Annotated in this window: 93 protein-coding genes, 3 tRNA genes and 2 pseudogenes (2 of these 98 only partly in view); 61 read left to right on the top strand and 37 right to left on the bottom strand. The window is 66.1% G+C overall.

Annotated features, from left to right (window positions below):
* From tadA to ACSQ3D_RS07170, 3 genes are all read right to left on the bottom strand, one after another.
* Positions 1-532, bottom strand: partial view of a tRNA adenosine(34) deaminase TadA gene (tadA, locus tag ACSQ3D_RS07180; RefSeq protein WP_436126394.1) — the start only. 893 nt of this gene lie to the left of the window's left edge; 532 of the gene's 1,425 nt are visible here — the first part of the coding sequence; the start codon lies at positions 530-532; the stop codon falls past the left edge of the window.
* Between the two features lie 7 nt (positions 533-539).
* The gene (locus ACSQ3D_RS07175) at positions 540-803 is read right to left on the bottom strand and encodes a hypothetical protein (protein ID WP_436126393.1); all 264 of its coding nucleotides are present in this window, start codon (positions 801-803) and stop codon (positions 540-542) included.
* Positions 804-908: 105 nt separating this feature from the next.
* On the bottom strand, positions 909-1,550 hold the full coding sequence (locus tag ACSQ3D_RS07170; RefSeq protein WP_396505564.1) for a LysE family translocator: 642 nt from the start codon (positions 1,548-1,550) through the stop codon (positions 909-911).
* Between the two features lie 105 nt (positions 1,551-1,655).
* Between ACSQ3D_RS07170 and ACSQ3D_RS07165 the strand changes: the two genes are divergently transcribed.
* On the top strand, positions 1,656-2,705 hold the full coding sequence (locus ACSQ3D_RS07165; RefSeq protein ID WP_436126392.1) for a GlxA family transcriptional regulator: 1,050 nt from the start codon (positions 1,656-1,658) through the stop codon (positions 2,703-2,705).
* On the opposite strand, the gene ACSQ3D_RS07160 is transcribed toward ACSQ3D_RS07165, so the two are convergent.
* Positions 2,672-3,820, bottom strand: a complete 1,149-nt coding sequence (locus tag ACSQ3D_RS07160; protein WP_436126391.1) for a branched-chain amino acid ABC transporter substrate-binding protein — start codon at positions 3,818-3,820, stop codon at positions 2,672-2,674. The two genes, ACSQ3D_RS07165 and ACSQ3D_RS07160, sit on opposite strands and share 34 nt — an antisense overlap.
* A gap of 234 nt (positions 3,821-4,054) precedes the next feature.
* Between ACSQ3D_RS07160 and ACSQ3D_RS07155 the strand changes: the two genes are divergently transcribed.
* The 3 genes from ACSQ3D_RS07155 (at position 4,055) to ACSQ3D_RS07145 (ending at position 8,201) form a co-directional block, all read left to right on the top strand.
* Positions 4,055-6,088 (top strand): peptidase U32 family protein, encoded by a 2,034-nt coding sequence (locus ACSQ3D_RS07155; protein ID WP_436126390.1) that lies wholly within the window; start codon positions 4,055-4,057, stop codon positions 6,086-6,088.
* A gap of 280 nt (positions 6,089-6,368) precedes the next feature.
* Positions 6,369-7,652, top strand: coding sequence for an O-acetylhomoserine aminocarboxypropyltransferase/cysteine synthase family protein (locus ACSQ3D_RS07150; RefSeq protein ID WP_056421236.1), 1,284 nt, complete (start codon positions 6,369-6,371; stop codon positions 7,650-7,652).
* Positions 7,653-7,751: 99 nt separating this feature from the next.
* The gene (locus ACSQ3D_RS07145; RefSeq protein WP_436126389.1) at positions 7,752-8,201 is read left to right on the top strand and encodes an energy transducer TonB; all 450 of its coding nucleotides are present in this window, start codon (positions 7,752-7,754) and stop codon (positions 8,199-8,201) included.
* A gap of 27 nt (positions 8,202-8,228) precedes the next feature.
* Here ACSQ3D_RS07145 and egtB read toward each other — a convergent pair whose 3' ends face one another.
* Together egtB and egtD are read right to left on the bottom strand one after the other, a co-directional pair.
* Positions 8,229-9,503, bottom strand: a complete 1,275-nt coding sequence (gene egtB, locus ACSQ3D_RS07140) for an ergothioneine biosynthesis protein EgtB (RefSeq protein ID WP_436126388.1) — start codon at positions 9,501-9,503, stop codon at positions 8,229-8,231.
* A gap of 13 nt (positions 9,504-9,516) precedes the next feature.
* Complete coding sequence (gene egtD, locus ACSQ3D_RS07135; protein ID WP_056421233.1) at positions 9,517-10,437, bottom strand: L-histidine N(alpha)-methyltransferase; 921 nt, start codon at positions 10,435-10,437, stop codon at positions 9,517-9,519.
* A gap of 326 nt (positions 10,438-10,763) precedes the next feature.
* Here egtD and ACSQ3D_RS07130 point away from each other — a divergent pair, with 326 nt between their 5' ends.
* From ACSQ3D_RS07130 to ACSQ3D_RS07120, 3 genes are all read left to right on the top strand, one after another.
* The gene (locus ACSQ3D_RS07130) at positions 10,764-11,432 is read left to right on the top strand and encodes an intradiol ring-cleavage dioxygenase (protein ID WP_436126387.1); all 669 of its coding nucleotides are present in this window, start codon (positions 10,764-10,766) and stop codon (positions 11,430-11,432) included.
* Positions 11,433-11,506: 74 nt separating this feature from the next.
* Entirely contained in the window at positions 11,507-12,544 is a 1,038-nt protein-coding gene (locus ACSQ3D_RS07125) for a metal-dependent hydrolase (RefSeq protein WP_436126386.1), read from the top strand.
* Positions 12,545-12,732: 188 nt separating this feature from the next.
* Positions 12,733-12,981 carry a DUF1272 domain-containing protein gene (locus ACSQ3D_RS07120; RefSeq protein WP_436126385.1) on the top strand — a complete coding sequence of 83 codons (249 nt, stop codon included), beginning with the start codon at positions 12,733-12,735 and terminating at the stop codon, positions 12,979-12,981.
* A 197-nt stretch (positions 12,982-13,178) separates the two neighbouring features.
* On the opposite strand, the gene ACSQ3D_RS07115 is transcribed toward ACSQ3D_RS07120, so the two are convergent.
* Together ACSQ3D_RS07115 and ACSQ3D_RS07110 are read right to left on the bottom strand one after the other, a co-directional pair.
* Entirely contained in the window at positions 13,179-13,769 is a 591-nt protein-coding gene (locus ACSQ3D_RS07115) for an OmpW/AlkL family protein (RefSeq protein ID WP_436126384.1), read from the bottom strand.
* A gap of 179 nt (positions 13,770-13,948) precedes the next feature.
* Positions 13,949-14,938, bottom strand: coding sequence for a DUF808 domain-containing protein (locus tag ACSQ3D_RS07110; RefSeq protein ID WP_436126383.1), 990 nt, complete (start codon positions 14,936-14,938; stop codon positions 13,949-13,951).
* Positions 14,939-15,256: 318 nt separating this feature from the next.
* Between ACSQ3D_RS07110 and ACSQ3D_RS07105 the strand changes: the two genes are divergently transcribed.
* Entirely contained in the window at positions 15,257-15,943 is a 687-nt protein-coding gene (locus tag ACSQ3D_RS07105; RefSeq protein ID WP_436126382.1) for a class I SAM-dependent methyltransferase, read from the top strand.
* 174 nt (positions 15,944-16,117) lie between these two features.
* Here the strand turns inward: ACSQ3D_RS07105 and purL are convergent, their stop codons facing one another.
* Positions 16,118-20,125: a phosphoribosylformylglycinamidine synthase gene (gene purL / locus ACSQ3D_RS07100; protein WP_436126381.1), complete on the bottom strand. Its 4,008-nt coding sequence runs from the start codon at positions 20,123-20,125 to the stop codon at positions 16,118-16,120.
* Between the two features lie 147 nt (positions 20,126-20,272).
* On the opposite strand from purL, the gene map reads away from it, so the two are divergent.
* Together map and ACSQ3D_RS07090 are read left to right on the top strand one after the other, a co-directional pair.
* A complete protein-coding gene (map, locus tag ACSQ3D_RS07095; RefSeq protein WP_056168032.1) occupies positions 20,273-21,088 on the top strand; it encodes a type I methionyl aminopeptidase in 816 nt (271 codons plus the stop codon).
* A gap of 85 nt (positions 21,089-21,173) precedes the next feature.
* A complete protein-coding gene (locus ACSQ3D_RS07090) occupies positions 21,174-23,810 on the top strand; it encodes a [protein-PII] uridylyltransferase (protein ID WP_056421226.1) in 2,637 nt (878 codons plus the stop codon).
* A gap of 40 nt (positions 23,811-23,850) precedes the next feature.
* On the opposite strand, the gene def is transcribed toward ACSQ3D_RS07090, so the two are convergent.
* The gene (def, locus tag ACSQ3D_RS07085) at positions 23,851-24,390 is read right to left on the bottom strand and encodes a peptide deformylase (RefSeq protein WP_056421319.1); all 540 of its coding nucleotides are present in this window, start codon (positions 24,388-24,390) and stop codon (positions 23,851-23,853) included.
* Between the two features lie 147 nt (positions 24,391-24,537).
* On the opposite strand from def, the gene ACSQ3D_RS07080 reads away from it, so the two are divergent.
* From ACSQ3D_RS07080 to ACSQ3D_RS07055, 6 genes are all read left to right on the top strand, one after another.
* Positions 24,538-24,972, top strand: coding sequence for a YbaN family protein (locus ACSQ3D_RS07080; RefSeq protein WP_082486089.1), 435 nt, complete (start codon positions 24,538-24,540; stop codon positions 24,970-24,972).
* A gap of 123 nt (positions 24,973-25,095) precedes the next feature.
* Positions 25,096-25,171, top strand: a tRNA-Asn gene (locus ACSQ3D_RS07075).
* Between the two features lie 68 nt (positions 25,172-25,239).
* Positions 25,240-25,315: transfer RNA gene (locus ACSQ3D_RS07070), tRNA-Asn, on the top strand.
* Positions 25,316-25,449: 134 nt separating this feature from the next.
* The gene (gene aat / locus ACSQ3D_RS07065) at positions 25,450-26,205 is read left to right on the top strand and encodes a leucyl/phenylalanyl-tRNA--protein transferase (protein WP_056421225.1); all 756 of its coding nucleotides are present in this window, start codon (positions 25,450-25,452) and stop codon (positions 26,203-26,205) included.
* Entirely contained in the window at positions 26,202-26,960 is a 759-nt protein-coding gene (locus ACSQ3D_RS07060; RefSeq protein ID WP_436126380.1) for an arginyltransferase, read from the top strand. Before aat ends, ACSQ3D_RS07060 begins: the two co-directional genes overlap by 4 nt.
* Positions 26,961-27,015: 55 nt before the next feature.
* Positions 27,016-27,840, top strand: a complete 825-nt coding sequence (locus ACSQ3D_RS07055) for an IclR family transcriptional regulator (protein WP_056421223.1) — start codon at positions 27,016-27,018, stop codon at positions 27,838-27,840.
* Positions 27,841-28,100: 260 nt separating this feature from the next.
* Here the strand turns inward: ACSQ3D_RS07055 and pbpG are convergent, their stop codons facing one another.
* The 6 genes from pbpG to ACSQ3D_RS07025 form a co-directional block, all read right to left on the bottom strand.
* Positions 28,101-29,192: a D-alanyl-D-alanine endopeptidase gene (gene pbpG, locus ACSQ3D_RS07050; RefSeq protein WP_396505578.1), complete on the bottom strand. Its 1,092-nt coding sequence runs from the start codon at positions 29,190-29,192 to the stop codon at positions 28,101-28,103.
* Between the two features lie 116 nt (positions 29,193-29,308).
* Entirely contained in the window at positions 29,309-30,847 is a 1,539-nt protein-coding gene (locus tag ACSQ3D_RS07045) for a 2-isopropylmalate synthase (RefSeq protein ID WP_056169201.1), read from the bottom strand.
* 211 nt (positions 30,848-31,058) lie between these two features.
* Complete coding sequence (gene pssA / locus ACSQ3D_RS07040) at positions 31,059-31,892, bottom strand: CDP-diacylglycerol--serine O-phosphatidyltransferase (protein WP_056421221.1); 834 nt, start codon at positions 31,890-31,892, stop codon at positions 31,059-31,061.
* Between the two features lie 279 nt (positions 31,893-32,171).
* Positions 32,172-33,188, bottom strand: coding sequence for a ketol-acid reductoisomerase (ilvC, locus tag ACSQ3D_RS07035; protein WP_056168011.1), 1,017 nt, complete (start codon positions 33,186-33,188; stop codon positions 32,172-32,174).
* Positions 33,189-33,343: 155 nt separating this feature from the next.
* Entirely contained in the window at positions 33,344-33,835 is a 492-nt protein-coding gene (gene ilvN / locus ACSQ3D_RS07030; RefSeq protein WP_015013659.1) for an acetolactate synthase small subunit, read from the bottom strand.
* A 166-nt stretch (positions 33,836-34,001) separates the two neighbouring features.
* Positions 34,002-35,813, bottom strand: coding sequence for an acetolactate synthase 3 catalytic subunit (locus ACSQ3D_RS07025; protein ID WP_436126379.1), 1,812 nt, complete (start codon positions 35,811-35,813; stop codon positions 34,002-34,004).
* Between the two features lie 294 nt (positions 35,814-36,107).
* Between ACSQ3D_RS07025 and ACSQ3D_RS07020 the strand changes: the two genes are divergently transcribed.
* The 6 genes from ACSQ3D_RS07020 to ACSQ3D_RS06995 are packed head-to-tail and all read left to right on the top strand — an operon-like array spanning position 36,108 to position 39,725.
* Positions 36,108-36,677 (top strand): RNA polymerase sigma factor, encoded by a 570-nt coding sequence (locus tag ACSQ3D_RS07020; RefSeq protein WP_056421219.1) that lies wholly within the window; start codon positions 36,108-36,110, stop codon positions 36,675-36,677.
* A complete protein-coding gene (locus ACSQ3D_RS07015) occupies positions 36,674-37,129 on the top strand; it encodes a DUF3619 family protein (RefSeq protein WP_436126378.1) in 456 nt (151 codons plus the stop codon). Before ACSQ3D_RS07020 ends, ACSQ3D_RS07015 begins: the two co-directional genes overlap by 4 nt.
* Before the next feature lie 34 nt (positions 37,130-37,163).
* Positions 37,164-38,060 (top strand): DUF3106 domain-containing protein, encoded by an 897-nt coding sequence (locus tag ACSQ3D_RS07010; protein ID WP_436126377.1) that lies wholly within the window; start codon positions 37,164-37,166, stop codon positions 38,058-38,060.
* A gap of 38 nt (positions 38,061-38,098) precedes the next feature.
* The gene (locus tag ACSQ3D_RS07005; RefSeq protein ID WP_056421216.1) at positions 38,099-38,671 is read left to right on the top strand and encodes an RDD family protein; all 573 of its coding nucleotides are present in this window, start codon (positions 38,099-38,101) and stop codon (positions 38,669-38,671) included.
* A 57-nt stretch (positions 38,672-38,728) separates the two neighbouring features.
* A complete protein-coding gene (locus ACSQ3D_RS07000; protein WP_436126376.1) occupies positions 38,729-39,139 on the top strand; it encodes a diacylglycerol kinase in 411 nt (136 codons plus the stop codon).
* Positions 39,132-39,725 carry a TIGR00730 family Rossman fold protein gene (locus tag ACSQ3D_RS06995; protein ID WP_436126375.1) on the top strand — a complete coding sequence of 198 codons (594 nt, stop codon included), beginning with the start codon at positions 39,132-39,134 and terminating at the stop codon, positions 39,723-39,725. The genes ACSQ3D_RS07000 and ACSQ3D_RS06995 overlap by 8 nt, the downstream gene beginning before the upstream one ends.
* Positions 39,726-39,892: 167 nt before the next feature.
* On the opposite strand, the gene ACSQ3D_RS06990 is transcribed toward ACSQ3D_RS06995, so the two are convergent.
* Together ACSQ3D_RS06990 and ACSQ3D_RS06985 are read right to left on the bottom strand one after the other, a co-directional pair.
* On the bottom strand, positions 39,893-40,231 hold the full coding sequence (locus ACSQ3D_RS06990; RefSeq protein ID WP_056167991.1) for a P-II family nitrogen regulator: 339 nt from the start codon (positions 40,229-40,231) through the stop codon (positions 39,893-39,895).
* A gap of 63 nt (positions 40,232-40,294) precedes the next feature.
* On the bottom strand, positions 40,295-41,953 hold the full coding sequence (locus ACSQ3D_RS06985; protein ID WP_436126374.1) for an NAD+ synthase: 1,659 nt from the start codon (positions 41,951-41,953) through the stop codon (positions 40,295-40,297).
* Between the two features lie 80 nt (positions 41,954-42,033).
* Here ACSQ3D_RS06985 and ACSQ3D_RS06980 point away from each other — a divergent pair, with 80 nt between their 5' ends.
* Positions 42,034-43,386: a GNAT family N-acetyltransferase gene (locus tag ACSQ3D_RS06980; protein WP_436126373.1), complete on the top strand. Its 1,353-nt coding sequence runs from the start codon at positions 42,034-42,036 to the stop codon at positions 43,384-43,386.
* Between the two features lie 46 nt (positions 43,387-43,432).
* Here the strand turns inward: ACSQ3D_RS06980 and ACSQ3D_RS06975 are convergent, their stop codons facing one another.
* Positions 43,433-43,804: a hypothetical protein gene (locus ACSQ3D_RS06975; protein ID WP_436126372.1), complete on the bottom strand. Its 372-nt coding sequence runs from the start codon at positions 43,802-43,804 to the stop codon at positions 43,433-43,435.
* A gap of 390 nt (positions 43,805-44,194) precedes the next feature.
* On the opposite strand from ACSQ3D_RS06975, the gene ACSQ3D_RS06970 reads away from it, so the two are divergent.
* Together ACSQ3D_RS06970 and ACSQ3D_RS06965 are read left to right on the top strand one after the other, a co-directional pair.
* Positions 44,195-44,377, top strand: a complete 183-nt coding sequence (locus ACSQ3D_RS06970) for a hypothetical protein (protein WP_056421212.1) — start codon at positions 44,195-44,197, stop codon at positions 44,375-44,377.
* 157 nt (positions 44,378-44,534) lie between these two features.
* Complete coding sequence (locus ACSQ3D_RS06965) at positions 44,535-44,915, top strand: hypothetical protein (RefSeq protein ID WP_436126371.1); 381 nt, start codon at positions 44,535-44,537, stop codon at positions 44,913-44,915.
* Positions 44,916-45,029: 114 nt separating this feature from the next.
* Here the strand turns inward: ACSQ3D_RS06965 and ACSQ3D_RS06960 are convergent, their stop codons facing one another.
* The 4 genes from ACSQ3D_RS06960 to ACSQ3D_RS06945 form a co-directional block, all read right to left on the bottom strand.
* Positions 45,030-45,605 (bottom strand): hypothetical protein, encoded by a 576-nt coding sequence (locus tag ACSQ3D_RS06960; RefSeq protein WP_436126370.1) that lies wholly within the window; start codon positions 45,603-45,605, stop codon positions 45,030-45,032.
* A 143-nt stretch (positions 45,606-45,748) separates the two neighbouring features.
* Entirely contained in the window at positions 45,749-46,771 is a 1,023-nt protein-coding gene (locus tag ACSQ3D_RS06955; RefSeq protein ID WP_056421211.1) for an MlaD family protein, read from the bottom strand.
* 66 nt (positions 46,772-46,837) lie between these two features.
* A complete protein-coding gene (locus ACSQ3D_RS06950; protein WP_056421210.1) occupies positions 46,838-47,638 on the bottom strand; it encodes an MlaE family ABC transporter permease in 801 nt (266 codons plus the stop codon).
* A 201-nt stretch (positions 47,639-47,839) separates the two neighbouring features.
* Positions 47,840-48,310, bottom strand: coding sequence for a Cd(II)/Pb(II)-responsive transcriptional regulator (locus tag ACSQ3D_RS06945; protein WP_396505588.1), 471 nt, complete (start codon positions 48,308-48,310; stop codon positions 47,840-47,842).
* Positions 48,311-48,394: 84 nt separating this feature from the next.
* On the opposite strand from ACSQ3D_RS06945, the gene ACSQ3D_RS06940 reads away from it, so the two are divergent.
* The 3 genes and pseudogenes from ACSQ3D_RS06940 to ACSQ3D_RS06930 all read left to right on the top strand — a co-directional run.
* Entirely contained in the window at positions 48,395-49,051 is a 657-nt protein-coding gene (locus ACSQ3D_RS06940) for a cation transporter (RefSeq protein WP_056421207.1), read from the top strand.
* A complete protein-coding gene (locus ACSQ3D_RS06935; protein WP_436126369.1) occupies positions 49,052-49,675 on the top strand; it encodes a DUF3703 domain-containing protein in 624 nt (207 codons plus the stop codon).
* Positions 49,676-49,687: 12 nt separating this feature from the next.
* Positions 49,688-49,918, top strand: a pseudogene (locus ACSQ3D_RS06930) (DUF3703 domain-containing protein); the annotation flags it as partial.
* A gap of 31 nt (positions 49,919-49,949) precedes the next feature.
* On the opposite strand, the gene ACSQ3D_RS06925 reads toward ACSQ3D_RS06930, so the two are convergent.
* Entirely contained in the window at positions 49,950-50,405 is a 456-nt protein-coding gene (locus ACSQ3D_RS06925) for a response regulator (protein WP_436126724.1), read from the bottom strand.
* A 131-nt stretch (positions 50,406-50,536) separates the two neighbouring features.
* Here ACSQ3D_RS06925 and ACSQ3D_RS06920 point away from each other — a divergent pair, with 131 nt between their 5' ends.
* On the top strand, positions 50,537-50,827 hold the full coding sequence (locus ACSQ3D_RS06920; RefSeq protein WP_056421203.1) for a hypothetical protein: 291 nt from the start codon (positions 50,537-50,539) through the stop codon (positions 50,825-50,827).
* 68 nt (positions 50,828-50,895) lie between these two features.
* Here the strand turns inward: ACSQ3D_RS06920 and ACSQ3D_RS06915 are convergent, their stop codons facing one another.
* Genes ACSQ3D_RS06915 through ACSQ3D_RS06900 form a run of 4 tightly spaced genes read right to left on the bottom strand, consistent with a single transcriptional unit; the run spans position 50,896 to position 55,613 of the window.
* Complete coding sequence (locus tag ACSQ3D_RS06915; RefSeq protein ID WP_436126368.1) at positions 50,896-51,507, bottom strand: DUF2894 domain-containing protein; 612 nt, start codon at positions 51,505-51,507, stop codon at positions 50,896-50,898.
* Positions 51,500-52,168, bottom strand: coding sequence for an OmpA family protein (locus ACSQ3D_RS06910; protein ID WP_436126367.1), 669 nt, complete (start codon positions 52,166-52,168; stop codon positions 51,500-51,502). The genes ACSQ3D_RS06915 and ACSQ3D_RS06910 overlap by 8 nt, the downstream gene beginning before the upstream one ends.
* Complete coding sequence (locus ACSQ3D_RS06905) at positions 52,165-54,831, bottom strand: DUF802 domain-containing protein (protein ID WP_436126366.1); 2,667 nt, start codon at positions 54,829-54,831, stop codon at positions 52,165-52,167. Before ACSQ3D_RS06905 ends, ACSQ3D_RS06910 begins: the two co-directional genes overlap by 4 nt.
* Positions 54,832-54,842: 11 nt before the next feature.
* Positions 54,843-55,613: a DUF3348 family protein gene (locus tag ACSQ3D_RS06900; RefSeq protein WP_436126365.1), complete on the bottom strand. Its 771-nt coding sequence runs from the start codon at positions 55,611-55,613 to the stop codon at positions 54,843-54,845.
* Between the two features lie 279 nt (positions 55,614-55,892).
* On the opposite strand from ACSQ3D_RS06900, the gene ACSQ3D_RS06895 reads away from it, so the two are divergent.
* Positions 55,893-56,552 carry a YitT family protein gene (locus ACSQ3D_RS06895; RefSeq protein WP_436126364.1) on the top strand — a complete coding sequence of 220 codons (660 nt, stop codon included), beginning with the start codon at positions 55,893-55,895 and terminating at the stop codon, positions 56,550-56,552.
* Here the strand turns inward: ACSQ3D_RS06895 and ACSQ3D_RS06890 are convergent.
* A complete protein-coding gene (locus ACSQ3D_RS06890; RefSeq protein ID WP_436126363.1) occupies positions 56,537-60,082 on the bottom strand; it encodes an EAL domain-containing protein in 3,546 nt (1,181 codons plus the stop codon). The genes ACSQ3D_RS06895 and ACSQ3D_RS06890 overlap by 16 nt on opposite strands.
* 307 nt (positions 60,083-60,389) lie before the next feature.
* Between ACSQ3D_RS06890 and ACSQ3D_RS06885 the strand changes: the two genes are divergently transcribed.
* The 8 genes and pseudogenes from ACSQ3D_RS06885 (at position 60,390) to ACSQ3D_RS06850 (ending at position 67,091) form a co-directional block, all read left to right on the top strand.
* Complete coding sequence (locus tag ACSQ3D_RS06885; RefSeq protein ID WP_436126362.1) at positions 60,390-60,917, top strand: hypothetical protein; 528 nt, start codon at positions 60,390-60,392, stop codon at positions 60,915-60,917.
* 328 nt (positions 60,918-61,245) lie between these two features.
* Positions 61,246-61,578, top strand: coding sequence for a hypothetical protein (locus ACSQ3D_RS06880; protein WP_436126361.1), 333 nt, complete (start codon positions 61,246-61,248; stop codon positions 61,576-61,578).
* Positions 61,575-63,062 carry a TolC family protein gene (locus tag ACSQ3D_RS06875; protein ID WP_436126360.1) on the top strand — a complete coding sequence of 496 codons (1,488 nt, stop codon included), beginning with the start codon at positions 61,575-61,577 and terminating at the stop codon, positions 63,060-63,062. The genes ACSQ3D_RS06880 and ACSQ3D_RS06875 overlap by 4 nt, the downstream gene beginning before the upstream one ends.
* Before the next feature lie 2 nt (positions 63,063-63,064).
* Positions 63,065-64,447 carry a multicopper oxidase family protein gene (locus tag ACSQ3D_RS06870; protein ID WP_436126359.1) on the top strand — a complete coding sequence of 461 codons (1,383 nt, stop codon included), beginning with the start codon at positions 63,065-63,067 and terminating at the stop codon, positions 64,445-64,447.
* Between the two features lie 18 nt (positions 64,448-64,465).
* Positions 64,466-64,948: pseudogene (locus ACSQ3D_RS06865) on the top strand (cupredoxin domain-containing protein); the annotation flags it as partial.
* A gap of 173 nt (positions 64,949-65,121) precedes the next feature.
* Positions 65,122-65,616 carry a DUF411 domain-containing protein gene (locus ACSQ3D_RS06860; RefSeq protein ID WP_436126358.1) on the top strand — a complete coding sequence of 165 codons (495 nt, stop codon included), beginning with the start codon at positions 65,122-65,124 and terminating at the stop codon, positions 65,614-65,616.
* Positions 65,613-66,017 (top strand): copper-binding protein, encoded by a 405-nt coding sequence (locus ACSQ3D_RS06855; protein ID WP_436126357.1) that lies wholly within the window; start codon positions 65,613-65,615, stop codon positions 66,015-66,017. The genes ACSQ3D_RS06860 and ACSQ3D_RS06855 overlap by 4 nt, the downstream gene beginning before the upstream one ends.
* A 66-nt stretch (positions 66,018-66,083) precedes the next feature.
* Positions 66,084-67,091, top strand: coding sequence for a P1 family peptidase (locus ACSQ3D_RS06850; protein ID WP_056421185.1), 1,008 nt, complete (start codon positions 66,084-66,086; stop codon positions 67,089-67,091).
* 149 nt (positions 67,092-67,240) lie between these two features.
* Here the strand turns inward: ACSQ3D_RS06850 and ACSQ3D_RS06845 are convergent, their stop codons facing one another.
* The 4 genes from ACSQ3D_RS06845 to ACSQ3D_RS06830 form a co-directional block, all read right to left on the bottom strand.
* Positions 67,241-68,431 (bottom strand): PepSY-associated TM helix domain-containing protein, encoded by a 1,191-nt coding sequence (locus ACSQ3D_RS06845; RefSeq protein WP_436126356.1) that lies wholly within the window; start codon positions 68,429-68,431, stop codon positions 67,241-67,243.
* 194 nt (positions 68,432-68,625) lie between these two features.
* Complete coding sequence (locus ACSQ3D_RS06840) at positions 68,626-71,013, bottom strand: TonB-dependent siderophore receptor (RefSeq protein ID WP_436126355.1); 2,388 nt, start codon at positions 71,011-71,013, stop codon at positions 68,626-68,628.
* Between the two features lie 356 nt (positions 71,014-71,369).
* Entirely contained in the window at positions 71,370-72,413 is a 1,044-nt protein-coding gene (locus ACSQ3D_RS06835; RefSeq protein WP_436126354.1) for a FecR domain-containing protein, read from the bottom strand.
* Positions 72,410-72,919: a sigma-70 family RNA polymerase sigma factor gene (locus ACSQ3D_RS06830; protein ID WP_436126353.1), complete on the bottom strand. Its 510-nt coding sequence runs from the start codon at positions 72,917-72,919 to the stop codon at positions 72,410-72,412. The genes ACSQ3D_RS06835 and ACSQ3D_RS06830 overlap by 4 nt, the downstream gene beginning before the upstream one ends.
* Positions 72,920-73,282: 363 nt before the next feature.
* Between ACSQ3D_RS06830 and ACSQ3D_RS06825 the strand changes: the two genes are divergently transcribed.
* The 8 genes from ACSQ3D_RS06825 (at position 73,283) to ACSQ3D_RS06790 (ending at position 82,317) form a co-directional block, all read left to right on the top strand.
* Positions 73,283-73,852, top strand: coding sequence for a Csu type fimbrial protein (locus ACSQ3D_RS06825; RefSeq protein ID WP_436126352.1), 570 nt, complete (start codon positions 73,283-73,285; stop codon positions 73,850-73,852).
* A gap of 103 nt (positions 73,853-73,955) precedes the next feature.
* Positions 73,956-74,555, top strand: coding sequence for a Csu type fimbrial protein (locus ACSQ3D_RS06820; RefSeq protein ID WP_436126351.1), 600 nt, complete (start codon positions 73,956-73,958; stop codon positions 74,553-74,555).
* Entirely contained in the window at positions 74,549-75,376 is an 828-nt protein-coding gene (locus ACSQ3D_RS06815) for a fimbrial biogenesis chaperone (RefSeq protein WP_436126350.1), read from the top strand. The genes ACSQ3D_RS06820 and ACSQ3D_RS06815 overlap by 7 nt, the downstream gene beginning before the upstream one ends.
* Positions 75,348-77,840 carry a fimbria/pilus outer membrane usher protein gene (locus ACSQ3D_RS06810; protein ID WP_436126349.1) on the top strand — a complete coding sequence of 831 codons (2,493 nt, stop codon included), beginning with the start codon at positions 75,348-75,350 and terminating at the stop codon, positions 77,838-77,840. The genes ACSQ3D_RS06815 and ACSQ3D_RS06810 overlap by 29 nt, the downstream gene beginning before the upstream one ends.
* On the top strand, positions 77,837-78,940 hold the full coding sequence (locus ACSQ3D_RS06805; protein ID WP_436126348.1) for a Csu type fimbrial protein: 1,104 nt from the start codon (positions 77,837-77,839) through the stop codon (positions 78,938-78,940). The genes ACSQ3D_RS06810 and ACSQ3D_RS06805 overlap by 4 nt, the downstream gene beginning before the upstream one ends.
* 146 nt (positions 78,941-79,086) lie before the next feature.
* The gene (locus tag ACSQ3D_RS06800; protein ID WP_436126347.1) at positions 79,087-79,884 is read left to right on the top strand and encodes a lectin; all 798 of its coding nucleotides are present in this window, start codon (positions 79,087-79,089) and stop codon (positions 79,882-79,884) included.
* A 36-nt stretch (positions 79,885-79,920) separates the two neighbouring features.
* Positions 79,921-80,487: an EF-hand domain-containing protein gene (locus tag ACSQ3D_RS06795; RefSeq protein WP_436126346.1), complete on the top strand. Its 567-nt coding sequence runs from the start codon at positions 79,921-79,923 to the stop codon at positions 80,485-80,487.
* A 363-nt stretch (positions 80,488-80,850) separates the two neighbouring features.
* On the top strand, positions 80,851-82,317 hold the full coding sequence (locus ACSQ3D_RS06790; protein ID WP_436126345.1) for a TAXI family TRAP transporter solute-binding subunit: 1,467 nt from the start codon (positions 80,851-80,853) through the stop codon (positions 82,315-82,317).
* 78 nt (positions 82,318-82,395) lie between these two features.
* Here ACSQ3D_RS06790 and ACSQ3D_RS06785 read toward each other — a convergent pair whose 3' ends face one another.
* Entirely contained in the window at positions 82,396-84,993 is a 2,598-nt protein-coding gene (locus ACSQ3D_RS06785; RefSeq protein ID WP_436126344.1) for a DUF1631 family protein, read from the bottom strand.
* A gap of 89 nt (positions 84,994-85,082) precedes the next feature.
* Complete coding sequence (gene ettA, locus ACSQ3D_RS06780; RefSeq protein ID WP_056421172.1) at positions 85,083-86,744, bottom strand: energy-dependent translational throttle protein EttA; 1,662 nt, start codon at positions 86,742-86,744, stop codon at positions 85,083-85,085.
* 320 nt (positions 86,745-87,064) lie between these two features.
* Here ettA and ACSQ3D_RS06775 point away from each other — a divergent pair, with 320 nt between their 5' ends.
* The 4 genes from ACSQ3D_RS06775 to ACSQ3D_RS06760 all read left to right on the top strand — a co-directional run bounded on the left by ACSQ3D_RS06775 (position 87,065) and on the right by ACSQ3D_RS06760 (position 92,752).
* The gene (locus ACSQ3D_RS06775) at positions 87,065-88,885 is read left to right on the top strand and encodes a DEAD/DEAH box helicase (protein ID WP_436126343.1); all 1,821 of its coding nucleotides are present in this window, start codon (positions 87,065-87,067) and stop codon (positions 88,883-88,885) included.
* The gene (locus ACSQ3D_RS06770) at positions 88,803-89,498 is read left to right on the top strand and encodes a nucleoside-diphosphate sugar epimerase (protein ID WP_436126342.1); all 696 of its coding nucleotides are present in this window, start codon (positions 88,803-88,805) and stop codon (positions 89,496-89,498) included. The genes ACSQ3D_RS06775 and ACSQ3D_RS06770 overlap by 83 nt, the downstream gene beginning before the upstream one ends.
* Positions 89,499-89,554: 56 nt before the next feature.
* Positions 89,555-90,736: an endonuclease/exonuclease/phosphatase family protein gene (locus ACSQ3D_RS06765; RefSeq protein WP_436126341.1), complete on the top strand. Its 1,182-nt coding sequence runs from the start codon at positions 89,555-89,557 to the stop codon at positions 90,734-90,736.
* 129 nt (positions 90,737-90,865) lie between these two features.
* Positions 90,866-92,752 carry a M14 family zinc carboxypeptidase gene (locus tag ACSQ3D_RS06760; protein WP_436126340.1) on the top strand — a complete coding sequence of 629 codons (1,887 nt, stop codon included), beginning with the start codon at positions 90,866-90,868 and terminating at the stop codon, positions 92,750-92,752.
* A gap of 284 nt (positions 92,753-93,036) precedes the next feature.
* On the opposite strand, the gene ybaL is transcribed toward ACSQ3D_RS06760, so the two are convergent.
* Positions 93,037-94,779, bottom strand: a complete 1,743-nt coding sequence (ybaL, locus tag ACSQ3D_RS06755; protein ID WP_436126339.1) for a YbaL family putative K(+) efflux transporter — start codon at positions 94,777-94,779, stop codon at positions 93,037-93,039.
* 233 nt (positions 94,780-95,012) lie between these two features.
* Between ybaL and ACSQ3D_RS06750 the strand changes: the two genes are divergently transcribed.
* From ACSQ3D_RS06750 to drmC, 11 genes are all read left to right on the top strand, one after another.
* Positions 95,013-95,089: transfer RNA gene (locus ACSQ3D_RS06750), tRNA-Arg, on the top strand.
* A 752-nt stretch (positions 95,090-95,841) separates the two neighbouring features.
* Positions 95,842-96,072 carry a helix-turn-helix domain-containing protein gene (locus tag ACSQ3D_RS06745; RefSeq protein ID WP_436126338.1) on the top strand — a complete coding sequence of 77 codons (231 nt, stop codon included), beginning with the start codon at positions 95,842-95,844 and terminating at the stop codon, positions 96,070-96,072.
* A gap of 26 nt (positions 96,073-96,098) precedes the next feature.
* On the top strand, positions 96,099-97,139 hold the full coding sequence (locus ACSQ3D_RS06740; RefSeq protein WP_436126337.1) for a DNA cytosine methyltransferase: 1,041 nt from the start codon (positions 96,099-96,101) through the stop codon (positions 97,137-97,139).
* A 24-nt stretch (positions 97,140-97,163) separates the two neighbouring features.
* Positions 97,164-97,622 carry a very short patch repair endonuclease gene (locus ACSQ3D_RS06735; RefSeq protein WP_436126336.1) on the top strand — a complete coding sequence of 153 codons (459 nt, stop codon included), beginning with the start codon at positions 97,164-97,166 and terminating at the stop codon, positions 97,620-97,622.
* Between the two features lie 20 nt (positions 97,623-97,642).
* On the top strand, positions 97,643-100,783 hold the full coding sequence (drmD, locus tag ACSQ3D_RS06730) for a DISARM system SNF2-like helicase DrmD (protein WP_436126335.1): 3,141 nt from the start codon (positions 97,643-97,645) through the stop codon (positions 100,781-100,783).
* Positions 100,780-105,012 (top strand): Eco57I restriction-modification methylase domain-containing protein, encoded by a 4,233-nt coding sequence (locus ACSQ3D_RS06725; RefSeq protein ID WP_436126334.1) that lies wholly within the window; start codon positions 100,780-100,782, stop codon positions 105,010-105,012. The genes drmD and ACSQ3D_RS06725 overlap by 4 nt, the downstream gene beginning before the upstream one ends.
* On the top strand, positions 104,942-106,498 hold the full coding sequence (locus ACSQ3D_RS06720) for an ATP-binding protein (protein ID WP_436126333.1): 1,557 nt from the start codon (positions 104,942-104,944) through the stop codon (positions 106,496-106,498). The genes ACSQ3D_RS06725 and ACSQ3D_RS06720 overlap by 71 nt, the downstream gene beginning before the upstream one ends.
* A gap of 2 nt (positions 106,499-106,500) precedes the next feature.
* The gene (locus ACSQ3D_RS06715) at positions 106,501-107,454 is read left to right on the top strand and encodes an O-methyltransferase (RefSeq protein ID WP_436126332.1); all 954 of its coding nucleotides are present in this window, start codon (positions 106,501-106,503) and stop codon (positions 107,452-107,454) included.
* 23 nt (positions 107,455-107,477) lie between these two features.
* Positions 107,478-111,446: a DISARM system helicase DrmA gene (gene drmA, locus ACSQ3D_RS06710; RefSeq protein WP_436126331.1), complete on the top strand. Its 3,969-nt coding sequence runs from the start codon at positions 107,478-107,480 to the stop codon at positions 111,444-111,446.
* Positions 111,447-111,448: 2 nt separating this feature from the next.
* The gene (gene drmB / locus ACSQ3D_RS06705; protein WP_436126330.1) at positions 111,449-113,308 is read left to right on the top strand and encodes a DrmB family protein; all 1,860 of its coding nucleotides are present in this window, start codon (positions 111,449-111,451) and stop codon (positions 113,306-113,308) included.
* A 1-nt stretch (position 113,309) separates the two neighbouring features.
* Positions 113,310-114,071, top strand: coding sequence for a DISARM system phospholipase D-like protein DrmC (gene drmC / locus ACSQ3D_RS06700; RefSeq protein ID WP_436126329.1), 762 nt, complete (start codon positions 113,310-113,312; stop codon positions 114,069-114,071).
* A gap of 114 nt (positions 114,072-114,185) precedes the next feature.
* Here the strand turns inward: drmC and ACSQ3D_RS06695 are convergent, their stop codons facing one another.
* Positions 114,186-114,941, bottom strand: the 3' portion of a protein-coding gene (locus ACSQ3D_RS06695) for a MobA/MobL family protein (RefSeq protein ID WP_436126328.1). Its footprint extends 234 nt past the window's final position; 756 of the gene's 990 nt are visible here — the last part of the coding sequence; the start codon falls outside the window, past its right edge — the gene reads right to left on this strand; the stop codon is at positions 114,186-114,188.

Here is a 114,941-nt window from a genome sequence, read left to right as displayed (position 1 = left end):
CGGCATCGGGCGTGCGCAGCGCATCGTCGCGCAAAGGGTGGCGGGCCCGTGCATCGGCGCGCTGCTGGTTGCGCCGGGCGCCGAAGAAGCCGGTGAGCAGCGCGCTGCATTCGGCCGCCAACACCCCGCCGTGCACGCCGGTCTGGTGGTTGATGGCGGTGTGCGCAAACAGGTCCAGCACCGAGCCTGCCGCGCCGGTGCGGGGCTCGGTGGCGCCGTACACCACGCGCGCCAGGCGCGCATGCAGCATGGCACCGCTGCACATGGCGCAGGGCTCCAGCGTGACGTACAGCGTGCAGCCGTCGAGCCGGTAGTTGCCCAGGCGCTGCGCCGCAGCGCGCAGCGCCACGATCTCGGCGTGGGCCGTGGGGTCGTGGGACTGCACGGGGGCATTGCGGCCGGTGGCGATCACCTGGCCGTCCTTGACGACCACGGCGCCCACGGGCACCTCGCCCGCGGCCACAGCGGCCCGCGCCTCGGCCAGCGCCAGGCGCATGCCGTCTTCGTCGCTCGACACCACTGCCGCTGTCATGTCCGCATCACTTGTCGGCTTCAGGGAGGCTCTGGGCGCGCTGCTTCATGATGTCGTCGAGCTGCTGCTGGACTTGCTGCTGCACCTGCTGGCTTTGCTCGCGCACATTGCCCGTGGGGTTGATCACGGGCACCGATGCGCCCACGCCCGGGGCAGGCGCCTGCTGAACCGCCGCCGCTGGCGCGCGCGTGGCCGACAGCTGCTTCTTGGCCACGATGCCGACGATGGCCAGCACCACGACCAGCCCCACCAAACCGAACAATCCCCGCATGCCTGTGCTCCCTGTGCTGTGCAGGACTGCACTGTAAACCGGGACGGCCCGCTCCTTGCGCGCAGTGCGTGCGCCTGTGGGCCTCTCGGTACGTTTCAGCGCATGTCAGTGTGTCAGGGGCAGCGCCGCGCCCATCAGCCCGAAGAGCCCGCCGCAGGCACGGTTGAACTTTTTGCCGGTGCGCTGCAGCCAGGGGCGGATGCGGTGCGCGAGGCTCGCCAGGCCGAATTCGACCAGGCACTCGACCACCGCGAAGGTGCCCGCCATCACCACGAACTGCAGCCACAGGTCGCGCCCTGGCGCTATGAACTGCGGCAAGAAGGCGCCGTAGAACAGCAGCACCTTGGGGTTGGAAATGGCGGCCAGCAGGCCCTGGCGCCACAGCCTGGCGCCGGTGGCAGAGCGGGTGCCCGCGGCCGGGTCCATGGCCTCCGCCGCGGGCAGGACCTCCTGCAGTTGCATCGCCGGTGCCCGCCACAGCTGGATGCCCAGCCACACCAGGTAGGCACCACCCACCCACTTCATCGCCGTGAGCGCGTGGGCCGACGACTGCAGCAGCGCGCCGATGCCCAGCATGGACAGCCCGATCAGGCCCACAAACCCCACCGCCCCACCCGCGATGGTCCACAGCGTGCGCACGCGCCCGTGCAGCGCGCCATGGGCCAGCACCAGCAGGCTGTTGGGCCCCGGGGTCAACGACAGCCCGACGACCGCCAACAGGTAGACGAGCCAGATCTTCAAGTCCATCGCCGCACCATTCCATTCCTCTGAAACATGTGCGCAGTCTAGGTGGCGGTGGCCCGCTGCGGCGAATCCAATCTGGCTATTATCAATACTCAACTGGACACCACCATGCTGCCCGCCGACGCCAGCCCCCTCCCCCGCCCCGACGTGCGCCTGTTGCTGATGCCGCTGCCCGACTTCGCGCTGCTGCCCTTCGGCGCGTTTCTGGACAAGCTGCGCTTTTCGGCCGACGACGAGGACCGCAGCCGCCAGCGCTATTGCGCCTGGACGCTGATGGGCATCGACGGCGCGCCCGTGGTGTCCAGCAGCGGTGTGCAGGTGTCGGTGGACACCGCGGCCGACGCGGTGGACCTGGCGGCCTACGACTACCTGGTGGTGTTTGGCAGCCGCACGGTCCAAGCGTCGCTCGCGCATGTGCACACCCATGGGGCGGTGCTGCGCCGGGCCGCCGCGCGGGGCGTGCCGCTCGTGGCCATCGACAACGCCAGCTTTCTGCTGGCCGGGGCAGGTTTGCTCACAGGCCGCCGGGTGGCGCTGCACTGGCGCCATGTGGCCGAGTTTCGCCATGCCTTTCCGCGCATCGCGGTGGCCAGCGAGCAGATCTATTTCTTTGACCGCGACCGCATCACCTGTGCGGGCGGCACGGCGGCCATCGACATGGCGGTGGAACTGCTGTCACGCCACTGCGGCCGGGAGCGCGCCTTCAAGGGGCTGGCCGACATGCTGGTGGACGGGCCCCGCCACCAGGGGCATGCTTTGCAATCGATGGAAGGCGGCGGGCCGGACCTGGGCCGCCACGTGGCGCGCGCGGTGGCGCTGATGCGCAGCTCCCTGGCCGACGGCCTGACCGTGGCCGGGATCGCCGAGCGCATCGGCATCGGCCGCCGGCAGCTGGACCGGCTGTTCACGGAGCGTTTCGGCCACAGCGCGCACGACCACTGGACCACGATGCGCATGGAGCACGCCCACTGGCGCGTGACCCATTCGCACCACAGCCTCTCGGCCATCGCCGACGAGGTGGGTTTGGGCAACGCCAGCAGCCTGGCGCGCCTGTTCCGCCGCCACTACGGCACCAGCCCCGGCGCAGTGCGCGCTGGAGCGGGCAGGAAACTGATGCCGAAGGATCAGTTCAGCGCTACGCGGTTGCCGTCCTTGTAGGTGTACAGCGTCACGGCAGGCGTGGTCAGCTCGCCCTTGGCGGTGAAAGCGATGTTGGCGGTCACGCCCTTGTACTCGGTCTTGCCGATGAAGGGGATGTACACCTTGGGGTCCACCGAGTTGGCGCGCTTCATCGCGTCGGCCAGCACCATGGCGGCGTCGTAGGCGTAGGGGCTGTAGATCTGGAACTGGCCGGGGAACTTGGCGTCGTAGCGCTTCTTCCAGTCGGCGCCGCCCTGCATCTTGTCGACGGACGCTCCGCCCGTGGCGCAGGTCACGTTCTTGAGCGCTGGGCTCTTGCCCGACAGCTCGGGCAGCTTTTCGGTGCACAGCGCGTCGCCGCCGAAGAACTTGACCTGCCCCAAGCCCAGTTGCTCCATCTGGCGCAACATGGGGCCGGCCTGCGCATCCAGGCCGCCGTAGAAGATCGCGTCGGGCTTCTTGTTCTTGATGGAGGTGAGGATGGCCATGAAGTCGGTGGACTTGTCGTTGGTGAACTCCTCGCCCACTACCTTCAGGCCCTTTTGCAGCGCCGTGGCCTTGAACACCGAGGCCACGCCCTGGCCGTACGCGGTGCGGTCGTCGATGATGGCCACGCTCTTGAGCTTCAAGTGGTCGGCCGAGAAGATCGCCAGCGCTGCGCCCAGCGCGTTGTCGTTGGCGATCAGGCGGTAGGTGGTCTTGTAGCCGGGCTTGGTCAGGTCCGGGTTGGTGGCGGCCGCCGTGATGTGCGGCACGCCGCACTTGTCGTAGATGGCGGCTGCAGGGATGGAGGTGCCCGACTGCAGGTGGCCCACCACGCCCGCCACCTTCTGGTCGCACAGCTTTTGCGCCACGGCGGTGGCCTGGCGCGGGTCGCCCGCGTCGTCTTCGGCCGCCAGCTCGAACTTGATCTTCTTGCCGCCGATGACCAGGTTCTGCGCGTTCAGGTCGTCGATGGCCAGGCGCACGCCGTTTTCGGTGTCCTTGCCGATGTGGGCGATGCCGCCCGACACGGGGCCTGCGTGGGCGATCTTGACGGCCTGGACGTCCTGGGCAAAAGCCGCCTGGGCAGCGGCAGCGCAGACTGCGGCGATGGTCAGTGGCACGAAGGGGCGGGAAGCACGGCGAAACACGTTGGAAGTCTCCGGAAATAAATCAATGGCAAAGGGTCTGGCCCAACGCCATGCACCACCTTGGGGCACAGCGCGGCCCCGCATCCTAGCCACACGAGCCCCTGTTGACGCGTAAATGCTATGTAAACATAGCAACTTGGCGGGTCATTAAGCTGGCTAATAGTGGCAACGCCGCACTCGGACCTGCGCATCCGGATGCCCCACACCGCTGCATGGCTGGGATAATCACGCCCCATGTCCCTCCTGCCCCACCAGCTTGAACTGCTCTCGCCCGCGCGAGACGCCGACATCGGCATCGAAGCCGTCAACCACGGCGCCGACGCCGTCTACATCGGCGGCCCCGCCTTCGGCGCACGCGCCGGCGCGGGCAACGACATCCGGGACATCGAGCGCCTGGTCCAGCACGCGCACCGGTTCAACAGCCGCATCTTCATCACCCTGAACACCATCCTGCGCGACGACGAACTCGAAGCCGCGCGCCGCATGGCCTGGCAGGTGTACGAGGCCGGCGCCGATGCGCTCATCATCCAGGACATGGCCCTGCTGGCGATGGACGACATGCCGCCCATACAGCTGCACGCCAGCACCCAGACGGACATCCGCACGCCCGAGAAGGCGCGCTTTCTGCAGGACGCGGGCCTGTCGCAGATCGTGCTGGCGCGCGAGCTCACGGTGCAGCAGATCGCCGCAGTGCACAAGGCGCTGGGGCCGGTGGATGCGCCGGGGCGCGCCAACATCGAGTTCTTCATCCACGGCGCGCTCTGCGTGGCCTACAGCGGCCAGTGCAACATCAGCCATGCGCAGACCGGCCGCAGCGCCAACCGGGGCGACTGCAGCCAGGCCTGCCGCCTGCCCTACCAGGTGACCGACGCGCAGGGCCGCTTCATCGCGCACGACAAGCACGTGCTCTCCATGAAGGACAACAACCAGAGCGACAACCTGCGCGCGCTCATCGACGCCGGGGTGCGCAGCTTCAAGATCGAAGGACGCTACAAGGACATGGGCTACGTGAAGAACATCACCGCCCACTACCGCACGCTGATCGACGAGATCCTGCAAGAGCGCGAGAGTGCCGGCCGGCCGCTGTCGCGCTCTTCCAGCGGCGCCACCACCTTCACCTTCACGCCCGACCCGCTGCAGAACTTCAACCGCGAGTTCACCGACTACTTCGTGACCGGCCGCAAGGAAGACATCGGCGCATTCGACACCCCCAAGAACCCGGGCCAGGCCATCGGCTGGGTGACCAAGGTGGGGCCGGACTTCGTCGAGCTGGAGGTGAGCGACCCCGCCACCGTGCTGCACAACGGCGATGGCCTGTGCTACTACGACCTGCACAAGGAGCTGGTGGGCATGGCCATCAACGTGGCCGAGCCCGTGTCCGCGCGCAGCGTGGGCCAGTGGCGGGTGTACCCCAAGGACCCCATGGACGGCTTCAAGGATCTGCGCAAGGGCACCGAAGTCAACCGCAACCGCGACATGGACTGGGTGCGCACGCTGGAGAAAAAGTCCAGCGACCGCCGCATCGGCCTGTGGGCGCACCTGAGCGAAACGCCGGCCGGCTTCAGCCTGATGCTGACCGACGAAGACGGCAACGTGGGCTGTGCCGACGTAGAGCAGCCCCACCAGAGCGCCACCGACGCCGCCAAGGCCGAAGCCAGCCTGCGCGAGCAACTGGGCCGCTTCGGCGCCACCATCTTCGCGGTGCACGACATCGCGCTGCAGCTGTCCGAGCCCTGGTTCGTGCCCGCCTCCGTGCTCAACGCGCTGCGCCGCGATGCGCTGGCCGACCTGGAAGACTGCCGCGCGCGCAACTTTGCGCGCCTGCAGCGCGCTGTGCCGGTCGATCCACCCGTGCCCTACCCCGAAGACACGCTCTCGTTCCTGGGCAACGTGTTCAACCAGAAGGCGCACGACTTTTACGTGCGCCACGGCGTGAAGGTGATCGATGCGGCCTACGAGGCGCACGAGGAGGAAGGCGAAGTCAGCCTGATGATCACCAAGCACTGCGTGCGCTTTTCGATGAGCCTGTGCCCCAAGCAGGCCAAGGGCGTGACGGGCGTGCAGGGCACCATCAAGGCCGAGCCGCTGATGCTGATCAACGGCAAGGAAAAACTCACCCTGCGCTTTGACTGCAAGCCGTGCGAGATGCACGTGGTGGGCAAGATGAAGAAGTCGGTACTCAACCAGCACGCCAAGGAGACCGAGGCGCTGGCGGTGCCGTTGCAGTTCTACCGCGCGCGGCCCACAGGCAATTCGCTATCAAAATAGTAGCTGCTGGCGCTTTTCCATCAAGCGGTGAAGGCACTTTTCATTCAATAGTCGCAGGCCGTAACGCGCCTGCGGTCAGCCTGTGTTCAGCCTGCATCGGCCCCGCATCGAGCCTGAATGCAGCTTGAATACAGCCTGCGCCGAGCGCATAAGCTCATAGCCAACGATTCGACCCATGCGCACCGCCCCGGTGCAAGAATGGCCGCTGCCGCCCGCGCGCACCCCTGCCGCAGGCGCCCGTGTCAGCGTTTTCATTCCATCCAAAGGGAGACCCCTCCGCATGAAGATCGAAACCCTTGCCGTCCACGCAGGCTACTCGCCCGACCCCACCACCAAGGCCGTGGCCGTGCCCATCTACCAGACGGTGGCCTACGCCTTCGACAGCGCGCAGCACGGCGCGGACCTGTTCGATCTGAAGGTGCCGGGCAACATCTACACCCGCATCATGAACCCGACGACCGACGTGCTGGAAAAGCGCGTCGCGGCGCTCGAAGGCGGCATCGCGGCGCTGGCCGTGGCCTCGGGCATGGCGGCCATCACCTACGCGATCCAGACCATTGCCGAGGCGGGCGACAACATCGTGTCGGCCAGCACGCTCTACGGCGGCACCTACAACCTGTTTGCGCACACGCTGCCCCAGCAGGGCATCACCACGCGCTTTGCCGACCCGCGCGACCCGGCCAGCTTCGCGCAGCACATCGACGCACGCACCAAGGCGATCTTCATCGAGTCCATCGGCAACCCGCTGGGCAACGTGACCGACATCCGCGCGCTGGCCGATGTGGCCCATGCGCACGGCATTCCGCTGATCGTGGACAACACGGTGCCCAGCCCCTACCTGCTGCGCCCCATCGAGCACGGCGCCGACATCGTGGTGCACTCGCTCACCAAATACCTGGGCGGCCATGGCAACAGCGTGGGCGGCGCCATCGTGGACAGCGGCAAGTTCCCATGGGCCGAACACAAGGCCCGCTTTCCGCGCCTGAACGAGCCCGACGTGAGCTACCACGGCGTGGTCTACACCGAAGCCCTGGGCCCCGCCGCCTTCATCGGCCGCGCGCGCGTGGTGCCGCTGCGCAATACCGGCGCGGCGCTGGCACCGCTCAATGCCTTCTTGATCCTGCAAGGCATCGAGACCCTGGCCCTGCGCATGGACCGCATCTGCGACAACACGCTGGCGCTGGCGAAGTACCTGCAAAGCCACCCCAAGGTGGAATGGGTGCGCTACGCCGGCCTGCCGGACCACCCGGACCACGCGCTGGTGCAACGGCAGTCGGGCGGCAAGGCGTCCGGCATCCTGAGCTTCGGGCTCAAGAGCGCCGACGCCGACCCGCGGGCGGCCGGTGCGCGCTTCCTGGACGCGCTGCAACTCTTTACGCGCCTGGTGAACATCGGCGACGCGAAATCGCTGGCCACGCATCCCGCATCGACCACCCACCGCCAGCTCAACCCCGAAGAGCTGGCCAAGGCGGGTGTGAGCGAGAGCATGGTGCGCCTGTCCGTGGGCATCGAGCACATCGACGACCTGCAGGCAGACCTGGTGCAGGCTCTCGACGCCGTCTGACCGTTCGACCGTTCGACCGTTCGACCGCAGCCGATGCCAGTTGCGGGATACTGGCGGGATGGCCCCGCAGTCGCGGGGCGCCCTGCCCCTCTCATCGCCATGTTCCGCCTACCTTCTCTTGCACCGCTCACCCTCGGCCTGCTGACTCTGGCCGGCTGCAGTTCCTCACTGTTCACGCCGCCGCGCGGCGCGGATGTCACCGAGTCCCACGTCTCCAGTTTCCGCCAGCGCGAGGACGAACAACTGCTGCGGCAGCAGGTGTCGCCACCGCTCGACACGCCCTTGACGCTGCTGGAGGCGCCGCTGCCGCGCTACCCTTCTTTCCTGCTGAATGACACCTCGCCCCAAGCGCGCGGCGCTGTGACGGTATCGTTCGAGATCATGCCCAGCGGGCTGGTCGGCACCGTGCGCGTGGTGTCGAAAACGGGCGAAGATGCCCTGCACAAACCGGCGATCGATGCGGTGCGCCGCTGGAAGTTTGCGCCGCTGGTGCGCAACGGCGAGCCCGCCCGGCTGGTGCTGCAGCACACCTTCCGCATGGAACCCTGAGCGGGCCAGATGCCGCGGTAAAGGGACTCAAGCGTCACGCGCCAAGCGCAGCCCCGTGTACTGCCAGCGCGCCGTGGCCGGGAAGAAGTTGCGGTAGGTGCTGCGCGCATGCCCGGCAGGCGTGGCGCACGAGCTGCCGCGCAGCACGTACTGGTTGACCATGAACTTGCCGTTGTACTCGCCCACCGCGCCGTCGGCGGTGCGAAAGCCCGGGTAGGCGGCGTAGCTCGACTGCGTCCATTGCCAGGCGCTGCCGAAGAGTTGTTCCAGCGCTTGGCCGTCGTGGCCTCCGTGGCCTCCGTGGCCGTCATCGCCGTGCCCGTCAGCCACCGCGGCTTGCGCCGCATGTTCCCACTCGGCTTCGGTCGGCAGGCGTGCGCCCACCCAGCGGGCGTAGGCATCGGCTTCGTAGTACGACAGGTGCACCACAGGCAGGTCGCCCCGCAGCGGCTGCAGTCCTGCCAACGTGAACGCATGCCAGACGCCGCTGCCCAGTTGCTGCCAGTACAGGGGGTGGTCAAGCCCCTGGGCCACGCGCCAATCCCAGCCTTCGGCGAGCCAGTGGGCGGGGTTGTCGTAGCCGCCGCCTTCCACAAAGGCCAGCCATTCCGCGTTGGTCACCAGCCGCGAGGCCAGCGCATACGGCGCCAGGTAGGTGCGGTGGCGCGGGCATTCGTTGTCGAACGCAAAACCGTCGCCCCGGTGGCCGATGTCCACCAGTCCGCCGTCCAGCGTCAGCCAACCGAAGGGCTCGATGGCGGGCACCAGGGCCAGGTCGCCCGCCGAATCTGAAGTTGTGCCGTACGCCGGCCACGTGGAGTTGCACGACAGCAGGTGCTTGACGTCCGTCACCAGGAGCTCCTGGTGCTGCTGCTCGTGCTGCAGGCCCAACTCGATCAGCGCGCACAGCGCCGCGTCGTTCAGCACGGTGGGCAACAGGCGCGCCATGCGCTGGTCCACGTTGGCACGGTAGGCCCGCACGGCATCGAGCGACGGGCGGGTCAGCAGCCCGCGCTGCGCACGCGGGTGCTTGGCGCCCACGCCGTTGTAGTAGGAATTGAACAGCACGCGAAACGCGGGGTCGAAGGGCGTAAAGCCCGGCTCGTTCGGCTCCAGCACGAAGGTTTCGAAAAACCAGGTGGTGTGCGCCAGGTGCCATTTGGCCGGGCTGGCGTCGGGCATGGACTGCGCGCCGCAGTCCTCGGCCGACAGGGGCGCGACCAGGGCCACGCTGTGGTCCCGCACGGCGGCATAGCGCGAGAGCAGCGCGGTCAACGGGGGGCACACATCCATGTTGGTCATAGTCCATCCATCCTCAAGGGCGCGCGTGCAGCACGGCAAACCAGCCGCGGTCATCCGTCCACGCCTGGGCCTGCGAGAACCCCGCGCGCGCCAGCATGTCGGTGAACACGGGCAGGGGGTATTTGTAGCTGTTTTCGGTGTGGATGCGTTCACCCTGGTCAAACCGGCGGCCGCCACCAGGCCAGCGTACGTCGGCGTCGGCCACGGCCTCCAGGTGCATTTCGATGCGGGACTCTTCCTGGTTGAAGAACGCGCGGTGCTGCCACTGCTGCACGTCGAAGTCGCTGCCGATCAGCCGGTTCACATGCGTGAGCACGTTGCGGTTGAACGCCGCCGTCACGCCCGCAGCGTCGTCGTAGGCGGCTTCCAGCACCTGCACGTCCTTGGGCAGGTCGATGCCGATCAAGAGGCCGCCGTCGTCGTCGACCAGCTCCCGCATGTGGGCCAGCAGCTCCAGGGCGTGCGGCGGGTCGAAGTTGCCGATGGACGAGCCCGGATAGAACACCAGCCGCCCCTTGCGCGGAATGTCTGCGGGCAGCACCACGCCCTGGGTCATGTCGCCGCCCACGGCGCGCGCATCCAGCCCGGGGAAGTCGTCGCGCAGGCCCTGCACCGCGGCCTGCAGGAAGTCGGCCGAAATATCCACCCCCACGAAGCAGGCGGGCTGCACCAGGCGGCACAGCGTGCGCGCCTTCTGGCAATTGCCCGCACCCAGCTCGATCAGCGTACGGCCCGGGCCCACAGCACGCCCAATGCTGTCTGCGTGCTGCTGCATGAGCGAGGTTTCGGTGCGGGTGGGGTAGTACTCGGGCAGGCGGGTGATCTCCTCGAACAGCTCTGAGCCGTGCTGGTCGTAAAAGTACTTGGGGGAGATGCTGGCGGGGCGCTGGTTCAGGCCGCGCGTGATGTCGTCGGTGGGGCTGGGCAAAGGCATGGATCTTGAAGCGTCTGGCGCGGCATGGCTTGCCACTGCTGGTAATAGAGCGGAATCGCCGTGGAGCCCACAGGCTCCGAGCCGGCCATCCCACCCGCAGGCTGGACCGTGGAAGGCAATATAACCCCACGGCCATCGGGACATTCTGCGGCGGCGGGATGATGCGGTGTGTAGGTCATTTCCCCGTTGCCTGCGGCGCACAGGCCGCCTACACCGACCGGCGCGGCACGGCTGCGGCACTTTTTGCGCGCCGGGTGGCTCCGACCGCCGTGCGTCCGACACGGAGCCGATCACCCACCCGCAGCCGCCCCAGGCAGGAGCCCGCCATGCCCGACAACATTGCCAACGCCCACCTTCCGCCACGGCACACCGCCCCCACACGCCGCCAGTGGCTGCAGCAGGGCCTGCGGGGTGCTGCGCTGGTTGCCGCACCGGCGCTGGTGCAGCCGGCGGCAGCCCAGGCCCGCGCCATGCCCACACCGCGCCAGACCGAGGGGCCTTACTACCCCGTGGACATCCCGGCGGACAGCGACGGCGACCTGCTGCGCAACGGTATGCTGCGCTACACCCAGGGCGAGGCCGTCTGGGTGGAAGGCCGGGTCACCGACACACAGGGCGTGCCGCTGTCGGGCGGCACGGTCGAGATCTGGCAGTGCGATGCCGACGGCCACTACCACCATCCGGGGGACGGCGGCAAGGCAGCGGAGGCCTTCCAGGGCTTTGGCCGCGTGGTGCTGGGGCGCGACGGACAGTACCGGTTTCGCACCATCCGACCGGCGCCGTACACCGGCCGAACCCCACACATCCACTTCAAGGTGCGGCTGCCGGGGCGCCAGTTGCTGACCACACAGATGTATGTGGCCGGCGACTCCGGCAATGCGCGCGACTACCTCTGGAGCCGGCTGAGCGAAAAGGACCGTGCGGCGCTCACGGTCCGCTTCGCCGCCTCGGCCGACGGCGTGCGGGGAGAATTCCCGATCGTCGTGCAGACCTGATAGGGTCGCAAGGCAACGGCACCAGCCTGCGCCCCCGTCCATTCACCTGCCCCGCACCCGCACCACACGCCCGCATGGATTCCGTCACCCAAATCGTTCTGGGCTCCTCCGTTGCCATCGCCACCCTGGGCCGCCGCACCGCCGTGTGGAAGGCGGCGCTGTGGGGCGGCATTGCCGGCACGCTGCCGGAGCTGGATGCCTTCGTCAACCATGGCGATGCCATCCTGAACATGGTGCTGCACCGCGCAGAAAGCCATGCCCTGTTCTACCTGACCGTGCTGTCGGTGCCGATGGCGTGGCTGGTATCGCGCCTGCACCGCGAAGCGGACCGGTTCACGCGCTGGTGGCTGGCCCTGTGGCTCGCCCTCATCACCCACCCGCTGCTGGACTGGATGACGGTGTACGGCACGCAGCTGCTGCGGCCCTTCACCGACACGCCGTATGCCGTGGGCAGCGTGTTCATCATCGACCCGCTGTACACCCTGCCGCTGCTGCTGGGCGTGCTGCTGGCGCTGGCGATGCGCCAGGGGCGCGGCATAGCCTGGGCACGCGCCGCGCTGGTGGTGAGCACGGCGTACCTGGCCTGGGGCGTGGCCGCACAGCAGATCGCCACCCGCCAGGTGCTGGCGTCCGCGCCGGTGCCGCACCTCACGCCGGAGCAGCTGCTGGTCACGCCGGCCCCCTTCAACACCGTGCTGTGGCGCGCCGTGGCCGTCACACCCACGCACTACTACGAGGGCTACTACTCGCTGCTGGACGGCGACCGCCCCGTGCGGTGGACCACCCACGTGCGGGGCGCCGATCTGTATGCACGCTACCGTGACCACCCCCTGGTGGACCGCGTGGCCCGGTTCAGCCACGGTTTCTTCAAGATGAGCGAAGCGGCCGGGGGCGACGTCTTCATCACCGACCTGCGCATGGGCAACGAGCCCACGTACAGCTTTCACTTCAACCTGGGCACGCCCGCAGAGATGGCCGCCGGCCAGCGCGCCGCCACGCTGCAGATGCAGCGCCCCGACCTGGCCACCGCCCTGCCCTGGCTGTGGAAGCGCATGTGGGGTGCCGACGTGGTGCTGGCCGCGCCAGCGCCTCCGCAAGGCCGCACGCCGTAGCTGCGTAGCTGCGTTGCTGCGGTGTGGAGCCACTGACAAAGGATAGAGCCGCGCGCTGGCGCGCTGGCCCAGTGGGCTGTACTGCGTGTGCGCGCCCCACCGGCACCTTGCCCTGCAGCGACGGCTTGGCATACGCTTGGCAACGCCAGTGCCCCCATCTTCCTCTTCACAACCACCCAAGGACACCCATGCTCAAGCTGCGCCCCAACTGCGAATGCTGCAACAAAGATTTGCCGCCCGACTCCACCGACGCCCGTATCTGCACCTTCGAATGCACGTTCTGCAGAGGCTGCGCGAGCACACGGCTTGACCACATCTGCCCCAACTGCGGCGGCGACCTGGTGCAACGCCCGCGCAGGCCCGCGTCCAAGCTGGCCAAGTACCCGGCATCCACCGAACGCGTGCTCAAGCCGGTGGGCTGCGGACTGCTGGCATGACACTCGCGCGTTCGCGACGCTGGTGCAGATAGCCAGATCGGGACGCACGGTTTGCTGATCAAGGCAGGCAAGCCCGCTGTCTCCCGCTGCGCCGGATCCAAAGCGGCGCTGCCCAGGCCAGCACCACCGTGGATCCGGCTTTGCCGGTCCGCAGGAGGCACTGCCACGAAGGCGCGCAGCGCCTCAGGGGGAGCCCTCTAGAACCTCCAGCCCAGGCCCACGCCCACCAGCACGGGGTCAGCCTTGAAGGTGCCCAGCTTGGCGCCGCCCGCCGACACATCGGTCTTGATGAACACCTTCTTCACGTCAAAGTTCAGATACAGGTTCTTGGCCAGCGGAATGTCCACACCCACCTGCAGCGCGGGGCCGAAGCTGTTGCGGTCGATGTCCACGCCCGCCGGCAGGCGCACGCCGGAGAAGCGCGTGTAGTTCACGCCCGCGCCCACATAGGGCTTGAAGCCGGGCGCGTTGAAGTGGTACTGCACCAGCAGCGTAGGCGGCAGGTGCTTGAGCGAGCCGATGGCGGTGCCACCGGCGCTGAGCGTGTGTTTCTGCGGCACGGTCAGGATCAGCTCGGCCGCGATGTTCGGGTTGAAGAAGTAGGTGACGTCGACTTCAGGAATCGTCTTGTCGTTGATGGCAAGGCCCAGGGGCGTGCTGTCCTTGTTGGCGCTGTCCAGGTGCACGGCGCGGGCACGCACCATCCACGGCCCTTCGGCCTGTTGCGCCATGGCAGCGCCAGAGGACAGGACACACAGGGCAACGACAGCCAGCAGGTTCTTTTTCATGTTCAGTTCACATCGGTTGGACGGGGACGACCCCCGTGCATCCATTGAACTGCTGCGGCCGCCCGCCGGCCTTGCCCTATCTCAAGGCCCGCTCACCCGCCCTTAGACATACATCAAGAAAGAACAAAGGCCTGCACCTGCAGGCCTTGCCACACTGCCAGGGGCTGCCCTGCTCGCACTCAATGCGCCGCCGACTTGCCCCGCACGCGCTTGACCAGCGTCACCGCGGCCAGCACCAGCCCCCCGGCGATGATGCCGACCACCGCGTTCAGCAGGTTGGGCACCAGCACGGCCCACAGGCCGCCCACCGGCCACTGCGCCGCTGCCGCGCCCGTGCCCTCTACGGCGTGATGAAGCGCAGGCACGCCGTGCACCAGGATGCCGCCACCCACCAGGAACATGGCCGCCGTGCCCGCGATGGACAGGCCCTTCATCAGCCACGGCGCGGCGCGCAAAATGCCGTTGCCCACGGCCTGCGCCGCGCTGCTGGCCTTGCGGCTGAGCCACAGGCCCAGGTCGTCGAGCTTGACGATGCCGGCCACCAGCCCGTACACCCCGATGGTCATGATGACGGCGATGCCGGACAGCACCGCCACCTGTTGCGAGAACGGCGCGTTCGCCACGGTGCCCAGCGTGATGGCGATGATTTCTGCCGACAGGATGAAGTCGGTGCGCACCGCGCCCTTGACCTTGTCCTTCTCGAAAGCCACCAGGTCCACCGCCGGATTGGCATTGGCCTGGGCATGGCTCTCGCGTTCGGCCGCGTCTTCATGGGGTGCGTGCAGCAGCTTGTGCGCCACTTTCTCGAAACCCTCGAAGCACAGGAAGGCGCCGCCCACCATCAGAAGCGGCGTCACCGCCCAGGGCGCAAAGGCGCTGATCAGCAGTGCGGCGGGCACCAGGATGACCTTGTTGATCATCGACCCCTTGGCCACTGCCCAGACCACGGGGATCTCGCGCTCGGCACGCACGCCGGTGACCTGCTGGGCGTTGAGCGCCAGGTCATCCCCCAGCACACCGGCCGTCTTCTGCGCGGCCACCTTGGTCATGACCGACACGTCGTCGGCCATGGCCGCGCTCTTCTTGGCTGCGACCTTGGTCATCAGTGCCACATCGTCGAGGATGGTGGCGATATCGTCGAGCAGGGCCAGCAAGCTGCCAGAAGCCATGGGGAATCCTTGAAGAAAATGGTTGTGGGTGGGGCTGTCCGGCGGATCGCGCGGCACCACGGTGGCCGCATGCGCGGCCCCGGGCACGGGTGTGCGGCCCCACCGCTGTGGGCTGCACTATAGCAACGCGGTGCAGGCCATCGCGATGTTGCAGGGCTGGCAGGCACGGGCCGGTACCTGCACGCGCAAAGCCCGCCCGGCAAAGCGGCGGGGGGCTTTGCTGCCAGGCACTTCGCGGCAAGGCGCATACTCGCGGCTTCACCCACCAACTCTGGGGGTCCCTGCAAGCCCGTGCTTGGACGGGCTTCGCACCCCGCCATGCCAGGCTATCTCACCAAGCAGGAGGACATCGCCATCGCCGGCGCTGCCGACCTGGTCATCCGTTCACTGCTGGACAAGCAGCAATTCAGCGACCCCGAGGGCGCCGCCGAGGCCCTGGGCATCTCATCGGCCGCCTGGCCGCTGTTCGGCCTGCTGTGGCCTTCGGGCGCGCAGCTGGCGCAACGCATGGCCACCCGGCCTCTGCGGGCCGGAGAGCGCGTGCTGGAGATCGGCTGCGGCCTGGGCCTGGCCAGCCTGGTGTGCCACCGCCGCGGGGTGGACGTCACCGCCAGCGACTGCCATCCGATGGCCCAGCAGTTCCTGCAGGAGAACACGCGCCTGAATGGCCTGCCGCCCCTGCAGTACCGCACCGGCCAATGGGGTTCGGACGCGCCCGCCCCGGCCGGTGCCGTGCAGGGCCGCTTCGACCTGATCATGGGCAGCGACGTGCTGTACGAGCGCGATGCGCGCGCGTCGCTTGCGGCCTTTCTGGACCGCCATGCCGGCAACGGCGCCCAGATCTGGATCGTGGACCCCAACCGGGGCAACCGATCCACCTTCCACAAGCAGATGGCCGTGCACCGGTTCGAAGTGGTCGAAGAGCGGCTGGACCACCCTGCGCTGGACGCCACGCCCGCCTACAAGGGCCGTCTGCTGGTTTACCAGCGGCCATTGCTGGACTGAAAAACGCCTGACGACCCCGCGGGCGTCGTCAGGTAGCCAGGTGGCCGTTTGCCAGAAAGCGGCCTGCAGCGCAGGTCAAGGTGCGCGCAAGGAACCAGCTCAGCAGCCTGTAGAGCCGGCCGGCCGGCAGGCAGTCTCCCGCCAGCGTTGCCAGCACCCGCCCGGCCTGGGGCCTTACCCCACCCACTTGCGGGCATTGCGCCAGATGCGCATCCAGGGGCTCGATGCGCTGCGGTCGCCGCTGGTCCAGCTCATCTGCACATTGCGGAACACGCGCTCGGGGTGCGGCATGATGGCCGTGAAGCGCCCGTCCGCGGTGGTCACGCCGGTCAGGCCGCCCGCGCTGCCGTTCGGGTTGAAGGGGTACTGCTCGGTGGGCGCACCGTGGTTGTCCACGAAGCGCATCGCGGCCACGGCCTGGGCCGCGTTGCCGCGGAACTTGAAGTTGGCATAGCCCTCGCCGTGCGCCACGGCAATCGGCAGGCGGCTGCCCGCCATGCCGGCAAAGAACAGGCTGGGCGACTCCAGCACTTCCACCATCGACAGGCGGGCCTCGAAGCGCTCGCTCTGGTTGGTGGTGAAGCGCGGCCAGTCCTGCGCGCCGGGGATGATGTCGGCCAGCTCGGCAAACATCTGGCAGCCGTTGCACACGCCCAGGCCGAAGGTGTCGGCGCGGCCGAAGAAGCCCTGGAACTGCTCGGACAGCACCGGGTTGAAGGTGATCGAGCGCGCCCAGCCGATGCCGGCGCCCAGCGTGTCGCCATAGCTGAAGCCGCCGCAGGCGACCACGCCCTTGAAGTCTTCGAGCTTGACGCGGCCGGTCTGCAGGTCGGTCATGTGCACGTCGTACGCCTCGAAGCCCGCCTCGGTGAAGGTGTAGGCCATCTCGATGTGCGAGTTCACGCCCTGCTCGCGCAGGATGGCCACCCGGGGTTTGGCCAGGTTCAGGAACGGCGCCGCCACGTTGTCGGCCGCGTCGAACGTGAGGTGCACGTGCATGCCGGGGTCGGTGGCCTCGCCCGCCGCAGCATGCTCGGCGTCGGCGTTGGCGGGGTTGTCGCGCTGCTGGCAGATCTTCCAGCTCACGGCGTCCCACACCTGGTGCAGGTCGGTGAGCTTGGCGCTGAACACGGCCTTGGCGTCACGCCAGACCTGCAACTCACCCTTGCCGGCGTCGATGCTCGACGACTGCGGACGCGTCTTGCCCACGAAGTGGCTGAATCTGGACAGGCCGTGCTCGCGCAGCACCTGCATCACATCGTTGCGCTCTGCGGTGCGCACCTGCAGCACCACGCCCAGTTCTTCGTTGAACAGGGCCTTGAGCGTGAGTTCTTCACGGCGTGCGCTGACCTGCTGCGCCCAGTTCTTGGCGTCGCCGGTTTCCATGCGGCTGTCGCTGATGCCGTCGCCTTCGGTGACCAGCAGGTCCACGTTGAGCGACACGCCCACATGGCCTGCAAAGGCCATCTCCGCCGCAGCCGCCAGCAGGCCGCCGTCGCTGCGATCGTGGTAGGCCAGGATGCGGCCCTGGGCGCGCAGCGCGTTCACGGCGTTGACGGTGTTGACCAGGTCCTGCGGGTCGTCCAGGTCGGGTACCACGTCGCCGCTTTGCTCCAGCGTCTGGCCCAGGATGCTGCCGCCCATGCGGTTCTGGCCCTTGCCCAGATCGATCAGCACCAGGGTGGTGTCGTCTTCCTGCGCATCGAGCTGGGGCGTGAGCGTGCCGCGCACATCGGACAGCGACGCGAACGCGCTCACGATCAGGCTGACGGGGGAGGTGACCTTTTTCTTGTCATTGCCGTCAGACCATTGCGTGCGCATGGACAGCGAATCCTTGCCCACTGGGATGCTGATGCCCAGGGCGGGGCACAGTTCCATGCCCACGGCCTTCACGGTGTCGTACAGCGCAGCGTCTTCGCCGGGCTCGCCACACGCGGCCATCCAGTTGGCCGACAGCTTCACGCGCGGCAGCTCGATGGGCGCGGCCAGCAGGTTGGTGATGGCCTCGGCCACCGCCATGCGGCCCGATGCGGGTGCGTTGATGGCGGCCAGCGGCGTGCGCTCGCCCATGCTCATCGCTTCGCCGGCAAAGCCCTTGTAATCGGCCAGCGTCACGGCGCAGTCCGCCACCGGCACTTGCCAGGGGCCGACCATCTGGTCGCGGTGCGACAGGCCGCCCACCGTGCGGTCGCCGATGGTGATGAGAAAACGCTTGGAGGCCACCGTGGGGTGGGCCAGCACGTCGATCACGGCCTGTTGCAGCGGCACGCCGGTCAGGTCCATGGGCGCGAACTGGCGCTGCACGGTGGTCACGTCGCGGTGCATCTTGGGCGGCTTGCCCAGCAGCACGTCCATGGGCATGTCCACCGGCAGCTTCTGGTCGCCCGCCACCACGGCGGTGTCTTCCAGCACCAGCTGGCGCTCTTCGGTGGCCGTGCCGATCACGGCGAAGGGGCAGCGCTCGCGTTCGCAGAACGCCTTGAACAGCGGCAGCGACTCGGGCGCGATGGCCAGCACGTAGCGCTCCTGGCTTTCGTTGCTCCAGATTTCCTTGGGCGCCATGCCCGATTCTTCGAGCGGCACGGCGCGCAGGTCGAAGCGCGCACCACGGCCGGCGTCGTTGGTCAGCTCAGGAAAAGCGTTGGACAGGCCGCCCGCGCCCACGTCGTGGATGGCGAGGATGGGGTTGGCAGCGCCTTGCGCCCAGCAGTGGTTGATGACCTCCTGCGCGCGGCGCTCGATCTCGGGGTTGCCGCGCTGCACGGAGTCGAAGTCGAGCTCGGCCGCATTGGTGCCGCTGGCCATGGAGCTGGCAGCGCTGCCGCCCATGCCGATGCGCATGCCGGGGCCACCCAGCTGGATGAGCAGCGAGCCGGCGGGGAATTCGATTTTCTTCGTGAGGCCTGCGTCGATCACGCCCACGCCGCCGGCGATCATGATGGGCTTGTGGTAGCCGCGCTGCACGCCGGCGACTTCCTGCTCGTACTCGCGGAAGTAGCCTGCCAGGTTGGGGCGGCCGAATTCGTTGTTGAACGCCGCGCCGCCCAGGGGCCCTTCGACCATGATCTGCAGCGGGCTGGCGATGTGCTCGGGCTTGCCCACGGTGCTGCCCCAGAGCTTGGACACGGTGAAGCCCGCGAGGCCGGCCTTGGGCTTGGAGCCCCGGCCGGTGGCGCCTTCATCGCGGATCTCGCCGCCCGCGCCCGTCGATGCGCCCGGGAAGGGCGAGATGGCGGTGGGGTGGTTGTGCGTTTCCACCTTCATCAGCACGTGCTGGGTGGCGCTACTCTTTTGATAGCTGGTAGCGCCCGCTGAATCAGCGTTAGAGGCCATTTTGGCCACAAATCGCTCGACCTCGCCGCCTTCCATGACCGAGGCGTTGTCCGAATACGCGATCACCGTGTGCTGGGGCGCCAGCTGGTGGGTGTTGCGGATCATGCCGAACAGCGATTTTTCCTGCGCCACGCCGTCGATGGTGAACTGGGCGTTGAAGATCTTGTGGCGGCAGTGCTCGCTGTTGGCCTGCGCGAACATCATCAGCTCCACGTCGGTGGGGTTGCGCGCGAGGCCGGTGAAGGCGTTGACCAGGTAGTCGATCTCGTCCTCGGCCAAGGCCAGGCCGAAACGGGTGTTGGCGGCCTCCAGCGCACCGCGGCCACCGCCGAGCACGTTGACATGCTCCATGGCGGCGGGCTGCAGCTCGGTGAACAGCGCTGCGGCGGCGGCGCGGTCGGCCACCACGGACTCGGTCATGCGGTCGTGCAGCAGGGCCGCCACCTGGGCCAGTTGCTCGGCGGTCAGCTCGGGCGTGCGGCCCAGCAGGCCGGACTTCAGGCTGATGCGGTATTCGGTGATGCGCTCCACGCGGCGGATGGCGATGCCGCAGTTGCGCGCGATATCGGTGGCCTTGGAGGCCCAGGGCGACAGCGTGCCCAGGCGCGGCGTGACGACGATGGCAGCGCCGTCTTCGGGCCCGGCGTAGGGGTCGCCGTAGGTGAGCAGGGCCGACAGGCGCTCTTGCTCGGCAGGGGTGGGGGCCGCATCCGTGGCGACCAGGTGCACGAAGCGCGCTGCAATGCCGTCGATTTTGGGGTGGATGGCTTGCAGGGCCGGTTGGAGTTGCTGGGCGCGGAAGGTGCTGAGGGCGTTGCCGCCCGCCAGCGTGGTCATGTGCAAGGTCACTGTAGCGGCCTGTTGGGTGTGAGGGTACGTGGTGGCGCTGACGCGAAGCCCCCGGCCGGTGGGCGGGAGCCAAGTGGTCAGCCGGGTATTTTACCGGGCTCACCGGGCGCCGCTGCAGCCGGCGGGGTGCGATGGGATAATTGCAGCATGAGCATCACCATCAAAAGCGCCGCGGACATCGAAGGCATGCGCCTGGCGTGCCGCCTGGCCTCCGAAGTGCTGGACTACATCGCCCCGCACATCAAACCCGGCATCACCACCAAAGAGATCGACCGCCTGGGCGCCGAATGCATGGCGCAGCAAGGCACCATCTCAGCCACCGTGGGCTACCAGCCCCCCGGCTACCCGCCCTACCCGGCCTCGCTGTGCACCTCGGTCAACCACGTGGTGTGCCACGGCATCCCCAACGACAAGCCTTTGAAGAAGGGCGACATCGTCAACGTGGACGTGACCGTGATCACCAAGGACGGCTGGTACGGCGACAACAGCCGCATGTACATCATCGGCGAAGGCTCCATCGCGGCCAAGCGCCTGTGCGCCATCACCTTCGACGCCATGTGGCACGGCATCGTGCAGGTCAAGCCCGGCGCCCACCTGGGCGACATCGGCCACGCCATCCAGAAGTTCGCCGAGGCGCAGGGTTTCTCGATCGTGCGCGAGTTCTGCGGCCACGGCATCGGGCAGAAGTTCCACGAAGAGCCCCAGGTGCTGCACTACGGCCGCCCCGGCACGCTGGACGAGCTGGTGCCCGGCATGGTCTTCACCATCGAGCCCATGATCAACGCCGGCCGCCGCGAGGTGAAGGAATTCGGCAACGACGGCTGGACCATCGTGACCAAGGACCACAGCCTGTCCGCCCAGTGGGAGCACACGGTGCTGGTCACCGAAACGGGGTACGAAGTGATGACGCTGTCGGCCGGCTCACCGCCGCTGCCGTCCTTCGTGACCGCGACCAGGACCTGACCCCACGCCGGCCCCTGCCCGTCGGCGCGCACAACTCTTGCATGGCTTTTTGCATGGCCCTTCTTCATCGCGACGCCCGACGACCATGACCGACATCCAAGCCCTGCCCGAGGTGCGCCCCCTGGCCGACGTGCATGCCCTGCGGGATGCCTACCGCCGCGACAAGACCGCCCTGCTGACCGACCTGCAGGCCACGGGCGCCTCCACGCGCGGCATCCGCGTGCTGCTGCGCAGGCTCTCCACCCTGGCGGGCAACCTGCTGCAGACACTGTGGCAGCGCGCCGAACTGCCGGCCGACATGGCGCTGGTGGCGGTGGGCGGGTTCGGGCGCGACCAGCTTTTTCCGTATTCGGACGTCGATGTGCTGCTGCTGCTGCCCGAGGGCGCGGCGCCCGAGGCCGGCAGCGTGCTGCGCACCCAGCTCGAAGGCTTCATCGGCAGCTGCTGGGATGCGGGGCTGGAGATCGGCTCGAGCGTGCGCACCGTGGCCGAATGCCTGGCCGAGAGCGCAGGCGATGTCACCGTGCAGACCTCGCTGCTCGAATCGCGCCTGGTGTGCGGCAACGCGGCGCTGTTCGCCGAGTTCCAGCGCCAGTACCGGCTGCAGATGGACCCGCAGGCGTTTTTGGTGGCCAAGACGCTGGAGATGCGCCAGCGCCACAACAAGTACGAGAACACGCCCTACTCGCTCGAGCCCAACTGCAAGGAGTCGCCCGGCGGGCTGCGCGACCTGCAGATGATCCTGTGGGTGTCCCAGGCCGCGGGCCTGGGCCGCAACTGGAAGGAGCTGGCCGCCAGCGGCATGGCCACGGCTTTCGAGGTGCGCCAGATCGAGCGCAACGAGGCGGTGCTGTGCCTCATCCGCGCGCGCTTGCATGCGGCTGCCGGGCGACATGAAGACCGCCTGGTGTTCGACCTGCAGACCGCCGTGGCCGAATCGTTCGGCTACCGCTCGCAGGCGCCCGACGGATCGCGCCTGCCGATGCGCGCCAGCGAAAGCCTGATGCGGCGCTACTACTGGGCAGCCAAGGCGGTGTCCCAGCTCAGCCAGATCCTGCTGCTGAACATCGAGGAGCGGCTGAACCCCTCCACGCACGAGCCGCGGCCCATCAACGAGCGCTTCTTCGAGAAAGCCGGCCTCATCGAGGTGGCCAGCGACGACCTGTACCAGCGCGACCCGCACGCCATTCTGGAGACCTTCCTGCTCTACCAGACGACGGTGGGCCTGAAGGACCTGTCGGCCCGCACCCTGCGCGCGCTGTACAACGCCCGGGGCGTGATGGACGCGGCCTTCCGGCGCGACCCGGTCAACCGGGCCAACTTCATGCGCATCCTGCAGCAGCCCTCGGGCATCACGCATGCGATGCGGCTCATGAACCAGACCTCGGTGCTGGGGCGCTATCTGTGGGCGTTTCGCGGCATCGTGGGGCAGATGCAGCACGACCTGTTTCACGTCTACACGGTGGACCAGCACATCCTGATGGTGCTGCGCAACGTGCGCCGGTTCTTCATGGCTGAGCATGCGCACGAATACCCCTTCTGCTCGCAACTGGCGGGCGGCTGGGACAAGCCCTGGCTGCTGTACCTGGCGGCGCTGTTCCACGACATCGGCAAGGGCCGCGGCGGCGACCATTCGGTGATCGGCGCGCAGGAGGTGCGCAATTTCTGCCGCCAGCACAGCGTGGACCGCGAGGACGCCAGGCTGGTCGAGTTCCTGGTCAGCGAGCACCTGTCGATGAGCCGCATCGCCCAGAAAGAAGACCTGTCGGACCCCGACGTGATCGCCGCCTTTGCGCGGCGCGTGGGCAACGAGCGCTACCTCACGGCGCTGTATCTGCTGACGGTGGCCGACATCCGCGGCACCAGCCCCAAGGTCTGGAATGCCTGGAAGGGCAAGCTGCTGGAGGACCTGTACCGCTCCACGCTTCGCACCCTGGGCGGCCGCGCGCCGGACGCCGCCGCCGAGATCGAGGCGCGCAAGCGCGAGGCGCTGGTGCTGCTGGCGCTCAGTGCCCTGCCCTTCGAGGCGCACAAGGCCCTGTGGGCCACTCTGGATGTGAGCTATTTCATGCGCCACGAGGCGGCCGACATTGCCTGGCACACGCGGCACCTGTCGCGGCATGTGGGCACCGCCAAGCCGGTGGTGCGCGCGCGCCAGTCGCTGGCCGGCGACGGCCTGCAGGTCATGGTGTATGCGGCCGACCAGGCCGACCTGTTCGCGCGCATCTGCGGCTACTTCGACCGTGCGGGCTTTTCCATTCTGGATGCGCGCGTGCACACGGCCAACAACGGCTATGCGCTCGATACGTTCCAGGTGGTGGCCTCTTCCGCCGCCGCGCAGCCGGGACACTACCGCGAGCTCACGCACATGGTCGAGAGCGACCTGGTGCGGGTGATCGAAACCGGTGGCCCGCTGCCGGAGCCCGCGCGCCGGCGGGTGTCGCGCCGCGTCAAGAGCTTTCCGGTGGCGCCGCGCGTCACCTTGCGGCCGGACGAAAAAGCGCAGCGCTGGCTGCTGGCCATCTCGGCCAGCGACCGCGCAGGCCTGCTGTACCTGGTGGCGCGCATCCTGGCGCACCACCACCTGAGCGTGCAGCTCGCCAAGGTGAGCACGCTGGGCGAGCGGGTGGAAGACACCTTCCTGGTGCAAGGGCCCGAGCTGCAGAACAACGCGCGGCAGATTCAGATCGAGACGGAGCTGCTGCGCGAGCTTTCGGACTGACAACGAAAGCGCGCGCGGCGATGCGGCTCTGTTGCGCTACTCAGTCGTCTTCGTCCGCGCTGATCTCGGGGAACAGCACTTCGGTGAAGCCGAACTGCGTGAAGTCGCGCACCCGCATCGGATAGAGCTTGCCGACCAGGTGGTCGCATTCATGCTGCACCACGCGTGCATGAAAACCATCGACCGTGCGGTCGATGGGGTCGCCGTACGGGTCGAACCCGGTGTAGCGGATGCGCGCCCACCGCGGCACCTTGCCGCGCAGGCCGGGCACCGAAAGGCAACCTTCCCAATCCTCTTCCTCCTCATCGCCCAGCGGCGTGATCACCGGGTTGAGCAGCACGGTGGGCGGCACCACGGGGCGGTCCGGATAGCGGGGGTTGCGGTCGTTGGAGCCGAAGATCACCAGCTGCAGGTCCACCCCGATCTGCGGTGCGGCCAGGCCCGCGCCGTTGACGGCGCGCATGGTGTCGAACATGTCGCGCACCAGCAGGTGCAGTGCGTCGGTGTCGAACTCGGTGACAGGCTGGGCAATGCGCAGCAGGCGCGGGTCGCCCATCTTGAGGATGGTGTGAACAGTCATCGTGGGGGTGGTGAAGACATGGTGGAGCGGCTGCTCGGTGGGGCGCAGCATAGCGCGGCCGGCCTGGCGCTGCACACAGCGTGCCAAAAGAGCCGCTCCACCCCGACACAGGCCGACACAAGCCGGCACCGGGCGACAATAAGCACCATGGCCAACAAGCCCCCAGACCCAGACATCGCCAGCGCCGCCCCTGACAGCGGCCCGCCGCTGCGCCCGCTGCCGTGGCCCGTGCGGTGGCTGCTGCTGGCGTTTGCCGTGCTGTGCCTGGTGATGGGCATCATCGGCGTGATCGTGCCGGGCCTGCCGACCACCGTGTTCATCCTGATGGCCGCGTGGGCGGCAGCGCGCAGTTCTCCGCGTCTGTACCAGTGGCTGTGGAACCACCGGCTCTTCGGGCCGCTGCTGCGCAACTGGGCCCAGGGCGGCAAGGTCAGCCGCCGCGCCAAATGGAGTGCGGCCATCTTCATGGCGGCCAGCGCCGCCGTGCTGTGGGTGGGCGGCGCACGCACCTGGGTGGCGGCGGTGGCGTCCGCATGCATGGCGTGCGTGCTGGTGTGGCTGTGGCTGCGCCCCGAACCCTGACATGGCGCAGGAGTGCAGCGCTGCCACGGCCACCCGGCCCCACGGCACCCATGCAGGCCACACGTCGATTGCGTGACGCGAGTTTTCAGAGCGCTATTTTTGTGTATATAATCTAAGTCTTGTTCCTCGATAGCTCAGTCGGTAGAGCGCCGGACTGTTAATCCGTAGGTCCCTGGTTCGAGCCCAGGTCGAGGAGCCAAGAATTTTGCAGGCCCTGCATGTGTACGCGGGGCCTTTCAATTAGTCAGTTGCAAGTCGTACCGATATTCCTCGATAGCTCAGTCGGTAGAGCGCCGGACTGTTAATCCGTAGGTCCCTGGTTCGAGCCCAGGTCGAGGAGCCACACGGCAAAAAGCCCACCATGCACGCCATGGTGGGCTTTTTTATTGCCAGGCCACCGCGCCTGCATGCGCTGGCACCCGAGCAGCGCAACATGCCGGACAATGGCCCATCATCCTGCCACTGCCTGCCTGACCCATGCCCCCGCAACTGCCCTGGCTGGAGCCCCAAGATCCCCTGCCCCACCCCGACCAGGCCTGGGGCCAAGACGACCCCGCCCCCGGGCTGCTGGCCGCGGGCGGCGTGCTGGATGTCGCACACCTGCAGGCAGCGTACGGCCAGGGGACCTTTCCCTGGTACGGCCCCGGGCAGCCCATCCTCTGGTGGGCGCCCGACCCGCGCATGGTGCTGCACGTGGCCGAATTCAAGCTGCACCGGTCCCTGCGCAGAACCCTGCAGGCGTTTCGCGCCAATCCGCGTGCCGAGATCCGCATCGACCACGCATTTGACGCCGTGATCACGGCCTGCGCGACCAAGGAGCGCGACGGCCAGGCAGGCACCTGGATCGTGCCGGAAATGATGGACGCCTACACCCGCCTGCACGAGGCCGGCCACGCGCACAGCGTGGAGACCTGGATCGATGGCCGGCTGGTGGGCGGGCTCTATTGCGTGGCCCTGGGGCAGGCCGTGTTCGGCGAATCCATGTTCGCGCACGCCACCGATGCCTCCAAGATCGCGCTGTCGGCCCTGGTGGCACTGTGCCGCCACCATGGCGTGCAGCTCATCGACTGCCAGCAGAACACCCGCCACCTGGCATCCCTGGGTGGCCGCGAGATCGACCGGCGCACCTTCGTCGCGCATGTGCAGCAGGCCCAGCGTTTGCCCGCACCCGCATGGAGATTCAACCCCGTATACTGGACCGAGCTGCTGCCCTCCACAGTCTTTACGGCATGACGCAACTCAACGACCTTCCGCTGCAGACCCTGCAGTTCTACGCGACGGCCCCGTATCCCTGCAGCTATCTGCCGGACCGGCAGGCGCGCTCGCAGGTCGCCACACCCAGCCATTTGATCCAGAGCGACGTCTACTCGGACCTGGTCGCGAAGGGCTTCCGCCGCAGCGGCATGTTCACCTACCGCCCCTACTGCGACGGCTGCCACGCCTGCACACCGCTGCGCGTGCTGGTCAATGAATTCAAGCCCGACCGCAGCCAGCGGCGGTCCGTAGCCCGCCACGGCAACCTGCAGGCGCGCGTGCTGCGCCTGTGCTTCGTGCCGGAACACTACCAGCTGTACCTGCGCTACCAGAACGGCCGCCACGCAGGCGGCGGCATGGACCACGACAGCATCGACCAGTACACGCAGTTCCTGCTGCAAAGCAGGGTGAATTCGCGGCTGGTGGAGTTCCGCGAGCTGGATGCGCACGGCGAGCCGGGCGCACTCAAGATGGTGTCCATCCTGGATGTCCTGGACGACGGCCTGTCGGCGGTGTACACCTTCTACGAGCCCGAGCCCCACTGCAGCTACGGCACCTACAACGTGATGTGGCAGATCGCACAGGCCCGCTCGCTGGACCTGCCCCACGTGTATCTGGGCTATTGGATCGAAGCCAGCGCCAAGATGAACTACAAGGCGCGCTTTCACCCGCACGAACTGCGCACCGACGGGCAGTGGCTGCGCACAGGCGACACCGCCCCGCCCAACCCCTGACAGCGCGTTTGCATTTCACAAGATAAAATGCGGAGGTCGCCACAGCACCGCCGCCATGAAAAAAAACGATCCGAGCATTCCTGTCAAACCCAGCGTTCAGGTCCTTGAGCGCATGTTCACGCTGATCGATGTGCTGGCTTCGCGCGAGGAAGCCATCTCCCTCAAGGAAATCAGCGAGAAGACAGGCCTGCACCCGTCCACCACCCACCGGATCCTGAACGACCTCACGATCGGGCGGTTTGTGGACCGGCCGGAATCGGGCAGCTACCGCCTGGGCATGCGGCTGCTGGAGCTGGGCAACCTGGTCAAGGCACGCCTGAGCGTGCGCGACGCGGCACTCACACCCATGCGCAACCTGCACAAGCTCATCCAGCAGCCTGTGAACCTGAGCATGCGCCAGGGCGACGAGATCGTGTACGTGGAGCGCGCCTACAGCGAGCGCTCCGGCATGCAGGTGGTGCGCGCCATCGGCGGACGGGCGCCCTTGCACCTGACATCCACCGGCAAGCTCTTTCTGGCGCTGGACGACCCGCAGCGCGTGCGCGCCTACGCCACGCGCACTGGCCTGGCAGGCCATACGCGCAACAGCATCACCCAGCTCCCCCTGCTGGAGCGCGAGCTGGCCAAGGCGCGGCAATACGGCATGGCACGCGACAACGAGGAGCTGGAGCTGGGCGTGCGCTGCATGGCAGCCGGCGTCTACGACGACCAGGGCAAGCTGGTGGCAGGCCTGTCCATCTCGGCCCCGGCGGACAGACTGGACGAAGGCTGGCTGCCCAAGCTGCAGGCCACAGCCAACGAGATATCCCACGCACTGGGCCACACCGCCAGCGCGGAGCTGACGGCCGACGCCGCGGCACGCGGCACCGGACTGGGCTGACGGACCGACGGACCGACGGACCCCGCGCCAGCCAGGGCCGCGCACGCGCCCGGCTTGCAGCGCGGCCGCGCGGCATCGATGGCTGTACCGTGCAATGCCTTGCCCCCCGGTGTACCGCCTTCGCGGATTGGCCCAGCAAAAAGGCCGGCCTGTGTTGCCACAGCCGGCCTTTATTCATGGGCCCCCTTGCCGGGGTTCAGCCCATCCGGCAGTCAGATCGCACGTGGCGCCGCCTGCCCATCTGCCTCTACTTCACCAAATTACTTCACCGCGGGGATCGCGGCACGGGCCTGCAGCGGTGCAGCCAGCGAGGATGGCAGCGTCTCGACCCAATGGCGCACGCGCTCTGCGTCTCCCAGGCGGCTGAATTTGCCTGCCGAGTCCAGGAACACCATGATCAGCTTGCGGCCGGAGATCTGGGTCTGCATCACCAGGCAGCGACCTGCCTCGGAGATGTAGCCGGTCTTCTGCAAGCCGATGTCCCACGTGGGGTTCTTCACCAGGCCGTTGGTGTTGTTGTATTGCAACGTGCGCTGGCCCACTGCCACCTCGTATCCGGGCGAAGTGGAGAGCTCACGCAACAGTGGGTCGCCATGTGCGACGTTGACCAGGGTGGCCAGATCGCGGGCGCTGGACTGGTTGCGGCTCGACAGGCCGGTAGGCTCCACATAGCGTGTGTCGGTCATGCCCAGCAGCTTGGCCTTGGCATTCATCTGCGCCACAAAGACTTCCAGACCGCCGGGGTAGGTGCGGCCCAGGGCGTGGGCTGCGCGGTTCTCGCTGGACATGAGCGCCAGGTGCAGCATCTCGCCGCGCGTGAGCGTGGCACCGACCACCAGGCGCGAACGGCTGCCCTTTTCGGTGTCCACATCGTCCTGCGTGATGGTGATGGGCTCTTCCATGGGCAGCTTGGCCTGGGAAATGATCATGCCCGTCATCAGCTTGGTCAGCGAGGCGATGGGCAGCACGGCGTGGTCGTTCTTGGACAACAGCACTTCGTGCGTGTCCTGGTCGATGACGAGTGCGACGCTGGACTTCAGGTCCAGGGGGTCATTGACCTCGTGCAGGCCGGCGATCTGCCCGAAGGAAGGCTTGGCAGGCACAAAAGCGACCCGGGTGGCCGCCTTGGAGGTCTTGGCAGATACGCGCACGGGCTTGGTCGCCGTGGCAGCCTTGCGTGGCGCTACAGACCGCTTGGCGCTGGCGCTCGAAGCGCTGGTCTGCTGTTTCTTGACGGATGCTTTTTTGCGTTCCTGGGCGTGCGCGCCGGGCGCAGCCAGCGCCGCGCTCACGACAACAAAGCCCAAAAGCTGGAGAAAACGGTTCACTGCGGCGCGGCGGAGATGGTGCATCCAAATGCTCCAAACGGTAATAAGTGTTGAGCAGTGTACTGAATCAAAAAAAGTCGCGCAAGATCAATACCTTGCGCGACTTTCCGAGAAAGTGAATGAAATTATAAATTCACCGCTCAACCTTGTGCAGCCACCCGATCAGCTTTACTTTGTAACTTGTTCAGGGCGCTCAGGTAGGCCTTGGCAGACGCCACGACGATGTCCGGGTCAGCCCCCACACCGTTGACCACCCGGCCGCTGTTTTGCAGGCGCACCGTGACCTCGCCCTGGCTCTCGGTGGAGCCGCTGATCGCATTGACGGAGTACAGCACCATCTCGGCCCCGCTCTTGACGTGCGACTCGATCGCCTTGAGCGATGCGTCGACCGGGCCATTGCCGTCCGACTTGCCCTGCACTTCCCGGCCTTCGACCGTGAAAACGATGGTGGCCTGGGGACGCTCGCCGGTTTCGCTGTGCTGCGACAGCGACACGAAGCCGTACTGCTCCTTCTCGCTGGTCACGCTTTCATCGCTGACCAACGCGAGGATGTCCTCGTCGAAGATCTCGCTCTTGCGGTCTGCCAGTTCCTTGAACTTGGCGAAGGCGCCGTTGATCTCGGTTTCGCTGTCGAGCTGAACGCCCAGCTCCTGCAGGCGCTGCTTGAAGGCGTTGCGGCCGCTGAGCTTGCCCAGCACGATCTTGTTGGCCGACCAGCCCACGTCCTCGGCACGCATGATCTCGTAGGTGTCGCGGGCCTTGAGCACGCCGTCCTGGTGGATGCCGCTGGCGTGCGCAAACGCATTCGCCCCCACCACCGCCTTGTTGGGCTGGATCACGAAGCCGGTGGTCTGGCTGACCATGCGGCTGGCAGCCACGATGTGCTTGGCGTCGATGTTCAGGTCGAGGTCGAAATAGTCGCGGCGTGTCTTGATCGCCATGACGACTTCTTCCAGCGAGCAATTGCCCGCACGCTCGCCCAGGCCGTTGATGGTGCATTCGACCTGGCGTGCGCCGCCGATCTTCACGCCGGCCAGCGAGTTGGCCACCGCCATGCCCAGGTCGTTGTGGCAGTGCACGGACCAGATGGCCTTGTCGCTGTTGGGCACGCGCTCGCGCAGCGTCTTGATGAAGTTGCCATACAGCTCAGGGATGGCGTAGCCCACGGTGTCGGGCACGTTGATGGTGGTAGCGCCTTCGGCGATCACGGCTTCGAGCACGCGGCACAAAAAGTCCGGGTCGCTGCGGTAGCCGTCTTCCGGGCTGAACTCGATGTCGGCCACCAGGTTGCGCGCAAAGCGCACCGACTGCTTGGCCTGCTCGAGCACCTGCTCGGGGGTCATGCGCAGCTTCTTTTCCATGTGCAGCGCGCTGGTGGCGATGAACGTGTGGATGCGCGCACTGTTGGCGCCCTTGAGCGCCTCGGCCGCCCGCGAGATGTCGCGGTCGTTGGCCCGCGAGAGCGAACAGATGGTCGAGTCCTTGATCGCATTGGCAATGCTCTGCACCGCTTCGAAATCACCGTTGGAGCTGGCCGCGAAACCGGCTTCGATCACATCCACCTTCAGGCGCTCGAGCTGGCGCGCGATGCGCAGCTTCTCGTCCTTGGTCATCGAGGCGCCGGGGGACTGCTCCCCATCGCGCAAGGTGGTGTCGAAAATGATCAGTTTGTCAGCCATGTCGTTCTCCTGGTATCGGTGGGTGGGGTCCCGCAACGTCAAAAATCTGGCGCCCAAAGCAAAAGGCCCGTTGCGGGTGCATACGGGCCTTTGAAGAAAAAGTGTGCGCGTGCGCCTACTGTCTCCGCCCGTGGGGAGGTAGCAGTAGCGCCAGAGCAAACGTGTTCATGCTGCGCAATGTAGCACAACTGCGCTGCGACAGCGGTGCGGGTCACTTGTGCAGCCCGCGCTCGTCCGGTTCATCGGTCGAAGTGCTGATCACGCTGCTGTGCTGGCCCTTGGCCTTGCGCCAAGCGTACACGCCATAGCCGCTCACGCCATAAAAAACGAAGACGCCGAACAGCACGATGGGCGGGTGGATGTTGATGATGGCAATGCCCAGCGCAATGAGCACGATGGCTGCAAAGGGGACGCTCTTTTTCATCTGCACGTCCTTGAAGCTGTAGAACGGCACATTGGTCACCATGGTCAGGCCCGAGTACAGCGTGAAGGCGAACATGATCCACGTGATCTGCGACCAGCTGAGCCAACCGTCCTCGCCAGGGTGCACGCCCAATTCGGTCATGAGCCAGATGAAGCCTGCCACCAGTGCCGCAGCGGCGGGCGATGGCAGCCCCTGGAAGTAGCGCTTGTCCACCACACTCGTGTTCACGTTGAAGCGCGCCAGCCGCAAGGCCGCGCAGGCGCAGTACACGAAGGCAGCGATCCACCCCCAGCGCCCCAGGCCCTGCAAGGACCACTCGTACGCGATCAAAGCCGGTGCCGCGCCGAACGACACCATGTCGGACAGCGAGTCCATCTGCTCGCCGAAGGCACTCTGGGTATTGGTCATGCGGGCCACGCGCCCGTCCAGGCTGTCGAGCACCATGGCGCAGAACACGCCGATCGCCGCCTGGTCGAACCGCCCGTTCATGGCCATCACGATGGAATAGAAGCCACCGAACAATGCCGCCAGCGTGAACAGGTTGGGCAGGATATAGATGCCCTTGCGCCGCTTGCGCACGATCACGCCATCGTTGTCGGCGGACTCGTTGCCATCATGCATTCCATTGACCTCCAGCGCTTGCCTGTCTTGCGCAAGCCGCTATTAAATTTATAGTTCTTCAGCGCGCCCCCCGATGATCGGGTTCGGCGCCGCACGCACAAAAGGCGAAGGCCGCAGTGTAGCGCCTGCGGGCGCTGCGCCCCGTGGCCGCAGCGATGGCGCCGCGAACCCCACAGCACGGCCATCACCCAGTCCGAGCCGCCCGGCGCACAGCAATACCGGCAACGAAAAAGGCCACCGAGGTGGCCTTTGTCGATGTTTCTTCCCGCAGGAGAAGAATCAGTTACGGGTCTGGTCGACCAGCTTGTTCTTGGCGATCCAGGGCATCATGGCGCGCAGCTTGCCACCCACCACTTCGATGCTGTGGTCGGCGGTGTTGCGGCGGCGGGCCGTCATCGATGGGTAGTTCAGGCGGCCTTCCTGGATGAACATCTTGGCGTATTCGCCGTTCTGGATGCGCTTGAGGGCATTGCGCATCGCCTTGCGCGACTCTTCGTTGATCACTTCAGGGCCCGTCACGTACTCGCCGTATTCGGCGTTGTTCGAGATCGAGTAGTTCATGTTGGCAATGCCGCCTTCGTAGATCAGGTCCACGATGAGCTTGAGCTCGTGCAGGCATTCGAAGTAGGCCATTTCTGGGGCGTAGCCGGCTTCGACCAGGGTTTCGTAACCCATCTTGATCAGCTCGACGGCACCGCCGCACAGCACGGCCTGTTCGCCGAACAGGTCGGTCTCGGTTTCTTCCTTGAAGTTGGTCTCGATGATGCCGGCCTTGCCACCGCCATTGGCTGCAGCGTAGCTCAGGGCCAGGTCACGGGCCTTGCCGGACTTGTCCTGGTGCACGGCGACCAGGTGGGGCACGCCGCCACCTTGCGTGTAGGTGTTGCGCACGGTGTGGCCAGGGGCCTTGGGGGCGACCATCCACACGTCCAGGTCAGCGCGGGGCACGACCTGGTTGTAGTGCACGTTGAAACCGTGGGCGAAGGCCAGCGATGCGCCTTGCTTGATGTTGGGTTCCACGTTGTTCTTGTAGACGGCTGCGATGTCTTCGTCAGGCAGCAGGATCATGACCACGTCGGCAGCCTTGACCGCGTCGTTGACTTCCAGCACGTTCAGGCCGGCCTTGCCGACCTTGTCCCACGATGCACCGCCCTTGCGCAGGCCGACCACGACCTTCACGCCGCTGTCGTTCAGGTTCTGTGCGTGGGCATGGCCCTGCGAGCCGTAGCCGATGATGGCCACGGTCTTGCCCTTGATCAGGCTCAGGTCGGTGTCTTTGTCGTAGAAAACTTTCATGGGTCGCTCCGGTAAAAATACGTTGTCAGGGGGAAAAACGGTGAATTGTCTTACATAGGATTGGGATGCGGCCGGATGGCTACGCGGGGAACCGCAGACAGTGCTTTGGCACGGCAAGGCTCCCCAACGACGCTAGCCGGTCGAAGGCAAATCCGTCAAACGCGAAGAATTCGCTCGCCGCGGCCGATGCCGCTGGCACCCGTGCGCACGGTTTCCAGAATGGCCGTGCGGTCGATGGCCTGCAGGAACGCGTCGTTCTTGGACTGGTCGCCGGTGAGCTCGATGGTGTAGCTCTTTTCGGTCACGTCGATGATGCGGCCGCGGAAGATGTCGGCCATGCGCTTCATCTCCTCGCGCTCCTTGCCTACCGCACGCACCTTCACCATCATGAGCTCGCGCTCGGTGTAGGCACCTTCGGTGAGGTCGACCACCTTGACCACTTCGATGAGGCGGTTCAAGTGCTTGGTGATCTGCTCGATCACATCGTCGGAGCCCGTGGTCTGGATGGTCATGCGCGAGAGCGATGCATCCTCGGTGGGCGCCACGGTGAGCGATTCGATGTTGTAGCCACGGGCGGAGAACAGGCCCACGACGCGCGACAGCGCGCCGGGTTCGTTTTCCAGCAAAACGGCAATGATGTGTTTCATGGTGTCCAGATTCCTCTTTTCGCTGCCCTCCCCTGCGCACGGTAATGCGCAGGCTCGGCAGGCAATAGATTCGTCGAAGTGAAGCTATCGAAGTGATAGCAGGGGATGTTCCTGCAGCAACGGCAGGGCCGTCGCCGCAGGCGCAGCGGGAGCCGACAGCCTGTGTCTACAGATCCTCGGAGCCCAGCAGCATTTCGGTGATGCCCTTGCCGGCCTGCACCATCGGGAACACGTTCTCGGTGGGGTCGGTGCGGAAGTCCAGGAACACGGTGCGGTCCTTGAGCTTGCGGGCCTCGCGCAGGGCAGGCTCCACATCTGCGGGCTTCTCGATCAGCAGGCCGACGTGGCCGTAGGCCTCGGCCAGCTTCACGAAGTTGGGCAGCGCATCCATGTAGCTGTGGCTGTAGCGGCCGGAGTACTCGATCTCCTGCCACTGGCGCACCATGCCCAGGTAGCGGTTGTTCAGCGAGCAGATCTTGATGGGCGTGTTGTACTGCAGGCAGGTCGACAGCTCCTGGATATTCATCTGCACCGAGCCTTCGCCGGTGATGCAGAACACTTCGGAGTCTGGCTTGGCCAGCTTGATGCCCATGGCGTAGGGGATGCCCACGCCCATGGTGCCCAGGCCACCGGAGTTGATCCAGCGGCGCGGCTCGTCGAAGCGGTAGTACTGCGCAGCCCACATCTGGTGCTGGCCCACGTCGGACGTGATGTAGGTGTCCGCGTCCTTGGTCATGTTCCACAGCGTTTCGACGACGTACTGGGGCTTGATCACGTCGCCACTGCCCATGCTGTACTTGAGGCAGTCACGCTTGCGCCAGCCTTCGATGGTGTCCCACCAGGCCGCCAGCGCACCCGCATCGGGCTTGGTGCTGCTCTCGCGGATCATGGAGATCAGCTCGGTGAGCACGTCCTTCACGTCGCCGACGATCGGGATGTCGACCTTCACGCGCTTGGAGATGCTCGACGGGTCGATGTCCACGTGGATGATCTTGCGGTCGTTCTGCGCGAAGTGCTTGGGGTTGCCGATCACGCGGTCGTCAAAACGCGCGCCGACGGCCAGCAGCACGTCGCAGTTCTGCATCGCGTTATTGGCTTCGATGGTGCCGTGCATGCCCAGCATGCCCAGGAACTTGCGGTCCGACGCCGGATAGGCGCCCAGGCCCATCAGCGTGTTGGTGACCGGGTAGCCCAGCATGTCCACCAGGGTGCGCAATTCGTTGGTGGCGTTGCCCAGGAGCACGCCGCCGCCGGTGTAGATGTAGGGGCGCTTGGCCGCCAGCAGCAATTGCAGCGCCTTGCGGATCTGGCCGCCGTGGCCCTTGCGCACCGGGTTGTACGAGCGCATTTCCACGCTTTGGGGGTAACCGCTGTAGGGCACCTTCTTGAAGGAGACGTCCTTGGGCACATCGACCACCACGGGGCCGGGGCGGCCGGTGCGTGCGATGTGGAAGGCCTTCTTCATCGTCGCTGCCAGGTCGCGGGCATCCTTGACGAGGAAGTTGTGCTTGACGATGGGGCGGGTGATGCCGACGGTGTCGCACTCCTGGAAGGCGTCGAGCCCGATGGCGGGCGTGGGCACCTGGCCGGAGATGATCACCATGGGGATCGAATCCATGTACGCGGTAGCGATGCCGGTCACGGCATTGGTCAGGCCCGGTCCCGAGGTGACCAGCGCGACGCCCACTTCGCCCGTCGCACGGGCATAGCCGTCAGCGGCGTGGACGGCAGCCTGTTCGTGCCGCACCAGCACGTGCTGGATGGTGTCTTGCTTGTACAGCGCGTCGTAGATATAGAGGACAGCGCCGCCGGGGTAGCCCCAGATGTACTGGACGTTCTCGGCCTGCAGCGACTTGATGAGGATCTCGGACCCCATGAGGTCTTGCGAAGCCTGGGCCGAAGAAGCAGAGGAAGAGGGGGAAGTGTTGCCCTGCGAAGCAGCGGCAGCTGAGGAAAGTTCAGCCTTGGAGATTTCCATGATCGATCAACCTTTGTGAATTTCTCTGACGAAAAACCTTGGGTGCCCCTTGCACGCGCTCTTGTGAAGCCAGCTTGGAACTTGAGGCCAAGGACATGGGCGGGATGATTGCCGCGCCGGACCGTGACCCGTTTGCCTTTTGAATTGCAGCGCCGATTATCGCACTGCAACACATGTAAAACCGCAGCGCGCCAAAAAAATCACCAGCCGGTGCGATAATCACAGGCTTACCGGGCCAGTTAGCCACATTTTTGTGGAGACTTCGGCACCACTCCCTCCCCGGACCGACCTGTCTTGGCCACTGAACAAGAACTCTCCGATTTCCTCAAAAGTGTAGAAAAGCGCGCTTTCAAGCGCTCGGTCTACCACGTGCGCAATGAGGAAGCGGCTCTTGATATCGTGCAGGACAGCATGCTCAAGCTGGCGGAGCACTACGGCGACAAGCCGGCGGCAGAGCTCCCCATGCTCTTTCAGCGCATCCTCTCCAACTGCACGCTGGACTGGTTTCGCCGCCAGAAGACGCGCAATGCACTGTTTTCGAGCATGAGCGACTTCGAGGGCCCCGGCGAAGATGGCATGGATTTTGATCTGCTGGAAGCGTACTCGGGCCCGGAAGGCGGCGAGCGGGCCGAGAGTGCAGAAGACCTCACCCGCCGGGCCCAGACCTTTCACGAAATCGAAGCCGAAATCGCCGAGCTCCCACCACGTCAACGGGAAGCATTCCTGATGCGTTACTGGGAAGAAATGGATGTAGCAGAAACGGCAGCCGCCATGGGTTGCTCTGAAGGCAGCGTCAAAACGCACTGCTTTCGTGCGGTACAAACCCTGAGCAAGGCGCTGAAGGCCAAAGGAATCGAGCTATGAACACTGTACAGACCCCCTCTCCCCAGGCACTGGCCGCCGCCGACGTCTTTGCACGGCGGGTGACGGCACGTTTGTCCGGTGGCACCGACCAACTCCCGTACGAGATCGCAGAGCGGCTGCGCGCCTCGCGCATGCAGGCCCTGGCCCAGCGCAAGAAGGCCGCGGCTCCCGTGCGGGTGGCAGCCCCGGTGATCGTCAACGCCGGCGGCGGCAGCGCCACCCTGGGACGCGGTGACAACGAGCGCGGCGGCTGGTGGAATGCCCTGGTCTCCGCGGTGCCCCTGATGGCGCTGGTGGTGGGCCTGGTGATGATCAATATCGCCCAGGACGAAAGCAGCACCAACGACGTCGCCGAAGTGGACGCCGCTCTTTTGACCGATGATCTGCCACCGGCAGCGTATGCCGACCCTGGCTTCGTACAATTTCTCAAGACTTCCGCGCAGCCCAACTGACTGAGTCGCCCGGCACTGCCCACCCCCGTACTGCATGCACCCAAGCCCTTCCGACGCTTCCCCCGCCCTGCCAGCCCTCGTGCTGGCTTTGGCGCTCTTGGGCGCGTTCGCCGTGGTCGGCGGCCAGGTGCTGGGGCAGATGCGCATGGTGCCCGGCACCGTGCTCTCGGCTGGTGCAGAAGCGGCCGTGGCAAGCCCCAACAATGCGCGCGCACAGTCGCGCCATGGCGCCTCGGTGGTGCCCCAGGTGGAGACCGGCCCTGGCTGGGAGACCCTGAACACCCCCCAGAAGCTGGCGCTCTACCCCCTGGCCGAACGCTGGGCGTTGATCAGCGAAGCGCAAAAACACCGCTGGCTGGCGCTGGCGGCCAATTTTTCGAGCCTTCCCGAAGAAGAGCAGGCCAAGTTCCACGAACGCATGACCGACTGGGCGAACCTGAGCGCGCAGCAGCGCAACCAGGCCCGGCTGAACTATGCGGTGACCAACCGCCTCGCGCCGGACGACAAGCGTGCCCAGTGGGAGGCGTACCAGGCGCTGTCCGAGGACGAGCGCCGAGCCCTGGCGGCCCGCGCCGTCCCCAAGCCCAAGGGAGCCGCCACGGCACTGCAACCTGTGTCCCCGAAAAAACTGGCCCAGGTGCCGGCGGCCACCGCAGCCAACCCCGCCCGCCCGAACGCCCCCAAGATCCCCCCGGTGACCGACCACTCGCCCCGCGTGGCTGCGCCGGTGCCCTCTTCGGTGGCTGCGCCTGCCGCGTCCAACCCCACCGCGGCGCCCCAGGCGCCTGGTGCTGCGGTGGTAGAGACGGCCCCTGTCTCCGTGCCCGTGGCCGTGCCGGCGGCCCTGCCCCCTCTGGGCAGCACCGCGTCAGAAGCGCCTGCGGCCCCGCCACCCGTCACGCCCGATAATTCCGGTCTGTACCCACAATGACCGTGCCGCCCGCCGGCACGGCCTGACCCGTTCACCGGATGATGACTGCTTCTTCTCCCGCCAGTGCACCGCAGGCCGGCTCCGCCAGCACCAGCGCCACCCCCTCCGACACCGCAACCCCGCCCCAACGCGCCATCACACCCAGCCTCTGGCGCCGCATGGCCTGCTGGCTGTACGAAGGCATGCTCATGTTTGGCGTGGTCTTCATTGCCGGCTACCTCTTCGGCACCCTGAGCCAGACGCGCAACGCCATGGACAACCGCCACGCGCTGCAGGCCTTCCTGTTCGTGGTATTCGGTATCTATTTCACATGGTTCTGGGCCAAGGGCCAGACGCTGGCACAAAAGACCTGGCTCATCCGCGTGGTCGACAAATCCGGGCGGCCCATCACGCAATTGCGTGCCTTGCTGCGCTATGTCCTCAGCTGGGTGTGGTTCCTGCCGCCACTGGCGGCCTACCTGTTTGGCGTGCCGGTGCTGGAAGTGCTGGTCCTGCTGGGCGGCTGGGTGGCCATCTGGGCCATCCTGAGCCGCTTCCACCCCGAGCGCCAGTTCTGGCACGACGCGCTGGCCGGCACGCGCCTGGTGCACTTCGAGCTTCCCAAAAAATAGCCTGCCGCGCCCCGCTGGGTGGCGCAAGCTGTCATGCGGCTGCGAGACAATGCAGGCATGTCCTTGCCTTCACCCGAGCCCGTGGCGCCCGCCAACCCGCAAAAAGCCCGTACGGGCCTGAACCGCATATGGCATGCGGCCGGCTATTCGCTGGAGGGGCTGCGTGCAGGCTGGGGTGAAAAGGCATTCCGCCAAGAGGCCATCGCCGCCGCGGTGATGCTGCCCGTGTCGCTGTGGCTCGGGCGCAGCTGGGTGGAAGTGGCGCTGCTCGCGGGCTCCGTGCTCATCGTGATGATGGTGGAACTGCTCAACACAGGCATCGAGACCGCCATCGACCGCATCGGTCCCGAGTGGCATGACCTGTCCAAGCGCGCCAAGGACATGGGCAGCGCAGCCGTGTTGCTCGCGTTGCTGCTGTGCAGCGGCATCTGGGCTGCGGCCCTTTTTCAGAGGTTTTTCCATGGCTGAACCCGCTTTTTCCATTTGTGTGTACTGCGGCTCGCGCCCGGGCGAGAACCCCGCCTTTGCCGAGGCCGCCAAGGCTGTGGGCCACTGGATCGGCGGCCATGGTGGCCAGCTCGTCTATGGCGGCGGGCGCAGCGGCCTGATGGGCACGGTGGCCGAGGCCACACGGCAAGCAGGCGGCCGCGTGGTGGGCGTGATTCCGCAGGCGCTGGTGGACAAGGAACTGGCGAATCGCCTGTGCGACGAGTTGCACATCGTGCAGACGATGCACGAGCGCAAGGCCATGATGGCCGAGCGCAGCGACGCCTTTGTGGCGCTGCCCGGCGGCGTCGGTACGTTCGAGGAACTCTTCGAGGTCTGGACCTGGCGCCAACTGGGCTACCACGACAAGCCGCTGGGCCTGCTCAACGTGGCGGGCTACTACGACGCACTGATGGGCTTTCTGAACCACAGCGTGGCCAGCGGCTTCATGGGCGAGTGGCAGATGGGCCTGCTGCACTCCGGCAGTGACACCAGCGGCCTGCTGCAAACCCTGGTCGAGCAAGCCGGAACAAATGCCCGCCACACCCCGCTGCGCTCGGTGATCTGACGGCCGGCAAAAACTGGCGCGGCCCAGGCCATCGACCTCCACGCAAGGGCCGCCCCAGCGGCATGGCGGCGTTTCACTTGCGTGCGCTGGCGGTGTCCCCTTTTTCCGAATGGCGCAGCCATTCAAGAGAAGGGGGAAGGCGCGAAGCGCCTCAGGGGGTTGTCAGCTCATACAGCCGCGTCGTCGAGGTCGCCCGTGCGGATGCGCACCACGCGCTCCACGGACGTGACGAAGATCTTGCCGTCGCCGATCTTGCCGGTGCGCGCCACGTTCACGATGGCGTCGACGCAGCGGTCCACATCCTCGGACTTGACCACGACCTCGACCTTCACCTTGGGCAGAAAGTCCACCACATACTCGGCGCCGCGGTACAGCTCGGTGTGGCCTTTCTGGCGGCCAAAGCCCTTCACCTCGGTCACGGTGAGGCCCGTCACGCCGCATTCGGCCAGGGCTTCGCGGACTTCTTCGAGCTTGAAGGGCTTGATGACGGCAGTGATCATTTTCATGGCGTGTCTCCTGAAAGATTTAAAAGAAGGAAGGCTGGGGGCGCAGCGCCAAACAAGCGCTAGCTAGGCCCTGAATTTGCTGGTGATAGGGTAACGCCAGTCCTTGCCGAAACTGCGGCGCGTCACCCTTATCCCTACGGGTGCCTGCCGGCGTTTGTACTCGTTGAGCTTGATGAGGCGCGTCACGCGCTCCACATCGGCGCGCGCAAAGCCGCTGGCGATGATGGATTCGATCGGTTCGTCATTCTCCATGTAGCGCGCCACGATGGCATCGAGCACCTCGTACGGCGGCAGGCTGTCCTGGTCCTTCTGGTCGGGCCGCAGTTCGGCGCTGGGCGGCCGGGTGATGATGCGCTCCGGGATCGGGCTGGCACCCGTGCCGTAGGGGTCGTTGGCATTGCGCCAGCGCGCCAGGTCGAACACCCGCGTCTTGGCCACGTCCTTGATCACCGCAAAGCCACCCGCCATGTCGCCGTACAGCGTGCAATAGCCGGTGGACATCTCGCTCTTGTTGCCGGTGGTGAGCACGATGGAGCCGAACTTGTTGGACAGGGCCATGAGCAGCGTGCCGCGGATGCGCGCCTGCAGGTTCTCCTCGGTCGTGTCCTCGGCCAAACCGGCAAAGTCGCTGGCCAGCGCGGCCTTGAAAGCCTCGAACTGCGGCTTGATGGAGATTTCGTCATAGCGCACGCCCATGCGGTCCGCCATGTCGCGCGCATCGATCCAGCTGATGTCGGCCGTGTAGGGCGACGGCATCATCACCGTGCGCACCTTGTCGGCGCCCAGCGCATCCACGGCAATGGCCAGCACCAGCGCCGAGTCGATACCGCCCGACAGGCCCAGCAGCGCGCCCGGAAACCCATTCTTGCCCACGTAGTCGCGCACACCCAGCACCAAGGCATCCCAGAGGTCTGCCTCCAGACTTTTCTCGGGCGCCACTGTTGCTTCTATTTTGATAGCGCCTTGCGCTTGCTGCACCTGTGCAAACACCAGTTTTTCTTCAAACCCCGGGCCGCGCCCAGCCACCGAGCCATCCGCATTCAGCGCGAACGATCGGCCTTCGAAGACCACCTCGTCCTGCCCACCCACCAAGTGGGCATAGACCAGCGGCAGGCCGGTTTCGGTCACGCGCTCGCGCATGGTGGCCTCGCGCTCGGCGCTCTTGCCCAGATGAAAGGGCGACGCGTTGATGACCGCCAGCAACTGCGCGCCGGCCGCGGCGGCATCGCGTGCAGGGGCTGCAAACCAGGCGTCTTCGCAAACCAGCACGCCCACGCGCACACCGCCCACCTCGAACACGCAGGGTGCACTGCCCGCGACGAAGTAGCGGCGCTCGTCGAACACCTGGTAGTTGGGCAGTTCGCGCTTGGCATACGTCTGCTCGACGCGGCCCTCGCGCAGCACGCTGGCCGCGTTGTGGCAGGGGCTGAAGGCCGGCGCATCGGGTGCCAGGGCTTGCGGGTGGCCCAGCAGGATGACCAGGCCTTTCAACCCTGCCGTCTCGCGGGCCACGGTTTTCACGGCATCATCACAGGCCGCGATGAAGGCGGGGCGCAGGAACAGGTCCTCGGCCGCATAGCCGCAGATCGCCAGCTCGGGAGTGAGCATAAGCCGAGCGCCCTGGGCGTGGGCCTCGCGGGCCGCGGCAATGATCTTCTGCGCATTCCCGGGCATGTCGCCCACGACAAAGTTGAGTTGCGCAGTGCAAATGGAGAGCGTCATGGAACTGGAGTCGGCCCCTGTGGCCGGGTTGGATACCGCCAATGCAGGCCCGCACCGCAGTGGGCGGCACGGGAGAGCGCATGGCTGAGGAAGCTGCCATTATCGCCCGCGTCATCGCGTCCCCGCTCGATGTGGACGCAGCCGCTTGGAATGCCCTGCTCGCACGCCAGAGCCACCCCACGCCCTTTTTGCGGCACGAATACCTGGCCGCCCTGCACGAGAGCGGCAGCGCGGCGCCCCGCACCGGCTGGGCGCCGCGCTTCATGACGCTGTGGGACGGCGACACTTTGGTGGCCGCCTGCCCGCTGTACCTCAAGAACCACTCCTACGGTGAATATGTCTTCGACTGGGCCTGGGCCAGCGCCTACGAGCAGCACGGCGCACCCTACTACCCCAAGGCCGTCATCGCCGTGCCCTTCACCCCGGTACCGGGCAGCCGCCTGTTGGCACGCGACGACGAGACCCGGGCGCTGCTGCTGCAGGCGGTGTGCCAATGGTGCGATGAGGAAAACGTGTCGTCGGTGCACATGCTGTTTGCGAGCGATGCGGACATCGAAGCCAGCGCCCAGCAGGAGCTGATGCTGCGACGCACCGTGCAGTTCCACTGGACGAACACCGCCCCGGCACACGGCGACGAAGCTCCCGCCGCGCCCCAGGCCGGGTCGCAAGCAGCGCCCATTGCAACGGCGCCACTTGCCACCACCGCAGCACCGCCTGCGCAACACAGTGGCGGCCGGCCGTTCCACAGTTTCGACGACTTCCTGGCCAGCCTGACCCAGGACAAGCGCAAGAAGATCCGCCAGGAGCGCCGCCGTGTGGCCGATGCCGGGGTGCGCTTTCGCTGGGCGCGCGGCACCGACATCAGTGCGTCAGACTGGGACTTTTTCTACCGCTGCTATGAGCGCACCTACCTCGAACATGGCAACCCGCCCTACCTCACCCGCGATTTCTTCGCGCGCATGGCAGCACACTTGCCGCAAGCGTGGCTGCTGTTCATCGCCGAACGCGACGGACATCCGATTGCTAGCAGTTTGATAGCAATCAGCGACCATCCATCCAGCGGTGGCGCACCCTGCGAGTCTGAAAAAGCAACACCCATCGCAGCCTACGGCCGCTATTGGGGTGCCCTGGAGCGCGTGGACTGCCTGCATTTCGAGGCCTGTTACTACCAGCCTCTGCAGTGGTGCATCGAGCACGGCGTGCACCGCTTTGAAGGCGGCGCACAAGGCGAACACAAAATGGCCCGCGCGCTGCTGCCCGTACAGGCCACCAGCGCACACTGGCTGGCGCATCCGGCCTTCGCAGAGGCGGTGGAGCGGTTCTTGGCACGGGAAACCGAAGGTATCGAGGGCTACTTGGATGATCTGAAGGAGCGCAGCCCGTTCAAACCGGGCGTGAGCACCACCGGCAAGGGACCGACGCCCAAACCATGACACGGCTGCCTTGGCAACGACACCGGGAGTCCCCAGCGGTCACCGGTCAACAGTCCCTGCGGCTGACGTAAAAAACACCATCGGTGTCTTCGTCCACCTCCAGCTCGATGGAAACAAGGCCCGTGGCGCCGGACAGTGACCACGCGGTGTCGGCAATTGTGCCGTGGTTGGCGACCACCAGGCCCAGGAGCTTGGCGACGTCGCTCGAAGGGTGGTGAGGCCAGGTGACGCCGATATCGATGTTCTTGCCGTCGTCACTGCAACTCAAGTGGATTCTTGCGTCCGCGTCCGTGCTGCCAGGGCTGGGTTCGGCATGGCTGCGCAGCATCGATCTGACAACGTCCAGCGCGGCGCCGGGGTCTTCTTCGCCGACCATGGAGTCGCGCACTAGCGTGGGGTTGATGAAATGGGATTGCATGATGGCCTCCTGTTTGAACCTGCGGCGGTAACCCAATGGCTGACGGGGCTCGCGTTGCATCGCATCGGCAGCGTCAGAAATGCACCTTGGCAATGGGCCCTGAAGTCCGTGGCCACCGGGTGCGGTCTGATTCATTAGGGGTGTGCCGGCACGGGGGCGTTTGTCAGAAATAGACGCGCGCCTTGGTCAGACAGGCCAAGGTGGTTTGCACAAGCCGCACAGCAGCACCGACATCCTCAATTGCAACCAAAGGCAACAACGACGGGGCCTTCCCTGGTATCGCAGTTGTCTGACAGACGGGGGCTGCCTGGCTTGCTGAAATAACACCGTCGACCATTGAGGCGACGACCCAGGTCATTGAGGCCTTCCCATTTTCCAAAGGACATCGCCATGAAACGCCACCCCATGCCGCCCGGAACGCGTGCTCTTGCTGCGTTTGTCGGTACCGTCGTTCTTGCCGTGCTGGCTGCTGCGTCTGTGATGACGCCGGACATCGCGGTTCAGTCGGCGGATTCCATGGCGATGCTTCCTGGCGGTGTGGACGAAATTCTGCCTGCCAACCTGTTTGAATAAGCAGATTGGCGAGGCGACTGGCGAGGGTGAAAGCGCCCTCATGGGCTTTGTCATTGGCTACCGGCGCAACAACAACTAGAAAAAACCATAGCATCGGAGTACCATTTGGCGCTGCACACCATGGCTTCCGATGGTGGCCTAGAAATGGAGGTCGATGATGAACTCACGTTTTCGCATCCCTGCAGGCCCCACTTTTCACACGCTTCGAAACGCCTGGCCCATCGCAGCCATGGCTGTTGCTGCTGCGGTGTTGGGCTGCTCCAGCCCCCGTGACGGCAATCTGGACGAGTTCGCGCGATGGCATGAGGGTGCGCGGGCCCAGGCCCAGGCAGGCACCCTGAGCTGGAGCGAGTTCTACCGGCAGAGTTTTGACCGGCTGACCGCGCTGCCGCCTTCGCTGCAGCAGGACACACGCCTTGAGAACACCGTGCTGCTGTTGTCCACCGCACGCAAATACGAAGCCCAGGAGATCAGCGCCCAGCAATTTGCCTCGGAGCGCGACCATATCGAGAGCCAACTGCAGGCGCGACTGCGGTAAGCCGCTCGCACCGCAGGCAAGGTGCCGGCCTAACTGCGCGCGATGCGCTCACCGCGCTCCGTGCGACCCAGAGTGGTTCGGCGCTCGATCCCCTGAATCGACCCGCCTGATTGATCAGCGGCCCGGAGAGCCCTGCTCCACGATGTCGATGCGCCGCTGCAGCGCGGCCGCGGCCTCTGAATCGCCCGCAGCCTCAGCCCGCTGCCGCTGAAGCACCAGCCACGCCATGAGCGGCCTACGCCACCCCTGGGCGGAGGCGGTATCGACAGCCGTACCCATCACAGCCGGATCGGCGCGGCCCGTCTTGAACAGCACACCGGCAGCCACCAGCCGTGACAACGGGTCTTGCACCGCAGCCACGGCCGCAGCGTGGGCCGACACGGAGACCGCACGCTGCGGCTCGGGCAGCAGTGCCGCCTGGGCCGGCTGCAGTTGCCCTGCCAGGTAGTCGGCGTATGCCTGCTCGGCCGGCGCCGCGTCTGCGCGCAGCGCCTCGAAACGCTCGCAGGGCCCGGGCACGAGGCTGGCCACCATCGCTGCGCAGCGCACAAGTTCCAGGCGCGCCAGCAGGTCGGGCCGTCCCGTGCGCGCCACTTCGGCCCGTGCGCGGTCCCATTCGAGTTGCTCCACGCGTGCATTGCCAGACAGATACGCCTCCACGGCCTTCTGGGTCGATGCATGGGCGTTCATCTGCCAATCCGGCACGGGGGGCTTGCTGGAGCAGGCACCCAGCATCCACAAAGCCGCAGCGGCAACCAGCGCTGCCCTCCCTGCACGGAATCGAATGGGCAAGGCAAGCCGGCCGCGCGTTGACATCATCGATGCAGCAGTCTTCATGGCAGCTTGAGCTCCGTGTCCCGCGCAAAGGGCCACTTGCGGTTGATCTCGTTGACCAGGCTTTCCACCTTGCGCAGATTGCTTTCCACCTCGGCGCGCAAGGCACCCAGGTCGGTGGTGGCCTCACGGGCGTTGGCGCCGATGGCCTGCGCCTCGACCAGCACGGCATCCACCTTCTGCAGGCTGGTGCGGGTGTCGGCCAGCAGCCCATTGAGCTGGGCCACCGTAGCCCGCACTTCCGGCACCAGTGCGTCCTTGCTGCCGTCGCTGCCGAACACCTGGCGGTCCGCGCGGGCGGCCATGCCGTCAAGGCGCGCGAGCAAGGCGTTGGTGCGCTCCAGCGTGGTCACGATCTTCTTGGCATCGGCCTCGCTGCCCATCAGCACGCCCAGCACGCCCCCCGGGCCATTGAGCCTTTCGGTGAGCGTGCGCACCTGCGCCAGGCTCCCGCCCAGGGCCGCGTCCTGCGCCGTGAGAGCGTTCAGATTCGTGAGCAGTTCGCGCGCCGATGCCATGAGTTGGGGGATCTCGGCCGTGGCGTCGCCCCGCAGTACTGGGCGCACGGCCCCGTCGAGCAGAGGCTCATCGCCCAGCATGCCGGTGTAGGCGCGAATGTTGGTGCCGCCCACGATACCGCGCACCAGCGTGAACACGCTGGACTGGCGCAGCCAGTGCGCGTCCTTGCGCGGCACGTCGACGATGATGCGGGCATTGCCCTCGTCGGCCAGCTCGATGCGGCGCACACGGCCGATCGGAAAGCCCGAGAAGGTCATGTCCATGCCCACGACCACGCCCTCGGAGTCGTCGGCCGTCAGCACCAGGGTCTGCGTGGGCTCGAAGGCGCCGCGCGCATAGAGCAGGTACAGCCCCGAGCCCACGATAAGGGCGAGCGTGAAGATCAGCAGCGCCGCCGCCTTGATCTCCAGGTGCGCCACGGGCCGCAGGGTCTCCACGGAGGGCTCGTGCAGAGCGTCGGCCGGCGGGCCGGGCGCAGGGGTGCGGTGGGATGAGTCGTTCATAGGCCAGGAATGGGGGCAGGGATTTGCAGGCGATAGCGAAGGGCAGGCGGTGGCGGCCGGTGGCGGTCAGTAGTAGTTGCCCATGAGCGACGCCACTTCGATCAGCAGCAGCACCGCGAACATGCGCGCCAGACCGCCCAGTTCGGAATCAGGCTGCGTGCGATCGCCCGAGTCGTACAGGCCCGCGGCCATCGGTATCAGCGCCACGGCCAGCGCAAAAAACACCGTCTTCATCGCAAACACCAGGGTCACGCTGGGGCTAAACACCTGGCCGAACATGCGCGTGTAGCTCTGCAGCCCTGCGAGGTTGAAACCATACACCCCCAGATACGCCAGCACCAGCGACACCACGCAGCTGAGCGCAGCGAGCGTGATGCAGGCGAAAACGCCGGCGATCACACGGGGCAGCAGCTCGATGCGCACGGGGTCCGAGCCCTGCGCGCGCAGCGCGTCGAAGCGCCCGTTCTGCCGCAGGCGCGTGATCTGCGTGCCGTTGGGAATGGTGCAGCGCATCGCCACGAACAGTGCGGCGGTCAGCGGGATCAGCTCCAGCACCAGCACACGGATCACCATCTCGAGCGCATAGCGCGACAGGCCGTAGCTCAGGGCCGTGACCACCACGATGCGGGTGAGCACCAGGCTGATCAGCGCAGCCAGCACCGTGAAGCCCAGCAGCACCGGCGCGGTGTCCAGATAGAGGTGGCGCGCCAGTGCGCGGCGGGTGCCCCGGCCGTAGCTGGACGGCGACAGCACCAGCACCAGCATCACAGCGCCCAGGTACAGGATGCGCCACCACGCCAGCGCCCAGCGCCGCGCGGTGCTCCACACACGTTCGGGTAGGGACAGGCCGGGCAAGCGCGCAATCATGGGCAGATCATAGCGGGCGAGCCGTGGGCGGCCACTGCAGGAATGCACGACGTGCCCCATGATGTTTTCAGGCCCTGCCGCTCGATCTACAAGCGCCAACAGCTATCAATTCAATAGCAAATGGCGGCACGTGAAACACCTGCTCACACCCCAGCGCCCACCTCGCCCACACGAGCGGGTCTGCACTGCCTTGCCGCAGCACTACACGTGCCGCTTGCCGACGCCCGTGCCACCCGCGGCCGCGGGCTGGGCGTCTGCGCGCGCGTGCAGGGCTTCGATGATGTGGCAATGGGTGTCCGATCCGTCGCAGCGGCCGCGCAGCGCCTGCAGGTCCGCTTCCAGCGCCTGCAGCTCCGCCAGCCGGCTGCGCACGTGCTGCAGGTGCTCATCCAGCGTGTCGCGCGCGGCTTCGCAGTCGGCCTTGCGGGACCAGTCCAGCGCCAGCAGCGTGCGCACCTCGTCCAGGGACATGTCCATGGCACGGCACAAGCGGATGAACCTCAGGCGGTGCACATCGTCGGCGCTGTAGAGCCGGTAGCTGTTGTCCTCACGCACGCCGGGCGCCAGCAGGCCTTCTTTTTCGTAGTAACGGATGTTGGCGGCCGACACGCCCGACTGGCGGGCCACCTCGCCGATGCGGTGCTGGGGAAGTTGCGCAACAGTCTGCGTCATGGCTTGACCTTCAAGTGACTTCAAGGTTTCCAATCATGCCATCGCATTGCAATACCTGCAGAGATTCACAGAAAGAAGGTCCTCATGTCCGCCAGTTGCCAGCACCACCATCACGACGACGGCCACGGGCACGGCCCCGCCAGTGCCGACCCGCGCTACCGCCGCATCCTGTGGGTGGCGCTGATCGTCAACGCGGGCATGTTCCTGCTGGAGATCGGCGCGGGGCTGCAGTCCGGCTCGGCGTCCTTGCTGGCCGACGCCATCGACTTCCTGGGCGATGCGGCGAACTATGCGCTGTCGCTGTGGGTTCTGTCCATGGCCCTGGCGTGGCGCGCACGGGCGGCGCTCGTCAAGGGCGTGAGCATGCTGGCCTTCGGCGTGGCCGTGGTGGCGCGCGTGGCCTGGGGCGCATGGCAGGGCGTGCCGCCCGAACCATTGACCATGGGCGGGGTCGGCCTGCTGGCGCTGGCCGCCAACCTGGGGGTGGCGGTGCTGCTGTATGCCTACCGCGACGGTGACGCCAACATGCGCAGCGTATGGCTGTGCACCCGCAACGACGCGCTGGGCAACATGGCGGTGATGGTGGCAGCGCTGGGCGTATTCGGCACCGGCACCGCCTGGCCGGATCTGGCGGTGGCGGCCATCATGGCCGGGCTGGCCATCAGCGGCGGCTGGAGCGTCATCCGCCAGGCGCGCCTGGAGCTGGCAACGGGCGCCCACGCCAGCAACGGTGCACACTGAATGCGCGTGCATCTGTCGACCCGCCTGGAGGCACCACCCGCATGGGTGGCCCGGCAACTGCAAAGCACGGCGGTCTTTCGCCACATCACCGCGCCGCTGATGCGGTTCAAGCCCACGGCCGGCGCATCGTGGCCCACCGAATGGACGGCGGGCGAGCTGAAGCTGCAGATGTGGCTGCTGGGCGTGGTGCCGCTGGGCTCGCAAACCGTGCGCATCGCGATCGAGCCACCACCACAGGCGCAGCCCGGCCACTGGCCCACCCTGTGGGACCACGGCGACGGTGCGCTGATGCGCCGGTGGGACCACCGCATCACGCTGCAGGCCCTGCCCGACGGAGCCACCCTCTACACCGACGATATCGATGTGGTCGCCCGCCACATGCCTTGGCTGATGACGCCCCTGAGCGCGGTGTTTGCCCGCTGGTTCTTTGTTCACCGCCAACGCCGCTGGCGGGCACTGGCCGCCACCTTGGCGGCGCAGGCGCCGTCACCGAGCGACCGGCACCGCGCCGTCGACGACCTGCTGCACGGTTTTGCGAGCGCGAGCGAAGCGCCACCGGCCATGCGCTGGCAGTGGCTGGAGGCCGCCCACGTGCTCGGCCAGAACTCGCTGCACCTGCACTAGCGGTCGCACCTTGCGATGCTGCGCTATGCATGGGCGTTGCGAGACCTGCGCGAATGCCTGGGCCAGTTGCTGCGGCTTGCCCTCGTGCCCCTGGGCCACCTGCTGGCCCGGCCGCCCGCCGGAAACACCGGGCGTGCCCATGTCAACGCGTTCAAGCCCATGGCACCGGCGGACGAGGTGGCCGCACTGATCGACCTGGCGCTCAGCGGAGCACTGCGCCCGCCGCCCACTGGTGGCGCATAGGCATTGCGGAGGGCGTCGGCCTCTGCCTGTGTCAGAGCCCGGCGCCGCCCCTGTCGGCGTGGAGCGCACGGCGGGCGGCGTGCGGCAGTTCGCTGCAACGCTCAAAAAAGGCTTCGAGCTCGGTGGACTTGTCGAACACGCCGTCGGCGCCCAGGGCCTTGCACTGGCGGCGCATGTCCGCCGTGGCGTAGTTGGACAGCACATAGACCTGCTGCCCCGGGTGCCCCTGCCGCGATGGCGGTTGTCGGGCCCAGAGCCCCTTTCTTTGCTGCAAGGCCTCCAGCACATCCATTCCGGAGCCCTCCTGCAGGAACAGATCCACCACCGCCAGCTGCCAGTCCTCGCGCCACTCGGCCAGCGCCTCGATGGCATCGCTGGCCGTGGCGGCAACGGCCACGACCTGTGCGTCCGCCAACTCTTCGAGTGCGGGGATCAGGGTTTCCTGGATGGTTTTGCTGTCTTCGACGAGGATGGTGCTGAGAGGCATCTGCGGGCCCTGCTGTCTGTTTGCCATGGCGAAGTCTAGAATCTCACCTCTTACGACATCCCGGCATGTAGGCGATTGCGCCGCGTCCCCGATGGGAGAAGTGAAATCTTCTGACTCAGAGAGACTTACATATGCCCAGCGCAGCCCCCACCACGCAGCCCTCCGACATGGCGAAGGTCTTGCACAACAACCAGGAAGCCGCAGAGCAGATCAAAGCCGCGGCCAACGATCTGGACGTGGTGCATGCAGTGCTGACCACGCAGATTCCGGACGCAGCCCTGCAAGGCGATCTGCAGGCGGCGGTAGAGCGCACGGACCAGCTCGAACAGCAGCTGAGCGAAACCGCCCAGGCGCTGGACGAGTCCAACGAACTGCTGCAGCGCCACATTGCGGGCGATGCCAGCACCCACACCAAGGCCTAGGCGCCGCGCCCGGCCCCTGTCCATCCGCGCAAGCATGTGCAGGGCAGGTTCGGGTGCAGACCGTGCCGCTATGCCCTGGGCCGGCCCCGGGCACCGCGGTTGGCGGCCACGCCCATGCTGCGGGGCCGCGGGCTGTTGGCCTGCTCCAGCCACAGCAGCGAGTCCATCTGCGACAAGAAGCGGCGCAGATAGTCGGGCGAGAGGTCCTGCATCAGGCTGAGCGAGCGCAGCATCAGCTTGTGCGGGTTCAGCGGCCCGGCATTCTCCGGCCCACGGTCGATGGCCTGCGCCACCTGCTGCTCGGCCGCGATGCGGGACCAGACCTCGCTGAACTGGCGCACGCTCTTCATGTCCGACGCACTGGCACCACCTTCGATGCGCACCCGGTCCGCATCCGCCTGGGCCCGCGCATCGAGCTCGCGGTTGAGCAGCGCCAGGGGTGAAGGCGCCGCGGTGGCCGCTGTTGCCGCCGGTGCGGCGCACTCCCCCGTCTGCGCCGCCGTGCCGGCGCCCTGCGCATAGGCGGCCACGGCCCGCTGCAGCCGCTGCGCCAGCACCTGCTGCACCGCCGGGGGCTGGTGCTGCATGCGGCTGGCCATCACCTCCAGGTAGCGGTAGCGCACCGGGTCGTGGCCGTCGGCACCATCGGCCTGCAGCGATTCGAGCGTGGGTTCACTCATCGCGTACGGGCCGGGCGCCAGAGGCCTTGGGCACGGGGGCCATCTCCACCCGGCGGTTCTGCGCGCGGCCCTTCTCGTCCGCATTGGAGGCCACGGGCTGCTCCGCACCAAATGCCGCGGCGAACACCTGCGACGACGGCATGCCCTCGTCGATCAACGCCCGCGCCACCGTCAGCGCCCGCTGTGCCGACAGCTCGAGGTTGTCGGCAAAGCGCTGCTGGCTGCCGCGCAGCAGCGTGGTGTTGTCGGTGAAGCCGCTGACCATCAGCATCTCGTCGCGCTCGCGCAGGTAGACCTGCAGCGGTTGCACCAGGCTTTTGAGCAACTGGCGCCCCTCGGGCCGCAGCTCGTCGGAGCCCGCCGCGAACAGCACGCTGCCGCTGATGCCGATGCGCCCGTCATTCACCGTGACGCGGCCACTGGCCAGGGGGCCGGCCAGGGCCTTTTCCAGGGCCATGCGCCGCTGCTCCTCGTGCTGGCGCTTTTCCACCTCGTGCTTGAGGCTGGCCACCAGGTCGATCTGCACCACCAGCACGCCCACCAGAATGAGCACAAAAGCACCCAGCAGGCCCGCCATCAGGTCACCGAACACCGCCCAGACCGGGGCGGTCTGCTCTGAGCCGTCGTCCAGGCTGTCGATGGTGTCGTCCAGCCCCATCATCCGGCCACCTCCGGCTCGGAGGCGGCCACCGCCCTGCCCTTGAGCCGGCGCAGGTCTTCCACAATGCCCTGCTGCGACGCAATGCTCAGGTCGATCACCTCACGCGCCTGCGCCACGTAGTAGGCCAGTTGCTCGTCGCTGCGCGACAGGGACTGACCGATGGCGCCTTCGATGCGCTGCAGGCTGTCCATGAGCTTGTCGTTGCTGGCGGTGAACAGCCCCACGCCGTGTCCGAACGCCTCGCCCAGGCTCGACAGCTCCACTGCGCTGGCCGCCACGTGGGTCGCCGCTTCGTCCGCCTTGCCGACCTGGCTGTCCAGCGCCTGTGCAAACTGCGACGCCGACTGCTCCAGCACCGACGCCGCCGTGCCCACCAGGGATTCGATGGCGCCGCGCTGCTGGGCCGCGGCTTCGTTGACGGACTGCAGCAGCGTGCCCAGTTGCTCCATCATGGCCGTGCGCTCGGCCAGCGCCACGTTGTCGCGCTCGCTCAGTTGCGTCATCTCGTGGCGCAGCTGGGCGATGACCTCGGCCGCAGCCTGCGGCACGTCAGATGCTGTTTGCAGCAGCCGGGTGAGAGGTGCCTCCAGCGCCGACCCCAGCGTGGCCAGGTGCTGGGCCACGGCCTCCTGCAGGGTCTCCAGGCGATCGACCGCCGCACGCCCGCGTTCGGCCTCGGCATCGCGCAGCGCGGCCAGCTCGGTGCGCCACACGCCTGCCAGCGCATCCATGCGGTCGCCCTGCGCCTGCAGCCACTGGGCCTCCGCGTCGGTGCGGGTGCGCAGCAAGGCTTCGGACTGGTCCATCAGGCGCGCGGTACCATCCAGCGTCTTGGCCACCTGCTCGCCCATGCGTCCGGTGAGCCCCGTCACGGCGGTCTCGAGGGCGTCGCACACGGCCTGCTGGCGCTCCAGCGTCTGGGTGCTCACGCGCTGCCATTCGGCCGTCAGCGACTGCGCAATACCCTCCATGGACGCGTTCCAACCGGCCAGGCGCGCCTGGTCGGCCGCCATCTGGGCGGTGTGGGAGTGCGCCACCGTGTCCTGCAACGACGACAGCAGCGCACCGGAGCGCTCGTCGAACGACTGCGTAGCTGCCTGCAGCGACTCGCCCAGCTGTGCGGCAGCACCTGCGAGCGCCTGCGTTACGCCTTGCTGCTGCGCTGCGGCCTGCTCACCCGCACGCTCCCATTGGACTGCGATCGAGCGGGCGGTGTCTTCCATCGATGCGCGCCAGCCGGCAATGCGCTGCGCGTCGGCTGCTGCCTGGGCCGCGTGGGTGTGCGCCACGGTATCTTGCAGCGATGCGACCAGGGCCGTGGAGCGCTGCTCGAAGGCCTGGGTGGCTGCCAGCAGGGACTGGTCCAGGCGCGCTGTGGCGCCCTCCAGCGCGTCGCGCATGCCTTGCTGCTGCTCCACGGCGCGTGTGCCCGCCCGCTCCCACTGCGCTGCCAGCGTCTCGCCCATGCCTTCCATCGACCGGGTCCACCCCGCCAGGCGCTGTTCGTCGGCCGCCTTCTGGGCGGCGTGCGACTGCGCCGCAGTGTCCTGCAGGGCCGCGTGCAGCGCTGCGGAGCGTTGCTCGAACGACTGGGTCACGGACTGCAGCGCCCCATCGAACCCGCCCATCAGGCGGTCCTGCACCTGCGTGTGCTTGTCCAGGGCCGATGTCCAGGTGTCCGAGACCTGGCGCGCCGTGCCCTCCCACTGGGCTGTCAGCGCCTGCATCTGGGCCGCCGTCGCATCGGCCAGCCGCTGGTGCGCGCGTTGCGATTCCTGCACCAGTTCGGCCATGGCCTGCTCGACCACGGGCCGCAGCGTTTCGCCGGCCACGCGGGCGCTGGCGCCCAGGCTGTCGTGCAGCGATGCGCCCACGGCGCCCGCCAGCTGGGTGTAGGCCGACGACGCCTCGGTGTGAAACCCCTTTTGCTGCGCCAGCAATTGGTCGGCCAACTGGTCGTGCCGCCGGTCCAGCCCGTCCACCAGGGCCTGCAGCCGCTCGGCGATCAGCGGCATCACTTGCGCCTGTTGCTGCAGCGCCTGAAAAGTCTCTTCGCGGCGATGGCTGGCCGAGAACGCGCGGAACACGGTGGGAATGCGTGCGTCAAGCTGGCGCACGGCCACCAGGCGCTCGCGGCGCGTCATGGCAGACAGCAGGCCCAGCATGGCCGAGGCGGCCACGCCCGCCACCGAAGTACCGAACGACAGGCCCAGGCCCTTGATAGGCTCGGCCAGCGCGGCGCGGATGCCCTCCAGGCTGCCCGAGGTCTCCAGCGCGAACACCGCGCCCTTGAAGGTGACGACCATGCCGAGGAAGGTGCCCAGCATGCCCAGCATGACCAGCAACCCCACCAGATACGGCGTGAGGGCCGGCCCCGGGAGCACGGCACGCTCCCCCTCGATGCGCTGGCGCACCGGGTGGCGCAGCGCGGCGGGCAGGCGGTCGAGCCAGGGGCCCAGCTCCACCAGGGGCTGCTGCGAGCCATCCGCCAGCGCGGTGGTCAGTGCCACGGTGCCACGGCGAAACTGCATCAGCTCGACCGCGCCCAGCACGTAGACCGCACCGATCGCCACCGTCATCGCCAGCGCCAGCGGGCTCGCCCCTACGAATCCCCACCCTACCCAACCCACTGCCGCCAGGCCCAGGGCAAATACGGCAGCCATCACACTCTTGTTCATTCGTGTCGTTCCAAGTTCTCGTTGCGGGCTGCTTCCAGCAGGCCCAGGATCGGTTGCAGCCGCACATGCATCTCGGCCAGAAGCAGCGCCTGCATGTCGCGCTCGAACGCGTGCAGCCATCCGCCGGGTTGCCGCCAGCGCTGGGGTTCATCCGGCAGCCCCTGGGCCGAAAGCCGCTCCTGGTGGGCGCGGCGCAATTGCACCAGGCGCCGGTCCAGGTGGGCGGACAAGGAGGCCCACAGGCGCTGCTCGCGCACAAAGCTCAGTTGTTCCATCACGGTATCCAGGGCCGCCAGTTGCCTCAGGCCTCGGGAGCGTTGCGACACCCCGTGGCGCACCTGCGCGCGCAAACCCAAGAGCTTCGCATCCATCTGCTTTTGCAGGCCCAGGTAGCGCGGCGCGTGAAAGCCGTACTCGGCCTCGGCCTGCAGGTCGGGCGCCTGGGCACGCGTGTTGTCGGCCCGCTCGCGGGCCGGCTTGGGGGGCACGGGTTTGGACGACGCCAGCGCCGTCAGCTCCGCCTGGGTGCGCTCGTACAGCGCCTGCAATGCCTGCAGGTCCGCCACGCCCGCACCAGGCGCCTCCCCGGCCGGAAAGGCATCGATGGCATGCAGCGACCGGCTGAGGGTGACCGCATCCACCGTGCTCAGCCACTGGCCCAGCTCTTGCGCCACATCGGCACGCGCAGCCGCGCCCGCATCGGCCTGCATCCATTGCTGGAGCAGGACTACGAGTCCGGAGCTGCTGAGTGTGTGTTGCGGATACATCCCTGAGAAACCATTCACTGCGACGGCCATCCCCCAAGGGGAGAAAGCACCAGGGAACCGATCCCCCGCGGGCAAAACCGCCTATTTTCGCAGGAACCGGCCGACCGCCCGCCGCGCGCCCCCCGGGGTTGCAGGTGTTACATCTGCGGCACACCGGCAATGCAAGGATTCCCTATGGGCATTCCGTCCCACCCGCCCTTGACGAGCGACAAGTCCGGCACGCGTATTGCATGGTCCAATTCACGTCCGCATCCCGCACGGCCCTGCACCGCCCCATCCATGTCGAGCTCCCCCGCCAGCCCCGTCCCGCCCTCCACACCTCTGCCAGTAGCCGCGGCACCCGCCGCCGTGCCGCACACGCTCACCGAGGACGCGGTGGCCATCTTCACCGGCGTACTGCTCATCTCTCTGGGCGTTGCGTTTTTCACCACGGCGGGCCTGCTCACCGGCGGCACCGCAGGCCTGGCTTTCCTGCTGCACTACGCCACGGGCATCGGCTTCGGCAAGATCTTCTTCGTGCTCAACCTGCCGTTCTACTGGCTGGCATTGCGCAAGCTGGGGCGTGCCTTCACGGTCAAGACCTTCATCGCGGTGCTGTTGCTGTCTCTGCTGACGGAAATGCAGTCGCAATGGCTCCAGTTCGCGCAGCTGCAGCCGCTGTACGCCGCCATCGCCGGTGGTTTGGTCACCGGCACCGGCTTTCTGGTGCTGTTTCGCCACCGCTGCAGCCTGGGCGGCGTGGGCATTGCCGCGCTGTACCTGCAAGACCGCTACGGCTGGCGTGCCGGCAAGGTGCAGATGGCGGTGGACTGCTGCATCGTGCTGCTGGCCCTGTGGACGGTGGAGCCCATGCGCGTGGCCTGGTCGATGGCGGGCGCCGTGGCGCTGAACCTGGTGCTGGCCATGAACCACCGGCCAGGGCGCTACATGGCGGTGTGAGGCGAGCCTTCGTCGCTGCCCGGCGCGTTGCCCCGCGCGGCCGCTGCCCCACTGGTTGCAGGCGCCATGAGCCGCTGCTCGATCTCTTCCATGGGCACGGGCCTGCCCAGCAGGTAGCCCTGCCACAGGTTGCAGCCGTGGCGCTCCAGAAAGGCGCGCTGCTCTTCGGTCTCGACGCCTTCGGCAATGACGTCGATGTCCAGGCTGTGCGCCATGCCGATGATGGTCTGCACGATGAGTGCATCGGCCTGCTGGATGCCGATGTTGCGCACGAAGCTCTGGTCGATCTTGAGCTGGTCCAGCGGCAGCCGCGTGAGGTACGCCAGCGACGACTGCCCGGTGCCGAAGTCGTCCATCGAAAACCGGAGCCCCAGCGCGCGCAGGGCGTGCATCTTGTCGATGGTGTCGTCCACGTTCTCGAGCGCCAGGCTCTCCGTCAGCTCCAGCTTGAGCTGCTCGGGCCTTGCGCCTGTCTCGCGCAGCACCGCCACCACCCGCTCCACGAAGTGCGCATGGCGGAACTGCCGGGCGCTCACGTTCACGGCCACCTGCAGTGACGATGTCGCCGGGTGGCCCTGCCAGCGCCGCAGCTGCAGGCAGGCGGTGCGCAGCACCCATTCGCCGATGGGCACGATCAGACCCGTCTCTTCCGCCAACGTGATGAACTCGAGCGGAGCCACCATGCCCCGCACCGGGTGGTTCCAGCGGATCAGCGCCTCGGCCCCCACCATGCGCAGGCCGACGCCCATCTGCGGCTGGTAGTGCAGCACGAACTGGCCCTGCTCCAGCGCCACGCGCAAATCGCCTTCCAACGCAGCGCGAGCGGTGACCGCCGCCTGCATCATGGGGTCGAAAAAGCGGATGCTGTCGCGCCCCGCCGTCTTAGCGGCGTACATCGCCAAATCGGCATGCTTGACCAGGTCTTCCACCGTCTGGCCCTGCGCGTCGAACAGCACGGCGCCCACGCTGGTGGTGCTGTGCACGTGGTGGGATGCCAGATGGTAGGACTGGTTGAGCGCCAGCAGAATCTTCTCGCCCACGGCCTGGGCCTGCTCGGCGGCTTCGGTGGCCTGCGCGCCCAGGTCCTCCAGCAGCACCAGAAACTCGTCGCCCCCGAGCCGCGCCACCGTGTCGCCCTCGCGCACGCAGGCGGACAGGCGCTGCGCGACTTGCTGCAGCAGCACATCGCCCATGTCGTGGCCCAGCGTGTCGTTCAGGGTTTTGAAGTGGTCCAGGTCCAGGCACAGCAGTGCGCCCAGCATGCCGGTGCGGGCACTGGTGGCAAACGCCTGCTGCAGCCGGTCCATCATCAGGCGGCGGTTGGGCAGGTGCGTGAGGGCGTCGTAGAAAGCCAGCGTCTCGATCTCTCGGGCAGCCTGGGTCCGCTGGGTCAGATCGCTGAGCATGCCGACGTAGTGCGTCAGCACGCCGCGCCCGTCGCGCACCGCCGTGATGCCCATGGAGTTGAGCCGCACCTCGCCGCTCTTGCAGCGGTTCCAGATCTCGCCGCGCCATTCGCCGGTGGTGTTCAGGCTGGCCCACATGGCATCGAAGAACGATTTGTCGTGGTGGCCGGACGCCAGCAGGCTCGCCGGGCGGCCCACGGCCTCTTCCGCGTCGTAGCCCGTGAGCCGCGTGAAGGCGCGGTTGGTGCGCAGGATGATGGTGTCCGGGCCGGTCACCATCATGCCCTCCTGCGAGTCGAATGCGATGGCTGCAATGCGCAGCTCGCGCTCGTCGCGCCGGCGCGCGGTGATGTCCTTGCCCACGCCCCGGTAGCCTGCGAAACGGCCCTCGTCGTCGAATACCGGCGTGCCGCTGACGGACACCCAGTATTCCTCGCCCGACGGGGCGACGCGTTGGAATTCGAAGTCGCGGAATTCCTCGTGCCGGGCCAGCTGCGCGCGGTGTTCTGCCCACTGCGCATCGCTCACGCCCGGAGAGTTCACCTCCCAGCGGGTCTTGCCGATGAGCTTGGCAGCCTCCTGCACGGGCGGGCTTTCGGAGCTGCCCTCCAGCCGCGTGAGGCGCAACTGCGCATCCTGCTCCCAATACCAATCTGACGACAGCGCAGCCAGCGTGCGAAAGCGTGCCGCATTGGCCTGCAGTTGCTCGCGCGCCTGGTAGGCGTCAGTCACATCGCTGAACACCAGCACCACGCCGACGATCTGGCCTTGCGCGTTGAGGATGGGGGCTGCGCTGTCTGCGATCTGGTACTCGGCGCCGCTGTGCGAGATGAGCGTGGTGTGGTTGCTCAGCTCCACCACTTCGCCGCCCTCCATTACCAACTGCACGGGGTCGAGCTGCGCCTGCCGGGTGCTGGCATTGACCACACGGAACACATCCCGCAGCGGCCGGCCGATGGCCTCGGCCAGTGGCCAGCCCGTCAGGCGCTCGGCCACGGGGTTCATGCGCGTGATGTTGCCTGCTGCATCGGTGGCCATCACCGCGTCACCAATGGAATGCAGGGTGATGGCAAGGTTCTCTTCGCTCTGGCGCAGCTGGATCTCGGCGGCCTGCCGGGTGCGGGCCATGCGGTCAAAGCGCCGGCCCAGCTCGGACAGCTCGGCCACGCCCAGCGTGCGCTCCAGCGGCACATGGCGGCCCTGCGCCAGCTCGTCGGTGGCCGCAATCAGGCGCTGCAGGGGCCGGGTGACGGCGCGCCGCACACCGGCGCGCGCCAGCAGGAACGACAGCGCCACACCCATCAGCAGGAAGGCCATGTCGATCCACATGTGCTTGTTGGCCTCGGCGTACAGCGCCCCCAGCGGCACCGTCAGGCTCATGGTGGCCACGGCCTTGCCGCGCGATTCGATCAGCGGCTGGAACACCACCAGGTGCGGTACCTTGGCCGTGGTGCGCTGCAGCACGCCCTGCCCGGACTGCAGCAGTGCGGCGCTGAACTCGGCGTCATCGTCCAGCACCGATCCCAGCTCGGCGGGGTCGGGCGGAAAGCGGGCCAGCACCTTGCCGTCGGGGTCGGTCACGCGGGCCACGGCGCCTTCGGGCAGGCCCAGGTCGGACAGGCGCCGGCTCCACCACTCCAGGCCGACCACCGCCACGGCCGCGCCCACCGGCTGCGTACTGCCCGGTGGAATGACGGGAACCGCAAAGTTCACGCTCGCCACCTGCGCCGCCCGGTCGATCTGGAAGGCCCCGACCGAAAATTCGCGTTCGGTCAGGGCCCGCTGAAAGTACGGCCGGTTGGCCACGTTCACCGGCGCCTTGAGCGGGCGGGCATTGCACAGCAGTTCCCCGTCGGCCCGCGGCACGCCGATGTTCACGTACAGGGGCTGCAGGGCCAGCACCTCGGCCAGAAAGACGCCGCACGCAGGTTGCGACGGATCGTGCACCTGCGGCAGGGTGGCCAGCTTGCCCAAGAAGTCCTGGGTGTACTGGATGAGCCGCTCCTGGCCCGCCACCACCGCGCGCAGGGTGAGCTGGGCCCGCTCCTGGGCGGCCGACACGCCTGCCAGCCGGTGCTCGCTGGCCTGGTGCACCACCAGTGCCGCGGCGGGGAGCGATGCCACCAGGATCAGCCAACGGATTCTGGCGGAGAGGGTGCTCCAGAGTGCGGCGATCCGAGGCGGCCACGAAGGCATCAGCGACCTTTCAGGGGGACGGGGCTTCTTTGCGGGGGGGCATGGTTGACCATCGACAGCGCCGGCGCCAGCGGCCGGACAGCGTTTGTCCATCCTAATCAACTCCGCGCGAAATATGTACTCATATTTGCGCATGGCATCGGCAGAGCCACGTGTAGGAAGACGCCCTCACGGCTGGCCGGGTGGCAGGCGTGCGGCAGCGCAACAACGTGCGGGGCTCCCGTATCATCACGGGATGCGTCGCGGCTTTTACTTCGTGCTGATGGTGGTGCTGGTCCTCAGGGGCCTGATGGGCACTGCCATGGCCGCAGGCATGCTGCCGTCGGTCCCCGCCGGCCCGGCACCTGCCCCGGCGCACGGCGCCACAGGGGCCCACGCTGCGCCAGCCTCCGCGTCCCCGGCCGCACCCGCGGCAGCGGCGCACGGTTTCAGCCCGGCCATCGTGGGCGTACCGGAGGCCGGCCATGAACAGGGGCATGACCACGATCACGACCACGGCCACGATCATGACCACGGCCAGGCGCCCACAGAGGACTTGCCGGCCGTCGCCTGCCACGGTGCAACCGACGCCACAGGCGGCTGCAACGCGCACAGCCACCACACCAGCACCTGTTCGGCCTGCGACATCTGCCACTCGGCCATGCTCGAAGGCCCGGCGGCGCTGAGCCCCGCGCCCATACCGCAACGCTCGGGCCTGCCCCGCGCGTTCGCGCAGTTCGTCAGCGCCCCTGCGGCGCGCGCCATCAAGCCCCCCATCGCCTGATCTCCAACGCCCGAAGTGCGTCTGCACTCGGGGCCTGTGGCGCCGGCACGGCGTGACTGCGCAGTTGGAGCGGCGACTTTCCCCCTGCTGACCGAGGCACCAGCCTGCACACCGCAGCGCTGCAGCCCACGGAACGTGCGGGGCGGAAAGCGCACTGCTGCAACGCGTGCGATCACACCACCGGGCGCCCCCAGGCCCCGACACCCCGGCTGCGTGCCCGCACCAGCCTGCAGCGCTCCCACGATTTCGTTGTCTGGAGATCTCCATGCGCTTTTCTGCACACCCATTTTTTCTGCGGACCTCGCGGCACACCGCACACCTTGCGCTGATGGCGCCCTTGCTCGCGCCGCTGGCCCTGGCAAGCCCCGCAATTGCCCACGCTGCGGGCGCTGGCACCGAGCCCGCCGCCCACCACGGCGCCGCAGACCCCGATGCGCCCAGCGCCCCGCTCACCTACCAAAACCTGGGGCCGCAACCCCCTGTGGCCCATGCCGCAGCGCAGCCCCTGCCCTGGCCACAGGCCAACCAGGCAGTGGCCGCATTTCCCCGCGGCCACGCGGACATCCTGGCGTGGGAGGCCCGCGAGCGAGCGGCGCGCCGGCCCGCCGCGCCCGGTGCCGGACCTCAACACCACCCCGCAGCACCGGGGGGCCAGCCATGAACCGCAGCACCCTCCCCGCCGCAACCGCGGTACGCGCTGGCCGCCACGCCCCCTGCCGCTGGAGCCTGCTGGCCGCGGCAGCCCTGCTCGCCGGCTGCGCCAGCGTGTCACCCGACGGCCTGCGGGGCGACGTGGCCGCGCTCACCGCCCACCGCACCGGCAGCACATCCCGGGCGGCATTGCCTCCCGTTGGCACGGCAGCCAGTGCGCAGGCACAGCAGGCCGTGCAAGCGCTGCTGGCAACGCCCCTCACCCAGGATGCTGCCGTGCGCATCGCACTGCTGAACAACCCGGGGCTGCAGACACGGCTGGCCGCGCTGGGTGTGGCCGATGCCGAGCGCGTGCAGGCCATCACGCTGCCCAACCCGCATGTCTCGCTCGCGCGGCTCCAGAATGCCCATGAGCGCGAGATAGAACGCAGCCTGGCGTTCAACCTGCTCGACCTCGTGACGTTGCCTTGGCGCACCGAGCGGCAGGCCGAGCGCCTGCAGATCGCCACGCTGCAAACGGCGCAGCAAGTGGTGGTGCTGGCGGCCGACACGCGGCGCGCCTGGCTGCGCGCCGTGGCGGCGCAGGAGGTGGCCGGCGCGCACGACCGCATGGCAGCGGCGGCCCAAGCGGGGACCGAGTTGGCCCGCCGCATGGTGCGCGCAGGCAATTGGAGCCGACTGCAACTGGCCCGCGAGCAGGCCGTGCTGCACGCGGTGAACGCCCAGCACGCCCGTGCCCGGCTGGCAGCCGCCACAGAGCGCGAGCAACTGAGCCGCCTGATGGGCCTGTGGGGCCTGGCGGCGCAGCAGTACACGCTGGCCGACCGACTACCCGCGCTGCCTGCCGACCCGCTGCCTGCGGAGGGCCTGGAGGCCACCGCGCTGCGCGAGCGCCTGGACGTGCAGGCCGCGCGCCGCCAGCTCGACACGGACGCCCGCCAGCAGGGCTGGCGCCGCGCGGGCGCCGTGTTCGGCGACATCGGCCTGGCCTACCAGCGCAACACCGCGGCAGAGCGCGACACCGGCCACCGCGAGATCACCCGCGGGTGGGAGCTGGACCTGCCGCTGCCCTTGTTCGACTGGGGCGGCGCTGCCCGCACCCGCGCCCAGGCGCAGACGCAGCTCAGTGCAGCGCAGTTGCAGGACACCGCCGTGCGCGCCCGCGCCGAGGTGCGTGCCGCGTGGCTGACCTACCGCACCGCGCTCGACCTGGCGCACCAGCAGCAGGGCGAGGTCGTGCCGCTGCGCCAGTTCATCACCGACGAGACCACCCTGCGTTACAACGGCATGCTCGCCAGCGTGTGGGAGCTGCTGGCCCAGGCGCGCAGCAGCACCCAGGCCGTGGCCGATGCGATCAACGCTCAGCGCGACTTCTGGCTGGCCGAGACCGACCTGCAACTGGCCCTCACCGGCACATCCACCGGTACATCGCCCGAGTCCCTGCAAGGCCTGCCTTCCGGCGCCGCAGCCCCCTCCACACCACAAGGCCATTGACCATGAACCGCCGCCATTTCTTCTCCGGCGCGGCCACAGCCGTGGCCGCCGCATCGGTGGGCACCGCGGCCCTGGCCGCACTGCCCGAACCCGCCGTGCAGGCGAGTGCCGACACCGCGCCCCCGCTGCACCCGCCCACCGGCAGGCCCTACCACCCCGTGGTCACGCTCAACGGCTGGACGACCCCGTGGCGCATGAACGCAGGCGTCAAGGAGTTCCACCTGGTGGCAGAGCCCGTGGTGCGCGAGGTCGCCCCGGGCTTCGTCGTCAACATGTGGGGCTACAACGGCCAGAGCCCCGGCCCCACCATCGAGGTGGTCGAGGGCGACCGCGTGCGCATCTTCGTGACCAACCGGCTGCCCGAGCACACCACCATCCACTGGCACGGCCAGCGCCTGCCCAACGGCATGGACGGCGTGGGCGGGCTCAACCAGCCGGCCATTCAGCCGGGCAAGACCTTCGTCTACGAGTTCGTGGCGCGCCGTCCCGGCACCTTCATGTATCACCCGCATGCCGACGAAATGGTGCAGATGGCCATGGGCATGATGGGCCTGTGGATCACGCACCCCAAGGCTGCGCATCCGCTCATTGCTCCGGTGCAGCGCGACTACGCGTTCCTGCTCAACGCCTTCGACGTGGAGCCCGGCGCGCGCACCCCCAAGGTCAACACCATGCTGGACCACAACATCTGGTGCTGGAACAGCCGCGCCTTCCCGGCCATCAGCCCGCTGGTGGCGCGCCAGGGCGAGCGCGTGCGCATCCGCGTGGGCAACCTCACCATGACCAACCACCCCATCCACATCCACGGCCACGAGTTCGAAGTCACCGGCACCGACGGCGGCCCCGTGCCGCGCAGCGCGCGCTGGCCCGAGGTGACCACCGACGTGGCCGTGGGCCAGATGCGGCAGATCGAGTTCATTGCGGACGAGCCCGGGGACTGGGCCTTTCACTGCCACAAGAGCCACCACACCATGGGCGCGATGGGGCACGACGTGCCCACCATGATCGGCGTTCAGCATGAAGGCCTGGTCGGCCAGATCCAGAAGATCGTGCCCGACTACATGGTGATGGGCGAGCGCGGCATGGCCGACATGGGCGCCATGGAGATGCCGCTGCCGGAGAACACCTTCCCCATGATGACCGGCACCGGCCCCTACGGCCCGCTGGAGATGGGCGGCATGTTCACCACCTTCAAGGTGCGCGCCGACCAGGCGGCGGGCGACTACCGCGACCCCGGCGACTACCCGCAGCCGCCCGGCACCCAGGCCTATGAATGGCAGGGCACGCCCGCCAGCACACCCCCTGCCCCACGCACCAGCAACCCGGGCACCGCCCCGGGGGCGCCCAACGCCCGCAAGCCCGCGCCCGGCGGCCACGCGCACTGACCACGGAGATCCATAGCCATGAATGCTATTCAATTGATAGCTGCTTGCGCTCTACTGGCAAGCGGTAGCGCCTCTTTTTCTCATGAAAACACACCGCACCACACCCGCAGCGCGCCCGCAGCCAAGGAGCAAAAGGCCTGGGGCATCGCAGGCGACGACCGGGCGGTGGCCCGCACCATCACCATCCGCATGACCGACGACATGCGCTTCACGCCCAGCCGCATCGTGGTGCGTGAAGGCGAGACCGTGCGCCTGCGCGCCGAGAACAAGGGCCGGGTGCTGCACGAGATCGTGATCGGCACCCGGGCCGACCTGGATGCGCATGCCGAACTGATGGCCAGGCACCCCGGCATGGAGCACGACGAGCCATACATGGCCCATGTGGGCGCGGGCCAAAAGGGCGACATAGTGTGGCAGTTCAACCGCCCCGGCGATTTCGACTTTGCCTGCCTCATCCCCGGCCACTACCAGGCAGGCATGACCGGGACCATCACGGTGAGCCCCCCCCTGAGGCGCTGCGCGCCTTCCCCCAGAGGGGGACGCCACCGGTGGCCCGGCAAAGCCGGTTCCACGGTGGCACTGGCGTTGTGCTGTGCCGGTTTCGACCGGCGGTAGCGGATTGAGGTCCCACGGACACGGAACATTCACGAACGCAGAGAGAAAGAAGGCATCCCATGCAACACCCCGCAACCGGCAACCGCCGCACCTGGCTGGCCCGCAGCGCGGGCCTGCTCGTCGCAGGCGCCCTGCCCCTGGCCACACCTGCAGCGGCCCCCACCCCCCTGGAAGTCTGGAAAGACCCGAACTGCGGCTGCTGCCAGGACTGGCTGGACCACATGCAGGCCCATGGCTTTGCCGTGAAGGTCCATGACACGGGCAACAACGCCGTGCGCGCCCGCATGCGCCTGCCGCCCCAGCTGGGCTCGTGCCACACCGCGCTGGTGGGCGGCTATGTGGTCGAAGGCCATGTGCCCGCCAGCGACGTGCGCGCCCTGCTGCAGCAAAAGCCCAAGGCGCTGGGCCTGGCGGTGCCCGGCATGCCGGTGGGCTCGCCCGGCATGGACGGCGCCGCCTACGGCAACCGCCGCGACCCGTACGACGTGCTGCTGGTGCTGCGGGACGGCAGCACCCGCGTGTTCAACAGCTACCACCGAAAGGCATCCACATGACGAACATCGCCATCACCCTGGCCGCCAGCCTGCTGATCCTGGCGTCGGCTCCTGTCCTCGCGCAGGCCCCGGCACAGGCCTCTGCAGCCACGGCGAGCGACAGCCACAGCGCCCAGGGCGCCCACGGCACCCACAGCACCGACGGCGCGCAGCAGCCGGCATCGGCGGCCGCACAGGCACCGCTGAGCGAGGGCGAGATCACCCGCTGGGACCCGCGGACCCTGCGCGTCACGCTGCGCCACGGCGAGATCCAGAACCTGCAGATGCCGCCCATGACCATGGTGTTCCGCGTGCAGGACGCGGGCGTGGTGGGCAGCCTGCAGACGGGCGACAAGGTGCGGTTCCGGGCCGAGCAGGTGGGCGGTGCCTACCATGTGGTGCACATCGAAAAGGCGCCATGACCTGGCCCGCCGGGCATTGACGCAGCGCCAGCGCGGCGCGGCACCAGGGCTCCATAATCGGCAGCCATGAGTTCCCACGCACTGGCCGGCGACGCCGGCAGCATCACCCGCGTGGCCGGCATCGAAGTCGGCCACTTCACCGAAACCCGCCGCCCCACCGGCTGCACCGTGATCATGACCCGCGACGGCGCCGTGGGCGGCGTGGACGTGCGCGGCGCAGCGCCCGGCACCCGCGAGACCGACCTGCTCGACCCCTCCAACCTGGTGGACAAGGTGCACGCCATCATGCTGGCCGGCGGCAGCGCCTGGGGGCTCGATGCCGCCAGCGGCGCGGTGCGCTGGCTGGAGGAGCGTGGCATCGGCTTCGACGTAGCCGTGGGCCGCCTGCCCATCGTGCCGGGGGCCGTGCTGTTCGACCTGCTGGTGGGCGACATGCGCATCCGCCCCGATGCAGCAGCCGGCTACGCCGCGTGCGACGCCGCCTCCACCGCCGACCCGGCCGAAGGCAACGTGGGCGCGGGCACGGGCGCGGCGCTGGGCAAGATCTTCGGTATACAGCGCGCGATGAAAGGCGGCATCGGCACCGCGTCCGTCACGGTAGATGGCGTGACGGTGGGCGCGCTCATTGCCTGCAACGCGCTGGGCGACGTGGTGGACCCCGACACCGCCCAGGTGATCGCCGGCGCCCGCACCGACGACGGCCTGCGCCTGCGCGACACGCGCCGCGCCCTGCTGCGCGGCGACCCGCCCCAGCCCTTGCTGGCGGGCACCAACACCACCATCGGCGTGGTCGCCACCGACGCCGTCATCACCAAGGTACAGGCGCACCGCCTGGCCGTGGCTGCGCACGACGGCCTGGCGCGCAGCATCAACCCGGTGCACACCATGTCCGACGGCGACACGCTCTTCAGCCTGGGCACCGGCCGTGCCGGCAAGAGCCTGGGCATGATGGTGCTGGCCACCATGGCGGCAGAAGCCACCGCCATCGCCACGGCGCGCGCTGCGCGCGCTGCGCGGTCCATCACGACGGCCGAAGGGCTCTACCTGCCTTGCGCGGGCGACCTGGGCAGATGAATGGCGGGGCGCCGCCGCCCTGCTCCTGTCTTCTCCATACCGCCGCGCCGAGCACCTGCATGCCGGCGTGCGCGATCCGATAGCTCAGCCGGTCGGCCACCCGGGGGCCGAAGCATTCATAGACCCAATGCCACGGTGGTTGGAAGCGTTCACATGCGTCCCGTGCGGCCAGCGCGCCGCGCGCTGCGCCGGGCCAGCCACAGCACCACGCCCGTCACGCAAAGCACCGTCACCGCCACGCCCAGCACGGTCACCAGGATGCGCCCCGGCAGCCCCGCGATGCGCCCGGAGTGCAGCGGAAACTGCAGGCGCATGAACAGGTCTCCCGCGCTGCCCTCGCCCGGCACGCGCTGCCCGACCAGGGCGCCCGTATCGCCGTCGAAGTACAGGCGCGGCGGGCCCAGGCCCGCCCGGCTGACGCCGGGCACGTAGAAATCGACGCCATACAGGCCGAACGCAGGCCGATAGGTCAAAAAGCCCGGCGGGTCGGGCCAGCCGCGGCGCAGGCCTTCGGCGCGCGCACGCTCCACGATCGCGGCCCTGTCGACGGTCGGTGGCACGGCGCGCTGCGCGGGGCCGCGCGGTACCCGGTCGTCGAAGGGACTCGGGCTGGTGCGCGAGATCAGGTTGACCAGCGGCTCCATCACCTCGTCGTGCAGGTTCATCGCCACCGACGAGACGGCCAGCACCAGCATGAGCGCCCAGGTCCACACGCCGCCCGAGCGGTGCAGGTCGAAGTTGATCGCCTGCCCGCCCCGCGCCCACCGGAATCGCAGCGACTTGCGCCAGGCCGACAGGCGCGGGAACGACAGCCACAGCGCGATGAAGCAGTCCACCGTCCACAGCATCGCCACCGCGCCCAGAAACCACACCGCCCAGTCCACACCCCAGGCGCGCGGCAGGAACAGGGTGTGGTGCAGCTTGTACAGAAAGGGCACGATGTTCTCGCGCGCCAGCGATGCCTCGCCCCAGGTGCGCCGGCCCTGCACCTGCGCGGTGGCAGGGTGCACGGCGATCTGGTCGAACCCCAGCGTGTACGGATTGCCGGTGGCGGGGTCGGCGCGGGGCTCCACCATCATCACCAGTGTCTGCCCCGGCGGCGCGGACAGGGGCAGAAAGCTCACCTGCCATTGCGGGTGCGCGGCCTCCACGCGGCGCGCGACTTCGGTGGCGGTCAGCAGCGGCGCGTCCGAGGGAACCGCGCGGTGAAAACCGGGGTTGAGCCAGCGGTCGAGTTCATGCTCCCACGCGATGACGGAGCCCGTGAGCCCGGCCACCGCCAGGAACACGGCCATGAACAGGCCCACCCAGCGGTGCAGCAGTACCAGCAGCTTGCGCATCAATTTGTCCGATGGAGGTCGCACCCGCCTGAGGCCTGCGCGCTGGGCGAGGCCCACGCCAGCGACCGCCGCGCAAGGGCCGCCCCAGCTGCACAGCAGCGTTTCACGTGCGTGCGCTGGCGGTGTCCCCTTTCCCGAATGGCGCAGCCATTCGAGAGAAGGGGGAAGGCGCGAAGCGACTCAAGGGGGATGCTTTAGAACCGGTACGCGGCGGCCACCCGCACCTCACGCCCAAAGCCCAGCGCGCAGAACTGCGCACCGCCCCGGAAGGTGTTGCACTGGGTCTTGTAGCGCTTGTCGGCCAGGTTGGTCACGTTGACCGACAGGCGCCAGGCGCCGACGTCGTAGGCGGCCATGGCATCGAACAAGGTGTAGCTGTCGTTCATGGGCAGCGGGCCGGTGGCCACGCGCAGCTCGCCGGGCGCGGCGCTGATGTGGCGCGCGCCCAGGGCGAGCTCCAGCGGGCCGCGCTGGTACTTGCCCCAGAGCGACGCCACGTGCTCGGGCGTGGCGCCAGGCCGCTCGCCCACCTCCAGCGCGTTGTTGCTGCGGGTGACCTTGGCGTTCAGGTACGTGTACGCGCCGATCACCGAGAAGCCGCCGCCCATGTCGCCCGAGCCCTGCAGTTCCAGCCCGCGGCTGCGCACTTCACCGGTCTGCACGTCAAAGCGCGGGTTGATGGTGGACGGCGTGCGCACGTTGCGCTTGCGCAGGTCGAACGCTGCGGCGCTGAGCGTGTAGCCCGCGTTGGCCGGCGCATAGCGCACGCCCACCTCGGCTTGTTTCGCCGTCTCGGGCTCGTACGGCGCTCCGTTGGCGTCCACTGCCGTCACGGTGGTCAGCGGCGGCTGGAAGGCGGTGTTGAAGCTCACGTACGGCGCCAGGCCGTTGGGCGCCAGGTAGATGGCGCCGGCGCGGCCGGTGAAGGCGCTGTCGCGCCGGTCCACGTGCGTGGTGGCGAAGGGCGCGGTGCCGGTCAGCCGCGCGTCGTACTGCGTGTCGATGTGCGCCGTGTCGTAGCGGCCGCCCAGGCTGACCACCCAGCGCTCGGAGAGCTTGATCTGGTCCTGCAGGTACAGGCCCACCTGGGTGTTGCGCGCCAGGGCCCGGTCGCTCAGGAAGTTGTCGGCCCAGTCGGGCTGCAGGTAGACCGGGTTCACCAGGTCGATGGGCGCCACCGCGCCATTGAGCGACTGGATGCGCCAGTCGAGCTTGGAGTGGTAGTAGTCCAGGCCCGCCAGCAGCTGGTGCGAGACGTCACCACTTTTCAAGCGCGCCTCGACGTGGGTGTCGACCACCAGGGTCTTTTCGGCATCGGGCCGCACCATGGCCAGGCGCGCCATGCTGCGCTGGTCGGCCAGCAGGCCGCGGTTGCGCATCTCCAGGCGGTGGTTGCTGCCATCGAGGTAGCGCAGGTTGTGGCGCACCGTCAGCGCGTCGTTGAAGGAATGCTCGAGCAGGTAGCCCAGCGAGTACGCGCGCTTGTGGTGGCCGGAGCCGGGGCCGTTGACGTTGATGCGCTCGTTGGCTGCGCCGAACGGCGTGTTGCGGTAGTAGGGAATGACGTAGCCGGTGTCGTCGTCCTGGTAGTGGGCCAGCAGCGTGAGCGTGGTGCGGTCGCCCTGCAGGGTGAGCGCCGGAGCCACGTAGGTGCGGTCGGCGCGCAGGCCGTCCCATTGCGTGCCGGCCTCACGCCCCAGCACCGTGAGGCGGCCGAGCACGGTGCCCGATGCGTTGAGCGCGCCGCCGATGTCGGCAGTGACCTGGCGCCGGTCATGGCTGCCCAGCTCCAGCCCCACCTCGCGCTGCATGCCGGCACGCGGGCGCTTGGTCACGGCGTTGATGAGGCCGCCCGGGGCCGACTGGCCGTACAGCACCGAGGCCGGGCCGTGCACCACCTCCAGCCGCTCCAGTCCATAGGGCTCCAGGTTGGTCATGAAGCCGTTGTGGATGAGGCGCATGCCGTCGCGGTACAGGCCGGTGCCGGTGAGGTAGAAGCCGCGCACCGAGACGTCATCGTCGGTGATGCCGTAGTCCGCGGGGCGCACGCCCGCGCTGTAGCGCACGGCCTCGGCCACGCTGGAAATCGCCTGGTCGCGGATCTGCGCGGCCCCGATGGTGGAGACCTGCTGCGGGGTCTCCAGCACGGGCACGTCCATCTTGGTGGCGCCCGCGCCGCGCGTGGCACGGTAGCCCTCCACCGGGCCCCAGGCGGATTCGCGGTCGGCCGTCACGCGCACGGCGGGCAACTGGGTGTCGGTGCCGGATGGCGACGACGCTGCGGCCGGACTGGCGGCTGCGCGGCGCAGCGTGTAGCCGCCACCCGAGCGCGCCACCGCCTCCAGGCCCGTGCCTGCCAGCAGCCGAACAAAGCCTTGTTCCACCGCCACGCTGCCCTGCAGCCCCGTGCTGCGCAGGCCGTCGGTCAGCGCAGGCTCGAACGACAGCGTGACGCCCGCAGCCCCCGCAAAGCGCGACAGCGCCGGGCCCAGGGGGCCTGCGGGAATGTCGTAAGTACGCGGTGCCGGTGCGGCCACGGTGCCTGCAGCGCCGGCGCCAGATGACTGGGCTCCTTGGGCCATGGCTTGGAATGGCAGTGAGGAGGCCGTCAGAGCCAGGCCGAGGCACAGTGCCTGTGCGGCGCGTGCGGGCGCTGTGGCCACAGCAGGGCGTGGATGGTGGTGGGCCAGCGGCGGCTGGCCGCGCAAAGCGTGCGGCCGGTGCGGCAGGTGCGATGCGTGTGATGGGTGCGCCATGCGCGTTCTCCTCGGAGTTGGTATCGGTCAGAAAGCGGTGTTCCGATACCTGCCGTGTGAACGCGAAAAAAGTGACACGGTCTTCATGATATTTTTCAAAGGCCGTCCATGGCGATGGACCCCATGCCCCGAACACCCCTCCCCTCGCCGTACGCCGCGACCGGTCGCAGGGCCGGGCCTCGTCAGGCCGGAACCAGCGTGACCCAATAACGCGTGCGCATGACCACCTGCACGGGCAGGGTCTCGCGCAGCATGGCCAGGATGTATTCGGTGTCCTGCAGCTGGAACGCGCCGGAGATGCGCAGACCCGCGACCTGCGGGTCGCAGCGCACCACACCCGGACGGTAGCGCGAGAGCTCGCTCGCAAAGTCGCTCAGCCGCATGCCGTCCGCATACAGCACGCCCTGCGTCCATGCCAGCGCTTGTTCGCTCAGCGCCGCCACAGCCTGCACGCCATCCTGAGTGAAGCTGCACTGATCTCCAGCGCGCAGCACCCGGCCCGTGCCCTGGTGCGGCGTGATCTCCACCGCACCCTCGGCCACCCCCACGCGCGCCTCGCCGGCATCGCCCAGCCGCACCGCAAACCGCGTTCCCAGCGCACGCAGCCAACCCTGGGGTGTCTCCACGCGAAAGCTGCGGTGGCCGCCCGCATCGGTCCCGGTGGTGATGAGCACCTCGCCCGCCCGCAGGCGCACCAGGCGCTCCTGCGGGCTGAAGGCGGCGTCCAGTGCGGTGGCGGTATTGAGCATGACGCGCGAGCCGTCGGCCAGGACCACGCTGCGCTGCTCACCGACAGCGGTGCGGTGGGCGGCCGTCCACTCCTGCCAGGGCAGGTGGCGCCAGCCCAGGAAGGCGGCCGTGGGGGCCGTGCCCACCCATGCCAGCACGCGCAGTGCGGCGCGCCGGTTGCCCCCGCGCCGCGCGGTGGCCAGCAGGGGCATCCCCAGAGGCGCGGGCACTGCGCCAAAAGTGCGGGACAGCCGCTCTGCCCGCTGCCAGGCCATTTCGTGGGCAGCGTCCTGCGCGCGCCAGCGTTCAAGCGCCTGCCAATCGGCCGGCTGCGCCTGGCCTGAATGAAGGCGCACCAGCCACTGCGCAGCCTCTCGCAGCACGGCGCGGCCAGGCGCGCTGGCGTCGTTGTCTGGTGGGCGGGCTGGGGATGCGCCCCGCCCTCGCCCTGCACCTTGCGGGTCTGCGTGTGGCGGCCCGCCGGCGCGGCCGTTCATGCCATCGCCAGCAGGCAGCATTCGAACCCCTGCGCCATGTAGCGCTTGACGGTGCGCTCGCTCACCTGCAGTTGTTGCGCGATCTCGGCATAGCCCAGGCCTTCGAGTTGCGACAGCAGGAATGCGTGCCGTGCCTTGGGCGCCAAGCCCTCCAGCATGGCGTCGATGGCATGGAGCGCTTCCAGAATGAGCGCGCGCTCTTCGGGCGATGGCGCCATGGGTTCGGGCATGAGCGCCAGCGCGTCCGCATAGGCCAGCTCCAGCGCCTGGCGGCGCCAATGGTCGCAGACCAGGCCCTTGGCGATGGTGGTGAGGTAAGCGCGAGGCTCGCGCAAACTTTGCAGCACCTGCGGCCTCAGCAACACCCGGACAAATGTGTCCTGCGCCAGGTCGGCCGCCTCGTCCCTGCAGCCGAGCCGCCGGTACAGCCAGGCACGCAGCCAGCCGCTGTGGTCGCTGTACAGCGTGTGCGGAGAGTGAACCTGACTGGCGTCAGCGGCGGTCATGCAGATCCAAGGGACAGAGGTGATGTTGCCGGAATTATATTGAGAATAATTCTCAATACCAAACAATGTCACCCCTCTTAAGTCACCCATCGCATGTAAACGCAAGGAATATCCGCGCAAAAAAATGTAAATAACAATACAAACAATTGATTATTGGCCGCAACTATCAATTAAAAACTGGACGTACGCACCGTTGCAGTGCACCCTGAGGCTGGACAGGTTCACCACGCAGGGCGCGCGTCAGTGTGTCTTGGCGTTTCTTCTTCAATTTTTTGTGGGGAGAAGGCAATGCGAGCATCACAAAGAGCGCAACGACCGGTTGGTTCATCGACGACAAGCGTCCGTGCGCACGGACTGCACAGCGTGCAGAAGCTGCGGGGCGCCAGCATCATCCTGGCCTGCTGCGCATGGGCGTGCACCGCTGGCGCGGACACCCTCACCGGCAATCTGCAATCCCAGATCCAGCTCACGGCCGGCTGCATGATTGCCGGCAGCTCCGGGGCGGCATCGGGGGTCAACTTCGGTACGCTGGACTTCGGCACACGGCCCAGCACCTTTACCGGCACGGTGCAGGCCTCGGCATCCGGCGGCGAGAGCGTGTCGGGCCCTACGCAGCTGGTGTGCTCGCCGGATGTGCTGGGCATCAGCATCCAGGTCGGCCCTGGCAATTACGCGGGCCTGGGCGGTGCCATCGGTGCCGGCACCCGGGCCATGCGCAACGGCAACACAGCGGCCTACATCCCCTACGACGTCTTCCGCGACTCCGGCCACACCCAGGTCTACCCACTGGCTGCGGCCATCAACGGTATCGCGGTGCCCGCCAACGGCGCGGCGTTTCCGCTGCCGATCTACGGTCAGATCAACAAGACCGACCCCACGGCACTGCCAGCAGGCATGTACATGGATACGCTGCAGGTCACTGTGACCTACTGATTCTTTCGTGCCTCTTCCACCGTAGGGCACGGGTGGGACTTCCCACCACCCAGAGCCCCCCGGCAACACCACGGCTGCGCACGGCAGCCACAGGGAGATCCCGATGAAGAAAATCATGCAGGCCATTGCAGGGGTGAGGCTGCGCGCGAAGCGCCTCACCAGTGTGCAAACACCGCTCCGGCTGGCGCGGGCATCGCGCCTGGCGCTGCTGGTGCTTCCAGCGGCTGCGCTGGCGGCCACCATCCCGACCAGCCCCACGTTCACGGTGTCGGCGTCGGTGGTGCGGGGCTGTGTGGTCTCCGGCAGCACCAGCCAGGTCAGCGGCATTGCGTTTGGCAGCATCAACTTCGGCAGCCACCCCGCGCTGCAGTCGGGCACCATGCAAACCATGGCCGGCAGCAGCATGGGAGGCCAGGCCAAGCTGGTGTGCACCCCTGGCACCGCCGTGCAGATCAGCATCGACGGCGGGCAGCACGGACAGGGCGTGCAACGGCGCATGTCCAACGGCGCAGGCAAGTACGTCCCCTACAACCTGGATCTCGTGCAGGGCGCGCCAGCCCCGCTGGTGCCCAATGTGCCGGTGGGCCTGGTGATCGACGCCACGCCGCTGGCCCTGCCCGTGCGCGGCACCGTCACGCTGCCGGGCTCTACGGCCGCAGCGGGCATCTATGCGGACACCGTGCAGGTGACGCTGTCATGGTGAGCGCATTGACCACCGATGCCACCGTGCGCCCCTGGCGCACCGCCGCGCGGTGGCTTTGCGCACTGGGGCTGGCCCTGGCCGCTGCGGCGCCCGTGAATGCCGCCACGCCGCTGATGATCTGGCCGGTGGACCCGATGATCACCGAGGAGCAGCAGGCCGTGGCCGTGTGGGTGGAAAACCGGGGCGTGGCCGCGGTGTCGCTGCAGGTGCGGGTCATGGACTGGAGCCAGACCGAAGGCGAGGAGTTTCTCTCGTCACAAAAAGAGGTCGTGGCAAGCCCCCCGATCAGCGTGATCCCGCCGGGCAAGCGGCAGCTGGTCCGGCTGATCGCGTCGCAGCCCGTGCCACCCGAACTGGAAGTGGCATACCGCGTGCTCATCGACGAGCTGCCTGCACCCGATGACCAGTCCGGATCCCCCACACAGGATGAAACAGGCATGGGCATACGGCTCAAGGTGCGCTACGCCATCCCGCTGTTCGTGTACGGCCGCGGCGCGCAGCCATTCAGGGCCACGCATTCGCAGGCACAACGCGGCAGCAAGGGCAAGCCGCTGCCGCCGGACCTGACGTGGAACACGGTCAAGGACGGCAAGGCGCACCGCCTGGTGGTGCGCAACAAGGGCAAGGGGCATGCGCGCATCACGGCCGTGCGCTGGGGCACCCGGGCACCGCGGCCTGATGTGACCATCAATGAAGGCCTGATGGGCTATGTGCTGCCCAACAGCCTGATGCGCTGGGAACTGGAGGCGCCACCGCCCGGCGACCCGGTGCTCAAGGCCAACATCAACGGGCATGAGACCCTTGTGCCCCGTGGCGAGTAGTGAGCGCGCCTCCCTGTGGATCCGCGCCGGGCGTGCCCTGGTGGCCAGCAGCCTCGTGCCGGCGCAGATATCGGCCGGCACCGTGACAGCACCGGCCCCGCCCGCGGACCACCCTGCTGCGGCACCGGTGCAGCATGCGCTGGCGGTGCCGCCCGCCATGCCGTCCGCTGCACCGCCCCAGTCGCCGTGGGATGCACCTGCGACCGCGTGGCCGCCGCCTCCCGGCGCTTCGCTGCTGTACCTGGATGTGCAGATCAACGGGCAGCCCCAGGGGCAGCTGGTGGAGGTAGTGCAGAACGGGGACGATTTCGAGATCGAGGCCGAGACGCTGCGGCGCATGCACATCCACAACGCCCAGCCGCGCAACACGCGCCTGGCGGTGAACCGGCTGCCCGGTGTGTCGGTGGAATACGAGCCGCTCACCCAGCAGCTGTCGCTGACGGTGCCACCGCAGTGGCTGCCCATGCAGCGGCTGGCCGACGAGACGCCGCAGGAGTCGCCCGACAGCACCACCGGCAGCGGCTGGCTGCTGAACTACGACATCTACAGCACGCACTCGCGCAGGCACTCCCTCACGTCGCTGTGGTCGGAGCAGCGGTACTTCAGCCCCGACGGAGTGGTCTCCAACACCGGGCTGGTGCGCCTGCAGGTGCGCGACGCCACCCGCGGGTATGTGCGCTACGACACGCGCTGGACGCGCACCGACACCGGCACCGCCACCGAGGCGATCTATGGCGACATCGTCAGCGGCTCCCTGCCCTGGAGCACGTCGGTGCGCCTGGGCGGTGTGCAGTGGTCGCGCAACTTCGGGGTGCGGCCCGACCTGGTCACCTATCCCCTGCCCCAGTTTGCCGGCCAGGCCGCGGTGCCGTCGGCGGTGGACCTGTTTCTCAACGGATTCAAGGCCTTCAGCAACCGGGTGGCGCCCGGTCCCTTCACGCTCAGCGAGATGCCGCTGGTCAGCGGCGCGGGCACCGCGTCGGTGGTCACCACCGACGCGCTCGGCCGGCAGGTATACACCACCATCCCGTTCTATGTGCACCGCGAACTGCTGCGGCCCGGGTGGACGGACTATTCGCTGCCGCTGGGCGCGCTGCGCCGCGACTACGGCGTGCGCAGCTTCTCGTATGGTCGGCCCGTTGCCACGGGCGTGTACCGCCAGGGGCTGTCGGATGTACTCACGCTGGAGGCCCAGGCCCAGGCGGGCAAGGGCCTGGGCGTGGCCGGTGTGGGGGGGCTGGCGGGGCTGGGCATGATGGGCATCGCCAACGCGTCGATCACCCGCGGCTACACATCGCGCTCGGGCAGCGGCTGGCAGTACAGCGCCGGCTGGCAGTACAACACGCAGCGTGCGGGCATTTCGCTGCAGCAAAGCGGGCGCACGGCGCGCTTCGGCGATGCCAGCACCTACGCGGACGACGGCTATCAACTGCCCAGGAGAACCCGCCAGTTGAACCTGAGCTGGACGCTGGGCCGGGGGGCGGTGTCCGCAGGCTGGCTGGACACACGCGACGCCCGCAGTGAGCGCAGCCGCATCGCGTTTGCCAGCTACAGCACGCCGCTGCGCGGCAACACCTACCTCACCGTGACGGCCGGGCGCACGCTGGAGACCGGCGAGAACCAGTTGCGCCTTCAGTTGACGTACTTTCTGGGTGACAACGCCAGCGCGCAGCTGGCGTCCGGCAAGACCCGCGGCTCGACCCAGACCTATGCCAGCTACCAACGCTCGCTCCCCACGGAAGGCGGATGGGGCTGGAACGCGTCGCACACGCTGTCGGGGGGGCCCGAGCGCTACGGCCAGGCCTCTGTGCAATACCGCAACGCCACGCTCGCGGTGGAAGGCGGCGTGAGCACGAGCGCGGGCCAGACCATGCAGTGGGGAGGACTGGCCGGGTCGCTCGGGGTCATCGACGGGCACGTGTTTGCGGCCAACCGGGTGCACGACGGCTTCGCGCTGGTGTCCACGCAGGGCATGCCCGACGTGCCGATCATGTACGAGAACCAGCTGGCGGGCTACACCAACGCCCAGGGCTACCTGCTGGTGCCCAGCGTGCCCGCCTACTACCCCGGCCGTTACGCCGTGGACCCGCTGACGCTGCCGCCCGATGTGGACATCCCGGCGCTGGAGCGGCGCATGGCGGTGTCGCGCAACGCGGGCATGCTGGTGCAGCTGCCGGTGCTCAAGATGCGCACCGCCACCATCACCCTCGTCGACCAGGACGGCAAGCCCGTGCCCGCCGGCAGCGCCGTGCACCACGCGCCCGGCGGCATGCACACCGTGGTGGGCTGGGACGGCGTGGTGTACCTCACCGTGCTGCATCCCCGCAATCAGCTGACGGTGCGCACCCCCGAAGGCACCGAGTGCCGGGCTGAATTCAGCGAGGCCGACTACGCCGCGGCCCGCGACCTCGTCGTGCCCTGCTCGAAGCCCGCAGCCGGTGCGCAGAAAGGAGCCCCCCGTTGACCCGACCCGACACCCTGCCGGCGCCGCCGCCCACCACCACAGAGCCGTCCATCGACCCGATGGCCGCGCAGACGCCTCCCGGCAACCCTCGCACGCCATCTGCCAACGGAGCGTGGGTCACCCGATGCCCAGGGCATGTTCTGCGCAAGGCCTGTTCAACGCGCTGGCGCGGCCTGGGGCTGGCAGCGGTCCTGGCGACGTGCTCGCTGCAGGCCGCAGCCGTGTGCACCCCGGTGGAGAGCAGCGGCGTGCTCGGATCGCACCCGTCGCAGCGCGTGCGCACGGGCTCGCCCATCACATCCACCGCGGAGTTCCGGTTTGGTTGCGGCACCGTGGTGCTGGCCCTGCTGTCGGCCCCCACGCTGAAGGCCAAGATCACCACGCCGGTCACAGGCCTGACCCTCAAGAACACCACCAACAGTGCCATCACCGTGCCCTACGAGATCGCCCCGGTGGGCGGCGGCACCTACACGCCGGGGCTGCTGATCCTCGACCTCAACAACACCAACGTGGTGTCCTTGCTGAGCAACAACCAGGCGATCATCGGCATCAAGATCAGTACGCTCACGGGCGCCAACGTGCCCGCCGGTACCTACACCGACAACATCACCGTGAACTGGACGTACGCCAACATCTGCGAAGGCGTTGCGGTGGGCAACGCCTGCGTGGGCAACCTGCGCACGGGCAGCACGGACCGCACCATCACTGTCACGCTGGTGGTCACGAACGACTGCACCATCACGGCACCCAACGTGCAGTTCGGCTCGGCACCGCTGCCCAGCGCCTTCGGCACCGTCTCGCAGAGCATCACGCTGCTGTGCACCAAGGGCATCACCTACACGGTCGGGCTGGACATGGGTTCCTACGCCAGCGGCGCGCGGCGCCAGATGGCCAGCGGTGTCAACCGGCTGCAGTACAACATCTTCAAGCAGGACCAGTCGGTCTGGGGGCCACTGGCCGGCGCACGCGTGTCCAGCCTGGGCGTGGCCGACGGGCTCACGCCCCAGGTGATCCCGTACACCGCCACCATCTATGCCGACCAGCCCGCCGTACCGCAAGGCAGCTACAGCGACAGCGTGAAGGTGGATGTGCAGTTCTGAGGGCTGCGCCGTACAGAACTCATTGCAAGGCCTTCGAACCGCAGCACAATATCCACACCCATGTCGGCCAACGCATCCACACAACGCCCGTGCCCCCCTGCATCATGCTGGCCGTACCCACCCAGACTGCAAAGAAGGAGAACTCCATGAAAGACCCGGCTCTTCGGAAACACGCCTGGCTGCTGTGCCTGCCCTTGCTGGTGAATCCTCTGGGCGCGCAGGCCCAGGACCCACTGGTGGATCTGCGCTCCAACGGCAGCTACACCTCCTACCGCCTTCCAGACGACACCACCCAGGTGGACTTGGTGGAGCAGACGCAGGGGGCCTGCCGCTTCAACCGCACCTGGGGCTACGACCTCACCAACCGCGAGCTGTGGACCAACGGCGGCTGCGGCGGGCGGTTCAAGGTCTCGCGCAGCTATGCCTCAGGCAACAACAATGGCAGCAGCTCCAACGCCGGTGCCGCGGTGGCCGCCGTGGCAGCCATTGCGGGCATCGCCCTGCTGGCCAATCACAACCGGCACGACGACGACCGGCGCCCCGAGTACCCGGACCCTGGCTACGGCGGCCGGGGTGGCGAGATCCGTGTGGACGGGCGCCTGTGCCTGGATGTGAGGGGCGGCAAGTTCCAGCCCGGCACCACGCTGCAGGTGTATGAATGCAACGGCACCGCATCCCAGCGGTTTGCAGTGGGACGCGGGGGCGAGATCCGCGTGCGCGACCTGTGCGTGGATGTGGACCGCGGCGACCCGCGCGATGGCGCGCGGGTGGTGCTGTGGTCCTGCTCGGGCTCCCGCAGCCAGAGCTGGACGTCGCGCGGCGGCCAGATCGTGAGCAACCTCAACGGCAAATGCCTGGACGTCGAAGATGGCCGCGTGCGCCAGGAAGCCGCTGCCATGGTGTGGTCCTGCAACCGCAGCCCCAGCCAGCGCTGGTGGTGGTAAACAAGGGAGACAAGCACCATGAAAAGCCCCCAGACCATGACCCATTCCTCCCTTCATGCGGCGCGCGCTGGTCGCGCAGGTCTCGCAATGGAGATGCGCACCGGTGCGCTCGCGATTGCGATTGCGGCACTGTGGTTGGCACTGTCCGGCACAGCGCGTGCTGCCGACACCCCTGTGTCGTCGCCCGCAGTGCCACCACGCCCCGCCGCCGCCGCGCCAGGCCATGCGCACGGCCACAAGGCGCCCGCCAAGCCCCGCGGGCAGCGGCTGCAGGCCATCTGCTCGGCCGCCGACCTGAACCATGATGGCAGCGTGTCGCTCGACGAGTTCCACCAGGACATCGTGCAGAGCTGGCACAGCCTCTCGCCCGACGCCACCGGCTACGTGCAGCTGGCAGACCTGGCCCAGGTGCCCCGCATGGGCAAAGGCCGCCTGAAGCGCCTGGCGGCCAGCGACAAGGACGGCGACGGCAGGCTGTCGTTCAAGGAAGTCGTCGAAACCCGCATGGCCTATTTCGAAGCTGCGGACAAAGACCAGAACGACGCGTTGTCGATCGAGGAATGCGTGGCCTACGAGCGCCAGCGGCGCGACGCGAAACCGTAGGCCACTGCGGCGGGCACGGCGGCCCGCCGGACAAACGTGCGACGCCCCGGGGGGTGACGGGCTGCGCGGGCCGAACCTGCCCCTGCCGGTGGACAGCGCGGGCCGCTACAGACTGATCGGCGGCTTGAATGCTGTGCGGGGTCGGGCCCGCCAGGAAAGCCGTGCGTGCAACCTGCTGATACGTTGCCACACAACGGCGCTGCTTCCATGCGCTGCGTGGCACGGATAATCGGCGGATTCCCAGCAGCGCCCTGCGGTGCTGTGCCCACCGGCACCCCATCCACATCGCCAGCAGATCCGCGGCAGGCCGCAAGGGCTTGGCCCCACATCGCGCCCACCGCCCACTGCCCATTGCGTCCACCCATGCCCCAGGCTTTTCGAAACACCTTTCTGACCTTGCGTGACCTGGTCGCCTCGGCAGGCCCGCTGGCCTTCCTGGCGGTGGGACTGTTGGTACTGGCGTACTGGTGGCTCAACCCCAACCCGCCCAAGACGGTCACCCTGGCCACCGGCCCTGCGCAAAGCGCGTACGAGGAATTCGGCAAGCGCTACCAGAAGGCGCTGGCGGCCGACGGCATCGAGGTCGTGCTGCTGCCCAGCGACGGTTCTTCGCACAACCTGCAGTTGCTGCGCGACGGCAAGGCGGACGTGGCGTTTGTGCAGGGCGGCACGGCCCAGTTGCTGCCCGACGATGCGGACCAGCTCGTGTCGCTGGGCAGCCTGTTCGTGGAACCCGTCTGGCTGTTCTACCGCACCGATGCCGCCGAGCGCGCCTACAACACGCCTCGGCTCGACAGCCTGCGCCAGTTGCGCGGCTGGCGGGTGAACGTAGGCTCGGACGGCAGTGGCGTGCCCAAGCTGATGGAGACGCTGCTGGAGGCCAACAAGGTCGAGCCGGGCACGGTGAAGATGACGCGGCTCGGGCAAACCCCCGCCACCGTGGACTTTTTGGCGGGCAGGCTGGACGCGCTGGTGTTTGCCTCGGCGCCTGAATCGCTGATGGTGCAGATGCTGCTGCAGACCCCGGGCGTGCAGCTGCTCGATTTTGCGCAGCACGAGGCCTATGCCCGCCGGTTTCCGTTTCTCACGCCCGTGACCCTGCCGCGTGGTGTGGTCGACCTGGCCACCAATGTGCCGACACGCGACGTGCGCCTGGTGGCATCCACCACTTCGCTGCTGGCCCGCGACGGCACGCACCCTGCGTTGCTCACGCTGTTCGCGCAGAACGCGCAGAAGCTGCACGGAGGTTCCGGCTGGTTCAACCGTGCGCGGGAGTTTCCCAACTCGCGCGCGAGCGAGCTGCCCATCGCCAAGGAAGGCGACCGCGCCATGAACGAGCCGGTCCCCATGCTGCAGCGCTATCTGCCGTTCTGGATCGCCAATCTGATCGACCGCATGTGGCTGGTGATGGGCATCTTGCTGGCCGTGATGCTGCCCCTGTCGCGCGTGGTGCCGCCGCTCTACCAGTTCCGCGTGCGGTCGCGCGTGTTCCGCTGGTACGGTCGGCTGCGCGAGATCGAGAACGACATGGAAGCCGGCCGGTCGGACCCTGCCGACCTGCTCACGGCCCTGGACGCCCTGGAGGCACAGGCCGAGAAAGTGAGCGTGCCTTTGTCCTATGCGGACGAGCTGTACGCACTGCGCAGCAACATCCACCTGATCCGCAAGAAACTGCTGCGGCTGCAGGCAGGCGGCCACCCTGCAACCTTGCCAGCATCGGGCGCGCCGGGCGAACCAAGGGAAGCAGGCGTATCGAAGGTGCAGGACGATGCGAAAGATTCCGCGGGTGCAGCATCCGCAGCGACCGGGCCAGCACCGCAGCATCCTTGAGCCTTCGGAGCTCTGGCCACCCCGGCGCTGAGCGCGCCAGCAGGGCCGGTAGTTCCCCCACCCCCGCGAGGGGGGTGCTCAGCGCCCCTTGGTGGCCGGCTTGCCGCCAGGCGACAGGGGCGCAGACTTGGACAGGGGTGCGGACCTGGACAACGGCGCCATTTTGGAGCTGGAGGGCGCGCGGGACGAGGACGACCGGCGGGGATCCCCGCCCGCGTCCGCCCCGGCGGCGTCCATGCTGCGAGCGCTAGCGGGCTTGGCGGCCGGCGCGGGGATCACCTTGAGGGAACCTTCCGCCGCCAGCTTGTCGCGCATGCGGCGTGTCATGGACTGCGTGCTGGCATCCGGCGCCGTGAACAGGAACAGCGTGCCGTGCGGGCTGGACCAGGTGAGCTGGGTGCGCACCACGCGGCCGTTGGTCACGAGTTCCACCCAGGCGCCGATCACAAAGTCGGCATACGGGTCAGGCAATGCGTCAACGGGCGCCTGTGCGCTGTCCTGCGGCGGCTCGGCCGCTTCGGGTGGCGCGGGTTCTTCCTGTGCAGCCGCGTCGACGGCAGGCGCGGCCTCGGGCACTGGTTCCGGTTCGGGCCTGGCGGCGGGGGCCGCAGGCGCCTTCTCGAACGCTTCCTGGTGCAAGCCGACCAGCCGCTGCAGCAGTGCGCTCGTCTGCACTGCCGGGTAGCCAATGGTCTTGAGGCCCTTGCGCAGCTTGGCCAAGAGGCCGGGGATGGAGTCGTTCAGGCGGTCCGGGTCTTGCCGGGTCAAGTCCGGTTGCGAGCTCCACAGCAGCACGGGCACCAGCGCCAGATAGCCACCCGGGTCGTCGTCCTCGGACTCGGCAGGCTTGAGCACCTGGGCCAGCGCCACCACGTCGGCCCACGGGCCCGCGGCGAAGTCGAGGATGTCGGCAGGCACGTTGCCCACGTCGGCCAGTTTGCGGATGTCGGCGGCGATCTTTTCGGCCAGCATCTCGCGCTGCTCTGCATGCAGCAGCGCTTTCTGTTGCGCCTCCTGGTGCGCCTTGAGTTTTTTCTCCTGCGTGTCCCAGGCCGACTGCAGGGCCTTCAGGACCGTGTCGAAAGGCCCGGCGTCCTTGATGTCGGACGTGGCCAGGTGATCGACCGCGCCCTTGACCAGGCGCATGAAGCTGCTGAAGCCCGGCGCCGTCTCGGCCGTGAAAGCCAGGCTACGCTGCGTCAACTCGTCGAGCAGGCGGCGGGCCGGGTGGCTGCTTTCCGTGAAGAAGCGGCCGTCATGCAGCACCAGTTGCTTGAGCGCGGGCTCCAGCGTCTGCACCGCTTTTTGTACTGGCGGGAGCAGGCGGGCGTCCTGGGCGATGTTGAACATCATGCGCCCCACGACTTCGGTCGCCACGGCGGTGGACTGGGCGGCCCCGTCCATGGGCATGGTGGCATACACCACGGGCGCCACGCCCGGCGGCAGGCGCCAGCCGGAGAGCGGCACGGGCAGCGACCCTGGCTGGCTCATGCTGACCGCTCCGGCGGCACCGCCGCCGGCAAGGCGGCCGACCAGGCGCTCCAGCTGCGCCATGTCCTCCATCGCCTCGGCCGCTGCGCCCGCAGGATAGTAGGCGGGGCCCGTGCCCGAGGGCACGCCGGCGCCATGGTGCACCGCGTTGGCGGGCATCGTGGGCTGCATCGGCATCGCCCCTGCGGGCACTGCGGCGACAGGCATCGCACCGTAGGCACGCGGATCGAACGGATCGCCCCCCGCCAGCATCTGGCGCAGGATGCCCACCGTCAACAAGGCTTCTTCGGCCGCAGGGACCATGCCGCCCTGCTGGGAGTCGCCGCTCCAGCCGGTGGACGGGCCCATGGTGCTGCGCCCGTAGCCACCGCTGGACGGGTCGCCCATCGGTGCATTCATGGACTGGCCGTAGCCAGAATAACCACTGCCGTACCCTGTGCCCGGACCGCCATAGCCGGTGCCGTACCCCGTCCCGGCATACCCCGGGCCGGCGCCGCCACCTGCTGCGCCCCGCCCAGCGCCTGCCGGCGTGCCGAGCACGGCGTAACCCACGGGCTGAACCCCGTGCTCGCGCAGGCTGGCGGCGGTGCGCCGGTATTCTTCGACCAAGAGCTTGCCCAGCAGATCGCGCATGTGCTGCATCCACAGCTGGCGCACCTCGGGCGACACCCCGGTGTCGCCCACGACCTGCTGCAGCGCGCGGATATAGCTTTCGGGCCGCAATGGGTTGCGTTCCGGTTGAACGCTGCGCAGTCCCTGCGCAGAGCTCACCAGGGTGTTGAGCTCGGCCAGCACGGCGTCGGTAGCGTGCAGGGCCGATTGCTGGGCCTTGGACAGCTCGACCTGCGCCTGCATCTCGTTCTCATCCATGAGCGAGAGCTCGCCGAAGTCCATGCCGGTATCTTCGGCGGTGCTGCGGCCTTTGCCGATGGACGGGCCCTCGGCAAAGGTCTCCAGCAGCGCCATGGAATAGCCCTTGACCAGGGCCGCTTCGTGCTGGTTCAGCAGGCGCAGACTGTCACTGACGAGGTTGCGCTGCTGGATGTTGCGGACGCTCGACTCTTCCTCGGTCAAGGCTCCCTGGGTCACCTTGACCAGCTGTTGCATCAACGCTTCGCCCCCGCGCACGGCGTTGACGACGCAGGCACGGAACACGGTTCTCGACTGAGACGCAGGCTGGGACATGGTGGGGAAGAATCGGGCGACAGGTTTCCAGATGCAATCCTACTTGACCTGAAAGCTTATTTCAGGCCTTGGAACCAGCTCCTGATGGCTTATTTCAGTGCTTTGTAGCGCATGCGCTTGGGTTTGGCGCCTTCTTCACCCAGTCGCTTCTTCTTGTCGGCTTCGTACTCCTGGTAATTGCCGTCAAAGAACGTCCACTGGCTGTCACCTTCGGCCGCCAGGATGTGGGTGGCAATCCGGTCGAGGAACCAGCGATCGTGGCTGATTACCAACATGGTGCCGGCGAACTCGAGCAGCGCATCTTCCAGCGCCCGCAGGGTTTCCACGTCCAGGTCGTTGGACGGCTCATCGAGCATGAGCACGTTGCCGCCCGCAATCAGGGTCTTGGCCAAGTGCAGTCGACCGCGTTCACCCCCGGACAGCATGCCCACCTTCTTTTGCTGGTCGCTGCCATTGAAGTTGAACCGGCCGCAGTAGGCGCGGCTGGCCATCTGGAACTTGCCGACGTTGAGGATGTCCAGGCCGCCCGAGACGTCTTCCCACACGGTCTTGTCGTTGGACAAATCGTCACGGTGCTGGTCCACGAAGGCCATCTTGACGGTGGAGCCGATGACGACTTCGCCCGAGTCGGGCTTTTCCTTGCCAGCGATCAGCTTGAACAGCGTGGACTTGCCCGCGCCGTTGGGTCCGATGATGCCGACGATGGCACCCGCAGGGATGTTGAAGCTCAGGTTGTCGATCAGCACGCGGTCGCCGAAGGACTTGGTGACGTTCTTGAACTCGATCACCTGGCTGCCCAGGCGGTCGGCCACGGGGATGAAGATTTCGTTGGTTTCGTTGCGCTTTTGGTATTCGAAGTCGCTCAGTTCTTCAAAGCGGGCCAGACGGGCCTTGCTCTTGGCCTGGCGGGCCTTGGGGTTCTGGCGCGACCATTCCAGTTCCTTCTTCAGGGCCTTGGCGCGGGCTTCTTCACCCTTTTGCTCGGCTTCCAGGCGGGCGCCCTTCTGGGTCAGCCAGTCGGAATAATTGCCCTTGTAGGGAATGCCGGAGCCACGGTCGAGCTCCAGAATCCACTCGGCGGCGTTGTCGAGGAAGTAGCGATCGTGGGTGATGGCCACCACGGTGCCGGAGTAGCGCTGCAGGAACTGTTCGAGCCAGTCGACCGATTCGGCGTCCAAGTGGTTGGTGGGTTCGTCGAGCAGCAGCATGTCGGGCTTGGACAGCAGCAGGCGGCACAGCGCCACGCGGCGCTTTTCACCACCGGAGAGAACGCCGATGTTGGCGTCCCATGGGGGCAGGCGCAGGGCGTCGGCCGCGATTTCCAGCTGGTGCTCGGAGTCCGTACCCGCCGTGGCGATGATGGCTTCCAGCTCTGCCTGCTCGGCGGCCAGCGCATCGAAGTCGGCATTTTCTTCGCCGTACGCGGTGTAGACCTCTTCGAGGCGCGCCTTGGCGGCGAACACCTTGCCCATGCCGGCTTCCACGCTTTCGCGCACGGTCTGGGTGGGGTCGAGCTGGGGCTCCTGGGGCAGGTAGCCGATGTTCAAGCCCGCCATCGGGATGGCTTCGCCCTCGATTTCCTTGTCCAGGCCCGCCATGATCTTGAGCAGCGTGGACTTGCCGGAGCCGTTGGTCCCGAGCACGCCGATCTTGGCGCCGGGGAAGAAGCTCAGGGAGATGTCTTTCAGGATTTGCCGCTTGGGCGGCACGATCTTGCCGACGCGGTTCATGGAGAAAACGTACTGCGCCATTACATGGACCTCCGCGAGCACAGCGAGTGAAGGCCGCCGACGGCAGACCGTAGTTTCGACAAAACGTATTGGGACATGGGGTGTCTAACCTGCAAAAGTGAGCAGAAATTCTGCGTGCAAACCGAGATTATCAGGCCATGCGACAATACGCTTCGTGACGGGCTCCAGTTGCCCGCTGCATCAGCACGCTGCTGGGGACGAAGGAAGCACCCAAACTTCCGGGCTCCCACTCATGAACCTCATCGGCTTGAGACTGGCTCGGCAACCTCCGGTTGCACGACAGGCCGATACCAGCGCCCCGGATGGGCGCATTCAACGACATGACATTTGACGAACTGAACCTGGCTCCTGCCATCCTGAAGGCCGTGCACGAAACGGGCTACGAAACCCCCACGCCCATTCAGGCCCAGGCCATCCCCGCCGTGCTCGCAGGCCACGACCTGCTGGCCGGCGCGCAGACCGGCACCGGCAAGACTGCTGCGTTCACCCTGCCCCTGCTGCACCGCCTCTCGCAAGGTGCTGCGCCCAAGAACAAGTTCGGCGGCAAGGGCATCCGCGCCCTGGTGCTGACGCCCACCCGCGAGCTCGCCGCCCAGGTGGAAGAGTCCGTGCGCGAATACGGCAAGTACCTCGACATCAACTCCACCGTCGTCTTCGGCGGCGTGGGCATGAACCCGCAGATCGACCGCATCAAGCGCGGCGTGGACATCCTGGTGGCCACACCCGGCCGCCTGCTGGACCTGCAGCAGCAGGGCTTCCTGGACCTGTCGACCGTGCAGGTGCTGGTGCTCGACGAAGCCGACCGCATGCTGGACATGGGATTCATCCACGACGTGAAGAAGGTGCTGGCGCTGGTGCCGCGCGACAAGCAGAGCCTGCTGTTCTCGGCCACCTTCAGCGACGAGATCCGGGACCTGGCCAACACCCTGCTCAAGAACCCCCAGAGCATTCAGGTCACCCCGAGCAACACCACGGTGCAGCGCATCACGCAGGTGATCCACCCCGTGGGCCGCGGCAAGAAAAAGCAGGTGCTGCTGCACATCATCCAGCAGCACAACTGGAGCCAGGTGCTGGTGTTCACCCGCACCAAGTTCGGCGCCAACAACGTGGCCGAGTTCCTGACCAAGAACGGCGTGAACGCCATGGCGCTGCACGGCAACAAGAGCCAGAGCGCCCGCACGCAGGCCCTGGCCGGCTTCAAGAGCGGCGACATCCGTGCCCTGGTGGCCACCGACATCGCGGCCCGCGGCATCGACATCGACGAGCTGCCGCACGTCGTGAACTACGAAATCCCGAACGTCTCGGAAGACTACGTCCACCGCATCGGCCGCACGGGCCGCGCCGGCAACAGCGGCGAAGCCGTCAGCCTGGTTTGCATGGACGAAGAAGGCTTCATGATGGACATCGAGCGCTTCACCAAGCAGCAGATTCCCGTGCAGGTCATCGAAGGCTTCGGCCCCGACGCCGGTGAAAAGGCCGAGCCCATCGCCATGGGCCGCCAGACCATCTGGGGCGGCGCAGGCAAGCCCCCGAGCCGTGACGTGATGCAGGCTGCCGCCAAGGCCGCCCGCAGCGAAATGATGGAACGCATCCGCACCAACAAGGCCGGCCAGGGTGCTGGCGGCGGTGGTGGTGGCGGCGGCGATCGCGGCCCCCGCCCTGCGGGTGGCGGCAACGGCGGCGGCCGTGGTGGCCGCGCTGGCGGCGGCGCAAGTGCTGGCGCCGGCGGTGGTGGCGGCAACAACGGCCCGCGTGGCGGCCGTGCCGGTGGTGGTGGCGGTGGCGGAGCACGCGCCGGCGGCCAGGCGCCTGCACGCGGCCGCTCCGGCGGTGGTGGTGGCGGCTACGGCGGTGGCGGTGCGCCCCGCTACGACGACTCGCAACCTCCCCGCCCTGACGCCCACCTGGGCACGCATTCGGGCCATAGCAACCCGGGGCATCGCGCTTCCGGCCATGGCGCGGGCGGCCAGCCCGACCCGATGCGCACCAGCGTGGACAGCATGGGCGGCGGCCGCCGTGGCGGCGGTTATCGTGGTGGCAACGGTGGAGGAGGCGGCTATGGCGGAGGCGCGGGTGGCGGTGGTGGCCGGGGCAACGGGCCTCGTGGGCCAGGCGGTCCTCGCGGATCTTTTAACCGCTGATCCATCCCGTTCAGCGAACGCGGCAGCACCGGCACCCCCTGCGGTGCATGTGCTGCATGCCCAGGGCCGGCGCGCGCCAGCACTGAGCCACCCACGGCTGCACCTGCACGCCGTGGACTTTGCGGCCCTGCCCGCCCTGCCGCCCGTGGATGATGTCTACATCACGCTGGGCACCACCATCGCCGCGGCAGGCAGCCAGAGCGCCTTTCGGGCGGTCGACCACGACGCCGTGCTGGCCACGGCCCGCGCCGCGCGCGCGGCCGGCGCCACACGCTGCGGCGTGGTCACGGCCATGGGTGCCAACCCGCATTCGCGCATCTTCTACAACCGGGTCAAGGGCGAGGTCGAACGCGACCTGCAGGCCCTGGGTTTCGAGACCCTGGTGATCGCGCGCCCCTCCCTGCTCATCGGCGAGCGGACGGCTCTGCAGCAGGCGCCGCGCCGTGCGGAATCGTTGTCCATCACGCTGTTTCGCTGGCTCGACCCCGTCCTGCCGGCGCGCTACCGTGCCCGCCCGGGCGCGGATGTGGCCCACGCGCTGGTGCATGCCGTACAGTCACTCCCAGCCGGCCTGCATGTGCTCTCTGGCCACGCGCTGCAACCCATGGGCTGAGCCGCTCCGGCTTTGTGCGGGGTGCACGCATCCTTTGCCCCATCCCGCTCACCGCCATGCGCCCCAACGACATTCCAGTTCCGCTGGCCACCCTGATGGTGGCCACCTGCAACGTGCTGAACCTGGCCAACCCCGGGCGCATGTTCTATGACAACCAGGACCCGTATACCCAGGCCGAGTTCGACCGCAAGCTCACCTGGCTCGGAGACCGGTTTCGCACCCTCAACGCCGATGTGCTGGCAGTGCAGGAGGTCTGGGACGATGCGGCCTTGAAGGGCGCTATAGGCCGCAGCGGCCTGCGCTATGACTTCGTGGCGGTGCCCGGTGCCGAGAACAACGGGGCAGTCCATGGCGGTGGCGCCCAGGGCACGCCGCGCGTAGGCATCGCCACGCGGCTGAAGGTGGACGCCCTGCAGTCGTTCGCAGAGTTTCCGCCAGGTTTCGAGGTCGATGTGCCTGGCTTGGGCCGGCACTTGCGCTTCGAGCGCCCTCCGCTGGTCGTCACCTTGCACATGAAGCATGGACAGACGCTCAACGTGCTCACCGCCCACCTCAAGTCGAAGCGGCCCAAGTTCCTGCAGGATGCGCAAGGCCACCCGCTGGAGGACCGCAGCGACCCCAAGGTGATGGCCCTGGCTTCGCTGCGCTCGCTGATCATGCGCGGGGCCGAGGCCATGGCGCTGCGCTGCCTGGTGATCGACCTGCTGCACCGCACCAGCGTGCCCCTGGTGGTGCTGGGCGACTTCAACGACACGCCCGACAGCGTCACCACGCAACTGATCTGCGCCACCAACGAGATCGCCTACGACCGCGGCGCGCGGGACGTGGCCCTGTTCAATGCCTATGAACTGCAAGGAGACGCCGCGCTCAAGAAAGATGTCGCGTACTCGCACATCCACCAGGGCTCGCCCAGCGTGCTGGACCAGATCCTGGTCAGCGAGGAGTTCCTGCACAACGGCCGCAACAGCATCGGCGACGTGCGCCGGGTCGACTACTTCAACGACCATCTGCACGAAGGGCGTGACCGCTCCCGGTCCGACCACGGCTTTGTGCGGGCCCTGTTGCGCCTGAGGATGCAGGCAGACGCACGACAAGACACAGCGGCGGCCGGCGGCGTACCGCCGGACAGGCCCCAGCCGCACTCTCCCGCGCCCCAGGCCACCACAGCGGCATCCTCTGCCGCGGCACCCGGGCCATCCATGCCGCCCCCTCCTTTCGATCCCGTGACGAAGCCATAGGGCGGCCGGGCACGGCCGAGCTGTCAACCACAGGTTTGCAACGGGATGTACGCTGACACCGGAGCGGGCAGGTGCGCAGGTAACATCGCCGTAACAAAGCCGCCCTGCGGCCCCACTGGCAAAACCACCATGACCATGCATACCTTCTTCCGGCGCACGCGCGGCGCGGAGCCCCAACCCTTCTCCGCCTGGTCGCCGCAGACGCCCTGGAAGATCTCTGCCGTTCTGGCGGCGGTGCTGCTGACGGCATGCTCCAGCACGCCGCTGCCGCCCTGGCCTTCCACACCCACAGCGCGGCCCAATGCGCCAGCCCCGCTGCCCAGCCGTGCCCAGAAAGGCACGGTGGTGCCTGCACCGCTGGGTCAGGCAACGGCGCCCCGGCCAACGCAGCCCCTCGGCCCAAGCCAGGGCGTGGTGGCGAGCCCGCTGCCGCCGCCCGCTCCGCTGGTGGTGCAGAACGACGGCCCGATGTCGCCACCTTACGGCGCGGCGGTGGCGGCCCAGTTCCCCGACCCCGCGGTGGCCTACGCTACGCCGGGGCTTGCCGCAGACCGCAGGGCTTTCACTACGAACGCAGAGCTGGCGCAGTGGCTGCAGTCGCTGGACGACCCGGCGCAGCGCGGTGCCACCCGCACCCGGTTGCTCAACCTGGGCATGTCGCAGCGCGGCGAACCCATCCTGGGCCTGCTGGCCACACGCGCCCCGGGCACGTCCCCTGCTCAGCTGGACAACAGCGGCCGCCCCACGGTCGTTCTGATCGGCCAACAGCACGGCGATGAACCCGCAGGGGCCGAAGCCTTGCTCGTCATCAGCCGCGAGCTGACCCAGGGGTTGCTGGAGCCTTTGCTCGACCGCATCAACGTGGTGATTGTTCCCCGCGCCAACCCTGACGGAGCCGCGGCGGGCACACGGGTCACGGCCAACGGCGTGGACATGAACCGCGACCACCTGCTGCTGAACACCCCCGAGGCACGTGCCCTGGCCGGCGTGGTGAATGAGTACCGCCCCATCCTGGTGGTGGACGCGCACGAATACACCGTGGCGGGCCGCTATCTGCAGAAGTTCAATGCCATCCAGCGCTACGACACGCTGCTGCAGTACACCACCACGGCCAACTACCCTGAGTTCCTCACCAAGGCATCGCAGGAGTGGTACCACCAGCCCATGGTGGCCGCACTCAAGGCCCAGGGCCTGACCAGCGACTGGTACTACACCACCTCCAACAACCCCGACGACAAGCGCATCTCCATGGGGGGCACGCAACCCGACACCGGCCGCAATGTGAACGGACTGAAGAACGCGGTGAGCCTGTTGATCGAAACGCGCGGCGTGGGCATCGGCCGCATGCACATCCAGCGCCGGGTGCATTCGCAGGTCACCGCCATCGGCAGCGCGTTGCGCAGCACCGCCGAGCGTGCCGCCAACCTGGAGCAGGTGCGTTCCTTCGTGGCGCGCGACATCAGCGCGCAGGCCTGCCGTGATCAGGTTGTGATCGAGGCTGCAGCCACCCCCACCCAGCGCGAGCTGGAGTTTCTGGACCCCGACACCGGGGCGGTGCGCCCCATCCGCGTCGAGTGGAACTCCTCGCTCACGCTGCGTCCCACCAAGACCCGCGCCCGGCCTTGCGGCTATTGGCTGTCGGCCAGCTCCACCGCCGCCGTGGAGCGCCTGAAACTGCTGGGACTGCAGGTGATGCGCGTGGCCGAACCTGGCTCTGCCCTCGCCGACACCTACCGCGAAACCTCGCGCGAGTCCGGCGACCGGCAGGATGTGATCGGCACCATCGCCGGAGGCACCGGCATCGTGCGCGTGCAGGTGGCGCCTATGCGCAGCGCGATCGACGTGCCTGCCGGCAGCTTCTACATCCCGCTGAACCAGCCACGCGCCAACCTGGCGGTGGCGGCGCTGGAGCCGGACACGCAGAACAGCTACTTTGCCAACCGCGTGATCGACGACCTGGGCCAGACCGCGCGCATCATGAGCAACCCGTCGCTGGTGTTTGAAGAAACGGATTGAGGCGACAGCCGCTGCCTCATGCTCATGCTCGGGCTCGGGCTCAGGCTGTGCAGATGGGCTGGGCCTCATACGGTCTTGAGCGTGTGACGACGGGCAGTTTGGCAGGCCGCGCCCAGCTCGTTGTTGTGCCTGGGTGTCGACTCTGCACGCACCAGTGCCCCCAGCCTGCTGCAGCGGGCCAGTCGCAGCAGACCCACACCCAATCGCTATTTCTCCACTCAGCTATCTATTCGATAGCATAAAACAGCCACCCATCCAGCGGTAGCACGGCTTTTGGCAGATATTCAGATACGGCTGTGCAGCGCCGCGGGAGCCGTCGCCCGGGCGCGGCGTGTCTCTGTACGCTCCACGACGTAGCGCGACATGGCCTGGGCCAGCGCCTCGTCGGCCAGGAACACCGCACTGTCGCACTCCTGCGTGAGCCGGCGGGCCTCGTCGCTGTTGTGGCTGCGCACCACGGCTTCGATGTGGGGGTTGAGCATGCGCGCCGTGCCGATGATCTGTCGCACGTTCAAGGTGTCGGGCGTGGCGATCACCAGCATCGCCGCGCGTGCAATGTGTGCCTGGATGAGCACGGCCGGGTCCACCGCATCGCCAAACACGGCCGCCACGCCGGACTCCCGCAGCGACTCCACCAGTTCGCGGTTCTGCTCCGCCACCACGTAGGGAATGTCGTTGGCCGCCAGGGCCGCCGCCACCCGGCGCCCGACCCGGCCGTAGCCCACCAGCACCACCTGCCGCGCCAGATAGCGCGAATCGGTGGTCATGGGCAACTCGGCCAGCGGGTCGTCCCGCTGCTCCAGCCGCCGCGCCAGTGCCGAGCGCGCCCGCAGCCAGTCCTGCAGCGGCGCAATCGCGCGAAAGAGCATCGGGTTCAGCGCCATCGAGATCAAGGCGCCCGCCAGCACCAGGCTGGCACCTTCGGCCGGCAACAGGCCCAGTGACGAACCCAGCGCGACCAGGATGAACGAAAACTCGCCGATCTGCGCCAGGCTGGCAGACACCGTCAGCGCCGTATTGAGCGGGTAGCGGAAGGCCAGCACCAGGGCTGCCGCCGCCAGCGTCTTGCCCAGCATGATGATGGCCACCACGGCCAGCACCTGCACCGGCCGGTCCCACAACACCGAGGGGTTGAACAGCATGCCCACGGACACGAAGAACAGCACGGCGAAAGCGTCGCGCAGCGGCAATGACTCTTCGGCGGCGCGGTGGCTGAATTCCGACTCGCGCATCACCATGCCCGCAAAGAACGCCCCCAGCGCGAACGACACGCCAAACAGCGCCGCAGAGCCAAACGCGATGCTGACCGCAGCCGCCACGACGCACAGCGTGAACAGCTCGCGCGACCCGGTGCGGGCCACCTGCCAGAGCACCCACGGAAACAGGCGGCGCCCGACCAGCAGCATCAGCGCCACAAAGCCGCCCACCTGCAACAAGGTCCATCCCAGGGTCTTCCACAGCGCAGCGCCATCGACGGCCTGGCCCTGGGCGCCATTGCCCCCCAGAGAACCGGCCAACGGCGGCAAAAGCACCAGCACCAGCACCATGGCCAAGTCTTCGACCACCAGCCAGCCCACCGCGATGCGCCCGGTGTGGCTGTCGAGAATTCCCAAGGTCTCCAGCGCGCGCAGCAGCACCACCGTGCTCGCCACCGACAGCGCCAGGCCGAACACCAAGGCCCCGCCCCAGCTCCAGCCCCACCACACGGCCAGCGCCATGCCCAGCGCTGTGGCCACCATCATCTGCACCACCGCCCCGGGCACAGCGATACGGCGCACCGCCAGCAGGTCGCCGAAAGAGAAATGCAGGCCCACGCCGAACATCAGCAGCATCACGCCGATTTCGGCCAACTGGCTGGCCATGGCCATGTCCGCCACGAAACCGGGTGTGTACGGCCCGATCACCACACCGGCCAGCAAGTAACCCACCAGCGCAGGCAGCTTGAGCCGCGCGGCCACGAACCCCAACGCCAGCGCCAGCCCGAGCGCCGCGGCAATGGTGCTGATGAGATTGACGCTGTGTGGCATGGGCAGAGGTGGAGTAGGAAACGGGCAGGCGCGCGGCACGATCGCCACTCCGTTATACCCGCATCCGCGATCAACTTGCGATTACAACCCGCAAATGCCGCCCGGCGGCCAGAACATGCCCCGCCGCCGCAGGTATGATCCAGGGTTCGCGCAGCGGCATGCGGCCAGGGCAATCTCAATGTATGACCCGCACCATGCCAGCGCTTCGGCCTTTGCGGCCGACACCCATCCATCTGCCCGTAGCTCAACCGGATAGAGCAATTGCCTTCTAAGCAATAGGTCGGGGGTTCGAGTCCCTCCGGGCAGGCCACTCATTTCATTGGCCGTCATCCTTTCGTCGTCGCCTCACCCATGGGAGTGACTGCGGCTGCGCAACCATCCGCGCACATTGGCGAGACTGCGCCAATCACTCAGGCCGCGGTGTCGGGCGCACGCAAAGCTTCATGCGTTGGCAGCCCCTGGTGCTGCGGCAGAACCCGCGCCGTTGCAGTGCAGCGCGGCCACCTGCCGTGACCCGGCCAGCTGGCGCCGGCGTCGCCAGATCAAGCCAGGCATTCAGCGACGCCATGCAAGAGTCGGGAAAACATTGCCAGAGGAGCCCCAAAGACAAAAGCCGCTGCAACCTTGAAAGTTGCAGCGGCTTTGCTGATTTGGGGTGGCTGATGGGGCTCGAACCGGAAATGGGGGGTGTCAGGGGGGTTTCCGGGGTCCTTTTCAACCGTCAGCACCAAGAGCGTGCCCCTTGGCTCCCCCCTACTGCCCCGTCGCCGCCCCCCAAAATGCCCCCTGGCTTCACACTGTGCTTCCTGGGCACACCGCGACTCAAATCCATAGCCCAAACGCGCTGCCGATGGATATGCCCCATCGCCCTCAGGCGGATGACAAGTCTCTCATGCGATCGAAATGTCGTTCTGAAGCACCTCCATCGCACTCAACGCAGCTCTTCATGCGCATAATGTTGCCCTAGCTGATCAACTAGATCAACTTGCAGATAACTTGAAATGAAAAATGATCGACTAGTTGATCATTTCTCTGGCTTATTGTTTTTCGATGAGGCGACGCATGATCCGGATCCACCTCTCAAGATTGCTTGGTGAGAACAAAGAAAAATTGGCTGACCTTATACGGGCAACCGGATTGGCGCGTAACACTGTCTCGGGGCTGTACCACGAGACCACATCGCGGCTGGACATCGAAACCCTCAACACGATTTGCAAACACTACCAATGCAGCGTGGCAGAACTGTTGGAGTACGTTCCCGATGAGGGAGAACCTGCAGTAGACGTCGCCTGAATGCCCGCAATCAGCGCGAGACAAATATGAAGAAAATTGCCTGTGTAGATCTATTTTGTGGAGCAGGAGGACTCACTCACGGCTTCGTGCTGGAGGGCCTACCTGTCGTGGCAGGACTCGATGTGGATCCAGCCTGCCGCTATCCCTATGTCACCAACAACCACGCACAGTTTCTTGAACGTGACATCAGCAAAGTCACGACCGAAGAGCTGAAGAATCTGTTCGGTGACGCCGAACTGACAGTGCTGGCGGGCTGCGCACCGTGCCAACCATTTTCGACCTACGCGCAGCGTTATGAGGTCGATGGGAAAGACGGCAAATGGGGCTTGTTGTATGAATTCGCGCGTCTCGCGCAAGGCGCATCTCCGGACATCATCACGATGGAGAACGTCCCTACAGTCGCCAAGCACGAAGTGTTTCATGACTTCGTAGATACCCTGAAGCGGCTTGGATACACCGTGTGGTTTGACGTGGTGGATAGCTCGAAATACGGTGTGCCGCAGATGCGGCGGCGGATGGTCCTTTTCGCTTCGAAGCATGGTGAGATCAAGATGATCTCACCGACGCATGAACGGCCCAAAACCGTTCGGCAGGCCATCGGCCGCTTGAGAGCCCTTGGTGCCGGCGAAATGGCACCAAGAGACCGTCTTCATGCATCGTCGTCTCTATCACCCAAGAACCTCCAGCGCATTAGGGCATCAAGGCCTGGTGGAACGTGGCGAGATTGGCCACAGCACTTGGTGAGCGAGTGCCATAAGGCAGAGAGTGGACGTACCTATCCTGGGGTATACGGACGGATGACGTGGGACCAGCCTGCGCCCACCATGACCACTCAGTGCTATGGATTCGGCAATGGCCGATTCGGGCACCCGGATCAAGACCGCGCCATCTCTCTGCGCGAAGCGGCGATTCTGCAAAGCTTTCCCCGAAAATATGCGTTCGTCCCGCCGGGTGGCGAGGTCAGTTTCACCGCACTTGGGAGACTGATCGGAAATGCAGTCCCTGTCGATCTCGGGCGGGCGATCGCGCGCAGCATCAACGGTCACATCGCATCGGTCTCGACCTGATCGCCCTCTGACTGCGCAACATCAATGGAACGCGCTCCACCCTCGTCGCTTGAGACTAGCCGTCGCATGGCCAAGGTCAAGCAAAAGGATACCGCGGCAGAGATAACTTTGCGCCGGGAACTCTTTCGAAATGGCATGCGTTACCGCGTCAACTTCGTGGTGCTCGAGAAGCCAAGGCGCGTGGCCGACATCGCACTCCCTGGATTACGCATCGCAGTTTTCGTCGATGGGTGCTTCTGGCACGGTTGTCCGCAACATGCAACTTGGCCGAAGCAGAACGCGGAGTTTTGGCGGCAGAAGATAGAGGCGAACCGGCTCAGGGATGCGGATACCAATTCAAGGCTGCTTGAACTGGGATGGACGGTACTGCGATTCTGGGAGCATGAGTCTCCAGTTGCAGCTGCAGCTGCAGTCGCACAGACGGTTAACGCCGCAAAAGCAAGGCGCTGCGAATCGCCGGTTAGTGCTCACAAGAAAAAATAACAGAAAGATTGGCAGCTCGAATGGAAATTGCGAACGAACCGAAGCATCAGATCTACAGTGCTCGTCCCGAGCTTGGTCAATTGGTCGAGGTGCGGCGACGCCAGTGGATCGTGGCAGACGTAAAGACGTCCATGTTGGACTCGTCCTCCGCGATTCAGAACTCCGTGAAGCTCTCATCTATCGACGAGGATGCTCTGGGTGAGGAACTTGAAGTCATATGGGAGATTGAACCCGGCGCTCAAGTCATCGAACGCGCGGGCCTGCCCGCCATTACAGGACAGGATGATTCGGACACGCTTGAGGCCTTCCTAGACGCCGTGCGCTGGGGTGCCGCCACCAATGCGGACAGAGGCTTTCTACAAGCGCCGTTCCGTAGCGGCGTCAGCATCGAGGACTTCCAGCTCGACCCACTGGTGCGTGCCATCGACATGGCCCGCGTTAATCTGCTCATCGCCGACGACGTCGGCTTGGGCAAGACCATTGAGGCCGGTCTTGTCATCCAGGAAATGTTGCTGCGGCACCGTGCCCGCACAGTCCTGATCGTCTGTCCCGCATCACTACAAGAGAAGTGGCGCGTCGAGACGCTGGAGAAATTCGGCCTCGAATTCCGAGTCGTCGACACGGCCTACATCAAACAGTTGCGCCGAGAACGCGGCATCCACGCCAACCCGTGGACTTCGCATCCGCGCTTGATCGCATCCATGGACTGGGTCAAGAGCGGCGAAGGACTGCGCGCCATGCGCGACGTTCTGCCAGCGCACACCAGCTATCCACGCAAATTCGACATGCTCGTCGTCGACGAAGCACACAACATCGCCCCCGCTGCCGGTGCGAACTACGCGCTGGAAAGTCAGCGGACGCGCTTCATTCGCTCCATCAGCCCGCATTTCCAACATCGCCTGTTCCTCACCGCAACCCCGCACAACGGCTACACGGAATCCTTCACCTCTCTGCTGGAGTTGCTGGACGACCAACGCTTCGCCAGAAACATCCTGCCCGATGAAAAGCAGTTGAGTCAGGTGATGATCCGTCGCCTCAAGAGCGATCTGGTCGATGCGGAAGGCAAGCCGCTCTATGCACAGCGCAAGCTGCAGGCGTTGCTGGCCTCGTACTCTACACAAGAGCGGGTCATTCACCAGAAGCTGAACGATTACTGCGCGAGCCGGGAACAGGACGCAGAGAAAGCAGGAAATGCTTTCGGCACATCGTTCGTGAACCAACTGCTCAAGAAACGGCTCTTTTCTTCTCCTGCCGCCTTCGCGTCCACCCTCGAGAAGCACATTGCCAGTCTGGCCAATGGCCACCAGCGCAAGGACAAGGAAGCAATGGCGGACCGCATTTTGCGCAAGGCCATCCTGCGAGTCGATGAAGACTACGCCAACGACCAAGAGGTCGAAAACGCCCAGTCAGAGGCCGTCGAAGAGGCTTCACGTCGTGCGCAATCGCTGACGGCAGATCAGCAACAAATGCTGAACGAACTGAGATCGTGGGCGCAAACCGCCAAGAATCAGGTCGATGCCAAAGCCAAAGCCGTCCTCGACTGGCTTACGGCCAACCTCAAGACCGATGGTCAGTGGAATGATCGTCGGGTCATCTTGTTCACCGAATACCGCACCACGCACCAGTGGGTGCACGAGATCCTGGCCAGTCACGATTTCGGTGGCGATCGTCTGGCCATACTTCACGGCGGCATGGCGCAGGACGAGCGCGAGAAAGTCAAAGCGGCCTTCCAGACATCGCCCAAAGATTCGGCGGTGCGAATCCTGCTGGCCACCGATGCCGCATCCGAAGGTATCGACTTACAGAACCACTGTAACTGCCTCATCCATCTAGAGATCCCTTACAACCCCAATGTGATGGAGCAGCGCAACGGTCGTATCGACCGACACGGTCAGCGCCAAAAGGAAGTGCTGATCTGGCACCCTGTCGATGGCGGCGAGCAGGGCAAGGCAACCATCGGCGGTCACGGTGACGACATCATCCGGGCGCTGCGTAAACTCGAATCCATGCGTTCGGACATGGGCAGCGTCAACCCAGTCATTGCGCCGCAGATGTCAGGGCTGATCGAAGGTTCACTCAAAGACCTCGACACCCGCCTTGCTGAAGGCAAGATAGCCAAGGCCAGACGCTTCGTGCGCGCCGAGCGCGAACTGAAAGACCGGGTCGCCAAGCTGCACGAACGGCTTCTGACCACGCAGCAGGATTTTCACCTCACGCCAGAGCACATCCTGATGGCGGTCAAGACGGGCCTCAAGTTGGCAGGCCGCCCGCCACTAGAGCCCGTTGCTTTGCCTGATGCCCCTGCTGGCACTGTATTCATAATGCCCGCGCTGTCGGGCTCGTGGGCGCGCTGCCTCGAAGGCTTGCGTCACCCCCACACACTGCAAATTCGGCCCATTACCTTCGATCATGCCGTCGCCACCGGGCGTGACGACGTAGTGCTGGTTCACCTGAATCACAGACTGGTACAGATGTGCCTGCGCTTGCTGCGCGCCGAGGTCTGGGCGCAGGACGATGTGAAAAAGCTGCACCGTGTCACGGTGCGTTCGGTGCCGGACGCACTGATCGATGGGCCTGCTGTGGTCGTCATCTCGCGGCTGGTCGTCACGGGTGGCAACCATCATCGTCTCCACGAAGAACTAACGGTCGCCGGGGGCTATCTGAGCGACAAATCATTCCGTCGTGAGGAAGGCGTCACCAAAGTCCAGCAATGGCTAGATCAAGCCAAACCTCTGACAGCCCCAGACTCTTTGTTCGATGCCATCCGTGTGCGTTTCGACCGTGAGCAAAGTTCTATCCTGCAGGCGGTTGACGCCCGCTCGAAAGACCGGCTGAAGTTCTTGACCAACACCCTGCAATCCCGTAAGCAGCAAGAAGTGGCCGACATTGGAACCGTGCTTGATGAGCTTGAGAAAGCCATCCAATTTGAGCTGAAAAAGGATCAGCAACCTGCGCAGTTATCACTCTTCACCGAAGACGAACGAACACAACTCAGGCGCGACACCGCCGCATTGGAGGCGCGTCTTGCCCGCATTCCAGCCGAGCGCCAACAAGAGGCCGAGGCCATCGAAACCCGCTACGCCAAACTGAACGACCGCACCTTCCCGGTCGCCGTCATCTTTCTGGTGCCTGCATCTGCTGTTCAGGGAGGTGCCGCATGAGTGCTCCCAGCGTGCACGATGATTGGCTGTCGCTGATCGAGATCTCTGGCCCGTTCCTCGCCGTTCCCGTTCTCAAGGAAGCCTTCCCACAAGGACTGGAAGAACTGGATGCCACCAAGCGCAAACGTCTGCGCCAAGCCTACGAGGAATGGCGCGAAGCGCTGGAGCTGGAAGACGCGCAATTTGCTGAGTTGCACGTGGCCTGGCTCAACGAGGTGTTGTCACGTGGCCTTGAGCTCGATGAAGACGGCAAAGGCGACGTTCTCAAGCGCGCCGACTGGTGCGCCGCCAACCTCAAAGCCAGCTTGCCCGAACATGGCGTAACGCTGTCGCCCGATCTTGCGGTAGTCGATGAGCAAGGCGCCAACAAGCCGCTGATGCTGATCCAGACCTATGCGCAAGAAGTCGATCTCGATGCAACACTGAAGCTGGACGGCTGGGCCGCCATACCCGCCGATCGCATGGTTGCTTTGTGTCGCTCACTCGGTTGCCGCCTCGGGCTGGTGACCAACGGCGAGCGCTGGATGGTGGTGGATGCCCCGGTCGGTGCCGTTACCACTTTTGCCAGCTGGTATGCCCGCATCTGGAGCCAGGAGCCCATCACCCTGCAGGCATTCGTACACCTGCTCGGCATTCGTCGTTTTTTTGTCGATGAATCCGAACAACTACCCGCACTGTTCGATCGCTCCCTGAAGTTTCAGGACGAAGTTACGGACGCCCTTGGCGAGCAAGTGCGTCGCGCCGTCGAAGTGCTGATCCAGGCGCTCGACAAGGCTGACCAAGACCGCAGCCGCGAGTTGCTGCGCGGCGTGAAGGAAGCCGAACTCTACGAAGCCGCGCTGACGGTGATGATGCGGCTGGTCTTCCTGCTCTCCGCTGAGGAGCGTGGCCTGCTGCTCTTGGGCGACGAACGCTACGAAGCCAACTACGCGCTCTCGACCTTGCGAATGCAATTGCGCGCCGAGTCGGATGAAATTCTAGAGCGCCGCTGGGACGCATGGTCACGCCTGCTGGCCGTGTTCCGCGCCGTGTACGGTGGCATCAAGCACGAAAACCTGCGTCTGCCTGCGCTGGGTGGCTCCCTGTTCGATCCGGATCGTTTCCCCTTCCTTGAAGGCCGGGCCAAAGGCTCCGATTGGCGCATCGACGTCGCCAAGCCCCTGCCAATCGACAACCGCACCGTCCTGCTGCTGCTCGAAGCCATCCAGCAGTTCCAGGGGCGCACGCTGTCCTACCGGGCGCTGGACGTCGAACAGATCGGTTACGTCTATGAGGGTCTGCTGGAGCGCACCGTCAAGCGCACCGCCGAGGTCACGCTGGAACTCGACGCCACCAAGAGCGCCCAGTCGCCTTGGGTCACGCTGGCCGAACTCGAATCCGCACGGCTGGACGGTGCCGAGCGACTCGCCGAACTGCTCCAGCAGCGTTCCGGCAGTTCCGCCAGCCGTGTGCGCAACGATCTCAATAAGTCTCTCGACAATGAACTTTCCGGTCGCTTGCTCACTGCCTGCAACAACGACGAAAAACTGCGCGACCGCATCAAACCCTTCGGCCATCTGGTGCGCACTGATCCTTGGGGCTATCCGCTGATCTACCCAGCCGGAGCCTTCATCGTCACCACCGGCTCCGATCGCCGCGAAACCGGCACCCACTACACGCCGAAATCGCTCACCGAAGCGATCGTCGCCGAGACACTCACACCCATCGCTTACATCGGCCCGGTAGAGGGAAGGCAACGCGTGGATTGGGCACTGAGATCGCCCGCCGACTTACTCGAACTGAAAGTCTGCGATCCAGCCATGGGCTCGGGGGCTTTTCTCGTGCAAGCCTGCCGATGGTTGGCCGACCGGTTGCTGGAAGCTTGGGCGCAGTGCGAGGTGGAGGGCAAGATGATTGGTGTCGATGGGCTGTTGGCAGATACCAATGCCAACGTCGAGAGGCTGCCGCGCGATACCGAGGCACGCACCATCGCCGCTCGTCGCCTCGTTGCAGAACGGTGTCTCTATGGCGTCGATCTAAACCCATTGGCAGTCGAGCTGGCCAAGCTCTCTATCTGGCTGGTAACGCTGGCTAAGGATCGCCCTTTCGGCTTCCTTGATCACAGCCTGCGCTGCGGCGACAGCTTGTTAGGAATCCATCGGCTGGATCAACTCACCCAGCTTTCGATGAATCCCTCGGGTCAAGACCAACTGCGCCTTTTCAGCCAGAACATTGAGCAAGCAGTATGCGAGGCCATCGAACTCCGCTCGCGTTTACGTGAAATGCCCATTCGCGACATCCACGACGTGGAGGCCATGGCCTATCTGGACGCTGCTGCACGTCGCAGACTCGAAGTACCGGACTGCATCTGCGATGCATTCATAGGAGAGGTGTTTGAGTCTGGTGGCCATAGCGCAGGACTAGAAAACGCACTCGCGTCTCTAGCCATTCAGGCTGGACAAGCTATCGACGGTGACGAGAGTGCACTGGAATCGATGCGCCGTCGATCGGTTGCTGCGCTCTCAATTGATATGCCCACCAACAAGTCGGCGCGGCGACCTTTTCACTGGCCGCTTGAGTTTCCAGAGGTTTTCGTTGGTCCTAGAAGCGGCTTCGATGCGATTGTCGGCAACCCGCCGTTTTTGGGGGGAAGACAAATGCCGGGAAAGCTTGGGATCCACTATCCGGAATACCTCCGAACGACGTTCGGCACATCGGGACCAGCAGATCTCGTCTGTTTTTTCTTTCGGCGTGCGACGATGCAAATAATTGGTCGGAGCGGTTGCTTTGGCCTAATTGGAACAAACAGTCTTTCCGAAACAGTAAATTCTGAGGCCGCACTCAGGCCTGCTATCGCAAGCGGCATAACGCTTTATAGAGCCTACAAATCAGTTCCATGGCCAGGAGTGGCAGCGGTCTCTATTTCCATGATCTATGGATTCAATGGGTCTTGGCAAGGCAAAAGGCTGCTTGACGACGAATGCGTCGAAGAAATATCACAAGGCCTCGACGCTGCTGGCCACGCGGGAGATATCCGTCTTATCGGGCCAAGGTTTCCAACGTCGCAAGGCGTCAATCTATTTGGACAGGCCTTTGTGATTGATGGTGACAAAGTTATGCCGCTGGCGCAGAAAAACCCAGAAATCAAAAATTACCTGAGAATTTTTGTGAATGGTGACATCTTGAATGACACACCATCCTACACGTCCACTCAACATGTAATCGATTTCGGAGAGAAAAATAAAACTGAAATCGATGGATGCCACGAAATCATTGACGAATTATCTGAAAAAATTTCATACGAGCGCCGGAATCAGACTAGGCAAGTTCATGAAAGCCGTCCTTGGCTACACTGGGACAAGCGAACGCGATTTCTTGAAGCCGCACGTCAACGGAAGCAATTTTTTGCATTGACGATTGTCTCCGCTTACTTCGTGGTTCACAAAGTATCAACCATTAGTTTGTATGCCCACGGAGTCCAATTGTTTGATAGTGAATCGCAATTTGATTTTGCAATTCTCCAATCTTCTGTGCATGAGTATTGGGCGCGTTTTACTTCTGGGTCGCTTGGTCAAACTCTACGCTATACAGCCTCGAAGTGCTGGGCGACTTTGCCTTGGCCATTGAATGTTTCGGATGAGACGGCGAACGTCGCCGGCCAGCTCCTGACCTTCCGCTCAGAATTGATGGAGCGAAGGGGTTGCGGAAGCAATTCAATATACGAAGAGTTTCATGATCCAAAACACCATTCCGCAGATATAAATAGATTGAGGGAAATGCATCAGGCTTTGGATCGCAAGGTCATGGATGACTATGGCTGGAGCGACATTTGCACCAACTATCAAATGGTCAAACAAGGCAAGGCGACCCGACTATCGATATCAGAAGACTCCCGCAGAGAGTTAATTAAGCGTCTTGTCTTGCTAAATGCGAAGAATGCTCCGCCTGAAACCAAAAGGAAACAGAAGGCATTAACTACCACTCGAACTTCTTTGCCCGGGCAATCAGATTTTAATTTCGAAAGTATCGCGAGTGAAGTCGGTACGCAACTTCCTTGCAGCCTCTCTGTCGTAGATTTTCTGAAGCAGCGGCCTGGCTGGCATGCCAAGGCTGACATCGTCATCGGTGCTGGGATTTCGGAAAGGGAATGGAGTGGCGCAATTGCTGAACTGACTGCGAGTGGCGAAGTTGAACGGCAAGGGGAAAAGCGAGGCACACGTTACCGCGTCAAACAAGGAAGCGGATCATGAAATGGAAGCCGTCGTCGCACGGAATCTTTCCAACACGATCCGAAGCGCATCAAAAAAGGGAGGTCAACACATGACAAAACCAAGCACTGATACCGCTCAGGCGAGCCCGACGAAGCAGTTCTTCGTATCAATGCTCACGCGTGACATCAGCCTCGCCGATGCGATTCTCGACTTGCTCGACAACTGCCTCGATGGCGCAATGCGGCTGGCCAACGGGAATGGCGTCGAATACGCCAAGCATTTCGTGGACATCGAAATTGCCGACGACCACTTCTCCATCGCCGACAACTGTGGCGGCATCCCACGCGATGTCGCCAAGAACTACGCGTTCAAGATGGGGCGCGAACCCGATGACGAGCGCGATTCGGATGCCGAAACCATCGGCATGTACGGCGTCGGCATGAAGCGCGCGATCTTCAAGATGGGGCGCAACGCGTTGGTGCGAACTCGGCATGGCGAGGATACGTTCGAGGTGCCCATCACATCGGAATGGCTGGATGCGAAGAACTGGGACCCGCTTCCCATCAATGAACCGACCGAGGCAGAGGAAAGGCTGGACGAGCCCGGCACCAAGATTCACGTCACTGACCTGTATGAAGGCGTCTCGCGGCACTTCGCCAACAGAGCCTTTGAGAACGAAGTGCGCACCGCTATAGCGGAACACTTCACGATGTTCATCCAGTGGGGCCTGAGGATAAAACTCAATGGAACACTGGTGGAGCCCGTGCGTGTCGAGGTGCTCGTTTCGGCAGACGAGAAGAGTCCTGCCCCTTACATCTACCAGAAGACGATAGATGGCGTGCTCGTCTCGATCACCGTCGGCCTCAACACGGGGAAGAGTCTTGGAGATGATGATGAGGATGAAGCGGGATTTGAACGTGACCGCTCGTCTGCCACTGCGGGTTGGACGGTGCTTTGCAACGACCGTGCGGTCATCGTTGGAGATAAAGGTCGTCTGACGGGCTGGGGCGACGGCATTCCGCTGTACCACCCGCAGTTCGCCATCATCACCGGCATCATCGAGTTCCGTTCCAAACACGCCGACAAACTGCCAGTAACGACGACGAAGCGTGCACTCGACACCTCGTCGAACGTCTGGCTGGAATCCCTCGTCAAGATGAAAGAGGGCATGCGCATCTGGATTTCGTACACGAACCAGTGGAAAAACCATCCGCGCGCCGATCAGTCGAGTCATTGGGAGTCTGCCAAGCCGATGCCGTTGAGTCGCGCCATTGAGGTCGTGTCCGCTCGCAGCGCCACGCGAAAGATTGCGGACACGATCGAATTCAACCCACTGAAGGCGAAGGTTTTGCCAGAGCCGGAAGACAAGAAACCATCGTCCCGGAAGATCGTCTTTTCGCGTCCTGCCGAGGAAGTTCGGCTCGTCTCCAAGCTGCTGTTCGATGACCCGGATGAAAAGGCTGGCATCGTCGGCGATAAGTGCTTCGAGATGCAGCTCACCAAGGCCAAGAAGCAGGAGAGCTGACGATGAGTGCTGGATCGTCGCTGCCATACCGGTTACGGCCCAACAAAGCCGTGGATCGTGAGCTGTTCCTTTCGCTGCTGATGCGCCTTGCTCCGAAGCTCGCGCTCGAAAATTACCACTATGTCGGCCTGGGTGGGCCTTTCCTCGAAGACTTCCGGCTGATCCACGGTCGGGTCGGCATCGCCAAAATGACCTGCATCGAGACGGAGGAGCAGGTTCACAAGCGCCAGCTGTTCAATCGTCCTATCGCCTCAATCGAGTGCGTTCACAAGAGTCTCGAAGACTATCTTGACGAAACCAATCTCGATTCACCCGCGATCATCTGGTTCGACTACACGGAACCCAAGGGCATCACCTCACAGATCGAGCGGTTCGCGCGCACCATTGGCACCGTCCCGATCGGCAGCGTTTTGCGGATTACTCTAAATGCAAATCCCAGCTCACTCGGCAGGCCGGACGGAAATCTTTCAGAAGCAGAGCTTATGGAGTGGCGACTTCAGGCATTCCAAAGGCGCCTCGGTGCACTTTTCCCGCATGGACTGATTGCAGATGGGATGAAGCAAGAGAACTTCGGGAAAAGCCTGCTTCATGCGCTCAAGCTGGCAGTTGAAAAGGAAGTTCTCAGTTTTCGAGATCGCCGTATCGTCTGGGCACTGGCCACGCACTACGCCGACGGGCAGGCGATGGTGACGGCGGCCCTCGTGGTCTGCCAGAACGACGACAAGACCATTGAGGAAGTGGTACAGGCATGGGAGTTCCATGCGACGACCGACGCGCCGCATCGGGTCGATTTGCCTGCGCTCTCTACGCTGGAGCGACTGACAATGGAATCGAACGACGACGCCCGGGCCAAGATGGGTTTTGACCTGCCGATGTCAAACATGGGCGAGAACCCGTTCGATGTGTTCAAGAAGTTCTACCGTATCTATCCGCATTTCTCGCGGATCGAGCTTTAATCCTCGGAATTGAGGACGCAAACATGACACCCCCCCCCAATGCTTGGATCGCCATTGATTATGGTCTTTCCGCTGATCCCGCGCTGGCACCCTATACGTTGCGGCTGAAAGGCGAGGGTTCACTGTACCAAGGCATCGCCGATGACGATTGGGTGTTGATCCTAAACACCGCTGGTCACATCACCCGGGTCGGGCGGGTATTGCGGGTTCGGTCTAACCTTCAAACCACCACGATCTACTTCGACCACATGCTGTTGGTCGATCCGGCAGTCTCGATTGGTCTTGCCTCGCTCACCCCGCCATCCACCGGTAGCGTTGGCCGCATTCAGTGGACGGACTTTCTGGAGTCGCTCCCCAAGGCATTGAACAATACCATCGACGAAGTGCCGATCATTGAGGATCAGGCCTATATACGCGAGCTGCTGCAATTGGCCGTGATGGACGACTTGCTCGGCCCCGCTGACGGCCCCCGTGAACGCATCGTCGACATGGGTGTGCGGGATCGCTATCTGGTTGGCAAACTGGCCCCCCGTGAGGCCGCACGGGGTGGCATCGAGGGGTTGGACGGACCACTGGCCAATGACGACACCGAAGAGCCCACGGAGGCTAAGGCTCCCGGACGTCACGAGCCTGGGGCGGAGTTTGGAACGGCCACCGGGCGTGTGGAGCCGGAATCAGATTCGGCGGACGAGATTGATGCCGCCAGCAACCAGTCTCTGGTGCCCAGTAGTTTGGGCATGACTTTCTGCGTTGATGGTGACGCCGACAGGATCGAGATCGAAGCGCGTTGGGGCCGGTACGAGCGCGTGCCGAATGACGAGCATGAGCTGCTCAAGTCCAACGGGCAGAAGGCCAAGGTGTGGCAGCGCATTCCTTGCGGCGGCAAGATCGTGCTGCCGCTGACCGAAGGCGCGATACCGCACCAGGCACCCGACAACGAGTTTCCCGAAGTGCGCGTGCAGGGTTCCATTCGGGCCAAGAATGCCAATGGCGATCGCCTGGTCACCTTGTTCCTGGTGAATGCGCAGGAGGAGCCGGACACCAACCGCGATACGGCGTGGGTGTTTCAGCCCGAATTGATCGTACGCGCGGAGACCGATGCTGCCAAGCGCGCCATCTTCCGGCGCAGGCCGGTGCTGGACGCAGACGGTATGGACCCGGAGCGAGAAGCGCTGGAGATGATCTACCGCAACCGCGTCGAGTTCGCCGTGGGCCATGGTGTTGCCGTACACGCCGACACCACAGATGACGTTACCCTGGCCACCGAGGTGCGTACCACGGTGATGCCGCAGTACGAGGTGCAGGTCACGGAGACGCCAGGCCTTGATCCATCCGATCGTCCGGCAATGCGTCAGATGGTCAGCAGTGGCTTGCTGGATATGCAGAGGCTGGCGACCTTGGAAATAGATCCGCTGGTCGATGCCCTGAATACATTGACCCGAGATTACGCTGCTTGGATTGATGAACAGCGCACTCGCATCGGGGACGAAGTCACCGGCTACGACACCCAGTCGCAACATGCGATGGATCGCTGCCAGGAGATCCACACTCGCCTGCAGCAGGGTATCGACACCCTGAAAACCAATGAGAAAGCGCTGGCGGCGTTTCGCTTCGCCAATAAAGCGATGGCCACGCAACGCGTGCGCAGCCAATACGCGCTGGCCATGCGTCGGGGTGAGGATGTCACCATCGACAAGTTCGATGTGCTGAAAAACCGCAGTTGGCGTCCATTCCAGTTGGCATTCCTGCTGCTCTCGATCCCGTCACTTGCAGATCCGAGTCACCCGGATCGCGTCCAGCCCGTCGAAGCCTATGCCGATCTGCTGTGGTTCCCCACCGGCGGCGGCAAGACCGAGGCCTATTTGGGCGTGGCGGCCTTCACCATGGCCATCCGGCGCATGCAGGGCAATCTCGGCGGGTTCGACAGCTCGCGCGGTTTGGCCGTGATCATGCGCTACACGCTGCGCTTGCTGACGCTGCAACAGTTCCAGCGTGCCACGGCATTGATCTGTGCCATGGAAGTATTGCGACGTGAAGCCCTGGACAAGGGCGACAAGTCCCTCGGCGCGGAGCCCTTCACCATCGGCCTGTGGGTTGGCAACAAGGTTACGCCGGGCACGACCGAGGACAGTCACCGCGCCATTGAGGATGTGCGTAATCCCGGAAAGTACAACGCCGGAGCTGCATCGCCCGCGCAGCTCACCAGTTGCCCGTGGTGTGGCTCAGAAGTGGCCCCCGGGCGGGACGTCGAAGTCGACAAAGGCTCTGGGCGTACCTTCGTCTATTGCGGCGACAAGAAGGGTCGCTGCGATTTTTCCAAGGGCAAGTCCAGCAAACAGCCGCACCCGGGGATTCCGGTGCTGGTCGTGGACGAAGAGATCTACCACCGCCCACCCACGATGATGATCGCCACCGTGGACAAGTTCGCCATGATGGCGTGGCGTGGTCAGGTGCGCACTCTGTTTGGTCGCGTGGGCCAGGAATGCGAGCGCCACGGCTTGCTTTGGCAAGGTGCCGATTGCAATGGCAATCATCAAGCGGGCAGAGGCTTACCTTCCACCAAGGTGAAGGCCATCAACCCGATCCGTCCACCCGACTTGATCATTCAGGACGAGTTCCACCTCATCAGCGGGCCGCTGGGCACCATGGTGGGCTTGTATGAGACCGCCGTGGATGAACTGTGCGGCTGGACGCTTGATGGCAAGACGGTCAAGCCAAAGATCATCGCCTCCACGGCAACGGTGCGCAAAGCCAAGGAGCAGGTGAACAACGTTTTCATGCGTCGTGTGTCGGTGTTCCCGCCGCATGGACTGGACGTGGAAGACAACTTCTTCTCGGTGCAACGCCCGATTGAAGAAAAGCCCGGGCGGCGTTACCTCGGCGTGTGCTCACCCGGCAGTTCTCGCCCCGCGATGTTGATCCGCGTCTATACCGCGTTCCTGACAGCAGCGCAGGAACTGTTCGATCACTTCGGAGAACCTGCTGACCCGTACATGACCATGGTCGGCTACTTCAACTCTCTGCGTGAGTTGGGCGGGATGAAGCGGCTGGCAGAGGACGATGTTCAGACGCGTTCTTACCGCGTGCAGATGAGCATGGTGGAGCGCCCCGCACTGGCACAACGCAGCATCAGCAACATTCGCGAGCTGACGTCGCGGGTATCGAGTCAGGATATTCCCAAGTACCTCGACAACCTGGAAGTCAAGTTCAAGTCCGAGTTCGACACTGCCACCGGCAAGTATGTGACCCGCTGGCAGGAAGGTGATACGCGCGCCATTGATGTGGTGTTGGCGACCAACATGTTGTCAGTGGGTGTCGATGTGAACCGGCTTGGCCTGATGGCCGTGAATGGACAGCCCAAGGGAACCGCCGAATACATTCAGGCCACCAGCCGTGTCGGGCGTTCCTTCCCGGGCTTGGTCTGCACGGTGCTGACTTGGGCCAGACCGCGTGACCTGTCGCATTACGAAACCTTCGAGCACTATCACGCCACGTTCTACAAACACGTCGAGGCGCAATCGGTAACGCCATTCTCGCCACGCGCGATGGATCGTGGTCTGACAGGCTCGTTGCTGAGCCTGATGCGTCTGGAGAACGACGAGTTCAGCCCGAACGAAGGTGCTGGCCAACTGAGCATGTCCAATCAAGTCGAGATCGTCGATGCCATCAAGGTGTTGGCGACTCGCGCGGGCAATGTTGCCGAAGATAACGCGCGTAAGCAGTTGGCCGAGGCTGAACTGAAAGAACGCGCCGACGAATGGGCAAAGGAAGTCAGCAAGGGCGGACGCATCTTGGCCTATGAGAAGCGCGGCCCTGAGAAAGACAAGACCGTTGCACTGATCAAGTCGCCGGGGCTTCAAGCCTGGGACAACTGGACCGTGCCGATGTCGATGCGGGAGGTCGAGCCTGGCGTGCGCCTGATCATGAACACGAGCCATATTACGGACGATCACGATTGGAAGCCTCGTCCCGCAACGAAGGATGAGGACTGAACATGATCATCAACAACAAGACCCCAGTCGGTGAAGTACGCCCCAGCCAACTGCTGTGGACATATGGCCCCGGGGCGCTGATCGACTTGCCCAGCCTTTCCGTAGTGACACTTGGCATCGACCGCTGGGAAAAGGATCGCTGCCAGCCGATTCAAGAGACACGGCTGCTTGCTGCCGTTCGCAAGGTTCTGGGAGCGCAGGTCGAGAACCTGCGGATGCCGCCATTTCAGAAAAGCGAGCTCGTCGACGTCTGGTCGGCCGAGGCCAACATTGGAGTTCCCGTCCGGCCATTCCCGCGCTGGATGCGCTGCGTGAAGTGCGGCCTGCTGTCGCCCTTCGATGCTGGTCTGTTCGAGATCAAGGAGAACCGCTTCAGGCCGGAGCGAACCCGCTTCGTTCACAAAGGCTGCCGTGGTTCCAAAGGCGACCAACCGGCCAAGGATGCGGATGCCGTCCCCGCACGTTTCCTGTTGGCCTGCCGCGATGGGCACCTCGACGATTTCCCTTGGCGCTACTTCGTCCATGGAGGCAACAGCTCGTGCAAGGGCACGCTGCGCTTCTTCGAGAGCGGCGCATCGCTACAAACCGAAAACTTGTGGGTGAAGTGTGATGCCTGTGGGACCTCGCGAAGCATGGCACACGCCTTCGGCAAGGCAGGAAAAGAGAATCTGCCGGGTTGTCGAGGGCGGCATCCCCACCTCGACCACTTCGATCAGGAATGTGATGAGGAAGCGCGCGCGGTTCTGCTGGGGGCCACGAACAGCTGGTTCCCCATCACGCTCTCGGCGCTCGCGATTCCTCAGACCAAAGACCCTCTTAGTCAGCTGATCCAGGATGGTTGGGAGTTTTTCGAAGATCTGGATTCCGAAGCCGAAGTGTCAGTGACGGTGAAGGCACTGAAGAAGACCGGGGCGCTGCCAGGAATCGATAAATATGCTGCGGCCGCGATCTGGACGGCCATTGAGGCGCACCGCTCCGGCGGCGGGCAGGATGTTGTGAGTGAGGCCGATATCAAAGGTCCCGAGTGGGATGTTTTGACCGAGGCCAATCCGCCCACGGATTACCCACACTTCATGAGCAGAAAGGTCGGCACGCCACCAGGACTCGGTGGCCATATCAGTCGAGTCTTGCTTCTCGAACGTTTACGCGAGGTGAATGCGCTGCTGGGCTTTACTCGAGTCGAAGCGCCCGAAGAATCCGGTGATCCCGATGAACGCCCACAAATGGCTGGCCTGTCGCGCAGCAAGCCAGACTGGGTGCCAGCCAACCAAGTTCACGGTGAAGGAATCTTCATCCAGTTCGATGAAGCTGCGCTCGTCGAGTGGGAGGCTCTGGATGGCGTCAAGAAGGTCGATCAGATGCTCCGTGGTGGCCATAGGGGATTTCGCAATTCGCGTCATCTCGACCCGAACGACGGCTACCCCGGCATTCGTTATGCAATGCTGCACACGCTTTCTCATCTGCTGATTCGAGAGTTGGCGCTGGAGTGCGGATACAACGCCGCGAGCATTCGTGAACGCATATATGCGGACACATCGGGCGATAGCCCGCAGGCAGGCATCCTCATCTACACAGCAGCGGCCGACTCGGACGGCACGCTGGGCGGCCTCGTCGATCTCGGCAAACCAGAAAATCTTGGCCGCTTGCTGGAGCAAGCGTTGAATCGTTCGAAGATCTGCTCCTCTGACCCACTCTGCTCAGAACATGATCCGGCGAAGGATCGTTCCCTGCATGGAGCTGCCTGCCATGCGTGCAGTTTGGTTGCGGAGACCTCATGTGAGCGGGGCAACCGCTATCTTGATCGAGCACTGCTCGTGCCGACACTGGAACGCGCAGACGCTGCTTTCTTCAAGGGTTTTTAACGTGGAAAAGCTCTTGGACGCGGTGGGAGCTGTGGTTTGTCTTGTCTCTCCGGAGAAGGTTCAGGCAATAGCTAACCGGATTCGTCGAACCGAAGCCAGAAGAGCTATCGGCCAACTTTCAGACTTAGTCGGCACGCCCACCGCAGCGGGGGTCATTGATAAGCTCGTCGAGACGTGGAGTGCTACCAGCGTTGGAGCAGAGGAACTTGCGTCGATGCTGCTCGCCGCCAGCCACGTTTTCACCAAGGTGGCGAGTCAGCAATCCATTGAGCTCGTGTGGACGGGTCCGACGACACCGCTCGTGTCAGCCAGAAGAACCGAGCAGGCTTTGTTGCAGGTCATCAACGCCGCCGAGCACACCCTGTTCATTTCCAGTTTCGTTGCCTACGACGTCTCGACCATCGTGAAAGCGTTGAATGCTGCGGGCGATCGTGGTGTGACCATCAATATGCTGCTTGAATTGTCTCTAGATCACGGAGGCGCCATCTCGTTTGACGCGATCGGCAAGATGCGGGTACTGGTGCCCGTGGCGAAACTCTATGCGTGGCGCGAAAAGGTCGGTCCGTTCATCAATGGATCTGTCCACGCCAAGGTCGCCGTCGCCGATGGCCATGTGTGTTTCATAACCAGCGCGAATTTGACGGGACACGCAATGGAAAAGAACATGGAGGCTGGCGTTCTTATTTCTGGTGGAAAGCTTCCAAAGCTACTTGAAGATCATCTTCGCGCACTCATCGATACGAACGTGATAACCCGGATGTGAGCGCTATGCATTCCAGATGGCTGATTTGGCGCGGAGGGAGTTGACTAAGTCTCCCGGGCGTGTTGTCTCTGTTGGTTGAGCATAGATTGATCAATCAGCCTGAAGCATGAAGAGTCAGCGCCTTGGCCGTCCAAGCACCCGCAGGAAGTCCGGCCGGGGCGTGTTCACATTGGATTCCGAGTTCGGGCTAAGAGGCCCTGTCAACACCGCAGTGACCGTACGTTTAGGCACCATTTGCGCCGCCCGGCGGCGTCGCCAAGGCAACAGGTCGGACGCAGTCTCTTCGACGTCCCTCCTTATGCGCTGCAGGTCGGGCGTCGGCTCCGCCCGCGCGGCCAATCGGGCCTTCATGCGCATCAGCTTCCCCAGTTGCTCGTCAAGAGCCAGCACTTGTGCATTCTTGGTCCGAAGACGGGCATTTAGACTGGCGCGGCCCTTGGCCGCTGCCCCCTTCTTGCCGACATGCACGGTTGGCAGACGGGCGATTCCCCGTGCCTTGAAGCTCCGGTGGTCAACACGTTCAGCGGACCCTTTGCGCGCCAACGCGGCGTTGACAGAGTCCTGCCATCGTGGCCGAAGCCACGAAACGGAGTCCGCAGCGCCACTGCGTCGGCAGGCGATGGGGTCGAGCCGCTCCACCTTCTTGCCGAGCACACCGTCTGCTGCGACAGCGCACGCGGTCATCAGCAGATGTGCGTGGTAGTTCCGGTCATCACCATCACGCGACGGCGCATGCAGCGCGCAATCCACGCCAACGCCGAACTCGTCGGCAATCTCGCGTGCAAAGCCAAATGCCAACTCGGCGCGATCATCAGCATCAAGCTCAGTGGGAAGCGCCAACACGACCTCCCGCGCGAGGACGGCATCGCG

This window comes from Acidovorax sp. LjRoot117 (assembly GCF_964252695.1).
Classification (GTDB): domain Bacteria; phylum Pseudomonadota; class Gammaproteobacteria; order Burkholderiales; family Burkholderiaceae_C; genus Acidovorax.
The sequence above is the reverse complement of the archived record's forward strand: the minus strand, read 5'-3'. Positions and strand labels throughout refer to the sequence as shown.

What these genes read in the sequence shown, in the direction of transcription:
- ACSQ3D_RS07015 (WP_436126378.1), top strand. Translation starts at nt 36,674, where the DNA reads ATGAACACTGTACAGACCCCCTCTCCCCAGGCACTGGCCGCCGCCGAC.
- ACSQ3D_RS07045 (WP_056169201.1), bottom strand. Translation starts at nt 30,847, where the DNA reads ATGGCTGACAAACTGATCATTTTCGACACCACCTTGCGCGATGGGGAG.
- ACSQ3D_RS07005 (WP_056421216.1), top strand. Translation starts at nt 38,099, where the DNA reads ATGATGACTGCTTCTTCTCCCGCCAGTGCACCGCAGGCCGGCTCCGCC.
- egtB (WP_436126388.1), bottom strand. Translation starts at nt 9,503, where the DNA reads ATGACCAACATGGATGTGTGCCCCCCGTTGACCGCGCTGCTCTCGCGC.
- ACSQ3D_RS06795 (WP_436126346.1), top strand. Translation starts at nt 79,921, where the DNA reads ATGACCCATTCCTCCCTTCATGCGGCGCGCGCTGGTCGCGCAGGTCTC.
- ACSQ3D_RS06980 (WP_436126373.1), top strand. Translation starts at nt 42,034, where the DNA reads ATGGCTGAGGAAGCTGCCATTATCGCCCGCGTCATCGCGTCCCCGCTC.
- ACSQ3D_RS07105 (WP_436126382.1), top strand. Translation starts at nt 15,257, where the DNA reads ATGCCAGGCTATCTCACCAAGCAGGAGGACATCGCCATCGCCGGCGCT.
- ACSQ3D_RS06915 (WP_436126368.1), bottom strand. Translation starts at nt 51,507, where the DNA reads ATGAGTGAACCCACGCTCGAATCGCTGCAGGCCGATGGTGCCGACGGC.
- ACSQ3D_RS06935 (WP_436126369.1), top strand. Translation starts at nt 49,052, where the DNA reads ATGCGCGTGCATCTGTCGACCCGCCTGGAGGCACCACCCGCATGGGTG.
- ACSQ3D_RS07010 (WP_436126377.1), top strand. Translation starts at nt 37,164, where the DNA reads ATGCACCCAAGCCCTTCCGACGCTTCCCCCGCCCTGCCAGCCCTCGTG.
- ACSQ3D_RS06855 (WP_436126357.1), top strand. Translation starts at nt 65,613, where the DNA reads ATGACGAACATCGCCATCACCCTGGCCGCCAGCCTGCTGATCCTGGCG.
- ACSQ3D_RS06895 (WP_436126364.1), top strand. Translation starts at nt 55,893, where the DNA reads ATGTCGAGCTCCCCCGCCAGCCCCGTCCCGCCCTCCACACCTCTGCCA.
- ACSQ3D_RS06960 (WP_436126370.1), bottom strand. Translation starts at nt 45,605, where the DNA reads ATGAACGCCCATGCATCGACCCAGAAGGCCGTGGAGGCGTATCTGTCT.
- ACSQ3D_RS06815 (WP_436126350.1), top strand. Translation starts at nt 74,549, where the DNA reads ATGGTGAGCGCATTGACCACCGATGCCACCGTGCGCCCCTGGCGCACC.
- ACSQ3D_RS06850 (WP_056421185.1), top strand. Translation starts at nt 66,084, where the DNA reads ATGAGTTCCCACGCACTGGCCGGCGACGCCGGCAGCATCACCCGCGTG.
- ACSQ3D_RS06775 (WP_436126343.1), top strand. Translation starts at nt 87,065, where the DNA reads ATGACATTTGACGAACTGAACCTGGCTCCTGCCATCCTGAAGGCCGTG.
- ACSQ3D_RS06785 (WP_436126344.1), bottom strand. Translation starts at nt 84,993, where the DNA reads ATGTCCCAGCCTGCGTCTCAGTCGAGAACCGTGTTCCGTGCCTGCGTC.
- ACSQ3D_RS07130 (WP_436126387.1), top strand. Translation starts at nt 10,764, where the DNA reads ATGCCCGACAACATTGCCAACGCCCACCTTCCGCCACGGCACACCGCC.
- ilvN (WP_015013659.1), bottom strand. Translation starts at nt 33,835, where the DNA reads ATGAAACACATCATTGCCGTTTTGCTGGAAAACGAACCCGGCGCGCTG.
- ACSQ3D_RS06745 (WP_436126338.1), top strand. Translation starts at nt 95,842, where the DNA reads ATGATCCGGATCCACCTCTCAAGATTGCTTGGTGAGAACAAAGAAAAA.
- ACSQ3D_RS06860 (WP_436126358.1), top strand. Translation starts at nt 65,122, where the DNA reads ATGCAACACCCCGCAACCGGCAACCGCCGCACCTGGCTGGCCCGCAGC.
- pssA (WP_056421221.1), bottom strand. Translation starts at nt 31,892, where the DNA reads ATGCATGATGGCAACGAGTCCGCCGACAACGATGGCGTGATCGTGCGC.
- ACSQ3D_RS06990 (WP_056167991.1), bottom strand. Translation starts at nt 40,231, where the DNA reads ATGAAAATGATCACTGCCGTCATCAAGCCCTTCAAGCTCGAAGAAGTC.
- ACSQ3D_RS06880 (WP_436126361.1), top strand. Translation starts at nt 61,246, where the DNA reads ATGGCGCCCTTGCTCGCGCCGCTGGCCCTGGCAAGCCCCGCAATTGCC.
- ACSQ3D_RS07165 (WP_436126392.1), top strand. Translation starts at nt 1,656, where the DNA reads ATGCTGCCCGCCGACGCCAGCCCCCTCCCCCGCCCCGACGTGCGCCTG.
- ACSQ3D_RS06995 (WP_436126375.1), top strand. Translation starts at nt 39,132, where the DNA reads ATGGCTGAACCCGCTTTTTCCATTTGTGTGTACTGCGGCTCGCGCCCG.
- map (WP_056168032.1), top strand. Translation starts at nt 20,273, where the DNA reads ATGAGCATCACCATCAAAAGCGCCGCGGACATCGAAGGCATGCGCCTG.
- ACSQ3D_RS06800 (WP_436126347.1), top strand. Translation starts at nt 79,087, where the DNA reads ATGAAAGACCCGGCTCTTCGGAAACACGCCTGGCTGCTGTGCCTGCCC.
- ACSQ3D_RS06945 (WP_396505588.1), bottom strand. Translation starts at nt 48,310, where the DNA reads ATGACGCAGACTGTTGCGCAACTTCCCCAGCACCGCATCGGCGAGGTG.
- ACSQ3D_RS07090 (WP_056421226.1), top strand. Translation starts at nt 21,174, where the DNA reads ATGACCGACATCCAAGCCCTGCCCGAGGTGCGCCCCCTGGCCGACGTG.
- ACSQ3D_RS06760 (WP_436126340.1), top strand. Translation starts at nt 90,866, where the DNA reads ATGACCATGCATACCTTCTTCCGGCGCACGCGCGGCGCGGAGCCCCAA.
- ACSQ3D_RS06910 (WP_436126367.1), bottom strand. Translation starts at nt 52,168, where the DNA reads ATGATGGGGCTGGACGACACCATCGACAGCCTGGACGACGGCTCAGAG.
- ACSQ3D_RS07055 (WP_056421223.1), top strand. Translation starts at nt 27,016, where the DNA reads ATGAAAAAAAACGATCCGAGCATTCCTGTCAAACCCAGCGTTCAGGTC.
- ACSQ3D_RS06735 (WP_436126336.1), top strand. Translation starts at nt 97,164, where the DNA reads ATGGAACGCGCTCCACCCTCGTCGCTTGAGACTAGCCGTCGCATGGCC.
- ACSQ3D_RS06955 (WP_056421211.1), bottom strand. Translation starts at nt 46,771, where the DNA reads ATGAACGACTCATCCCACCGCACCCCTGCGCCCGGCCCGCCGGCCGAC.
- aat (WP_056421225.1), top strand. Translation starts at nt 25,450, where the DNA reads ATGCCCCCGCAACTGCCCTGGCTGGAGCCCCAAGATCCCCTGCCCCAC.
- ACSQ3D_RS07000 (WP_436126376.1), top strand. Translation starts at nt 38,729, where the DNA reads ATGTCCTTGCCTTCACCCGAGCCCGTGGCGCCCGCCAACCCGCAAAAA.
- ACSQ3D_RS07125 (WP_436126386.1), top strand. Translation starts at nt 11,507, where the DNA reads ATGGATTCCGTCACCCAAATCGTTCTGGGCTCCTCCGTTGCCATCGCC.
- pbpG (WP_396505578.1), bottom strand. Translation starts at nt 29,192, where the DNA reads ATGCACCATCTCCGCCGCGCCGCAGTGAACCGTTTTCTCCAGCTTTTG.
- ACSQ3D_RS06810 (WP_436126349.1), top strand. Translation starts at nt 75,348, where the DNA reads ATGAGACCCTTGTGCCCCGTGGCGAGTAGTGAGCGCGCCTCCCTGTGG.
- ACSQ3D_RS06765 (WP_436126341.1), top strand. Translation starts at nt 89,555, where the DNA reads ATGCGCCCCAACGACATTCCAGTTCCGCTGGCCACCCTGATGGTGGCC.
- ACSQ3D_RS06985 (WP_436126374.1), bottom strand. Translation starts at nt 41,953, where the DNA reads ATGACGCTCTCCATTTGCACTGCGCAACTCAACTTTGTCGTGGGCGAC.
- ACSQ3D_RS07170 (WP_396505564.1), bottom strand. Translation starts at nt 1,550, where the DNA reads ATGGACTTGAAGATCTGGCTCGTCTACCTGTTGGCGGTCGTCGGGCTG.
- ACSQ3D_RS06840 (WP_436126355.1), bottom strand. Translation starts at nt 71,013, where the DNA reads ATGGCCCAAGGAGCCCAGTCATCTGGCGCCGGCGCTGCAGGCACCGTG.
- ACSQ3D_RS07120 (WP_436126385.1), top strand. Translation starts at nt 12,733, where the DNA reads ATGCTCAAGCTGCGCCCCAACTGCGAATGCTGCAACAAAGATTTGCCG.
- ACSQ3D_RS06970 (WP_056421212.1), top strand. Translation starts at nt 44,195, where the DNA reads ATGAAACGCCACCCCATGCCGCCCGGAACGCGTGCTCTTGCTGCGTTT.
- ACSQ3D_RS06975 (WP_436126372.1), bottom strand. Translation starts at nt 43,804, where the DNA reads ATGCAATCCCATTTCATCAACCCCACGCTAGTGCGCGACTCCATGGTC.
- ACSQ3D_RS06905 (WP_436126366.1), bottom strand. Translation starts at nt 54,831, where the DNA reads ATGGCTGCCGTATTTGCCCTGGGCCTGGCGGCAGTGGGTTGGGTAGGG.
- ACSQ3D_RS07060 (WP_436126380.1), top strand. Translation starts at nt 26,202, where the DNA reads ATGACGCAACTCAACGACCTTCCGCTGCAGACCCTGCAGTTCTACGCG.
- ACSQ3D_RS07175 (WP_436126393.1), bottom strand. Translation starts at nt 803, where the DNA reads ATGCGGGGATTGTTCGGTTTGGTGGGGCTGGTCGTGGTGCTGGCCATC.
- egtD (WP_056421233.1), bottom strand. Translation starts at nt 10,437, where the DNA reads ATGCCTTTGCCCAGCCCCACCGACGACATCACGCGCGGCCTGAACCAG.
- ACSQ3D_RS06925 (WP_436126724.1), bottom strand. Translation starts at nt 50,405, where the DNA reads ATGCCTCTCAGCACCATCCTCGTCGAAGACAGCAAAACCATCCAGGAA.
- ACSQ3D_RS06950 (WP_056421210.1), bottom strand. Translation starts at nt 47,638, where the DNA reads ATGATTGCGCGCTTGCCCGGCCTGTCCCTACCCGAACGTGTGTGGAGC.
- drmB (WP_436126330.1), top strand. Translation starts at nt 111,449, where the DNA reads ATGATCATCAACAACAAGACCCCAGTCGGTGAAGTACGCCCCAGCCAA.
- ACSQ3D_RS07145 (WP_436126389.1), top strand. Translation starts at nt 7,752, where the DNA reads ATGTTCCGCCTACCTTCTCTTGCACCGCTCACCCTCGGCCTGCTGACT.
- ACSQ3D_RS06885 (WP_436126362.1), top strand. Translation starts at nt 60,390, where the DNA reads ATGCGTCGCGGCTTTTACTTCGTGCTGATGGTGGTGCTGGTCCTCAGG.
- ACSQ3D_RS06715 (WP_436126332.1), top strand. Translation starts at nt 106,501, where the DNA reads ATGAGTGCTGGATCGTCGCTGCCATACCGGTTACGGCCCAACAAAGCC.
- ACSQ3D_RS06770 (WP_436126342.1), top strand. Translation starts at nt 88,803, where the DNA reads ATGGCGGAGGCGCGGGTGGCGGTGGTGGCCGGGGCAACGGGCCTCGTG.
- ACSQ3D_RS06870 (WP_436126359.1), top strand. Translation starts at nt 63,065, where the DNA reads ATGAACCGCCGCCATTTCTTCTCCGGCGCGGCCACAGCCGTGGCCGCC.
- ACSQ3D_RS07155 (WP_436126390.1), top strand. Translation starts at nt 4,055, where the DNA reads ATGTCCCTCCTGCCCCACCAGCTTGAACTGCTCTCGCCCGCGCGAGAC.
- ACSQ3D_RS06725 (WP_436126334.1), top strand. Translation starts at nt 100,780, where the DNA reads ATGAGTGCTCCCAGCGTGCACGATGATTGGCTGTCGCTGATCGAGATC.
- drmD (WP_436126335.1), top strand. Translation starts at nt 97,643, where the DNA reads ATGGAAATTGCGAACGAACCGAAGCATCAGATCTACAGTGCTCGTCCC.
- ybaL (WP_436126339.1), bottom strand. Translation starts at nt 94,779, where the DNA reads ATGCCACACAGCGTCAATCTCATCAGCACCATTGCCGCGGCGCTCGGG.
- ACSQ3D_RS06845 (WP_436126356.1), bottom strand. Translation starts at nt 68,431, where the DNA reads ATGCGCAAGCTGCTGGTACTGCTGCACCGCTGGGTGGGCCTGTTCATG.
- ACSQ3D_RS06920 (WP_056421203.1), top strand. Translation starts at nt 50,537, where the DNA reads ATGCCCAGCGCAGCCCCCACCACGCAGCCCTCCGACATGGCGAAGGTC.
- ACSQ3D_RS07115 (WP_436126384.1), bottom strand. Translation starts at nt 13,769, where the DNA reads ATGAAAAAGAACCTGCTGGCTGTCGTTGCCCTGTGTGTCCTGTCCTCT.
- drmA (WP_436126331.1), top strand. Translation starts at nt 107,478, where the DNA reads ATGACACCCCCCCCCAATGCTTGGATCGCCATTGATTATGGTCTTTCC.
- ACSQ3D_RS06830 (WP_436126353.1), bottom strand. Translation starts at nt 72,919, where the DNA reads ATGACCGCCGCTGACGCCAGTCAGGTTCACTCTCCGCACACGCTGTAC.
- ACSQ3D_RS06820 (WP_436126351.1), top strand. Translation starts at nt 73,956, where the DNA reads ATGAAGAAAATCATGCAGGCCATTGCAGGGGTGAGGCTGCGCGCGAAG.
- ACSQ3D_RS06835 (WP_436126354.1), bottom strand. Translation starts at nt 72,413, where the DNA reads ATGAACGGCCGCGCCGGCGGGCCGCCACACGCAGACCCGCAAGGTGCA.
- ACSQ3D_RS07080 (WP_082486089.1), top strand. Translation starts at nt 24,538, where the DNA reads ATGGCCAACAAGCCCCCAGACCCAGACATCGCCAGCGCCGCCCCTGAC.
- ACSQ3D_RS07025 (WP_436126379.1), bottom strand. Translation starts at nt 35,813, where the DNA reads ATGGAAATCTCCAAGGCTGAACTTTCCTCAGCTGCCGCTGCTTCGCAG.
- ACSQ3D_RS06790 (WP_436126345.1), top strand. Translation starts at nt 80,851, where the DNA reads ATGCCCCAGGCTTTTCGAAACACCTTTCTGACCTTGCGTGACCTGGTC.
- ACSQ3D_RS06940 (WP_056421207.1), top strand. Translation starts at nt 48,395, where the DNA reads ATGTCCGCCAGTTGCCAGCACCACCATCACGACGACGGCCACGGGCAC.
- ettA (WP_056421172.1), bottom strand. Translation starts at nt 86,744, where the DNA reads ATGGCGCAGTACGTTTTCTCCATGAACCGCGTCGGCAAGATCGTGCCG.
- ACSQ3D_RS07150 (WP_056421236.1), top strand. Translation starts at nt 6,369, where the DNA reads ATGAAGATCGAAACCCTTGCCGTCCACGCAGGCTACTCGCCCGACCCC.
- ACSQ3D_RS06740 (WP_436126337.1), top strand. Translation starts at nt 96,099, where the DNA reads ATGAAGAAAATTGCCTGTGTAGATCTATTTTGTGGAGCAGGAGGACTC.
- ACSQ3D_RS06900 (WP_436126365.1), bottom strand. Translation starts at nt 55,613, where the DNA reads ATGTATCCGCAACACACACTCAGCAGCTCCGGACTCGTAGTCCTGCTC.
- ilvC (WP_056168011.1), bottom strand. Translation starts at nt 33,188, where the DNA reads ATGAAAGTTTTCTACGACAAAGACACCGACCTGAGCCTGATCAAGGGC.
- ACSQ3D_RS07110 (WP_436126383.1), bottom strand. Translation starts at nt 14,938, where the DNA reads ATGGCTTCTGGCAGCTTGCTGGCCCTGCTCGACGATATCGCCACCATC.
- ACSQ3D_RS06965 (WP_436126371.1), top strand. Translation starts at nt 44,535, where the DNA reads ATGAACTCACGTTTTCGCATCCCTGCAGGCCCCACTTTTCACACGCTT.
- def (WP_056421319.1), bottom strand. Translation starts at nt 24,390, where the DNA reads ATGACTGTTCACACCATCCTCAAGATGGGCGACCCGCGCCTGCTGCGC.
- ACSQ3D_RS06875 (WP_436126360.1), top strand. Translation starts at nt 61,575, where the DNA reads ATGAACCGCAGCACCCTCCCCGCCGCAACCGCGGTACGCGCTGGCCGC.